The sequence below is a fragment of the Flavobacterium sp. UGB4466 genome (assembly GCF_903469665.1).
GTDB classification, from domain to species: Bacteria; Bacteroidota; Bacteroidia; order Flavobacteriales; family Flavobacteriaceae; genus Flavobacterium; species Flavobacterium lipolyticum.
This window is the reverse complement of record NZ_CAGKLC010000010.1, coordinates 1-84877: the sequence shown is the minus strand read 5'-3', so window position 1 is coordinate 84877 and position 84877 is coordinate 1. Positions and strand designations below refer to the sequence as shown.

The window sequence follows — 84877 nt, the reverse complement described above, 5'->3', positions numbered from 1 at the left end:
AGGAGTAGAAAACTCACGAATAGGTTTTGTCTGTTCTAAACTCGGACGGTCTACACGACGGCTGTAGCTCAATTGTAACGTATTTTTCTCATTCAGATTGTAAGTCAAATATGCTGACGGGTATAACGTAATGTAATCGTCATTGAATTTGTCAAGACCATGATTTAAATTCGCAACCACTTTATAACTTTCGAAACGAGCTCCTAATTGATAACTGAATTTTTTGAATTTCTGTCCGAATGTTACATAAGCAGAATAAATATCAGTATCATAAGTATAATTAGAAACTGGAAGTGTTGCTAACGGATTTCCGGTGATATAATCGTTATCTGTTTTTGTAATTCTGGCTTCGGCACCTGCTTCAAGAGTCGTTTTGTCGTTTAATGGATTTACGTAATCAATGTTTAAAGTACTTAGTTTACGAGTGCCGGCAATATAATCGTTATAAGACTGATTGTCTAAAGTATTGTCTTTTTTTCTTATTTGCGTGTCAAAACCTGCATTTTGGGTTTCTTTATTGTCGCTATAGTTTCCTTCAATATCTAAGGTATGACCTTCTTTTTTAAAGATGTGTTTGTAAGCTAAATTATAAGTTCCTACGTTATCCGGACCAGTATATTTTGATTTTTGTAACATGTTAGCAATATCAGAACTGCTTACATTGCTGTAATCAATATTGGTGTCTACAAAAAACTTACCGTTTGATTTGTTTTGATTGGTATAAAAAGAGATCGTATTGTGATCATTGATAAAATAATCCATCCCAATTTTATACAGGTAAGAATCATTTTCGTTCACAACATCAATTTTTTGACGAATGTCCTGATCGTATCTGTTGATGAAACCATCATTGTAATAAGTTCCAAAATTTTGTCCTACGTTTCCAAAGAAATTTACTTTTCCTGTCTTGTAGTTCAAATCTAATGACTGATTGTATTTTGCTACTTCTCCAAAAGTAATTCCCCCACTGTAACTTCCGTTGAAACCGGTATTGGTATTTTTGTGTAAGATGATGTTGATGATACCAGACATTCCTTCCGGATTGTACTTGGCACTTGGGTTGGTAATCAACTCAATTTTTTTGATTGACGTTGATGGAATTTGTTTCAACAACTGAGCAGGATCAATGTTTGAAGGTCTTCCGTCGATCAATACACGAACGTTATCATTTCCGCGAAGCGAAAGTTTTCCGTCCTGATCTACGTTTACAGAGGGAATGTTGTTCATGATGTCAGAGGCAGAAGCTCCGGCAGTAGTTAAATCTTTTCCGACAGTAATTACTTTTCGGTCAATTTTTTGCTCGATTGTCGAACGCTCACTTACAATGTTCACTCCTTTAAGCTGAGTAGCTTCTTCTTCAAGTGATACATTAATGGTAGCCGTTTTTTTGTTATCGCTTAAAAGTAAAGAGCCTACATATTTTCTAAATCCAATATATTGAATTTCGATAGTATAACTTTTTAAAGCCAGATTTTTGATAGAGAAATCTCCGTGATCATCAGAATTAACTCCTGCGACTACTTTTCCGTTCTCTTTAACCGAGATGGTGGCATAAGAAATAGGAGCGCTGTTTGATTTTTCAGTAATTTTTCCGGAAACACTTCCTGAATTCTGTGCATTTGCTGTTGTCATTACACCCAGTAATACGAACAGAAAGAATTTTAGTTTCATAATGCAATAATGATTTTTTGATGAATTGATGATGATTGTTTTTTGTTTTTGTTTTTTGTCCTCAAAACTAATTTGAAGTCTCTATTAAGACTCGTTTGCTAAGGATATGTTACAGAAAAAAGTGAAAAAAAATATTTCTTCCGTAAGATCGTCTGTTTTATAATGGGTTAGCGTTTTGGTTTTTGCATAATTTTAACACTTAAAAGGGGAGGTTTTTTAAGAAATTAGAACCGCTTTATTCGATTTAATATGTTTTTGATTTTCTGTAATTGGTGAATAAGCAGTATATTTGCACACTTTAAAATAAGTTTACATGTCATTATCACAAATTCTTACACCTTCTATACAAAAAGCAATACAAGCATTATTTGATGTTACTGTTGAGAAAATCGAATTTCAAACCACCCGAAAGGAATTTGAAGGCGACATCACAATGGTGATTTTTCCTTTATTGAAAGTGATTAAAAGCAATCCTGTCGAACTGGGAAATAAAATTGGAAATTATCTGGTAGAGAACGTTTCTGAAGTAGCACGCTTTAATGTGGTTTCGGGATTTTTGAATATTGTCATTGCGGATAGTTACTATTTGAATTTCTTTAATGAAATAAAAGACAATACCAAGTTCGGATATGTAACACCAAATCCGGAAGAGAAAGCAATCATGGTTGAATATTCTTCGCCAAACACCAATAAACCTTTACACTTAGGTCACGTACGTAACAATTTGTTAGGGTATTCTGTAGCTGAAATTATCAAAGCATCAGGAAAAAAAGTATACAAAACACAGATTATCAACGACCGTGGAATCCATATTTGCAAATCGATGCTGGCCTGGCAGAAGTTTGGAAATGGTGAAACTCCCGAAAGTTCAAATCTAAAAGGAGATAAATTAGTAGGGAAGTATTATGTTGAGTTTGATAAAGCTTACAAAGGGGAGATTTCTCAACTTATGGAAACCGGAAAAACAGAGGAAGAAGCCAAAAAACAGTCTCCAATCATTATTGAAGCACAAGAGATGCTTAAAAAATGGGAGTCAGGAGATGAAGCGGTAATTTCGCTTTGGAAAATGATGAACCAATGGGTTTACGATGGTTTTGCTACTACTTATACCAATCTGGGCGTTAATTTTGATAAATACTATTACGAAAGCAATACTTATTTATTAGGAAAAGATGTGGTTCAGGTAGGTCTGGACAAAGGCGTTTTTGAAAAAGATCCTGACGGTTCAGTTTGGATTGATCTTACCGATGAAGGTTTAGATCGTAAAATTGTTTTGCGTTCAGATGGAACTGCTGTATATATGACACAGGACATTGGAACCGCAATTCAGCGTGTAAAAGACATGCCGGATGTGGGCGGAATGGTATATACAGTTGGTAACGAACAGGATTACCACTTTAAAGTGCTGTTTCTTATTCTGAAAAAACTAGGTTTTGACTGGGCTTCAAGCTTGTATCATTTATCATATGGAATGGTTGATTTGCCTTCAGGGAAAATGAAAAGCCGTGAAGGAACCGTTGTAGATGCTGATGATTTGATGCAGGATATGACCGATACAGCGAAACAAATTTCTGAAGATTTAGGAAAACTGGACAGTTATTCAACCGAAGAAAAAGCCAAATTGTACCAAACTATTGGTCTTGGGGCATTGAAATATTATATCTTAAAAGTAGATCCAAAAAAACGTATTTTGTTTAATCCTGAAGAATCTGTTGATTTTGCCGGAAATACTGGGCCGTTTATTCAGTACACTTACGCGAGAATCCAATCGATAATCCGTAAAGCTGATTTTGATTTTTCAGCTCAGACGAATACCGAAGAATTACACGAAAAAGAAAAAGAGCTGGTAAAACAAATCGAACTTTTCCCGGAAGTAATTCAAAATGCGGCACACAATCATAGCCCGGCTCTGATTGCTAATTATACTTACGATTTGGTAAAAGAATATAATTCTTTTTATCAGTCGGTACACATATTAGGAGAAGTAGATTTAACTAAAAAAGTATTCAGAGTACAGCTTTCGCAAAAAGTAGCTGAGGTTATCAAAGCCGCTTTTAGTTTGCTGGGAATCGAAGTTCCGGAGCGCATGTAATTGCTGTACAAAAGATAAAATACAAAGAGTCGATAATTATAAATGTAATTATCGACTCTTTTTTTTGTCGGCTCAAAATCAAAAAATCTATTGGTTTTCGAGAGTAGAAAGGGAAGGTTAGCTAAAATGTTGCCATCCAAAATAATTTGTATTTTATTAGAAAAAGTAAGGTAATTAAGATGAAAAATAGGCAAAGGTTTTTGGGGCGAATTTTCGTGTAAAAAATACAGTTTAACATTTGTAAATCTTGTTTTTATAGCTATGTTTACGGTAAGAAAATAATTTATAAAAAAAGTTTGTGAAGCCAATAAATACAGGGTGTTAGCTAAAAAAATCCTGTTAAAATAATAATCGAGGAAGCCGAAAATCGCAAGAGTAGGCAAAAAAATTAACCAAAAAACAAATGATTAAAAATTCCTTTTTGCTACTAGTGTTTCTAGTAGTGTGTTGTTCTGCAAATGCGCAAGATTTGATTTCTCCTTCTTATGGATTTTCTCACAGTAAAACGGCTTACATTACTTTGGCTGATGGTACCGAAATAAATGGTACTATTAAAGATATCGACAGAGACAAAGGTTTAATTGAGTTCATCAAATTACAAGATGGAACTGGTAAAAAACACAAACTAAAACCAGAAGATATTAAATTCATGTACTTACCACCAAGCGGATTGGATAACTTAGGAAAAAAATTAAATTTTCTGCAAGACTTTAAAAAATGGAATGACGATAAGTTAAACCAGGATTTCTTAAACGATGGGTACGCTTATTTTGAAACTACTGATGTAAAAATCAAAAAGAGAAACAGCAAATTGTTAATGCAGTTACTTAACCCTTCATTCAGTAAAGAGTTTAAAGTATACTGTGATCCTCATGCAAAAGAAACGACTTCATTAGGAGTTGGCGGGGTTAAATTTATTGGAGGTGATGCAAAATCGTATTATGTTGCCAAAAAAGATTCTCCTGCATTTTTATTGAAGAAGAAAGATTATAAAAAAGAATTTGTGCCATTATGGGGAAGCTGTGAAAAAGTAATTGCTGCAAATCCTGAGCCGAAATGGACTGATTTAACGAAACATATTGTTTCCTATTCTGAGTGCGCAGAAGCTAAATAATAGTTCATATAAGACATATTTTTTATAGATAGTATGAATCAAAGGGCTGATAGTTGTAAAACTATCGGCCCTTTTTGTTTTTTTGTAGATTCCTTAATTATACTGCCTTGTGCAATGTCGTCAAAATACTGGATTTTAGTCTTATAGAAAAAAGTAAAAAAATAGTGCCTTATTTATTTGTACGGGATTAAATAATATATTAATTTTCCTACTTTAATTAATGAAATATTACAGGATTCTAACATCCTTATCTACAGACTCTAATATCACCTCAAGAGTTTTTTTAAGCATATCCGAGATGATTATTCCAGAATATCGATCGTAAAAGATTAAAGATACCGACCTCTTATTAATTTTATGCTGTTTTGAATTAGTAAGCTAATAGCCTAATTAAACATAGAAGGTAGCAGACCGTTTGAAATTATTTTCAGACGGTTTTTTTATGCATAAAAAAGCCGATAGTTTGTTACTATCGGCTTTTAGAATATAAGTAGAAAAGGAATTTCTTATTTTACGAACTTGTTGATGATTGCATCACTTTCTGCTTTTGTAGCAGTTGGTTTTAAATCAAACAGAAGAGAGTAAAGTGCTTTTCTGTCTACTTTAGCTTCTAAGTTTAAGTCCTGATGTCTGTCAAAAAGAGTTTGCCATTTGTCACGAACATTCTTCCAAAGCGCATTGTTTTCCTTCCACCATTTTTGAGCAGCGATACATTTAATATCCGGAACTTTAGTGTAAACGTCCAGCCCTTTTTCCTGCGCTAATAAAACATCTTTTCCGCTGTCGTCACGCACCAATTTGTCATTGTCCTGCTCATGATTCCATCCTGTAGCTGTAATTTCGTGAATGTTTCTTCTTTTTAAAACATTATAGTCATTACGTTTGGTTTGCTCTCTTCTTGGAAGTGGTGCATCAGCAATGTTTGCCCAGTAGTTTTGTCCGTCTACATGTACCCATGTCGAAGATCCTTCGTAACGTGGACTATCATCTACCTGAAATACTTTTTGTGTCCATTGACCTTTTACTGCTTTTTTGTCCAGTTTTTTGTATTTCCAGGATGTTCCTTTATTGAAGGTATATAAGTCGGTGTTTTCATACAACCAGTCTTGTCTCCAGTGTTTGATGATCATATCGTCACTCACTATTAGTAAGTGTTGCATTACAATTTTGTTAGGAGTGTCTTCTAATAATTCCACCCATTCTAATGCAGATTCGTGTTTTGTTTCAGATGGTTTATAAGTTGCAGAATCTTTAGCGTATTGAAAAGTTTCTGCGAAATTAAACTTCACTTCGTAGCAACCACACATAGATTTGATGGATTTGATGTCTTGTTGCTTTTTATCCTGACTGAAACCAAGGCTACAAGTCAAAGCCATAACAGCTGAAAAATAGAGGCTTTTTGAAATCATAACGTAATATTTTGTTTTTAAATTTTCGCAAATATATGTATTTAATTTAGAACAAATAAAAATAGTTTATATATTTGCGCCATTATTAAGAATGAATAAAAATAATGAAAATCAAATTTATCTTTTTTGCAGCTTTTCTTTTTTGTCAAATATCTTTTGCACAAAAGAAAGATACCACGGCTGTAAATAAACTTTCTGAAGTGGTAGTTACCGGGCAGTTTGAACCACAGTCTATAAAAAAATCAGTGTTTAATGTTCGTGTGATTTCTAATCAGGACATACAAAATTTAGCAGCAAATAACTTAGCAGACGTTTTAAATCAATATTTAAATATCACCGTTAGACCTAGTGGAACAACCGGGCGCTCAACCGTTTCCTTGTTTGGATTAGATGCACAATACTTTAAAATTTTAGTGGACAATATACCATTAGTTAATGAAGCCGGTCTGGGGAACAATACAGATTTGTCTCAGATTAACCTAAATGATGTGGATCATATTGAAATTGTAGAAGGTTCTATGGGAGTTAGCTACGGAGCCAATGCTGTAAGCGGAGTTCTTAATATTATAACTAAAAAATCATCTAAATATAAGTGGGATATTAATGCCGCAGTGCAAGAGGAGACCGTTGGAAAAGAATACGCTCTTTTTGATAAAGGACGTCATATTCAATCTTTACGTGTAGCGCATACTTTTAATGAGAACTGGTTTGTAAGTGTAGGAGCAAATAGAAATGATTTCCAAGGTTTTTTAAATGGTAAAAAGGGTAAGGATTACTTTCAAACTGATTTTATGCGAGGTTACAGTTGGTTACCAAAAGATCAGTTAAACGGAAACGCAATGTTATCGTATCGAAAAGACGATTTTCGATTCTTCTATAAATTTGAGTACTTAGATGAAGATGTAGATTTTTATAATAGTACTGTACAGTCTCTTTTTAATCCTACTTTGGGATCCTATCGTGCTGCTGATGATAAAAGATATTTTACCAACAGGTACTTTCATAATTTAAATGCAACCGGATCGCTGTTCTCACAATTAACGTATAATGTTTCTGTTACACATCAGAAGCAACAGCGAGAAATAGAGAATTTCACGTATTATTTGTTTACTAAAACTGAAGGGGCGAACGAGAAGAAGAAAGATCAGTCGATGGAAGTTCTTTCCTCTACAGGGACATTAAATAATTTTTTCTCAGACAAAAGTATTGATTTGCAGGTGGGATATGAATTTGTAAACAATAAAGGATTCGCACTTGTTCAAAAAAAGAATAATGTGATTGAATCGGTTTATAAAACGATAGAGAACTATGATTTTTTTGTTTCTTCAGAAATTATGGCTACCGATCGGTTTTCTATAAAACCGGGATTGAGATTTTCGGCACAGTCTAAATTTAAAAATCAATATGCTTCTTCAGTTGCATTAAGATATTTGTTTGATAAAGGAGTTGAGTTGAGGGGATCGTATGGTAACGGTTTTAGAACTCCAAATTTTGAGGAATTGTATGTGAATCAAATTTTCGATGGGCACTTTTTTGCAGGAAATGAAAACTTGATTCCGGAAACAAGTACTTCTTATGAAACAAGTGTTAAAAAGTTTACTTCTTTTCCTTCAGGACTACAAATATCAAATACAATTGGGGGAAGTTACCTGGATGTTAATGATAGAATTGACATGGTATTTATAGGGAACAATCCAAATACCGGTACGCCTGAAAATCAATACATCAATATTAGTAAATACAGAATGTGGAATTTTTCTACAACGAATCAGTTCAGATTAAATAGCTTGACGATTAATGTTGGAGCTGCATTGGTAGGAGTTTCGCAGCGATTAGACAATCAAAAAATTGTTTCAAACGATGATTTTCTCTATTCGTTTAATTTAAATGCAAGTGTGTCTTATAATATTCCAAAGTGGAAAACAATTGTTTCGGGTTATTACAAATACAATGGAAAAACACAACAGTTTGAGGAAGGTGCATCAGAATATGTGTTGACTACTATCGCTCCTAGTAATTGGTTTGATGCATCAATCAGAAAGAATTTCTTCAAAGACAGATTTGAAGTAACGGTCGGAGCAAGAAACATTTTTAATGTAACCGATGTAAACCGAAGTAAAACAAGTGGAGGATCGGCACATGCAACATCTTCGAATTTAATGCTCGCATACGGACGTTCTTACTTTTTTAAATTAGCATATAATCTTAATCTTTAAATACTTAATACATAAATACAATGAAAAAACTTTTATTATTATCATTCGCTTTCTTATCACTTGCATCTTGCTCAAGTGACGACGATACTAAGGTCGAGATCCCGACCGTTGGAGCAACTTTACAACCAAGTGTTGGAGGTCCTAATCAGCCAAGTCAGGTTTATCTTGATTTAAGTGCTGCAGAATTTAAAGCAGTAAACAGAGAATCATGGGATTTCGGATTCTCATCTGGTGATGATTTTAGAGTTGTTTTGAACGGATCGGTTAAAATGGCTGTTAAAAAATTAGCTACATCAGATATTACAGTATCTCAGACAATTGATACCAATGTTTCAGTTGGAAATGGTGAGACGCCTGCATCAAACGGATATGTTGATAATCCAACCGGTGTTTTAGCTGGTGCTGGAGCAGGAATAGGAACGGCTATTGCTGAAGTTTCTGCTACAGATGCAGACAATAAAGTATACTTAGTTAATCTTGGAGCTAAAGTGTCAACAGCTGTACCTGAAAAAGGTTCCGTTAGTGTTGATGGCGATTCAAGAGGATGGAAGAAAGTTAGAATATTAAGAAGTGGTAATGGATACAAAATCCAATACGCTGATTTGACTTCTGCTACATTCACAGAAAAAGTAATTTCAAAAGATGTTGATTTTAACTTTACATTTTTCAGTTTAACAACTGGAAACACAGTTGTTGTTGAACCTCAAAAAGCAAAATGGGACTTAAACTTTACAGTATTTACGAACTATTTAAATATGGGTAAAGGCGATGTTACTTATGGATATTCTGACTTTATTACAACTAATTCAAAAGCGGGAACTCTGGTTTATCAGGTGTTAGTTACAGCTGATGTGACCTATGCAGGATTTACTAAAGAAAAAGTAGTTGAAGCAAATTTTGCAGTTTCTAAAACAGATCAAAGAGTTATTGGAGCTAACTGGAGAAATGGTGGAGGACCAACTACTTTGCCAAGCATAAGAACAGATCGTTTTTATGTGGTTAAAGATGCAGCCGGAAATTATTATAAAGTTAAATTCCTGGCTATGACAAATGAAGCAGGAATAAGAGGTTATGTTGCTTTAGAGTACGCAATTCTTAAATAAGAAGAAGATAAGAAACCCCGAATAATTAATTTGTTCGGGGTTTTTACATTCCTAGTCTATTATATTCAATTCATTTCAAAATTTAGTTAATCATTGACTTTATTTTTTTTATTTTTTTTTGATCAAGAGGCTGGATTCGTTCGGCCTCTTTTTTTTGTATTATTTTAATGTTAAAAAGAACCTAGAAATTAATTGTTTAATTCTATCTTTGCCCGTACTTTTTTATAAGGAATTAGTAGGAATTTTGAAATGAAATTTTTAGTGAATCCTTTCTTCAAATTTATTATTACGAGTGAATACAAAATCTTATTTCTTTCAGTCTTTTGCCATTGTGGCACTGGCATTTATAGCTTTCATCGGGTTTAAGCAAATCTTGCCGGACAAGATCTTTTCGGATAGTAAAGTAGATTCTAAAAACGTACTAATCGATAGTCTGCTTTTAGAGTCAGTCGCAAATGATTCTCTGGAACAGGGTGGAGACAGTCTGACCGAAGATGAGAAAAATGAAATGAGGGAAAAGATTGTTTTCGATGCTTCGGAAGGAATCGAATTTCCGTCTGAAACTTTCGATAACTACAAAGGATACCAATACCTGATTTCTTTTTACGAAAAATTATACCAGCTGGAGAATAATCCGCAATCCAAAGTCAGAATTGCCTATTATGGAGATTCCATGACCGATGGTGATTTAATTGTGCAGGATGTTCGCGCCAATTATCAGGAACGTTTTGGCGGAAGCGGTGTTGGTTTTGTGTCGATCAATTCAGAATCTGCAGCATCACGTGGTTCTGTAAAATCTTCGGCTTCCAAAAACTGGAAAATGCAATCGTACTTAAACGTAAAACATCCAACGAGCCCTTTTGGTGTAAACGGACACGTGTTTTTTGCCAATGATAAATCAAATACGACCTGGGTTCAGTACGAAGCAGGTTTAAACAAACACGCAACAACTTTAGATAGTCCGACTTTGTATTACGGAAGAGGAACTAAAAAAGGAAATGTGAATTTCATTATCGGAAAAGATACCTTGCGAAAAAGCCTTGTGCCAAACAATCTGATCAACACTCTAAAAGTAACTTCGGGAAGCATAAAAGGATTCAAAGCCAATTTTATTCATGCCGATTCCATTCCAATCTATGGGTTTAATTTTGATAACGGAAACGGGGTTCATGTAGACAACTTCTCACAAAGAGGGAATTCAGGTTTGCCGATTTCTACTTTTAATGCGAATGTGATGCAGGGGTTCAATAACAGTTTAAAGTACGATTTGGTTATTCTGCATTACGGAACCAACGTTTTAAATTATGGCACTAAAAATTACAATTGGTATCAAAGAGGTATGACCAAAGCGGTGAATAAAATTAAAGAATCTTTTCCGGGAGTTTCGATCCTGATCATTTCGACAGCCGATAAATCTACCAAGTATGATTTAGAAATGAAAACCGATTCAGCCGTTGTTCCTTTAATGAGAGCTCAAAAAAGATACGCACTTGAAACCGAATCCGGATTTGTGAATTTGTACACCTTAATGGGAGGTGACGGATCAATGGTGAAATGGGTAGACGAATCTCCGGCCAGAGCCAATAAAGATTATACACACTTTAACCAGCGTGGGGCAAAAGCTATTGGTAAATTAGTATACGATCAATTGAACAAAGGCTACGAGCAATATAAAGTATTACGGGTAAACAGAGAGGCAGATACCAACAAACGGAAAACAGCCAGGAAGACCAATACAGATTCCGTAGCGGTAAAAACAGATAGCGTAAATGAATAGATTAATTATCTTCTTTTGTTGTCTTTTTTTCTCAACAAACGATAAAACACCAAAGACAGATTTAAATCCAATTACAAAAAATATGATGCATAAAGCCGATACAGCCGCTGTTGATTCTTTTTCGGGAGACAGGATTTATAATGCAGAAGTCTTAGTGCCGTTTTTTTTGAAATTGAAGGCAAACGAAAGTCAAAATAGTCAGAAAATCAATATGGTCCATGTGGGAGATTCGCACATTCAGAGTGATTTGATGACCAATGAGATTAGAAAAAAACTGCAGCAAAAGTTTGGTAATGGCGGCCGCGGGTTAGTTTTTCCGTATCAGCTGGCGAAAACAAACGGTTCTTATAACGAGCGGTTTCATTCCAACAGAGGCTGGGAAAGTTACCGAAACATTCATCCTGTCAAAAATGTTCCTGTTGGTTTAAGCGGAATTGCACTTTGGAGAGACAATGGCGGTTTTGCTGTTGAATTGAATGTTAAAGATGCTGCGTATAATTTCAATACCATCAAAATTATTACGCCTCAAAATCAGAACATGTTTGATTTAGCGATATCCTCTCAAACCAAAACAATTCAGTCTACAGAGCGAAAAGTAATTACGCACAAGATCAAAAAAGGAGAAGCGATCTCGACAATTGCTGATAAATACAATGTTTCGGTAGCCGATATTAGAAAAGACAATCGTCTGAAATCGAATAACATTCGCGCGGGAAGAACGCTTAAAATCCGAACAAACGAGACTAAACCCAGAAATATTACGAGTTCAGAATTTGTTCCTTTAAATTTGGAATCGGATTCGTTTACTCATTATTACAACTCTGAAAAAACGTTGAGTCGTATTTTCCTGCTTCCAAATAAAGAAGCTTCAAAGTACGAATTGAGCGGGATCGTTTTAGAACGAGATACACCGGGTTTAATTTACAGCAGTATTGGGGTAAATGGAGCCAAGTTTTCGGATTATAATAAGTACCCGTTATTTTTTGAACAGCTAAAAGCATTGCATGGCGATCTTATAGTTCTTTCGTTAGGAACAAATGAAAGCTACGATCATATGGAAGCTTCGGCTTATATAAAGGAATTGCGTGATTTTATAAAAAATGTAAAAGAACACAATCGTAAGGTTTCTATCCTTGTGATGACTCCGCCTCCTTCATTACTCAAAGCAAGAAGACCCAATGTTTATATTCGCGATTACGCAAAAAGTATTATTGAAATAGCAAAGACAGATGGTTTTGCAGTTTGGGATTTATACGATGAATTGGGAGCGATGGAAGGAATCCGAGGTTTAAAGTCTTCGGGATTAATTGGCCCGGATTGGGTTCATTATTCTAAAAAAGGATATGAAAAACAAGGGGACTTGTTTGCAGAAGCATTTTTAAAAGCATACGATAATTTTAAATTAAAGAATTAAGTTGATTACAATAGATAGCATAAATAATTGGTTCATTCAGAATTTTGGAGCGATTACTCCGGAGCAGGTTCAAAGTTGGTTTATATACAATCCTGAAGAAAAATTACTGTTTAATACCGGTTTGTTCCTGGGATTATTTCTGGTTTTTTATTTTGTGTATGCCTTTTTACGCAAAACATTTTATTTGAGATTAACATACGTTATCCTCTTTTCGCTTTTCTTTTATTACAAGTCAAGTGGGATTTACTTTTTACTCTTGTTACTTTCGTCTGTTGTTGATTACGGACTGAGTCAGATCATTTACAGAGAAGCAAAAGACAGTACCAAGAAAATTTATCTGGTGATCAGTGTAATTCTGAATCTGGGATTGTTGGGGTATTTCAAATACATGAACTTCATGATTGTTACCTTCAATGATATGTTTCATGGAAATTATGAACTGCACGATATTTTTCTGCCGGTTGGAATTTCATTCTATACCTTTCAGTCGATGAGTTATATTATTGAAATCTACCGTGAAGAAATTAAACCAACCAAAAATTATATCGAATATCTGTTCTTCGTTTCGTTCTTCCCACAGTTGGTGGCAGGACCAATCGTTAGAGCAAAAGATTTTTTACCTCAGATTTATCAGAAATTAAACCTGACCAGAGAAGATGTAAACAATGCTTTGTTTTTGATTATTGGTGGATTGATTAAGAAAACAGTAATTTCAAATTACATCTCTATAAATTTCGTTGATCGTGTTTTTGACACCCCGATGAATTATACCTCGTTCGAAAATTTAATGGCATCTTATGGGTATGCGATTCAAATTTACTGTGACTTTTCTGGATATTCAGATATGGCAATCGGAATCGCTTTGCTGTTAGGATTCAAACTTCCGGCCAACTTTAGAACGCCTTATAAGTCAACTTCTATCACTGATTTCTGGAGAAGATGGCATATTTCGTTATCCACCTGGCTGAAAGACTTTTTGTATATCTCGATCGGTGGAAATCGTGAAGGAACATTCGCAGGGTTTTTATTCCCAAGTTTATTCTTCTTCGGATTATTGCTTTGGGGAATTTCAAACATAAACGAGAGTTTCATTCCACTAGGGATTGCAATTGGAGCATTAGTGCTTTTCTGCCTGACCTTTTTACTTTCAAAAAAGAAAAACCAAACCTTGGTGACCAATTTCAATTTGTTTACCACGATGTTGTTAGGAGGGTTGTGGCATGGAGCCGGAGCACAGTTTATTGTTTGGGGAGCCTTACACGGATTGGCATTAGCCGTTCATAAAATTTTCATGGAATTCTTCCCTCCAAAAAAAGAGGGCAAAGGTTCTGGATTTTTATGGAAATTCTTTTCAATCGTCATTACCTTTCATTTTGTTGTTTTTTGTTGGATATTTTTCCGTGCCAGAGATTTTGAAACAGCACTTCAGGTTATCAATAATATTGGTCAGTTGACTTTTGAGCCGGAACATTGGCAGGCAATCATAATAGGTTACAAAAATGTCTTTTTATTGATGCTATTCGGATACGTTTGGCATGTCTTGCCGGAAGCTGTTACCTCTAAAATGAAATTAGTTTTTGATAAAACGCCTCTGATCGGAAAAGCAATTATTCTGGGATTTACATATTGGATCGTTTATGCAACAGCAGTTGCCGGTTCGCAACCGTTTATTTACTTCCAGTTTTAGAAAATAGGTGCAAAGGGACAAAGTTACAAAGACGCAAAGGTTTTATTCTTTGCGTCTTTTTTGTTTTCGCAGATTAGACAGCTGCTTTGTTCTTAGATTAAGTATGAAAAAAATCAGCGATATCTGCCAAATCTGCGAGAGTTAAAAAAGTTAGTTTGGAAAATTCGTAAAATTCGTGTGATTCGTGGCAAAAAAACTTTGCGTCTTTTTTGTTCTCACAGATTAGGTAGATTTTTTTGAGATAAAGTATGTAAAAAAATCAGCTATATCTGCTAGATCTGCGAGAAAAGAAATTGCGACTTCGCGTCTTTGCGTGCAAAAAAAACATAGCGAACTTTGCGTAAAACTTTGCGTTCTTTGCGGTAAAATCAAAACGTACTTCAACTTTAAATAAAAATTGCCTGAAATGCCTAATTAGATTATCTTTGCACTTCAAATAAAGAAAAAAGTATGTTTGATAATTTAAGTGATAAGTTAGATAAAGCCTTCCATATATTAAAAGGACACGGTAAAATTACAGAAGTAAACGTTGCCGATACTTTAAAAGAAGTTCGTCGTGCCTTACTTGATGCCGATGTTAACTTTAAAATTGCTAAAGATTTTACCACTAAAGTAAAAGAAAAAGCAATTGGTCAGGACGTTTTAACAACGCTTCAGCCGGGACAATTACTGGTGAAGTTAGTGAAAGACGAACTAACCGAATTGATGGGTGGTGATGTTGCCGGTGTTAATCTTTCCGGAAATCCTTCTGTTATTTTAATGTCAGGACTTCAGGGATCGGGAAAAACGACCTTCTCAGGGAAACTGGCCAATTTCTTAAAGACAAAGAAAAATAAAAAACCACTTTTAGTAGCGTGTGATATCTACCGTCCTGCGGCGATTAATCAGTTACATGTTGTGGGAGATCAAATAGGCGTTGAGGTTTATTCAGAGCCGGAAAATAAAAACCCTGTTGAAATTGCTCAAAACGCAATCAAACATGCAAAAGCTAACGGTTTTAACGTAGTGATTGTCGATACAGCTGGTCGTTTAGCAGTAGATCAGGAAATGATGGACGAAATTGCTCGTGTTCATAAAGCAATTCAGCCTCAGGAAACCTTGTTTGTTGTGGATTCTATGACAGGACAAGATGCTGTAAATACGGCAAAAGCCTTCAATGATATCCTGAATTTTGATGGAGTTATTTTAACAAAATTAGATGGTGATACACGTGGTGGAGCTGCAATTTCGATCAAATCGGTTGTAAACAAGCCAATCAAATTTGTAGGTACGGGGGAGAAGATGGAAGCAATTGATGTTTTCTATCCGGATCGTATGGCTGAGCGTATCTTAGGTATGGGTGACGTTGTGTCGCTTGTAGAGAGAGCACAGGAGCAATTTGATGAGGAAGAAGCCAGAAAACTTCAAAAGAAAATCGCTAAAAACGAATTTGGTTTTGATGATTTCCTTACGCAAATTCAGCAAGTAAAGAAAATGGGTAACATGAAAGACTTGGTCGGAATGATACCGGGAGCTTCAAAAGCCATGAAAGACGTAGAGATAGAAGATGATGCTTTTAAACATATTGAGGCGATCATCCACTCGATGACCCCGATAGAAAGAAGTAAACCTTCGATAATCGACGTGAAAAGAAAAGCCAGAATCGCTAAAGGTTCCGGAACCAAAGTCGAGCAGGTAAATCAGTTAATGAAGCAGTTTGACCAAATGAGCAAGATGATGAAGATGATGCAGGGTCCGGGCGGAAAAAATCTGATGAAGATGATGGGCGGAATGAAAGGAATGCCAGGCGGAATGCCGAGATAAAATAAAAAAGTTTCAAGTTTAAGGTTTCAGGTTATGAAACTACAACTTGAAACTTTTTTGATTAATATAAATAGGTGTTTCGCTTTTAACGTGAAACCGGAAATTTTAAATCAGAAACTAAAATAAAACAATGCAACTACTAGACGGTAAAAAAACAGCTGAAGACATTAAAAACGAAATTGCAGCCGAAGTTCAATCGATAAAAGATGCCGGAGGGAAAGTACCTCATTTGGCAGCAGTAATCGTGGGAACGGATGGAGCAAGTTTAACTTACGTAGGAAGTAAAGTGAGATCTTGCCAGCAAATAGGCTTTGATTCGACTTTGGTGAGTTTACCCGAAACAATTACAGAAACAGAACTACTGGCAAAAATTAAAGAACTGAATGAAGACGATAATCTGGACGGATTTATTGTACAATTGCCTTTACCAAAACACATTAGCGAACAAAAAATTCTGATGGCTATCGATCCGGACAAAGATGTTGACGGCTTTCATCCTGCGAATTTTGGAAAAATGGCTTTAGAGATGGACAGCTTTATTCCTGCAACACCATTTGGAATCATGCAGTTGTTAGAGCGTTACAATATTGAAACTGCAGGAAAACATACTGTTGTTATTGGCAGAAGTCATATCGTGGGCCGACCAATGAGTCTTTTAATGAGCCGTAAAGGAAATCCGGGAGATTCTACAGTTACGCTAACGCACAGCAGAACCCAAAACATTGAGGAGTATACCAGAAGTGCTGATATTATTATCACGGCATTAGGAGTGCCAAATTACTTAAAAGCCGACATGGTGAAAGATGGGGTAGTAGTAATTGATGTTGGAATTACAAGAGTAGAAGATGCTTCACATCCAAAAGGTTATGTAATTACAGGTGACGTTGATTTCGACGGAGTAAGTAAAAAATCATCATTTATTACACCGGTTCCTGGTGGAGTAGGACCAATGACCATTGCAATGTTGTTGAAAAATACACTTTTAGCAAGAAAGATGCGAAGCGCTAAAAATTAATAGTGTAGAAATAAATTTTAGATTAAAGCCTGTTCGAGAGAACGGGCTTTTTTTTGGATGGGGTGAAGTTAATGTTGGAATCTGAAGGTGTAGTCCCTACGGGACAAGACGAATCAGGTTAGTTGTTGTGTTACCTTTATTTGATCCCTATGGATAAGCTCTTTCAAGAGTTTAATGTTAGTGTAGAAAAATGCTGTAATGGCTATTATGTTGTAATTGCCTATTGTCTACGATATAGACTCCGCTAGGAGTCACATATCTGCAGAAAAAAGGTAAGTTATCTGTTGTTGTTAGCGTTTATTTATTCGCTACAATATAAACTCCGTTAGAAGTCACATTTCGGTAGAAAAAATAAGAAAAAATGTCCTATAGGGACTATCCATGTTTTATAAAGTTGGGATTTGGATTTTTTTTTAGAAAAGAATGCATAAAAGACTCCGTGCATCTCTGTGCCAGCTTTGTGAGTCTTCGTGGGATTTTTTTTGTTCCGCAGAGACACACAGAGTTTACACAAAGCTACACAGAGCAATATAGAAATCTTCGCGTATCTCTGTGTCAACTCTGCGCATCTCTGCGAAATTTTTCCAAAAATTAGCTTGTCAATTCAAATTAATATTTAACTTTGTATCTCAAAGTACTTTATTTATGAATCAGAAGCACCAAGAAGATTTAGCCCATATTCGTTCCATGATGGAGCGTTCTTCAAGATTTATATCATTAAGCGGCCTTTCAGGAGTATTTGCGGGACTTTCGGCTTTAATTGGTGGATTGTATGTTTACCAATTGTTTAAAGCAAACGGGACCGAATATTTTGGTGGAGATTATGAGAAGCAATATTCTGCTAACCTGGTTTCAGAACTGGTCTTTACAGGTTTGATTATTTTAGCTTTTGCTTTTAGCTTCGGTTTGTTTTTTACCGTTAGAAAAAGCAGAAAACATAATTTACCTATTTGGACTTCGGCTACCAAAAATATGCTTTTGAACCTGACAGTTCCATTATTGGCCGGAGGTATATTTTGTCTGGCGCTGATCTTTCATGAGGTTTATGGTTTAATTGCACCGGCTACTTTAATTTTTTACGGACTGGCTTTAATAAATGCTGAAAAGTATACTTTTTCTGATATTAAGTACTTGGGATTTTGCGAGTTGGTTTTAGGATTTATTTCTCTTTTTTTTATTGGGTACGGTTTGATTTTTTGGATCATTGGATTTGGTATTTTGCATATCTTGTACGGATTAATAATGTTCAAAAAATATAAATAATCCATTCGATGGGAATTATTGATAAACTAAATAAAGATTTTGAAAGCCGTGTCAGATTGGGTATTATGTCCATTTTGATGGTCAACGAATGGGTAGATTTTACTGAAATGAAAAATCTGCTGAATATTACGGACGGAAATCTGGCAAGTCATTCGTCAGCTCTTGAAAAAGCGGAATATATCGAAGTAAAAAAAGAGTTTGTAGGCAAGAAACCTAAAACATCTTACCAGGTAACTCCCAGAGGGCGTGCGGCTTTCAAAGAACACCTTTCTTTTCTCGAAAAATTAATGAAATCGTAATAGCTCTATTTTTTTACCTAATAACTTTGAAATACAAAGTACTTTTAAATTTAAAATAACAAAATCGTCACAAAAATATTGCAAAGAAAACCAATAAAAGGGGCGATAATCTACATGACTTCTAATACATAAATTCAACAACAATGAAAAAACACCTAGTTATCCCAGCCTGCAGTTTGATCTTTATCCTGCTTTTTTACCATGAATCAATGGGAGTGAACCTCGCCATTTTTGGACTATTGTTAATCGGCCTGATTTGTTGTTTTTTTCAGGATAAGTTTACTGACCGATCTCATTTGGTTTTGGTGGTTACATCCGTACTGTCGTGTCTGGCCTTTGCCTGGTACGGGGATTTTGCTTCATTTTTAGCACTTTCCATGTCTGTTTTGTTCTTGCATTTTAGAATACAGGATCCGGAGCTAAAGATACTTCAGGTTTTTCCTCTTGTATTCTTAAATGCATTTGCTTCAGCAGGACGTGTTTTTGTGTTCAGTCAATGGCTTCCGGAAAGAAAAATCGATAATAATTTTGCGAAAAAGCTTATTGCTTATGTGGTGATTCCGTTGGTCTTTTTAATCGTGTTTTTTACGGCCTATTCGTTCGGAAGTGAGCATTTCTCCTCTCTATTAACGGATTATACTTTAGATCTTGATATTTTCGAAGTAGTTCTAATAGGGGTTTTAGGGTTTTATATTTCATTTAGTTTCTGGAATTATTGGGTTCCCGAACTGTGTTACGAGAAAAATAAACTTTTAGACAATGAGTTTAGTAATGTTGTCGAAATCAAAAATCAGAATACATTTTCGTTTTTAGATTTGGACTTTGAAAGAAAAAGCGGCGAGATTACATTAGTCTTATTAAATTTTATGCTCTTGGTTTTTATCATCACCTACAATTATGAGCAATTTTTTGAGGCTGTCGAGACCTCTAAACTTAGCTCAGCTACTCACGAAAGAGTGAATGCCGTAATCTTTTCAATAATTATGGCGGTTGGAGTGATACTGTTTTATTTTAAAGGAGGATTTAATTTTGATAAAAAAGCAGCTCATCTTAAAAAACTGGCTAAAGTATGGATTGTTTTAAATGGCGTATTAATAGTGAGTACCATTATTAAAAATTCAGAATATGTGTCATTCTTTGGCTTAACTTATAAAAGACTGGGAGTTTATGCTTTTCTGATTTTAGCGGTAATTGGTTTGATTTTTACCTTTTTAAAAATCACCAGACAAAAAACAAACGCTTACCTTTTTAACCAAATGGTCTGGTGTTTTTACGGAACGATACTTTTATGCAGTTTTGTAAATTGGGGAAATCTAATCACAAACTATAATGTCTCAGTAAATAAAGGAGTTGATCCCTGGTTTTTAAGAAACTTGCACTTTAACGATGAGAGCCGCGATGCTTACTTTTCAACAATAAATATTGTTGGCGAAGGACAAGGTTATCTGGAAGAGAATCGTATAGAAGATCACAAGGATGATCCTTTTCTTTCAAAAGCACTTTATTACGAATTTGTAGAAAAAAAGTAGTAAATACTTGTAAAAACCGCCCTGTAGAATTTATATAGGGCGGTTTTTTAATAATTAATTAGTAGTTTAAAGTTTTTCGTTTTAAAAATAAAGAATACTTTTGCAACACTAAAAAAAACTTCTCCAATGGACGATTATTATTCGTTAGTATTTAATTAAAGTAGCTTTTGAATTTTTTCAAAATGCTACGCTAAACACCTGCAATTTTGAAATGAAAGCCTTTTACAAAAACAACAACGGACTAATCGAGATACAAGAATGGACTCCAAACTGCTGGATCAGCATTGAATCTCCTTCAGAAACAGAAAAAAAATACTTACTGGAAGAACTTCAGATTCCTGAAGCCTTTTATAACGATATTGAGGATATCGACGAAAGACCCCGTATGGAGTCTGAAGACGGCTGGACTTTGTTTATCATGAGGGTTCCTATAAAGAGTAACGATGTTAAGCTTCCTTTTCAAACCATACCTTTGGGTTTGATTTTTAAAGATGATGTTTGCGTTACGATTAGTTTTTATGAAACCGAGATAGTTTCTGATTTTCTTCAATATACAAGACGGAAAAATATAGTGATCAAAGACAATTTCGATTTAGTGATGAGGTTACTTCTATCGTCAAGTGTCTGGTATCTAAAATACTTAAAGCAGATCAATCAAAAGATAAAACTGGCTGAAGACAACCTGGAGAAATCGATCAAGAACGCAGAATTACAGGCGCTTTTACAGATCGAAAAATGTCTGGTGTTTTTTATTACTTCCTTAAAAGGGAATGATGTTTTATTTCACAGAATCAAAAATCTAAAAGCCCAAAGAGAGCATTTTGACCCGGATTTACTGGAAGATGTTGATATCGAATTAAGTCAGGCACAGGACACGGCAAATATTTACAGCAATATCTTGACGGGGATGATGGATGCTTATGCTTCGGTAATTTCTAATAACATGAATAACATTATGAAGCAAATGACTTCGATTTCTATTATTCTGATGATTCCTACTTTAATAGCGAGTTTGTATGGAATGAATGTGCCGAATGGTCTGGAAGAAAGTAAATATGGTATTTGGATTCTTCTCTTAGTGTCTGTTGTCTTATCATCAGTTGGAGTGTTTTTATTCAAAAGAAGAAGATGGTTCTGATAAAAAATACAATTTCTCATATTAAAGAAAATCCCTTTCGTTTTATCGAAAGGGATTTTTTTATGCGAATATTTTAATAGTCTCCTCTTTTTTTAAATCGGGGATCGTGTTTCGAAATAAATTCGGTTCTACGTTTTGGAGCTTCCTCTTTTGGGAGACTGGCTTCCTCTGTTTTACTGGACGGTGCGATCAAATGATTCAGTTCTTTAATTTCAGCATCGGTTAAATCACGATAACGACCCACCGGAACATCCAATGAGATGTTGATGATGCGGATACGTTTTAAAGCAGTTACATCGTATCCTAAATATTCACACATTCTACGAATCTGACGGTTCAGACCTTGGGTCAGAATAATTTTGAAGGTGTATTTACTAATTTGTTCTACTTTGCATTTTCGGGTAACCGTGTCCAAAATTGGAACACCATTTCCCATTCGCTGTATAAAACGATCGGTAATAGGTTTGTTAACCGTAACGGTATATTCTTTTTCGTGATTGTTTCGTGCGCGTAGAATTTTGTTGACAATATCACCATCATTAGTCATAAAAATCAATCCTTCACTCGCTTTGTCCAAACGTCCAATCGGGAAAATACGTTTAGGATAATTGATATAATCTACAATATTATTTCGAACCTCAAGATTGGTTGTACATTCAATTCCAACAGGTTTGTTGAACGCTAAATAAACCATTTTTTCGTTTTTCTCGACAATCAGCTTTCCATCGATACGTACTTCATCATCCTGCGAAACCTTTGTTCCCATTTCCGGTACAGCACCATTTATTGTTACGCGTCCTTCTTCAATAAGTTTATCGGCTTCACGACGAGAACAGTATCCTGTTTCTCCTATAAATTTATTCAGACGTTTTAAATTCTCTTCCATAGTGCAAAAGTAGTCAAAATTTGGACTTCTTGGGTCGTTAGACTTCTTAGATTATTAGATGGTTGGATGGTTAGACTTCTTAGATTATTAGATATTTAGATTGTTAGATATTTAGATTATTAGATTATTAGATCTTTAGATTGTTAGATTATTAGATATTTAGATAATTAGATATTTAGATTATTAGATTTTTAGATTGTTAGATTGTTAGATTTTAACCTTAGAAACTTAGCATCTCAGAACCTTAGAACCTTAGAACCTCAGTACCTCAGTACCTCAGAACCTTTACTTCTTATGAAAATCGGAACTGTCTGTAGGGGTTTCTTCGCGGTCAAACATTCCGTAATCTCGAACTACGGCGGCAATTCGTAAGTGATAATCTTTAAAAATTTCTTTACGTCCCCTGGCTTGTGCATGGCGATGCATTTCTAAATTTCTCCATTGTTGAACGCTTTCTTCGTCTTTCCAAAAGGACAATGACAAAACTTTCTCAGGGTCACTGAAACTCTGAAAGCGTTCGATTGATATAAAACCTTCTATCTTGTCTAATTCCGGTCGTAAACTTGCGGCAATAGACAGATACTCTTCTTTTTTTCCTTCGTTTGGAATTACTTCAAAAATTACAGCGATCATTTTTTTTAGATTATTAGATGGTTAGACTTCTTAGATCTTTAGATTCTTGGATGATTGGATTGTTAGATTGTTGGATTTTTTAACCTTAGGATCTTAGCATCTTAGAACCTTAGCACCTTTATTTAGAAGCAAACAAAAACTCAATAACCTTTTGATACAATTCATCGTCATGCATTCCGTGACCCAAGCCTTTAGTTTCAATAAACTGACTGTTTTTCCAATGACTGGCGATTTTTTTGCCCTCCTCAAAAGCAACAATCTTGTCTGAAGTGTCGTGGGCAATTAACCCCGAAACATTAAATTCTGAGGCAAAACGCTGTCCTGAAAAATCTTCCAGTTTAAAATTGAAACGATTCATGAATTTACTTTCCAAAAGTGAAAACATTTTGGTGTTCAGGCTTAACATTGAGATATAATTGTCAATCAGTGTTTTTAGATCAGAGGGAGCTCCCAGAATGACCATTTTGTTGATGCTGGTGTGGGGAAACAAATACTGATGATAGACACATGCTGCGCCACCGATGGAATGACCAATAATAATGGCAGGCTGGTATTTTTCGACCGCTTTATTGATAAATTCAGCATACAGAGGAACGTTAAATTCTTTACCGCTGCTTTGTCCGTGTGCCGGAGCATCAATTGCAATAATGGTACTGCCTGATTTTTGAAGGTGCGGTAAGGTTTTTTTCCAACGCGAAGCATTACTTTCCCAACCGTGAACAAGCAATATTTTGGTTTCGTTACCTTTCCAGACATACGTTTGAAAATGATGTTCGTTATGGTGAAACGTCTCTGTTTCTGTATTTCTTAATACTTTGGGCAGTGCTTCTTTCTTTAGTCTTCCAATTCTGGGTTGGCTAAAAAGGGCATAAGAAAGCTCCATCGCTTTTTGCGGACGAACATAGCTCAAAAAGTTAATATAAGACCCAACCGATTTTAAAGTGATAAAACGGATTCCTTTTTTAATTCCCAAAACAAATAATTTAGTGATAAAAATAATATTCGGGAATCGACCTAAAAAAGTTTCGCCACGAATTACACAAATTTAGCGCGAATTTTTATTCTTTACTGTATCAAAATAGAAATTGGCAAAATTAGTGTAGTTCGTGGCAAAGAAATAGTGCTTAGACGCAAAAAAAAAGTCCCGATCAGATCGGGACAGTTATTTAGATTTTAGAGAACAATTGTTCCATTTTTTCTTTTTCTTCTTCAGCTAATGCGCTGTCAACCAGAATTCTTCCAGAGTGCTCATCAGTGATGATTTTTTTTCTTGAAGCAATTTCCACCTGAGTTTGTGGAGGAATTGTAAAGAACGATCCCGCTGAAGCTCCTCTTTCGATAGATACTACCGCTAAACCATTACGAACACTGCTTCTGATTCTGTTGTAAGCCGCTAATAAACGCTCTTCGATTTGTGAAGCAAACTCTGCTGATTTCTCCGTTAAGAAGATTTCTTCTTTTTGAGTTTCAGCCATAATCGCATCCAGTTCAGATTTTTTATGTTTTAAATGCGAACTTTTTGCGTCAAGTTTTTCTTTTAAATTAGAAATAACTTCTTTTTTATGTTCGATAGAAGCTTTCATTTCTTTGATTTGCTTTTCAGCCAATTGAATTTCTAATTCCTGAAATTCAACCTCTTTAGTCAAAGAATTAAATTCTCTGTTATTACGAACTGATTCTTGTTGTTTCGTGTATTTTTTGATCACCTCTTTGTGCTCATCAATGGCAATTTTCTTCCCTTTGATTTGCTCTTCAATCACTTCAAGTTCTCCTTTCAGTTTCTCTGAACGTGTGCTTAAACCAGCAACTTCATCTTCTAAATCTTCTACTTCTAAAGGAAGTTCTCCTCTTACGTTTCTGATTTCGTCAATTCGGGAGTCAATAAGCTGTAAATCGTATATTGCTCTTAACTTGTCCTCAACACTTAATTCTTTCGTATTCGCCATATTCTTATAAGTACTTAACTGGATTTGTATTTTCTTCTGATAAAATGATGGCAAAATTAAGGATTTTTTTTCGAAGATAATCAACAATATAGTTTTTTGTATACCGTTCGCTCTCAAAATGACCAATATCGGCTAAAAGAAGTCGGTTTTCTGCTTCGTAAAATTGATGGTATTTTAAATCGGCAGTTAAAAAAGCATCTGCCCCTGCCTGAATAGCATTTTTTATAGCAAAACTTCCTGAGCCGCCTAAAACAGCGACTTTCTTTATTTTTTTTCCTAAAAAAGCAGAATGACGAATTCCGTCTGCAATCATTTTGTCTTTTACGGAATATAAAAAGTCTTTTTCATCCATTTCAGTTTCAAATTCACCAATCATTCCCAATCCAATATTTTGATGGGCATTTTTCAGATCATAAATTTCATAAGCTACTTCCTCGTAAATATGGCTGGAAAATAAAGCTTTTAAAATTTTAGACTGTAAGTGTTTTTCAAATACAACTTCGATTTTTATTTCAGTTCCTGTATGTAGTTTTCCTCTTTCACCAATTACAGGATTGCTGTTTTCATTTCCCTGAAAAGTAAAAAAGCCTTCGGTATTAAAACTACAGTTGTCATAATTTCCAATCGTACCAGCGCCGGCCTGAAACATAGCATTGCGAACTTTTTCTGAATTATCAGGGGTGGTATAGGTAATCAACTTTTGAATGAAACTTTGTTTAGGGATTAAGACTTTAGTGTTGATCAGGCCTAAAGCATCACAAAATATTTTATTAACTCCCTGAGAATGGTTGTCTAATGCAGTATGAACGGCATAAATAGCGATGTCGTTTTTGATTGCCTTTAAAATGGCACGCTCCACATAGTTTTTACCGGTTATTTTTTTAATTCCCGAAAATAAAATAGGATGAAAGCAAACTACCAGATTACAGTTTTTGGCTATTGCTTCTTCGATTACAGTTTCTAAAGCATCATGGCAAACCAAAACTCCGGTACTTTTCGTTTCGGTATCACCCACTAAGAGTCCGACATTGTCAAAATCTTCGGCATAAGCCAAAGGAGCCATTTCTTCCAGAACAGCTAATATTTCTTTGATTTTCATTTCTACTTTTTGTTTGAAGTTTCAGGTTTTATTGGTTTCAAGTTTCCTGTTGCTGGAAAATCTGAAACGTGGAACCTGAATCAAATTCATAAAACAAATTAACGAAAAATATTATACTTTCGTAAAATGAATGTACTTAGAAAAATACTTTTCCCGTTTGCGATTTTATACGGATGTGTCACTGCAGTGAGAAATTTTCTTTTCGACAAAGGAATTTTAAAATCGACTTCATTTGATATTCCGGTTATTGCGGTTGGAAATCTTAGTGTTGGCGGGACAGGTAAAACACCACAAATAGAATATCTTATCCGATTGTTATCTCAGAAATATAAAGTTGCCACTTTAAGCAGGGGCTACAAAAGAAAATCAGAAGGTTATGTATTAGCTAGTGATAATTCTAATGCCGAAATCTTAGGCGATGAACCGTTTCAGTTTTATCAAAAGTTTCCCAATATTCAGGTGGCTGTTGATGCGAACAGAAGAAACGGAATTACACAATTGCTTTCGCAAAAAGAAAAACCCGAAGTGATTTTGTTGGACGATGCCTATCAGCACCGAAAAGTGAAAGCCGGGTTTTATATTCTGTTAAGCTCCTATGATGATTTGTATACAGATGATTTTATGCTGCCAACCGGAAATCTGCGCGAGAGTCGAAGTGGGGCTGATCGTGCCAATATTGTAATTATAACAAAATGTCCAAAAGAACTGTCTGAAGGAAAGCAGGAAGAAATTAGGTCGAAATTAAAGTTAAGGAGCTCCCAGCGGCTGTATTTTACGTTTATTAACTATGATGATTTTATTTATAGTGAAGAAGAGCAACTTGCTGTAAAAGATATTCAATCAGAATCAAAATTGCTTTTAGCCGGAATCGCAAAACCTGCACCGTTTTTTGATTACTTGAAAAATGAAAAAGATGACTGTTTGACTTTTTCCGATCATCATCATTTTTCTGATGCAGATGTGACCAATATTCTGGAAAAAGCCAATCATAGAAAAATCATTACAACAGAAAAAGACTATGTTCGGCTGAAAGATTCCAAATTGATTTCACAATTGTATTATTTGCCAATAAAAAGTACGTTTATCAATAACAGTCAAAATTTTGACACTGCGATTCTGGAGTATGTACAAAAAAAACGTAGTGACTTAGAGCCTTAGCTCCTTAGTATCTTTCTAAAAAAAACGGGCTATAATACTGTAGAATTCGTCCGGAACAAATGGTTTTGTAATCACATCGTTCATTCCGTAAGACAGCAGCATGTCTCTGTTTTCGTCTAGTGAAATAGCTGTAAGGGCAATAATCGGAGTGGTTTTGTCAAACTCTCTGATAAGTTTTGTAGCCGTTGTTCCGTTGATTCCCGGTAAATGAACATCCATGAGAATCATGTCAAAACGTTTTACTTTTAAAAGCTCAACCGCATCTTCACCGTTGTCGATGATTTCGCAGCTGATGTTTTTATTTTCAAGCATTTTTCGAGTAATCATTTGATTGATTTTGTTGTCCTCGATCAACAGAATTGATTTGTTGTTTAATTGTACGTCGTTGTATGGTTTTATTTCTTCAATCGTTTTCAATTGTTCTTTATTGATCTTAAAATTTAGTTTGAATGTAAAAGTTGAACCCTTGCCAACTTCACTTTTTAGTTTGATCTCTCCACCCAAAAGCTCAATTAGTTTTTTGACAATCGTAAGTCCAAGGCCGGTTCCGCCATATTTTCTGTTTACTTCTATTGATCCTTGTGAAAAACTTTCAAAAACAGTCTGAAGCTTATCTTCCGGGATGCCAATTCCAGTGTCTACAATCTCAAAGTAAATGGTTGTGTTGTCTTCTTCCAATTCATATAATTTTGCAATTACATTGACATGTCCGTTTTGAGTAAATTTTAAAGCATTGTTGATTAAATTCAGGATGATTTGGGACAGTTTTGTAGGGTCTCCAATTATATTATCCGGAATAGCCTCGTCTATTTCAAGGTTAAAGTAGTTTTTGTTGGCGGTAGCCAGTTCCTTTAAAGAGCTCTGAATGTTAAAAAGAAGCTCTTTCAGGTTAAAGCTTATGTTTTCTATTTCGACCTTTGTCGAATCAATTTTATTGATTTCCAGAATCTCATTGATAAAAGTAGTCAGGTAATTTCCCGAGAACTTCAAAGATTCTAAATATTTGAGTTGTTTTTTCTTAGGGTTATCTTCCAGTAATAAATGAGTGATTCCGTTAATGGCATTTAAAGGAGTTCGCAGCTCATGACTTACAGTCGATAAAAACTCAGATCGGGCTTTAGAGGCCTTTTCAGCTTTATTTTTGGCCAGAATGAGTTCTTTGTTTTTCTCTCTTAACAGTAAATTATTCTGATTTCTAATAATGTTGTTTTTGTACAATGCTAAACTCAAAAGAGATAAGATCGAGATAAGGGCAATGGCCAGAATACTTACCAGTTTGGAATACCGGTAGGTTTTTAGCTGAATTTTTTCTTCGCTTTCCTTTTTAATACTGGCTTTTAAGGACTCGTTCTTCTTGAATTTTTCGAATTCATCGTGATCCGTTTGAGTGTTTTTTAGCTTTAAGACGTAATTCTCTAACTGATAATGTTCTTCCAGGTACGAGTAAGCAAGATCGAATTTTTTGTTTTGCCTGTAATATTGACTGATTGCCAGAACGATTTTTGATTTTTGGGCCAGATTATTTGTTTTGGCATTATAATTTAAAGCATTTTCAAAATAGACTATAGCCGAATCATTTCGTTTCAGTTGTGTTTCGAGTAAGCCTAGTTGATAATACGAATCGGCTTTGGTTTTTAGGATTTCAGTATTGTCCGGCCGTTGTGTTATTTTGTGAAAAGTTTCAGCTGCTAAAGGCAGGTTTTTAGCGGTTTTTAGAGCTATTGCTTTTTGATAGCTTAGTATTTCAGCATGATCCTTAATCTTTAACTGGTTTAAAAGCTCTTCGGCTTTTCGGTAGTAGATTGCCGCAGTTTCGTAATTGCTTTTTGTGGTATTGGTTAGACCAATATAGTGCAATGCCAAAACTTTTGTGCAGGTTGGCTTTGTGTTTTCAAACAAAGCAACGCTTTTATGAAAGTTTTTTAGAGCTTCTGCGTAATTTTTTTGATGGTAATAAATTTTCCCAAGCTTAAAAGTCTGATTGGCCAGGTTCTCTAATTTATTGTTCGCCTCGCAAAAATCAATTGATTTTTCGGTGTAATAAATTGCCTTTTCGTATTTTTTATTGCTGAGATTGGTGTCCGTTAGTTTGTTGTAATAGGAAATGCTATCCGTACTCTTTTTAGATTGAGAGTACAAAAACGAATTTAATAGACAAACAACAATAAAAAGATAATGTTTCATGTATGGCAATGCTTTTACAATGAATCTTAGGTTTTTCTTATTAGTAAAATTAAATCGATCAATCTTGATGAGTATCCAATTTCGTTATCGTACCAACCCACAACCTTTACCATTTTGTCAATAACCGAAGTTAATTGAGCATCAAACAAACACGAATGTGTGTTGCCAATTACATCAACAGAAACAATTGGATCTTCCGTGTAATCCAGTATTCCTTTTAAATTTGTTTTTGAGGCTTCTTCAAATGCTTTATTTATTTCTTCAATCGTAACAGCACGTTTTACGTTAAACGTGATGTCTGTTAAGGAACCATCGGGAACAGGAACGCGAATTCCACATCCTCCGATTTTATGATGCAAGTTAGGGAAAATTTTTGTTAATGCCTTAGCTGCACCTGTAGTTGTTGGAACAATCGACTGGCTTGCCCCTCTTGCACGACGTAAGTCCTTATGTGGTTGGTCATGAAGGCTTTGGTCTGTGGTGTAAGAGTGTATAGTTGTGATATAAGCCTGCTCAATTCCACACAGTTCATCGATGATTTTTATCATTGGAGCCGCATTGTTTGTCGTACAGCTTGCATTCGAAACAATGTTTTCGCTTCCGTCAAGAATGGCTTCGTTAACTCCTAATACTACTGTTTTGATGGTGTCAACTTCTGATGGAGCCGAAAGGATTACCTTTTTTGCTCCGGCTTCAATATGGGCGTTTAGTTCTTCGTGTGTTTTAAACTTTCCTGTTGATTCAATTACCAAATCTATATTGTGGCTTTTCCAATCCAGATTAGAGATACTTTTTTCATGAAAAAAGAAAAAATGTTTTCCATCAACAATAATTCCTTCTTCGTCATGACTGACTTTAAAAGGTAAGACTCCGTGAATGCTGTCGTATTTTATCAAATGCGACATGGTTTTGTTGTCAGCAATGTCGTTAATGGCAATTACTTCAATTTCAGGATGGTTTAAAAGTAAGCGAAATAAATTTCGGCCTATTCTTCCAAAACCGTTTATAGCGATTCTTGTTTTCAAGCTTTTCGATTGTTTGTTAAATCGTTAAATCGTTTATTCGTTTAGTTGTTTAATCGCATCTACCAATAAACATTTAGTGGTTAAACGACTTACCCGATTAAACAAATAAAACGGTTAAACAGTTAAATCTTTTTATAAAATGTGTTTTTGTGCTTTGTAAGAAGAACGAACCAGTGGTCCGCTTTCTACGTGACGGAAACCTAATTCAAGACCAAATTTTTCATATCGGGCAAATTGATCAGGCGTTATAAATTCTTTTACAGGCAAATGTTTTTTACTTGGTTGAAGGTATTGCCCAATAGTAACTACATCAACATTTGCATTTCGTAAATCAGTCATCGTTTGAAAAACCTCTTCTTCAGTTTCTCCAAGCCCCAGCATAATTCCGGATTTGGTTCTGTTGATTCCTTTTTCTTTCAGATAACGTAAAACTTCCAGACTACGATCGTATTTTGCCTGAATGCGCACTTCACGAGTCAAACGACGAACAGTCTCGACATTGTGTGAAACCACTTCAGGATTGGCCTCGACAATACGATCTATATTTCTTTCGATTCCCTGAAAATCAGGAATCAGGGTTTCAAGAGTCGTATTCGGATTCATTCTTCGGATTGCTTTTACCGTTTCAATCCAGATAATTGAGCCGCCGTCTTTTAAATCATCCCTGTCTACGCTTGTAATTACGGCATGTTTAATGTTCATAATTTTTATAGAACGGGCTACTTTTTCCGGTTCATCCCAATCTACCGTTTCAGGACGTCCGGTTTTTACACCGCAGAAACCGCAGGAACGGGTACATACATTCCCCAATATCATAAAAGTAGCGGTACCTTCACCCCAGCATTCTCCCATATTTGGGCAGCTTCCCGAAGTACAAATAGTGTTTAGACTATACTTATCAACCAAACCACGAAGTTCAGTGTATTTTTGTCCAATAGGAAGTTTAACCTTTAACCATTTAGGTTTTCCTGTTGGTATATTTTCAATGACTGTTTCCATATATCAAAATTCAAAGTACAAAGATAAGCAATGTAGTTTATTTGGAGATTCGTTTAAGATTTAATTTGGTATTGAAAGACTTGGAGTTTTTATAATGCACTTTTGGTAATAATGGTGTAAGTGTGTTAAAATTTTATTCTTAAAGCATTGATGCGGGGTAAAATGCCTCTTTTTTATTGGCCAATTCGAGTTGGAGTGATGATTTTGTTTGACTGCTCATTTTTACTCATTTAAAATTTATATCTTTATTTGTTAAAAAATTAGTCGAAATGCAATTCAAACGGAATTGGGTTTGTACTACATTTGTTGTTAAATTGTAATCACATAGAACATGAAAAAGAAATTTATAGTATTGGGAGTTTTGTTTGCCGCTTTTGGTTTTACAAAAATAAATGCGCAGATTAATTTTGGTGAAAAAGCATTGGGTGCTGTTCAAAAAGGAGTTAGCGGTTTTACTTTTAGTAATGCTGATGCTGCTGCTTTATCAAAAGCTGCTGTTGATAAAATGGATGCTGAACATCAGGTTGCTGCTGCGACAGATCCGTATACTTTAAGACTGAACAGAGTTTTTGGAAAGTATACTGCGGGTGACGGTTACACTTTGAATTATAAAGTTTATAAAGTAAAAGAAGTTAATGCTTTCGCAACTGCTGATGGAAGCGTGCGTGTATATTCAGGATTGATGGATATTATGGATGACAATGAATTACTGGCAGTAATTGGTCACGAAATTGGTCACGTAGCCAATCAGGATTCCAGAGACGCGATAAAAGCAGCTTATAGAAAAGAAGCTTTGTTGGAAGGGGCTGCTTCTCAATCAGCTACGATTGCAAGTGTTACCGATAGTCAGTTGGGTAAAATAGGTAGTGCCATTATTGATAGTAAGTTTAGCCGTAAGCAAGAAGCAGAAGCTGATTTGTTTTCGTATGAATTTTTAAAGAAAAACGGTTACAATGTAAATGCTGAAGAATCGGCATTTAGAATTTTGGCGAAGATGAGTGAAGGTAATGAAGCTTCCTTTATCGATCAGATGATGAGTTCACATCCGGATTCCAAACAAAGAGCTGAAGATGCTAAGAAAAGAGCAGAGAAAGATGGTTTGTATAAACCGTATGTACAGCAGAAAATTGTAAATACTGCTCCGGCTAAAAAAGGAACTCCTGCCAAAAAAGCTCCTGCTAAAAAGAAAAAATAATTTTATTTTATCTATTATCAAATCCGACAGGTTTTTAAAACCTGTCGGGTTTGGTTGTATAATGCTTAACCTAAAACGTGAAATGCCAGTACTTTTTGTACATCGTATACATTTACCGATTTGTTAAATTGTTTTACAATGCTTGGTTGTAATTCGCTTGCCACCCAGATTTTTAGTTCGGCATCCAAATCAAAAGTTCCTGCTGTTTCTACACTGAAACGTGTAATACTTTTGTAAGCAATAGATTTGTATTCTGTTTTGCTTCCTGTTAATCCTTGTACATCAACCAGGATTAATCTTTTGTTCGTGAAGATAAAAGTATCGCGAAGTAGTTTAAAACCCATTTCGATTTCTTCTCTGTCCGTCAAAAGCTGTCCGTATTTTTTTAATAACTCTTCCTGACTAACAGAGCCGGCGTTGCCTAGAATAGCTGAAAATATTCCCATTTTTTAGTTTTTAATTTTAATAGATTTGATTTTCCTCTTATGGAGCTGTAAAAGTAATTTATTTTGTTAATTTTTTTTACTGCTTCGGGATTTAATTAAGATGGGCATAATACTTAATGAAATAAAAAAAGCAGAACCTAAATTCTGCTTTTTCGTTTTTTATTGTTATTCTGTTTTTATTGTGATGGGAAGGTTATAGGCAGTTCGAACGGGATTTCCGTTTAAAATACCCGGGCTCCATTTTGTTTTTAAGGATTTCAATACCCTGATAGCCTCTTTTCCGATTCCGTATCCCGGATCGTTTTTTACCATAATGTCTGTAATGGAACCGTCTTTCTCAATTACAAACGATACATACACTCTTAAGGTTCTTTCCGCATCCAGTTCCGGTCTGTTGAAATTGTTTCCAACATAAGTATAAAACTTAGCCATTCCTCCCGGAAATTCTGGTAGTTTGTCTAAGATGGCTACATTAACAGGATCTTTACTTTCTCCGGTTAAAGCTGTAGTTTCTACGCCACCGCCACTTGCGGGTAATGCATTTACGGCATTTCCTGTTCCGGTATTTGCATGGTCAACAACAGGATGATTGTCTGCATTTGTTGCAATAACATCGGGTGTTGCCTGAGTTGCGGCTGTTACAACCGGATTTACCAATTGTGTACTGGTAACGGGTGACGCAGCTGCCGTTTGCTGAGGCGCTACAGGTGGAGCAGGTGATTGTGGTTGTACCGGAATTGGTATGTCTGTAGGTCTTATTGGAACCGAAAAAACAGTCGGTTCTGTTTCTACAGGACCATGTGCCCCAAACTTATTAATCAACACCGACGCGCTTCCCAAACCGGCCAATAATAGCAATCCCGCAAATAGCGCTGTAACTGTGTTTTTTGAACTCTCCTGGCGTAATTGATAAGCGCCGTACTCTTTGTTCTTGTTTTCGAAAACAAGATCGGTCCAATTGGTTTCGTAGATGTTTGATTTAGTCATGATTTTTGGATTTTAAGGTTAGGTAACGTTAAATCATAGGCAGTACGGTTTTGGTTTTAGCTAACAACGGAGATGTTGTTGTTTTAGTATGTGAATAAATAGGTGTTTTAAGAAAAAATACGTGGATATTTTATTCTTTACCTAAAGATAATGAATTATCTATTGCGTTCGATGATTTCTGCTAATAATTTTTTAGCACGGAGTAGTTTTACTTTGACATTGCTCAAAGGTTCGTTGATTTTCAGCGCTATTTCCTGATAAGTCATTTCCTGGAAATAACGAAGCTGAATGACTTCCTGGTAGTGAGGTTTTAATTCTTTGATGCATTGAAGCAGGCGCGAAAGATTTTGTTCTTTAATTAAAGCATCTTCGGCAGAAGGAGTAGGGTCGGCAATATTGTAGGCCTGTTGGTCTTCGTTGTCTGTGATTTCTATAAAAAGACTGGTTTTCTTTTTACGTAACAAATCAATATAAACGTTTTTTGCAATAGCAATTAGCCAGGTGTTGAATTGAAATTCAGAATTGTAACTGGCTATTTTGTCGAAAGCTTTAGAGAAGGTTTCGATGGTAATATCTTCGGCGATGGTTTCATTTTCGGTACGCTTCAGCATAAAGCTGTACACTTCATTCCAGAAATAATCTAATAAAAAAGTAAAGGCGATCTGATCGCCTTTTTTAGCTTTTTCTATTTTAGAATTTATTTCCAATATACCGGTTTTGAAAAGATATTAGTTATAAAGATATTAATTTGCGTGAATATAAGAATGATTTCAACAACAGGAAACCAAACTTTCAGGTCATTTTCTTTTAATTTGCCGGCAGAAAATCCTATAACGATCCATGCTACAGTGTAACGTGTTGCTAAAATAGCCAATACAGCGATCCATTGAAACTGAAATGCTAGCAATACAATTGCTGATAAAAAGAAAAATAATTGTGAGGTAAAAAACAGCCCCAATTGCATTTTATCGAAAAACTTGTAATGTTCTGCGGTAGAAACATGTCTTCTTTTTTGAGTAAACCATTCTCTGTAAGTTTCCTTTGGTTTAGAGTAAGTGAAACTTTCAGGAGTGTAAGCAATGGTCGTGTTGCTTTTAGTTGCAGCCTGATTGATAAACAAATCATCATCACCTGAACGAATCTGGATGTGCTCGATAAAGCCGTTTACATTAAAAAATTCCTCCTTTTTATAGGCTAAGTTTCGACCGACACCCATGTAAGGAATTCCCAGTTTAGCCCATGAAAAATATTGAACAGCCGTTAAAACGGTTTCATAACGTATGATTTTGTTCAATAAAGAACGTTCCACTTTTTCATAACCGCCATAGCCTAAAACAATTGTTTTGTTCATGGTGAATCTTGAAGTCATTGCAGTGATCCATTCTGTCGAGGTTGGATAACAATCAGCGTCGGTAAAAAGTAAGTAGTCTTTTTTTGAAGCTTTGATTCCTAAAGTTAATGCATACTTTTTGTTTCCCCAGAAAGCCTCATTGTTTTGCACTTTTACCAAACGGATATTGCTGTATTGTTGTTCGAATTCTTCAAAAACCTCCAGAGTTTCATCACTTGAGGCATCATCAATTAAAACAATTTCAAAATCAGGGTAGTTTTGCTCCACAAGAAGAGGGATGAACTTTTTTACATTTTCTTCTTCATTTTTTGCACAGACGATAACAGATACCGGAATTTTCTTTGGAGTTATTTCCTGAGGTTTGCCGAAAGCGAACTTTCCAAAAATCCCTAAGTAATAGAAAATCTGAATGAAAACAATAGCAATAAAGAAGTAAAATAAAGTTATAAGCATCTGATTTTAATGTCTTTTAATTTCTGAATCTTGCGAGTGCAAATGTACTCATGAAATCCTAATTTTCAATGCCGAAAACGGATTTACTTTCGGCATTTTGCCATTTCTTTTGCAACAGCAATAGCCTGAGGGTTTTCGGTTTTTTCTAACTCCGAAATTATGTTTTTATAATTGTGATCGTCCCTGTTTTGGGAGAGTTTTTTAGTAGCCTGAATTTCGTCAATTTCAATTTCGAAGCCAAAAATACCTCTGGCTTCCCGCATGGTTTTGGCAGATAAATTTTCAACACGAACCGGATTCACTGAATTCGCTTCGTATTTGTCGACTAATTTTTTTAGCTGTTCTATGGAAGTGGCTTCGTCGACAATTTTGATTCGGCCATAAACATGTACCGCTATATAATTCCATGTGGGAACATTTTCATGATCGTACCAGGACGATGAAATGTAACTGTGCGGACCTGTAAAAACAGCCAATACCTGATCATTTTCGGCAAAACCTTCTGCTTGCGGATTGAGTTTGGAAAGATGGCCTTGTAAAATTTCTTTTCCGTCTGAATTTACTTCAAGTTCTATCGGAATATGTGTCGCGCATAATTTTCCGTGTGTCTGATTGATCAGGATGCCAAAACTGTTTTCTCTTAGAAAAGCTCGGATCGATTCCGGATCTTCGTTTTTGTATAAGTCAGGTGTGTACATTTTTTCTTTTTTTAGGTTCAAAGGGACAAAGGTTCAAAGGGACAAAGGGACAAAGGGACAAAGAAGCAAAGGTTCAGAGGTTCGCCAAAGATACTGAGATTCTAAGAAGTCTAACCATCCAACCATCTAAAGATCTAATTTTTCAATCCGTTAAAAGTTCAATAATCCAATTAATCCAGCAATCTAAGTAAAGGTGCTAAGATACTAAGGTTCTAAGACTCAAAGGAACAAAGGTTCAAAGATTCAAAGAAACAAAGGTTGAGAGGGTTGCAGTTTATTAATTTTTCAATTGGTTAAAAATCCAACGATCCGATAATCTAATGATCCAATAATCTAACAATCTAAGTTGTCTAAAGATCTAAATTACATTTACTTCTGCTTCAATCTGAATTCCAAAAGTATCAAAAACAGTTTTTTGAACATCTTTGGAAACGGCCAGGATTTCCTGTCCTGTGGCATTGCCATAATTGACTAAAACCAAGGCCTGATTTTTGTGAATTCCGGCATCACCGAAACGTTTTCCTTTAAAACCGACTTGTTCAATCAGCCAGCCGGCCGGAACTTTTACTTCGGTTTCTGAAACTTCGTAATATTTCATTTCAGGAAACTTCTGGTGTATTTTTTCAAAATCGGATTTTAGTAAAATCGGATTTTTAAAGAAGCTTCCGCTGTTTCCTAATTCTTTCGGATCGGGTAATTTACTTTGTCTAATGGCAATTACAGCATTGCTCACGTCTTTTAAGGTTGGAACAGTGATGTTATTTTTAGCCAGTTCAGCGGTAATATCTCCGTATGAGATGTTGATTTTATGATTTCGTTTCGTTAGTTTATAAATGACTGAGGTAATGATGTATTGGTCTTTTACCTCGTTTTTGAAGACACTTTCTCTGTAGCCAAATTTACAGTCGGCATTAGTGAATGTTTTCATTTCCTGAGTGGCAATATTGATCGCTTCGCACGAAGCAAAAGTGTCCTTGATCTCTGTTCCGTAAGCACCGATATTCTGAACCGGTGTGGTTCCCACATTTCCGGGAATAAGTGACATGTTTTCTAAACCTCCGAAATTATTGTCGATCGTCCAAAGAACAAAGTCGTGCCAGGTTTCTCCGGCCTGACTTTCAACCCAGACAAAATCATCGTCTTCTTTGAGGATCGCTTTTCCTTTTAAATCAATATGAACGACCAAAGCGTCGATGTCTTTGGTTAAAAGCATATTGCTTCCTCCGCCTAAAATAAATTTTTGTTCGTCTTTGTTTTCTTCTAAAATAGTTTTCAGTTCAGCAACCGTATGTACGGCAACAAATTGTCTGGCTTTGGCTTCGATGCCAAAAGTATTGTAGTTTTTTAAAGAAAAATTGGATTGGATTTCCATAAATAAAAGGCTTTTTTGAAGAATTAATTCTGACTCCAAAAGTAAGGATTATAATTTATTTGAATTGGATTTCTAAAAAATAACCATTATTAATTAGGATACAAAACAGCTGGGATCTTTTCTCTGATCTTATTTTAGGGCTTGAATAAATCGTTGCATTTCTTTCATGGTACCGATAGTAATTCGGGTCCATTTGCCGTTTTCTTCGTAAATTCTTGTTCCTGATATGTTGTGGTCTTTTAGTTGTTGGAAATAGTCTTTTTTGTAATTTTCTAAGGAGAAGTAAATAAAATTCGAATGCGAAGGGATGCAGGTTAAATGAAGAAGATTCAGTTGTGTTGTGGTGTATTTTTTTACTTCTTCATTGGAGGTGCGAACCTGACGAATAAAGCTTTCATCGTTTAAGGAGGCAATCGCTGCGGCAATAGAGACAACACTGAGGGATAAGTTGGGAGACGATTTTAAAATACTCAATTCTTCAATCATGGCAGAATGTGCGAGAGCATAGCCAATACGGGCGCCTGCCAGACCATACATTTTAGAGAAAGTTTTGGTAATAATCAGATTTTTATGGGTGACCACTAAATCGCTTAACGATTGTTCGTCTGTAAAATCGATGTACGCTTCATCAACAAAAACAAGTGTTTTTTGAGTTGCTTCTTTGATGAAAGAAATCAGATCTTCTCTTTGGCATAGCGTTCCCGTGGGATTGTTTGGGTTGCAGATGTAAACCATTTTGGTGTCGGCATCAATGGCTTTTAGCATGGCAGCTAAATCGTGTTTTTTGTCTTTGGTTAAGGGAACGGTGATTTTTTTTATGCCTAATTTTTCAGCAGGAGCTGTCCAGTAGTCAAAGGTCGTTTCGGCGATTATAAAATTGCCTTTTTGTAATGCGGTATATTGAAGTATTAAATCTAAAATTTCAGTGGAACCGGCACCCAGAAGAATGTTGTTTTCTGAAACCGTATTTTTTTTTGCCAGCAGCGTAATGAGTTCCGGTGAAAGATTCCAGCCGTATCGATTGCTGATGTTGATACTTTTGGCCATTGCTTCCCGTGCCTTTGGTGACGGGCCATATGGGTTTTCGTTGGAACGGAGTAATATGGGTGAATTATCTGTATAGGGTAGTATAGACTCTGTAGTGCCGTTGGCAAAGGTTTCAAAAGGGTAAAGCCCCAGTCCAATAGTTCCCAGGCCAATTTGTTTTAACCAAATTCTTCTGTTGTTCATTTTTTTATCAGATTAAATTAAACAATTCAATGAAATGAGTAGGTCGTTTAGAGGGGAGAAAAGTTACGAGTTATTTTCTAGATTTTCTTTTGTAAGTTTGAATGAATTAAAAAGGTATCTTGATGTTCCAGTCCATTTCTAAGAATAAAACTGCAGTTTTTTTAGTTGTATTTTTCTCAATCGTTTCTAATGCTCAAAGTAATATGTTTGGAGATTGGAGAATTGATAATATTATCGGAATTTCTGATATTAAAGAATATTCTATGGTTAAACAAGAGGAGAATAATCGTTCAGGGCATTTATTGACATTGAATTTGGATGGAACATTCGTAAGTAGAAATTTGCCTCAATGCGGGAATGATACCTTCTTGAGTGCTTTTGGTAATTTTATAGTAATTGACGATACTCATATTCGCTTTATTCTACGAAAAACTTCCTCAAGGAGTTATAATAAAGTTCATAATTTAGAATCAGATTTGAGTAGGGATTTAGGGATTTTTTATATTTATAAAGATTCAGGATCAGTTCGATTAATTGCAAGTAATGGAGTTTTGGAAGATGATAAAAATAAAATTTTGTATACTAAACTGATGGATTCTTTTAATTGGCGATTGTATGATTTTGTTTGGAATAATACAAAAGGAAATAATCCGGAAGAAATCGTAAAAGATTGTATTGATTTAGAAAAGCGGATTGATTTTTCTCATTGCAAAGTTGTCTTTTCAAAAAAAGAAAATTATGGTGATGTTATTCTGATGCAGGAAAACAGCAATTTCCACTTTGTGATTTATGATGATTTTAAAAAGAAGGTTTCTTTGGCTTATCCGAAGTAGATTTTTTTGGTCATAAAGTTCATGAGATTTTTTATGGATGTGATTTTATAAACCGCAAAGTTCGTAAAGCTTTATGTTGATCTTGACTTTGCGAACTTTTCGGTTAATTTTTATGAAGATTCAGCAACTCATGATAGCGGTCAGAAATAATTTTCATGTTGGTGCTGTAATTTGCATTTTCCTCGACAAATTTTTGGTTTTGAAGAATAGCCTGATTTCGTAATTCCGAATTTTCAAAAGACCAGATTAGTTCTTCAGCAAGCATTTCGATATTGTCAATTTCAATCAATTGCCCGTTTTTGCGGTGTCTGATCCAGCTTTGGTTTCCGGGAATGTCTGAAACTATTGGATAACAGTTGCAGGCCATGGCTTCAAATAAGGATGCCGATACCCCTTCGGTAATAGGCATGCTGATGTAGGTATTGGATTGCTGTAATAGTTTAGGAAGTTCAGTGTTTGGAATTCTTCCGGTGAAAAATACCTTGTTTTCAATTTGTAATGCTGCGGTTAAGTCTTTCAAAGATTGCAGTCGGGTTCCGTTACCTACAATGGTTAATGAAAAGTCAATTCCTTTTTGGTGTAAAATACCAAAGGCTTTTAAAATGGAATCATGACGGTATTCCGGCTGTAGCGAACGGGTAACAATCGCTTCGATTTTTATCGAATTATTGATTGATGGTGTGAAAAGTGATAAATCAATTCCTTTTGGGAGCACTAAAACTTTGCTCATGTCTACACCAATTGCTTTCATCGAAATGGTCATAACAGGTCCCCAGGCGTGTATTAAATCTGCTTTTTTGAAGGCGTGTTTCTGAATGAATTTTTTAAAGGGGAGCAGGAGTGAACCTTCCGGCCACAGATCGGTTCGGCCTTGTTGTGCAATTGCAATAGGATGCATTCCTGAAATTGCTGCCAAAAAACCATAACTGGTGGTTCTTTCGGCAATAATCATGTCCGGTTTTTCCTGTTTGATTTTTTTTCGAATCGAAAGAGGGGAGAAAAGATATTCTAAAATACGTTTGAATCGGCTGAGTTTGGAATGGTTGGGTGTTTGAAGTTCCCAGCTGCAAATTTCAAAATCGCCAAATTCTTCAAGGCCTTTCATCCACGTAATGGCGTCAGCACGATAAGATTCTCCAAGAAAAAGTATTTTTCTTTTTTTCATTCGGCAAACTTAATTTTTTTGCCACAGATTAAAAGATTTTTAAAGGATTTTTTGATGTATAGCAATCGGTGAAATTTGTCGTCAAACTTTATCTCGCATTTCTGGGGCGCAGCATATCCTTTTTGAAGTTTTCTCGCCACGAATTCACGAATTAATTTAAAAAATTTGTGAATTCGTGGCGAAGTATCTTTTCTAAAATTCTTCAGTGTCTAAGGCGCGATTAAAGAATTCGTTTAAAGGTTTTAAAGCGATGAGTTTTTGGCTTATTTTCGAAACAAAGTCTTTTTGCCACGAATTCACGAATTAGTTTGAATAATTTGTGAATTCGTGGCGAAGTATCTTTTCTAAAATTCTTCAGTGTCTAAGGCGCGATTAAAGAATTCGTTTAAAGGTTTTAAAGCGATGAGTTTTTGACTCATTTTCGAAACGAAGTCTTTTTGAGTCACCTCGTCGATGTTGTATTTTTGGGTAGCGGTAAAGCTTTTTAGTCTTAAAAACGCAATGGCAGGATGGTCTTTTTCATACCCTCTTGGCGGGTTTTTGAGAGCGTTGTTTTCGTTGACATCCAGACTGCCAAATTCCTTTTTGAAGTTTTTATCGGTCAGTATGGCTTCGAGATCCTCGTGAAAAAAAGCAATTTCTTTGCGTATTTTTTTCAGATCTTCGGCTTCAGGCGAATAAAACCCTCCGGCGATAAAACTGGCTCCTTTTTCAATATGTACATAATATCCGGCTCGGTTGAGGCCTTTGACGGCTGAAGACATCCAGATTCCTAAATGTGCTTTGTATGGGGATTTGTCTTTAGAAAACCGAATATCACGATTGATCCTGAAAGTACAGTTTTTGACTTCTAATAGTTCCAGTGCAGGATCCAGAGGTTTCATTGCATCCAGTAAATCACTAACTAATTGGTGATAATCTTTTTTGAAAACTTCATATCGTTTCTTGTGGTCCAGAAACCAATCCCGATTGTTGTTCTTCTTTAAATCGTCTAAAAATTGCAATGATTCTTTCGTTAACATATCTTCTCTGTTATTGCAGTTGTTTTTTTAAGTCTTCTTCTTTGATGAAACCGATGTTTTTCCATTTTTCGGCTTTGTTTTCGTACAAAATCATAGTAGGAAGCTGTTCGATTTTCATCTGAGTTGCTAAAGTTTCGTTTTTGTCCACATCAATACGAATGATAACCACTTTGTCTGCCATTTCTTTTTGCATCTTCAAAAGGTACGGTTCCATTTGTTTGCAGGGACCACACCATTCTGCGTAAAAATCTACCAGAACTTTTTTGTCTGTCTTTAGCAAATTGTTAAACTCATCCATTGTCATTCCTGCGTGAGCTGTTGAAGCTTTAGAAAAACCTTCTGCGTTCCATTTCATGATGCCGCCTTCTAATTCATAAATAGTGGTAAAGCCCAATTCGTTCAGTTTTGAAGCTGCTTTTTTACTTCTTCCGCCGCTTAAACAATAAACAAAAACAGGTTTCGATTTATCGTAAGCCGCCACTTTGGCTTCAAAATCATCACCATTCCAGTTAATATTTACCGCATTGTCAATATGATTGGATTCAAATTCTTCCGGAGTTCGAACATCTAGTATTTGAGCATTTTCGGTGGTTTTAATTTTTTCGGCAAAATCCTTCGGAGTAATTTCTTCAATGGTACCGGATTTTTTTTCATTGCAGGAAATGAATACGACCGAAAGTACCAGGAATAGAATTTTAGAGAACTTCATAAGATTGTGTTTTTAAAAAATAGAATTGCTAAAATAATGATTGATAATTAGTCAATTAGATAATTAGTCAATTAGATAATGTGCCAATGAGATAATTCAAAATCATTATCTAATCATCTAAATTATCTCATTGGCACATTATCTAATTGGCATAATTGTCTAATTTGAATATTTTGTAACTCTGATGCGTTGATTTTACAATAGCTTCGGTACGTTCAGGATGCGTGTCTGAGATAAAAAGCTGTCCGAAAGTTTCGCTGTTGACCATTTCGATAATTTTAGCCACACGGGTTTCATCTAATTTATCAAAAATATCATCAAACAACAGCAGAGGTTTTACACCGCTTTGTTTTTTTAAAAACTCAAATTGAGCCAGTTTCAAAGCAATCAGGAAAGATTTTTGCTGCCCTTGAGATCCGAATTTTTTAATGGGATGTGAATCAATTTCAAAGGAGAGGTCATCTTTGTGAATGCCTACGCTGGTGTATTGTAATGCCCGGTCTTTGTTGATGTTCTCCTTAAGCAGGGTCAATAAGTCTTTTTCGAACAAATTACTTTCGTAAACCAACTGTACGGTTTCTTCCGATCCGGTTATGGCCTGATGGTGTACATTAAATATAGGTATAAATTGTTCCAGGAAATCTTTTCGTTTCTCAAATATCGATTGGCCAAAAGTATTCAGCTGTTCGTTGTATATGGATAAAGTATCATTGTCAAAAGTATGGTTCAGTGCAAAATATTTCAGTAGTGCATTGCGTTGTACAATTACTTTTTGATATTGAATAAGCTGGTGCAAGTAAGTAGAATCCAATTGTGAAATCACACTGTCCATAAACTTACGACGTGTTTCGCTTCCTTCCACGATTAAATCACGGTCGGCAGGGGAAATAATAACCAGCGGGATGAATCCGATATGATCGGAGAATTTATCGTAAGCTTTACCGTTTCTTTTTAAAACCTTTTTCTGTCCTTTTTTTAAACTGCAGACAATCTGTTCGGTTCTGTCGTTTTTTTCTAATTCGGCATCGATTACAAAAAACTCTTCTCCATGTTTGATATTTTGAACAGCCAGCGGATTGAAGTAACTTTTTCCGTAGGCCAGATGATAAATGGCATCAAGCACATTGGTCTTTCCAATTCCGTTTTTGCCGACAAAACAATTGATTTTGCGGTCGAAATCAAAATTGATTTCGGAGAAGTTTTTATAATTGAATAAAGAAATTTTGTTTAAATACATTTTTTTGGAAACTCTAAGGGTAAAATCGGATGTTTGTTAATTAGATCTCGCGTTACTGGTTTCTTTTGCTGCAGATTAAATGATTTTTTTGTTAAATCCAGCATGATAATTTTGTAATCTGTGAGAATCTGTGAAATCTGTGGCAAAAAAACGAACTAATAGCCAAGAAAAATCCTGTTTTGAACATCAAAAATTTGAGGGTGCAAATTATCGAAAATTATCGATATAAAAGGCTTTTGATCGGTTTGAAGCGGAATTATTTTCCGCTTGAGGAGGAAGGACTTGCTGTTGATGAAATTATTTTTTTTAAAATAGTGATAAAATTGATTTTTTTTACGTCGGTTTCAATAAAAATTTTATTTTTGCCGTTCACTAAATTAATTTTAAATGGCAACTTACAATAAAAGAGGATATAAAGCACCGAAAGAGAAAGAAGTTAAAGAAGTAAATGAGGAAACACAGGTAGTTATTGACGAGAAAGACAGTACGACAGCAGGTGTTTTTTCAAAGTTAGATGAAACTGCTTCAAAAACTGAGGATTGGGTAGCTAAAAATCAAAAAATCATTATTGGTTTAGTTGCTGGTATTGCAATTGCTACTATAGGATATTTAGCATATCAGAAATTTGTTGAAAATCCTAAGCAGGATGAGGCTGCAAGCGAAATGTTTGTTGCTCAGCAAAACTTCGAAAAAGCGACTAATGGTGTAGCAAGTGATTCTCTGTACAAATTGGCTTTAAATGGTTCTGAAGGTAAATTCGGTTTCGTTAAAATCGCTGACGAATATTCAGGAACTGATGCTGGAAATTTAGCGAACTATTACGCAGGTATTGCTTCTTTGAACATTGGTAAATACGATGATGCAATTAAATATTTAGGAGAATTTAAATCAAAAGAAGTTATTGTAGGAGCTTTGGCAATTGGTGCTATTGGAGACGCTTATTCTCAAAAGAACCAACAAAAAGAAGCTTTAGACTATTACGTGAAAGCGGCTGAATCTAATAAAAATGATTTCACTACTCCTCGTTTCTTGTTAAAAGCAGGTAAAACAGCTTTGGCTTTAGGTCAAAAAGAAGACGCTTTGAAGTACTTAACAGATATCAAAGACAACTACGACGCAACTCCGGAAGCTGCTGCTGTTGATGTATTGATCGGATTAGCACAATAAAAATTTTAGACTTTAGATTTAAGATTGTAGATTTGTATTTCACAATCTGAAATCTAATATCTAAAATCTTAAATATAAAAGATGGCTACTCAAAATAAAAATTTATCAGAATACGATAAAAACACAATCCCAAATGCGAAAGATTTTCGATTTGGGATTGTTGTTTCTGAATGGAATGAAACGGTTACAGAAGGACTTTATAATGGCGCTTTTGACGCTCTGACAGATTGTGAAGTTCCGGCTCATCAAATTATCCGCTGGAATGTTCCGGGGAGTTTTGAGCTTGTTTACGGTGCCAAGAAAATGCTGCAAACACAAAACGTTGATGCGGTAATTGTAATTGGATGTGTGATTCAGGGAGAAACAAAACACTTTGATTTTGTATGTGAAGGTGTTACTCAGGGTATAAAAGATTTGAATGTTCAGACTGATATTCCGGTTATTTTTTGTGTTTTAACAGACAATAACATGCAACAGTCCATTGACAGAAGTGGAGGAATTCACGGAAACAAAGGAACTGAGGCGGCAATCGCGGCAATCAAAATGGCTTATATTCGCCAACAGGCTTCTATGTCACACCCGTTCAATCAGCCATTGTTGTCTTCAGGAGCACTTCAGATAGAAGATAAGCCAAGAGAAATCGAGAACGAATAAAACACAATTGTTTTAATAATACTAAAACCTATGCTGTGTAAAATAGTATAGGTTTTTTGTTTTTTTTATGATAGCTGTTGTTCAAAAAGACAACAGAAATTCATTAAATTTGTACACCTTGGTTTTAAAAACCAGAATTGAAATAATAATATTACCCTGAGATTTTACGAATTATTTTCGATAAAAATCGATGGACAACCTTTAACCCAAATTTTTTAATGTCGAGTATCATTCAATTACTTCCTGATCACGTTGCGAATCAAATTGCTGCCGGAGAGGTGGTTCAAAGACCTGCTTCGGTTGTAAAAGAGCTGTTAGAAAATGCTGTTGATGCGAAAGCAACTGACATTAAATTGATTATTAAAGATGCCGGAAAATCATTAGTTCAGGTTATCGATAATGGAATGGGGATGAGTGTAACCGATGCACGTTTGTGTTTCGCACGTCACGCTACTTCAAAAATACGCCAGGCCGAAGATCTTTTTTCGCTTCATACTAAAGGGTTTCGTGGAGAAGCATTGGCTTCTATTGCGGCGATTGCGCACATGGAAATGAAGACGAAACAGGATCAGGAAGAACTGGGGACACATATTGTAATCGAAGGAAGTAAATTTGTATCGCAGGAAGAAGCTGTTTTGCCTAAAGGAACTTCTTTTGCGGTTAAAAATTTATTTTTTAATATTCCTGCACGTCGTAATTTCTTAAAATCGGATACGGTGGAGTTTCGTCATGTTATGGACGAGTTTCAGCGTGTGGCGATGGCGCATCCTAATATTCATTTTACTTTTTACCACAATGGAAGCGAATTGTATAATTTGCCTGCAGCAGGTTATCGTCAGCGAATTGTGGGGATCATGTCCGGTAAAACCAATGAAAAATTAGTTCCGGTTAGCGAAGATACAGAGATCATTAACGTTCAGGGATTTGTTTGTAAGCCTGAGTTTGCGAAGAAAAGCAGAGGAGAGCAGTTCTTTTTTGTAAACGATCGTTTCATTAAAAGCGGTTATTTGCATCATGCGGTAATGGCGGCTTATGACGGGCTTCTGAAAGACGGTTCGCAGCCAAGTTACTTTCTATATTTGAAAGTCCCGCCCAATACAATTGATATCAATATTCATCCTACGAAAACAGAAATTAAGTTTGATGATGAGCAGGCTTTGTACGCCATTTTAAGAGCCTCTATAAAACACAGTTTGGGACAGTTTAATGTCGCACCGGTTTTAGATTTTGAACGCGACGCCAATTTAGATACTCCATATCATTATAAAGATTTAGAAGCCGAAACGCCAACGATTCAGGTTGACGGGACTTTTAACCCATTTACAGATGATAAAACCAATCAGCATTATACAAAATCGGGCTCAGGTTCCGGTTTTAGTTCGGGTTCTGGTTTTAGCTCAGGAGCCGGCTCGGGTTCCAGTTCAGGTTCAGGTTCAAGTTATAGCTCAGGAGCAAATTCGTATTCCGGTTATTCTAAAAGAGTCGAGCCAACGGCAAGCTGGGAAAGTTTGTATACCGGTTTAGATACAGAAAGTATCGAAAGTTCACCGTTTACCTTCGAAAACGAAGAAGTAACCTCCTCATTATTTAACGATAATGAAATTGAACAAGCCAGTCAGGGAACCTATCAGATTCATAAAAAATATATAGTCTCGCCAATTAAATCCGGAATGGTGATTGTCGATCAGCAAAGAGCGCATCAGCGTATTTTGTACGAGCAGTTTTTGTTGAATATGACCGTTAACCAGGCTTCTAGTCAGCAATTATTGTTTCCGTTGAATTTATTTTATTCTTCGGCCGAAATGAAACTGATCGAAGAACTGAAACCTTCTTTAGAAACAACCGGTTTCGTTTTTGATGAAGCTCAAACCGATCATATTGTGATTTCGGGAATTCCGGTAAACATTACCGAAAGCGAAGTTTCTCTGGTTATTGAACAATTATTAAGTGATTTGCAAGACGGAATTCCGGCCAACAGTTACAGCCAGAATGATACCATTGCGAAATCAATGGCTAAAAGTTTAGCGGTTAAAACCGGATCGTATTTAACCGAAAAAGAACAGGACAATCTGGTTAACGGATTATTTGCCTGTAAAGATCCAAACATTTCACCTTTTCAAAAACCTACCTTCATCACGATGCGTGTAGAAGATATAGATAAAAAGTTTGCCTTATGATGAACAACATGACTCCTGTCGTAAAACAACTGCTTATAATTAATATCATATTTTTTATTGGTGCTCAGTTAGTGCCTGTTTCCGAGCAGTTTTTTGCATTATTTTTTCCAGAAAGCGATTTTTTTAAGCTTTGGCAGCCTATAACACACATGTTTATGCACGGTGGTATTTTGCATATTGTCTTTAATATGTTTGCGATGGTTTCTTTTGGATCGGCCTTGGAACATTTTTGGGGAGGAAAGAAGTTTATTTTCTTTTACATCTCCTGTGGATTAGGTGCCGCTTTATTGCAAATTGGAGTAAATTATTTGCAATTCCAGGCAGCTTTAGAGCCGGTAAGAAGCTTAGGGCTATCCGATGCGACATTACACCAGATCTTAAATGTAAATTTTAGTGACGGAACGGGTTTTAGATCCGATTTGTTTTTTGATCAGATTAAGCCAATATTGGAAGGGGTTGGAAAGACCAATCTTACTGAAGAAGGTTTTAAAGGATTATTTAATGCGTCTGTAATTACTCAGGTACCAATGGTAGGAGCTTCCGGAGCTATTTACGGACTTTTAGTAGCTTTTGCTTTTATGTTTCCAAATGCTGAGCTTGCTTTGATGTTTATACCAGTTCCGATTAAGGCGAAATATTTTGTTCCCGGAATTTTAGCCATTGATTTGTTTTTAGGTTTCAAAGGAGATTCTATATTTGGAGGAGGAGGTACAGGGGTCGCTCACTTCGCTCATATTGGAGGAGCGGTCATTGGGTACTTCATGATGTGGTACTGGAAAAAAAATCAGTTTAATAACAATCGTTGGAATTAATTTTTAACTTTAATATTGCAAATAAAAACTAAAGAAAGCTTTTATGAACATTCTGGATGATTTAAAATTACAATATCGATTAGGCGGAATAGCCATGCGTGTTATTTTTTGGAACATTGGTTGTTTCCTGATTTCATTAGTGCTATTCTATAACTTTTCTACAGCTCAGTTTGCCTTTCCGAATTGGCTGGCGTTGTCATCAGATCCTGCCGTTTTTATGTTCAAGCCCTGGACATTTTTGACGTATGCTTTCTTTCATTATGGCTTTCTGCATTTGTTGTTTAATATGATGGTGTTGAATTTTGCAAGTAATTTATTTCTGACTTTCTTTACCCAGAAACAATATCTCGGGCTGTATATTTTAGGTGCCATTTTTTCAGGGATTGTTTTTGCACTGAGTTTTTATTTTTTAAATATTTCGGCGCCTATCGTAGGAGCTTCGGCTGCAATCATGGCAATCCTGATGGGGGTTACCACTTATCAGCCTTTGATGAATGTGCGTTTGCTGCTTATAGGTAATGTAAAGCTTTGGCACATTACAGCTGTGATACTGGTTCTTGATTTAATGCAGTTTCGTTTGGACAATACTGGAGGACATATCTCGCACTTGGCAGGAGCTTTCTTTGGATTCCTTTTTATCAAGCTGCTTCAGAACGGTACAGATCTTAGTAAAATTGTTTCCAAAACATTAGACTTCTTTGCCAGTCTATTTAAAAAATCCCCATCGACCCCATTCACAAAAGTTCATAAAAATTACAAAAAACCTACTGAAAAAGTGACGTCAAGAATTGTTACGAAAGACAAAACACAACAACAGATTGATGAAATTTTAGATAAAATCAGCCAATCCGGTTACGATTGTCTGACAAAAGAAGAAAAAGAGTTTTTATTTAAAGCTGGAAAATAATCGTTTTAGGCCCGCAATATGAAGAACCTTTCATGGTTTAATAAAATAATGTTCTTTTTGAATATAGTGCTAACTGTACTGACGTTTAGTATTTATATTTTACCATTTCTGGCACCAAAGAGTTTCCCGCTTCTATCGGTTTTAACGCTCTTTATGCCGGCTTTCTTCGTTCTCAATGGTTTGTTTTTTGTCTATTGGGGAATTCAGTTTAAAAAACGTCTTATTCTTTCCGGTTTGGTGCTGTTAACCGGAATTACTTTTATCAGTAAATTTTATAAATTCTCGGCAAAAGATTATGTTAAGGACGAAAGAGATTTCTCTGTAATGAGTTATAACGTGCGTCTTTTTAATGTTTTTAAATGGCTCGACCGCGACGATATTCCTTCCAATATAAAAGCTTTTATCGACGAAAAAGATCCGGATATTTTATGTATTCAGGAGTATTCCAATTCGGCTCATCTGGATTTGAAGGTGTATCCGCATCGTTACATTTTCATCGAGGGAAATAAAATTAAAACAGGTCAGGCGATCTTTTCAAAATTTCCTATTATTGATCAGGGAAATATCATCTTTCCAAACTCAGATAATAACGTAATTTATGCCGATATTAAAAGAGGTAAAGAGGTTATTCGTGTGTACAACATGCACCTGCAGTCTATAAAAATTTCACCGGATGTAAGTGATATTTCAAATAATATCGATCATGTCAATCAGGAAAAATCGCAGTTAATTTATACCCGAATCAGTAAAGGATTTAGACAACAGCAGGAACAGGCCGAGATCTTTAAAGAAAATATCAAACAATGCAAAAACCCGATTATTATTTGTGGAGATATGAATAATAGTCCGTTTTCGTATGTGTACCGAAATATCAAAGGAAAACTCAAAGACACCTTTGAAGAAGCTGGAGAAGGATTTGGAGCCACCTATAAGTTTCGTTATTATCCGGCACGTATTGATTATATTTTTACGGACAGTAAAATGAAAGTCAAACAATTTGAGAGTTTTTCTGACTTTGAAAATTCAGATCATTATCCGATTATGACGAGGCTTTCAATTGAATAGTTTTTTTTAACCGCAAGGCACGCTAAGGTTTACGCAAGGCACGCAAATTTTTTTATTCAAGTTTAAAAGTAAAACGCAAAGTTCGCAAAGCTACAGGGTAAAGCTTTGCGAACTTTGCGTTTATATAAAATTTAATAAGAAAAGAATCCTTGCGTCCCTTGCGGTTTATATTTTACAGACAATGAGAACTCAAATCATTATCCTATTATGACACGGCTTTCAATTGAATAGTTTTTTTAACCGCAAGGCACTCTAAGGTTTACGCAAGGCACGCAAATTTTTTTATTCAAGTTTAAGAGTAAAACGCAAGGTTCGCAAAGCTACAGGGTAAAGCTTTGCGAACCTTGTTATATGTGTAAACTTAGACAAAAAAACTTTGCGCCCTTTGCGGTTAAGCAGTACTAAACTACTTATAGATTCAGTTTTCGGTATTGCAACGGAGAAGTCTGCTTCAGTTCTTTAAACTTTCTGTTGAAATTGGAGATGTTGTTAAAGCCGCATAATTCGGCAATTTCGAGGACCGAAAGCTCACTGTTGTTGGCCAACAGTTTGGAAGCATGTTCGATTCTCACTTCTATTAAAAATTGGAAAAAGGACTTGTTGGTCCGGACTTTAAAATAGCGGCAGAACGCATTTTTAGTCATATTAGCAATCGAAGCAATCTCATCCAGGTTAATGTTTTTTTGGTAGTTGGTCATTACGTGTTCGAATACCGTCTGCATTCGTTTGCCTTCATTATCCGTAATTTTTTTATCGTACAAATGGTTGGAGAGCTGTTCTCTCTCACTGTTGGAAAGCCACTTTATGATTTCCAGAAACAAAATGAAGCGTTCGTAGTTGTCTGATTTTTTTAGTTTTTTGAAAGATTTGACGATTTTTTTAGGGGGATTGTGGGTGATAAATCCATTTTTGCTGTTTTCTAAAAAAGGCTGGATGTTTTTGAAAGTGGTTAGGGAGAAGAAATCTTTTCCAAACGAGCCTGTAGTAAAGAATAAGGTACGCATAATGGAAGATTCATTGTCATATACTTCACTTCTGAAAACATGAGGTAAATTGCTTCCAATCATTAAGATATCGCCTTCGCGGTAATGCGAGATGGTATCTCCTGCAAAAATGGCGCCCTGTCCTTTTTCGATAAAACTAATTTGTATTTCTTCGTGTTGATGGAGTTTGTCGTAAAAAACGATCTCTCTATCCTCTTGATATATAAGAGGATCTTCTCCCGATTTAGGGATTTTAAATGGAAAAACTTTCATGGTTGGTCAAGGTTAGTTCATTCAAATATATTTTATTTTGTCAAAAAAATAGCAATATATTAATTGGTTTTTTGTGTAATCAGTTTATATAGGGTAATATAGTATTGTTTTGAGGTAATTTTTCAGCCTCTTGCTTTGTTCAATATAAATAATTTTGGTTTTAATTAAAATCGATATTATGAGTATTCAATGGAAAGGCGTTATGCCGGCAGTAACAACCAAATTTACTGCAGATGATAAATTAGACTTCAGAATGTTTGAAGTTAACTTACAAGCACAATTAGAGGCAGGTGTTGATGGAATAATTCTGGGCGGAACATTAGGAGAAGCCAGTACTCTTTTGGAAGAGGAAAGAAGAGAATTGGTGAAAAATACTGTAAACCTGGTAAACAATCAGGTACCGGTAATTATGAATATTGCAGAGCAAACTACACGTGCCGCAATTTTAGCAGCCAATAAAGCCGAACAAGATGGAGCAAAAGGATTAATGATGTTGCCTCCAATGCGTTACAAAGCTTCTGATTTCGAAACGGTAACTTATTTTTCTGAAGTCGCAAAAAATACATCACTTCCAATAATGATATACAATAATCCGGTAGATTATAAAATTGAAGTTACACTGGATATGTTTGAAGATCTGTTAAAATTTGATAACATTCAGGCCGTAAAAGAATCAACAAGAGATATTTCGAATGTAACCAGAATGATTAACCGTTTCGGGGACCGATTAAAGATTTTATCAGGAGTAGATACCCTGGCTTTAGAGAGTTTATTGATGGGGTCTGACGGATGGGTTTCAGGTCTGGTATGTGCTTTTCCTAGAGAAACAGTTGCAATATACAAATTAGCCAAAGCCGGTAGAATTGATGAGGCCTTGAAGATATACAGATGGTTTCTTCCTTTATTAGAATTAGATATTAACTCATTTTTAGTACAAAATATTAAGCTTGCAGAAGTAGCAACAGGTATCGGGACAGAATATGTTCGCGCACCAAGATTACCGCTTCAGGGAGCTGAAAGAGAAAAAGTTTTAGACATTATTGCCAAATCCTTAGCATCAAGACCAACTTTGCCTGATTATAAAAACTTGTAACAGTATATAGGCTGATACAATTGGTTTTACAAATTTCTTCTTTAAGAGCCTCTTTAAATTTTATTTGTTGGTTTTCTTATGATGATTTTCGGCTGTAACGTCGTTAAATTTTACTACAATAACGCTGCTATTCTATTAAAATTTGCCTCTTTTCGCTCGAAAATCCTTTGATAATAAATCTCAATAATAAATTTTAAACAGACGCTAAGAATTGTAAAGTATTTATTCAAACAACAAAAAAGAAATATGATTACAGGAAAAAATTACGTGGGAAGTACACTAAAAGCTGGGGGTAATAAAACGTTTAAAACATTTAACCCACAGCAGAATGTCGAAAATCCCTGGGTTTTTACAGAAGCAACTCATGAAGAAATTGAAGAAGCAGTTGCTTTGGCTCATCAGGCATTTGGAACGTATAAAAAATATTCCGGTTTAGAAAGAGCTGGTTTTTTAAATGCTATAGCTGACGAAATCGTAGCTTTAGGAAATGATTTGTTAGTTCAGTATTGCAGTGAATCCGGCTTTCCAATGGGCAGAGCAGAGGGGGAGCGCGGAAGAATGGTTGGTCAGCTACGCGCGTTTGCCCAAATGCTCATTGAAGGGAGCTGGGTTCAGGCTGCAATTGATACGGCAATAACAGACAGGGTTCCTGCGCCAAAAGAAGATTTGCGTAAAATGTTGGTACCTCTTGGGCCGGTGGTGGTTTTTGGGTCCAGTAATTTTCCGTTTGCATTTTCAACAGCTGGTGGAGATACCGCTTCAGCATTAGCGGCAGGCTGTCCTGTGATTGTAAAAAGTCATTCGATGCATGTAGGAACAGGCGAAATGGTTGCTTCGGCTATTATAAAAGCAGCGCAAAAAACAAATATGCCGGAGGGTGTTTTCTCCAATCTTATTGGTGGGGGTACAACGCTTGGAACCGCATTGGTGAAACATCCGTTAGTAAAAGCAGTTGGTTTTACCGGAAGTATTCGTGCCGGAAGAGCCTTGTTTGATCTGGCAGCACAACGACCAGAGCCAATTCCGGTTTTTGCCGAGATGGGGAGTGTAAATCCTGTGGTGCTTTTGCCAAATGCCGTAAAGGTAAACAGTCAAAAATGGGCTACGGCTTATGCGGGATCTATCACGCTTGGAGCAGGTCAGTTTTGTACCAATCCGGGATTACTGTTTGGAATTAAGGGAGCTGAGTTGGATAAATTCTCAGAAGAATTAACTCAGGCCATTGAAAAAATAGAACCATTTTGTATGTTGCATCCTTCAATGAAGAATGGTTTTGAAGAAGGATCAGCAACAATGCTGGCACAGAAAGGTGTTGCAAAAATTGCAGAATACAAAGGTGACGCGGCACCAAATTACGGAGTACAGAAAGTTTTAACCGTAGACGGCAAAACTTTTTTAGAGAATAAAACCTTAAGTCATGAGGTTTTTGGACCTGTTTCGGTACTGGTGCAATGTGATGATGAACAACAATTGCTAACGATTATCAATCAATTGGACGGGCAGCTAACAGGTACCATTATTGGAGAGCCTGAGGAATTGAAAAATCAGGACGAATTGGTTGCAGCGATGCAGAGCAAAGTGGGACGATTGATTTTTAACGGTGTTCCTACGGGAGTTGAAGTTTGTCCTTCAATGATTCACGGAGGGCCTTATCCGGCTTCTTCCGATTCGAGATTTACTGCCGTTGGAATTCATGCGGTTTATCGCTGGGTTCGACCGTTTAGTTATCAGAATTGGCCCAATGAATTATTACCTGCAGCATTGCAAAATGAGAATCCATTACAGATTTTAAGAACTTTAAATAATATTCAAACAAAATCCCAGATAACATAAATGGTAAAGAAGACTTTTTTTTGTGTAGATGCACACACTTGCGGGAATCCTGTAAGAGTGGTGGCAGGCGGTGGGCCGAATTTGACGGGCGCTAACATGAGCGAAAAACGCCAGCATTTTTTAAAAGAATTTGACTGGATCCGAAAAGGACTAATGTTTGAACCTCGCGGACATGATATGATGAGCGGAAGTATTTTATATCCGCCAAGCGATCCTGCCAATGATTTTGGGATTTTATTTATCGAAACTTCCGGTTGTCTGCCAATGTGCGGTCACGGAACCATTGGTACCATTACCATTGCCATTGAAGAAGGTTTGATTACTCCAAAAGTACCGGGAAAAATAAGAATGGAAGCTCCTGCCGGCCTCGTGAATATCGAGTACCAGCAAACCGGAAACAAAGTCGACTGGGTACGTCTGACTAATGTAAAATCGTATTTGGCAGCAGAAGGATTAACTATTGATTGTCCTGAACTGGGCGAAATTACTTTTGATGTGGCATACGGGGGAAACTATTATGCGATTGTGGATCCACAAGAAAATTTCTCCGGAATTCAGAATTTCTCCGCCGGTAAAATTATCCAGTTGAGTCAGGAAGTCCGTAAGAGAATTAATGCCAAATATCCGGACTATTTTATCCATCCGGAGAATGATACCATTCGTGATGTCAGCCATATGCTTTGGACGGGAGAGCCTTTAGATCCGACATCGTCAGGTCGAAATGCTGTTTTCTACGGAGACAAAGCCATCGATCGTTCTCCTTGCGGTACCGGAACATCAGCGAGAATTGCACAGCTGCATGCCAAAGGGAAACTTAAAGTAGGAGAAGATTTTATTCACGAAAGTTATATTGGCAGTAAGTTTATTGGAAAAGTGGTGGAGGAAACTTCAATTGGAGACATTCCTGCGATTGTACCAAGCATTCAGGGCTGGGCAAAAGTATACGGTTACAACACCATCATCATCGATGAAGCAAATGATCCGTATGCTCATGGTTTTCAGGTAATTTAAAAAATATTAAAAATTTAGATTCATTGAAGGAGGATAAGATTCTTCTTCAATGAATTTTTTAATTTCGTACAAATGAAAAGAGTAAGTATAGTTGGAGGAGGTATAATAGGCTTGTGTACCGCTTATTATCTGGCTAAAGAAGGATTTGAGGTAACTGTTTTTGATCAGTCTCCTATGGATGATGGTTGTTCTTATGGAAATGCCGGAATGATCGTTCCCTCGCATATTATTCCGTTGGCACAGCCCGGTATGATTGCTCAGGGAATCAAATGGATGTTCGACAGTCAGAGTCCGTTTTATGTAAAACCGAGATTAGATGCCAATTTGATGAAATGGGGACTGCAGTTTTACAAACATGCCAATGAGAAACACGTCGCAAATGCAATGCCGGCACTGCGTGATTTGTCATTGTTGAGTAAGGAATTGTATCAGGATTTTGCCAGAGAAAATAATTCGTTTTTCTACGAAGAAAAAGGACTTCTGATGTTGTACAAAACCGATAAAACAGCACATGAAATGTTTCATGAAGGACGAGAAGCCGAAAAGCTGGGTTTAAAAGTAGACTATCTTTCTGCAGCAGCAGTTGCAAAACTGGAGAACGGTACTAAAACCGATATTTTAGGAGGGATACACTATAAAGGCGACGCGCATTTGTATCCACAAAAATTCATGCAGTTTATCAAAGAAGAATTAAAGCGCTTAAAAGTAGAAATTCACTCCGGTACCACAGTACAGGATTTTACTTTCGATCATCATAAAATTACGAAGATCGTAACAGACAAAGGTATATTTGCCACAGATGAAGTTGTGCTGGCGGCAGGTTCCTGGAGTCCTTCACTGGCTAAAAAACTCGGGATTTCAGTTTCTATTTTACCGGGAAAAGGATACAGTTTTACACTGAAGGACCAAGATCACAAACCTTCGATTCCTTCGATTCTATGCGAAGGAAAGGTAGCCGTAACCCCTATGAACAATGATATTCGTTTTGGGGGAACTATGGAGATTACCCATACCGGAGATACCAAAATCAATAAAAACAGATTACAGGGAATCATAAACAGTATCAACGAGTTTTATCCCGATATGCAGGTGGGAATGCCTGAAAATAAGGATACCTGGTTTGGTTTCAGACCTTGTACACCTTCGGGAATGCCAATCATTACGCGTGCCAAAAAAGTTGTAAATTTGACTTTCGCCACCGGACATGCGATGATGGGTTTAAGCCTTGCACCGGCAACCGGAAAAATAATTACCGAGATTATTTCAGGCAAAACAACTTCGGTTGATACTAAAATGTTTCAATTATAAATTATGAGATACGATTCAATTCCGGCTTCTTTATTCGAAAATAACCGTAAGAGGTTTGTCGAAAAAATGCAGATTAACAGTTTGGCTATTCTTACTTCAAACGATGTGATGCCCAATAATGCAGATGATGTCATGGGGTTTGCACAAAATAATGATTTGTTTTATCTGTCCGGAATTGAGCAGGACGAAACTATTCTGGTGCTCTATCCCGATGCTTTTAAAGATGAAAACAGAGCTATTTTATTTGTAAAAGAAGTCAGTGAACATACGTTAATCTGGGATGGAGATTTCTTGACCAAAGAAAAAGTTACAGCTCTTTCCGGAATTAAAAATGTAAAATGGATACATGAATTTGAAAAAGTCCTGCAGCTGTTTGCCTTTGAGGCCGATGCCATTTATCTGGGACATAACGAGCACATTAAAAGAATAACTTCGGAAATGAATACCCGCCAGGATCGAATGATTCAGTGGTGCAAGCAAAAATATCCGCTACATCACTACGAGCGTGTGGCCAAAATAACGAGAGAGTTGCGTCCTGTAAAATCAGATGAAGAGATCGCTTTAATCCGAAAAGCCGTGGCTATAAGTATCGAAGGATTCAAAGCATTGTTAAAAGCGGTACAGCCGAATGTAAAAGAATACGAACTGGAGGCTGAACTTGCGTACCATTATATTAAAAACGGAGGAAATCGTCATGCCTTCAAACCTATTATCGCTTCGGGCAAGAATGCCTGTGTCTTACATTACAATACCAATGATTCGGTTTGTCAGGACGGCGATATGCTTTTGGTCGATTTTGGGGTTTGTTATGGCAATTACAATTCCGATACTACGCGCTGTCTTCCGGTAAACGGAAAATTTTCAGCCCGTCAGAAAGAAGTTTACCAATCGGTTTTGCATTGTCTGAAAGAAGGATCAAAATTTTTAAAACCGGGTGTTTTATCGAAAGAGTACGAAGCACAGATGGCAGGTCTGGTGGAAGCCGAACTGGTAAAATTAGGTTTGATTACTTTGGAAGACATTGCAGTGCAAGACCCCGAAAATCCTGTATACAAAAAATACTTCATGCACGGAACGGCTCACTTTTTAGGACTGGATGTTCATGATGTGGGGTTGTATTCCAAACCTTTTGAAAAAGGAATGGTGCTTACCTGCGAGCCTGGAATTTATATTCGGGAAGAGGGAATCGGCTGCCGACTGGAAAATGATTATTTGTTAACCGAAGACGGAAACATTAATTTATCCGAAGATATGCCTATTGAAATTGAAGAAATAGAACAGCTATTAAATACGAAATAAACCATGATTAAAAAACACTTCTTACTGCTTCTTTTGGTCTGCTCGGGCATTTGGGCTCAAAAGGATATTGATATTAACGAATTAAAGTGGCTGCCCAATTCACATTCGTTTTGGGTAAATTCCGGAAAGGATATTTTGGTATATGATGTGGATAAACTCAATCAGAATACCACTGTTTTAACCAGACAGCAATTAACAAATGCAGGTTTTAACGGAGAAGTAGAAGAATTAGTCTGGAACCAGAATAAAACCAAAGTTCTCGTTTATACCAATTCAAAAAAAGTGTGGAGAGCCAATACCAGAGGTGACTATTGGTTTTTTGACTTGACGACCGGAAAAGGAAGAAAATTGGGAGCCGGCTTAGAAGAATCTTCTTTAATGTTTGCCAAATTTTCTGCGGATAACGAAAATGTAGCTTACGTTTCAAAACACAATATTTACCTTGAAAATCTGGCGTCAGGAAAGATTACCGCTTTAACGACAGATGGAACTGATAAGGTAATCAATGGAACTTTTGACTGGGTTTACGAAGAAGAACTGGCCGCACGTGACGGATTTCGCTGGAGTCCTGATGGTAAAAGTATAGCTTTTTGGCGTGTAGATGCTTCGGAGACAAAGTTTCACTTAATGATTAACAATACAGACGCTTTATACCCATTTGTAATTCCGGTAGAATATCCAAAAGCTGGAGAAAAACCTTCTGCTGTAAAAATTGGAGTTATTGATATCGCTTCTTTAAAAACCAACTGGCTTGATATTCCGGGTGAACCGGATAATAATTATTTGGTTCGTATGGAATGGGTGGCAAAAGATGAGGTAATGGCTATACAATTGAATCGAAATCAAAATCAGGCTTCGATTTACAATTGCAATACGCAGTCTGGGAAAGCAACTTTAGTGTATCAGGAAAAATCAGCAGAATGGATTGATGTTTTTGATATTTCCTCTGGCGTGTACGATGGTTTCCCTTGTCAGTTTGTAGACAACGGTAAATCTTTTTTATGGAGTTCAGATGCCGATGGCTGGATGCATGTGTACAAAATAAGCCGTGACGGAAAAAAGAAAGAACTGATCACAACCGGAAATTTCGATGCTTATTTTAAAGCTTATAATGACAAGACAAAATCAATTTATTATATCGCAAGTCCAAAAGATGCTACGCAGCGTTATCTGTATGAGACGAATATTAATTCGCTTAAAACCAAAAGAATAACTCCGGAAGTATTTGAAGGAACTAATGAATATGAGTTTTCGACAGACGGATCGTATGCCAAACACACCAATTCTAATATCAATCGCGATTTTAATGTACGCTTAGTTTCACTTTCCGATCATAAAAAAATACTGCCAAAAGAGGCTGATGTTTTGGTAAAACCAACACGTGACTTTTCATTAGAGAAATTCAAAGTAAGCACTGTCGACGGAGTTGAAATCGATGGAATCATGGCAAAACCTCTTGATTTTGATCCGACAAAAAAATACCCGGTGTTCTTTTACGTTTACGGAGAGCCAATGGCTTCGGTAGCGAATGACATGCCTTATTTTAATGGATTTATTGACTTTTTAATTCCTAAAGGCTACATTGGAATTGCAATGGACAATAGAGGAACTCCGGTTTTGAAAGGAAGAAAATGGAGAAAATCAATTTACAAAAATATTGGAATCATCAACACCCGTGATCAGGCTATGGCGGCCAAAGAAGTACTGAAATGGAACTTTATTGATGCGAACAGAGTGGCCATACACGGATGGAGCGGAGGTGGAGCCGTAACTTTGAATCTAATGTTTCAGTATCCTGAGATCTATAAAACCGGCGTAGCCATCGCAGCAGTTACCGATCAGCATTTTTACGATAATATTTACACCGAACGTTATATGGGATTGCCGGACGAGAATGAAGCTGCCTATATTCAGGCTTCACCCGTAACACACGCAAAGAACTTAAAAGGAAATTTGCTTTACATTCACGGAACCGGCGATGATAATGTGCACTATAAAAATGCAGAAGTTTTGATTGATGAACTGATCAAATACGACAAAGTTTTTAATTTAATGATCTACCCAAATCGTACGCACAGCATTCATGAAGGCGAAGGAACCCGAAAACATTTAGTCGATACTTTTATAAAATTTATAGAAGAAAAGTGTCCTCCGGGAGCGAAATAAAATCATTTTAAAAGCATAAAAAAAGGGAGAATTTCTGTAAAAAGGATTTCTCCCTTTTTTTGGTGGTCTAAAATCAAGTAAAAAAAGACAAAAAGTAAGAAAATAAGCACGTATGTTGTTCGAATTTGAAAGGGTAAGATAATACATGTAAAATATTAAATATGTAATAAAAGGGTAATATAATAGGTTTTTGCGATAATATATTATCATAAAAATTATCAAAAAAGCAAAACATTTGCCAATACTAATTATAAAACCATTTTATGAAATTCAAGTTTTTTCAAAGAAAAACGGTAGTACTTTTTTTTGTACTGCTAGCACAATTTGCGCTCGCACAGGAGCGGGTTGTATCGGGAATTGTTTCAGATAATGCAGGCTTACCTTTACCGGGTGCGAGTGTATTGATCAAAGGAACAAAAACAGGAGCTCAAACTGATTTTGACGGTAAATATTCTATAAAGACAAGTCAAAACGCTGTTTTAATCTTTAATTATATTGGGATGAAGGCTGTAGAGGTAACCGTTACGGGGAACACTGCCAATGTTTCTTTATCTCCTGCTTCAGAGCAGCTTGGGGAGGTTGTTGTTACGGCGTTGGGGCTTAAAAGAGAAAAGAAATCTTTAGGTTATGCCACTCAGGAAATTAAAGGAGAAGACCTGACCAAAGTAAACAATGGTAACGTAGCCAATGCAATTTCAGGTAAAATTGCCGGTGTGCAAATCAGACGTAACAATAATATTGGAGGTTCAACGAATGTGGTGATTCGTGGTACTACTTCCTTAACCGGAAACAATCAGGCGTTATGGATTGTAGACGGTATTCCGTTGAATAATGACAATACCAATAGTGCCGATCAGAAAAGCGGAGGTAACACAGGAGGATACGATTACGGAAATGCCGCTTCGGATATCAATCCTGACGATATCGAAACGATGAACGTACTGAAAGGAGCTGCAGCTTCTGCTTTGTATGGTTCAAGAGCTTCAAACGGGGTGATCCTTGTAACGCTAAAAAAAGGAAGTAAATCTAAAGGAGGTTTAGGCGTAAGTTTTAGCTCCGGAGTTACTGTTGGTGTAGTCGATAAAAAAACCTTACCAGAGTATCAAAATCAATACGGTGGAGGATATGGTGACTTCTACGGAACAGTTGATTTAGGAAGTGGGGTACATCCATATGCTGCAACCGATGATGCCTCATGGGGACCTAAATTTGATCCTAATTTGTTAGTGTACAACTGGAGTTCTTTCTACCCTGAATTACCGGGTTACGGAAAAGCTACTCCTTGGACAGCAGTAAAGAAAAATCCAAATGATTTTTACCAAAAGAGCTTGACGTTCATTAATAATATTGCTTTTACCGGATCAGGTGAAAAAGGAGATTTCAGATTTGGTTATACGAACTATAACATGAATCAGGGGATTTTGCCAAACAGTAACAATCGTAAAGACAATTTTAACTTCTCCGGAAGCTATAACATTCTGCCTAAAACTAAAATTTCGGCATCGGCTAATTATTTAAAAGCAGATGCGAAAGGAATGAATGAAACCGGTTACGGTGATGGTGGAAACAACTATCTGAGCAGTATCAGACAATGGTATTCTACAAGTGTAGATTTTCAGGATTTAAAAGATGCTTATGATCTTACAGGAAAAAATACAACCTGGAGTGTTGGAGGACCAAATGATTTAACATTGCAGTTTCATGACAATCCTTATTTTCAAAGATACAACAACTACAATACTTTAAATCGTGATCGTTTTTTCGGAAACTTTGCTTTGAATACACAAATCACCGATTGGTTTGAGATTACAGGTAAAGGTGCTGTAGATACCTATAATCAGTTACAGGAAGAGCGCATTGCTGTGGGATCAAAAAGAACACCAAATGCACTTGGACAATATACCAGATTTGATAAAACGTTCAGAGAGATCAACTTCGATTTGATCATGAATTTTAAAACTAATATTACAGACGGAATTAAGTTCAACGGAATGCTTGGAGCTAATTCAAGACGTTCAGTGAGTAAGTCCATTTTTACAGCGACAAATGGCGGACTGGTAGTGCCTGGAATTTATGCTTTGAGTAATTCTATTGATAAAATCAACAGCCCTGGTGAGTCAGAAGTAGCCATCGGTACCAACAGTGTTTATGCTAATGCGAGTTTCAATTTTATGGAAACTTATTTCTTAGAGGGAAGTTATCGTGTAGATAAATCTTCAACGTTACCATCAAGTAATAGTACTTATACGTACCCTTCGATTACAGGAACTTATATCTTTAGTAACCACATTAAAACAAATTGGTTGTCTTTTGGAAAACTTCGTTTGAATTATGCAGAAACAGGTAATGATGCTCCGTTTGCTGTGATTGCAGCAACTTATCCAAAAGGTGATAATTTTGGACCTGACGGAATTCGTTTCTCTACAGAAAACAATAAAAGTAACTCTAATTTAAAAAGTGAGCTGACAAGAGGTCTTGAAGCCGGTATAGAACTTAAATTGTTCAATAATCGTGTAGGTCTTGATTTCTCTTACTACAAAAGCAATACAACCAATCAGATTCTTTCAGTGGAAACACCTACACAAACCGGATACACCAGAGCCTGGATAAACGGAGGTGATGTTCAAAATAAAGGATATGAGGTGACCTTGTCTGTAATTCCGGTAAAAACAGCCAATTTTAGCTGGGAAGCAAAAGTAAACTGGTCTACCAATAAAAATGAAGTAATTTCATTAGGAGGAGCTGACAGAATTTCGTTAGGATCTTTCCAGGGAGTAGGATATGTTGCTGAGGTTGGAAAACCAATTGGACAGTTGATCGGTTCCGGATTTACTTATTTAAACGGAGAAAAAGTAATTCGTTCAAACGGAAGATATTTACAAACGGCCGGAGCAACAATTGGAGATATAAACCCGGATTGGATTGGTGGTTTGAACAACGTAATTACCTATAAAAATTTCTCATTGAACTTTTTGATTGATGTGAAAAAGGGAGGAGACGTTTATTCATTAGACCAGCGTTTCGGACATACTACAGGTATTTATGAAAGTACGGTTTCGAACAACCATTTAGGAAATCCACAAAGAAATCCGATCGCAAGCGGCGGAGGGATTCTGTTGTCTGGGGTTAAGGAAGACGGAACTCCAAATGATAAAGTGGTAAGTGTAGAAGGAGCAAATGGATATTCATTTTACAATTCCATGCCGGAACAGCAATATGTTTACGATGCTTCTTATGTGAAATTACGTGAATTAGGATTAAGCTACAGATTGCCATCAAAATTCCTGGCGAAGACTTTTATCACCAACATGATTTTGTCAGTTAATGGAAGCAACTTGTGGATTATTCATAAAAATCTGCCGTACGCTGATCCGGAAGCAGGACTTTCGTCAGGAAATCTTCAGGGCTTTCAAACTGGAGTTTTGCCTACCTCAAAAGAGTATAACTTTAATATGAAAGTTCAATTCTAAAAACAAAAAAAAATGAAAATAGTAAAAACGATATTTTTTGCAGGAGCCATCTTACTTTCGGTAGCCTCTTGTGATAACTTAGAAGATTTAAATCAGGACAAAAAAGCCTATACCACCGTTTTGCCGGGGGCACTTATGAGCAATGCACAGGTAAATTATGCCTACTTCCTGACCAATGCTTCAGTAAACAGCAACAATTTTAGAGGATATGCTCAATATTGGTCTACCACAACCTATACCGATGAGGTGAACTACAATATGGAAAGAAGAAATTTAGGAAGTTCTCTTTCAACGTTGTTATACAGAGACGTTTTGCAGGATTTGGTAAACGCTCAAAAAGACATAAAGAGCAAAGAAGCTTTAGGAGCTGTTGATACTGCAATTAAGAAAAACAAAATCGCAGTACTTGACGTTCAGATTGTGATGGCGTATCAGGCGCTTGTAGATTTGTTTGGAAACGTGCCTTACAGTGAAGCTTTGGATATTAATCTGTATCCTTATCCAAAATACGATGATGCCAAAACCATTTATTTAGATCTGGCTGCCAGATTAGATGCTGCTATTGCGGCTATGGACGGCAGTAAAGAGAGCTTTGGTAAAGCCGATTTAATTTACAAAGGCGATGTGACAAAATGGAAAACATTAGCGAATAGTGTGAAATTAAAACTTGGATTACACCTTGCAGACATTGAGCCCGCTAAAGCAAAAACAATAGTAGAAAGTGCTTACAATTCAGGAGTAATGACCAGTGAAGAGGAAACAGCATTGTTCCAGTATTTTTCATCACTTGTTGATATGAATCCGTTGTATGATACTTTGGTAAACGAAAGTCAAACGATTCCGACTGAATATTTTGTGAATCAGTTAAATGGAAAAAATGACCCAAGACGTGATATATTCTTTAATCCAAATTCTAAAAAAGGCGGTAGCTATAAAGGAGCTCCTTATGCCAAACAAGTAAGTTATGGCGATTTTTCAAACATGGGATCAAGATTGAAAGAAAGAACAAACCCGGGAGTAATTTTTGATTACACTGAAACCTGTTTCCTTTTGGCAGATGCTGCAAACAGAGGATTTAGCGTAGGAGGAACTCCGGAAGAATATTATAAAAAAGGAATTTTGGCAAGCATGAACTTTTGGGGAGTTGCGAATGCTGATGCACAGACCTATGTAAACAGAACAGATGTTGACTTTGCAACTGCTGCCGGAACAACAAAAGAAAAAATCGCTTACCAGCTTTGGATTGCTTATTACAACAGAGGATTTGAGGCATGGACAGAATACAGAAGACTGGATTTTCCTGTATTGTTAGCCCCTTCAACTGCTGTTGATGCGGCAAAAGGAAAAGTACCGGTTCGTACTATTTACTCTCTTTTTGATAAAACCTTAAACAAAGGAAATTATGAGGCTGCTGCTGCTGCCATAGGAGGGGATTTGATGACTACAAAAATTTTCTGGGATAAATTTTAATTTGAATTAGTTTTCCTGTTTTTAACCGGGGCCTTTAATTAGGTTCCGGTTTTTTTATTTTTATTTAATCCCATAGTCCGACTGAGCGAAGCCAAAGTCTTGTTTCCCGAGCCTCATTGTCCGACTGAGCGAAGTCGAAGTCTCTTTTTGCATTGCATAGTCCGACTGAGCGAAGCCAAAGTCTTGTTTCCCGAGCCTCATTGTCCGACTGAGCGAAGTCGAAGTCTCTTTTTGCATTACATTGTCCGACTGAGTGAAGGTCAGGTCTTACTTATTGAATCCTATTGTCCGACTGAGCGAAGTCGAAGTCTTGGTTTTGTTTTATTTAGAAAATAGCCTAATTTATTTGTGAATGCTTGATTTATTTGGTTTATTTTTTAATTATGTGTTTTTTTAAAGTTAAAAAGTTGTTAATTATATATTGTTTTTAAATAACATAGTATCAATAAAATAGAAGCTATGCTGGTAATTTTGGTGGCAACAAATTAACCCAAAAAAAATGAAAACAAAACTACTAGTATTAATGCTCGTTTTTTCGATAGGGAAAATGAGCGCGCAGGGACTTCCTTGCCGGACGACAGAAGAAAACGCCAAAGTGTATCGGAATAGCCCCAAATCACTTCAGGAAAAAAAAGATTTTGAAGCCTTTACCAAAACATTTACCCTTCAGCGTAAAAGCAACACTTCAAAAACAGCAGCAGCACCTACTTATGTTATCCCCGTGGTTTTCCATATTTATGGAGACGTTCAAAGCGGAAAAACCATTACCTATGAAAAAATCGTCAATCATTTGGCTCAGTTAAATGACGATTTCAATGGCAGGAATGCCGATTACCAAACAGTTGAGCCCTTTTTTCAAGCGAGAAGAGGAACATTAAACATCGAATTTAAACTGGCGAAAAAAGACCCTAATGGCGGATGTACCACGGGTGTTGTTTTCCATGCGGCCAAAAACGGTTACGGAAATGGCGGTGGTTACGATGATCAGATTGCTGCGGATGCCTGGGACAATAAAAAATATATGAACGTTTATATTCAGAATGATTTGTATAACGAAGGAGTTTTTAACAATTCAGGAGTTGCCTGGTATCCTGATTCTGGTATGACGGCCAATAACACAGCACGTGTCGTTTTTAACGGAGCTTATCTTTACGACAACTCCTACAGCAAAGAATTTTCAGCAACCCTTACACACGAATTTGGACATTTCTTAAACCTGATTCACACTTTTGAAGGAGGCTGCTCCGGCACAGATGAAGTTGCCGACACTCCTGCAGAAGATGCTAAGCATACTCTGGCTTGTACACCGGGAACTAATTGTACAGGAGATAAAGTAAACATCGAAAATTATATGGGGTACAATGGTGCACAAGGCTGTTATAAAATGTACACCCAGGGTCAGATTGACAGAATGCTGGCAGCCTTACAGCATCCGGCAAGGATTACGCTCTGGCAGCCGCAAAACTTAATTGATACCGGAGTGAACACGACTGAAAGCAGTTTAGTAGCAACCGGAACTACTTTTAAAGAAGCTGTTATCAATGATGGATCTTTTGATACAGCCTCAGTGGTAACTTTTAGCGGAGGAAAGACTTTTGCACTAAGTTCAGGAACTTTGTCAGCAGGAACCCATTTTACACATACTTTTCCAGCCGGAATCACACCAGTTGTTACTGTAAATTCAAATGGTCAGGTGACGGTAACACTTTCAGGAAAAGCAACAAATCATGCAGCAACGCAAAATACAACTGCCGGAATCACATTCTTACCTGCGGCATTTACAGGAGGAACTGCAGGTTTGTCTTGTACTGCTTTGTTTTACAATTTAAGATTTACGGATCCTTATGGAATCTTCTTTGTAGACATGCCGGATATTAACATCTCTTCAAATTTAACCTGGAAGTTTTTTGATATTGCAAAAGGAGACGACACTTCATTCGGAGGTTGGCGTTATGCGGCCAATGCATTAAAAATTGAAACTTATGGCAAAAGATTAACTTGCGAGAGTGGTAGCCGAAACATTACCTTATTAGCTCAAAACACCGCAGTTGGTCCGACAAGTAATATGACTGCTCCGGGAGCATACCCAAATCAATTAGATCTAAGAACAGCGAGTTATACCGCCTGGGATGGAAAATCGGGATATGTAGGTTTTGAATACAAAATCGATGGATTGCCTTGCTATGGCTGGTTCAAAATAAGCGTTGCGGCAAATGGAGACGGTTACATCATTTCTGAATATGCCTACAATACACAACCCAATGCGCCTATTTATACCGGTGTGACTAACAAAACGGCGGTTGTTTTATCAGAAAGTATACTGTACGAGGCGGAGGCAAATGACGGTGGTGTTACCACGACCAGTACAATTTCGTTATCTACTAACAATGGAACTTTTACAAAAAGTACTGGAACCTTAACTGCTGGAACTGATTTTGCTATTACAGGAGTTCCTTCAGGATTAACCGCTGTATTGACGCTTCAGGGAAATAATAAAGTAGTGGTTTCCTTTACCGGAAAAGCAAGCACACATCTTCCTGCAAATGATGCTGCTGTAGTCATTACATTCAAAGATGCTGCAATCACAGGAGGAATTGCGACTCTTGATACATCATCAAAAACGATCAATTTGAAATTTGATGCACCTTACGGAGTTTTTTATGTAAACAATTCTGATTATGTTGCTTCGGCAGCCCAAACCTGGCAGTATTTTGATTTAGGGATTGGAGATAATACGGAGTATGGAGCATGGCAGTTTGCTGCTGCTGCTTTAAAAGTAGAAACTTATGGCAAAAGACTGGTAGGACCTACAGGTACACGTAACATTAGTTTAATTACAGAGGGAACTACAATTGGTGCCGCAAGTAATTTTGTAACCCCTGGAGCGGCATATCCGGATCAGTTAGATTTAAGAACAGCAAGTTATACAGCCTGGGACAACCAAACAGGTTATATCGGTTTTGAATATAAAAGCAGAGGCCGTACCTGTTATGGCTGGATGCATGTTAAAGTGGAAGCAGGTGGAGTTGGTTATTCCGTTTTAGACTATGCTTACAATACGAAGCCAAACGAATCCATTCAGGCCGGAACTCAGGCACCTGTAACTGTTTTGGCACCTACAAGTCTGACGGCTGCAGTAAACAACACCGGCTTACAGGCACAATTGACATGGGTAAACAACGCAACTAATGCGACAAACATTGTAGTAGAAAGAGCAGGAGCAGATAATGTTTTTGCCGAAATAACAACATTACCAAGTACAGCGGCTACGTATACCAACACAGGTCTGACAGCCGGAAGTACTTATAAATACCGAGTACGTGCAAAAGCAAATAGCATTTACTCTGCGTATTCTAATGAGGTTACGGCCACTCTTGCGACAGGTTCAGCGTATTGTACTGCTCAGGGGAATAATAATTACGAATACATCAATTCAGTAACTATTGGAAGTTTTACCAATACATCCGGTAAAGATGCAGGGGGGTATGCTAATCTTACGTCTAAAACTGTAACTGTAACTCCGGGAGTAGCTACAAATGTTAGTCTGGCGGCAGGTTTTTCCGGAGGATCTTATTTAGAATATTGGGGAGTGTGGATCGATTATAATAAAAACAATGTTTTTGATGCTTCTGAAAAAGTGATTGACGGAATTTCTTCTACCGGAACAGCTACAGGCAGTTTTACACCAATTGCGTTTACCGGAACGACCAGAATGCGCATTGTAATGAAATATTATGCGAACCCGTCGGCTTGTGGAAACATTGGAGATGGTGATGTGGAAGACTATACGGTTGTTGCAGGTTCGACACCTAATCCGACAACTTTGCCGACACCAACCAATATTGGGAATTCAGGAGTGTATTCATCCGGATTTTATGCTTCATGGAATACAGTGGCGAATGCAACAAGTTATGAAGTACAGTTGAATAATGCTAGTACAGGCTGGACCACTTTCGGAACTTCCACAACCTATTATTTATGGGTTCCGAAACAAGGCACACAAACCGTTTATCAGTTTAGAGTTAGAGCTAAAAATGCAACTGAGGCAAGTAACTGGAGTGCTCCGTTGACCATTGATTTGCAAAACGGAAGTGCAGGAGCAGATCAGACTGATTTTACAAAATCATTTACGATGTATCCTAATCCGGCTTCGGAAGTGGTTAATTTCAACTTCGCTAATTTAAACCTGGCGGATACTAAAATCACCATCTACGACAGTACAGGAAATGTTATTGACATTGTAAAAAACACAGTTTCTTATCCGGTACACCGTCTTAGAAAAGGAGTTTATATAGTGGTAGCTACAGATGGAAGCTTCACAGATACTAAAAAGTTATTGGTTAAATAAATAATTTGGTTTGTAAAGAAGAAAAGGGAAACGATATTGTTTCCCTTTTTTTATGCTTTTTAAAATTAAATACAGCTTAATTGATGCCAATGCCAAACGGATTATCAATACTGTGCATTGGAGTAGTGAACCATTTTGGACCTTCAGCGGTCATATAAAAATGATCTTCATGACGAATCCCGAATTGACCCGGGATGCAAAGCATAGGTTCGTTACTTACTACCATTCCTTCTTGCAGAACAGTAGTATTGCCTCTTACCAAATACGGATGTTCGTGAATATCTAATCCTGTTCCATGACCCACGCGATGAGGTAATCCCGGCAATTCGTAATCGGCACTCAAACCGCCTGCTGCAATTACTTTGCGTGCGGCATCATCGACCGAACCGCAGGTTGCTCCTAATTGTGCGGCATCAAAAGCGGCTTTTTGTGCGGCTTTTTCTAGGTTCCAGATTTTGATGTGTGCGTCTGTTGGAGTTCCGTACACATAAGTTCGGGTGATATCAGACAGATAACCTTCCAAACGACAGCCTGTGTCGATAAGTACAACATCGTTATCTTTTAAATCCTGAGGAGTAGTAACCCCATGAGGATATTGAGAGTCATCGGCAAACAACACAATACAAAAATAAGAACCTGAAGCAATTCCTGCTTTGATATGTGCCTGATTGATAAAATCGACAACCGTTTCGGCTTTTATGCCCGGATACAAAATGCGTGCAGCGGCACGTTGAACCACCATCGTAATTTCTTTGGCTTGTTGGATGATTGCAATTTCATTGGCTGATTTCTGAATACGACAGCCAGTTGTAACCGGTTGGGAATTTTCGAATTCGTAATTTGGATTGGCTTTTACGATAGCATCTACTAAAAAATAACCGGCAGATTCGTCCAGTGCAATTTTACCGTTGTTTATGCCTTTGGTCTCCAGGATCTTTCCAAATAAAACAGCTGGTGATTCATGCTCTTCCCAGCAATTTAAATGGCCTTCAATTTTCATGAATTTCCTAAAAGTACCTTCTTCAAATTTCGGAACAATATATTCCAGGCTGCCGTCTTCAAACAATAAGGCTCCAACCATCCTTTCAGAGGGATTCCATTTGGTTCCGGTAAAATAGTATAGATTGGTTCCTGCGTTCACGAATAAGGACTTAAAACCTGCTGTTTTCATAAGCGACACCGCTTTCTGAATACGCATTTGATATTCCTCCGGCTGAATGGCCTTGACATTCAGGGTCATGTTTTGTATTTTTTCTAATTCTGCAATTGCGTTAGATCCGCCAACTCCAATGGTCATAGCTGTTATTTTAAGGTTAGTTGTTTTTTTTATTTTGGATTAAAAATAAGCCAATATTTTGGGATAGTGGTATTTTAACTTAAAGTAGATAAAATAGAATAATTTAAGGGTAATATACTATTGGATTTCGGGTTGTAATGCCTGTATTTTTAAAGATCAATTAAAACTTAAAAAATGAAAAGTATACAGCGTTTAGTATTGCTTCTGTGTGTTGTTCTGAGTTCGTATTTTGCGTCAGCGCAGAATAAATCAGATTTGTATCAGAAGCTCACGGTATTGTTTCCAAAAGCCGAAATCACAACGATAGAAAATTTAGAAGGTTATGCAGAGTCGTACCAATTGATTTTAGATGAACCTTTAGATCATAAAAATCCGCAAAAAGGAACTTTTAAGCATTATGTTTACCTCTCGCATCTGAATTTTAATAACCCAATGGTTATTGAAACGCATGGTTACAATACCAATAATATCAAAAGTGAGGTGAGTAAACTGTTAAACGCAAATCAGATTGCAGTCGAATACCGCTTTTACGGAAAGTCACGACCGGAACCACTTCCATGGGAATATTTAACAAACGATCAGGCTATCGCCGACTATCACAATCTTGTAACAAAACTGAAGCAGTTGTATACCGGAAAATGGATTTCAACCGGAATAAGTAAAGGCGGTGAAACGGCTTTGATTTACAAATCAAAATATCCGGATGATGTTGATGTGGCAATGCCTTATGTAGCACCGTTAATTAATACCCAGGAAGATCCCCGAACAGTAGAGCATACTAAAACAGTGGGGACAGCAGAATGCAGGGCTAAAATTACAGCCTTTCAGAGAACAGTTTTAGAAAATAGAGAAGCCGTTTTAAAGGAGTTTGAACAATATGCAGAAGAAAAGAAAATGACTTTTACCGAAGTACCTTTCGCTGAGGCATTAGAATATGCAGTTTTAGAATTTCCTTTTTCTTTTTGGCAATGGGGAGGAAAATGCGAGGCTATACCGTCAGTAACGGCGAGCCCGAAAGAGCTGTTTGCCTATTTGGATGAGGTTTCAGGCGTAAGAACTTATAACGATAAGATGTATTTTCATTATTTGCCATCCTATTATCAGCATTTAAAAGAATTGGGGTACTATGGTTTTGATTTTTCTCCGGTTGCCGATTTGCTTCAAGTGGTGAAAAGTACTTCCAATGATCGATTTGCACCTAAAGGAGTAGTGATAAAATACAATCCGAAATACATCAAAGAAGTGCGAAAATATGTAGAGAATAAAGGCAATAAAATTTTGTACATCTACGGCGGTTACGACACCTGGTACTCGTGTGCTCCAACACCAGATTCCAAATTAGATGCATTAAAAATGGTTCTTCCCGGGGGGAGTCACACCACGAGAGTGAAAGATTTTCCGGAGAATGATAAAAAACGAATCATGGAAACATTATCAAGATGGCTCGATTTAAAAGCACTTAACGATAAGGCCGAAATAAATTAAAAAGAAAAGGAGTGGTGAGTTTTTCTTAATGAGTTTAACCTCAAAGCATGCAAGGATTTTTAATGATAAGATTTTATACAAACGCAAAGTTCGCAAAGCTGTCATAAATAAAACTCTGCGAACTTTGCGAATATCTTTGCGTTCTTTGCGGTTAAACCTAAATATTAAACCAGTAGTTTTTGTGTTTTCAAATAATCCATAGCAAACTTACCCTCATTAAAAAGTAAATCCAAAACACTTAAATTGTTGATAAAACCATGTTTGTCGTCAAAAACCTGAGTGTACTTTTCGAATGAATTAAGGTCTTTTTTCCCGTTAGCCAAAACTCTGAAATCGGAGATATTTTCTGCCTCATGAAAATACTCTGTGGTTTTGCCGAACGCTAATTTCATGCGCAGGCACTTGGTAGTGATGTCCAGAACTTCAAGATTCAAATCCATTAAAAAAGTGTGCTGCTTTTCAAAAACAGGACGAATATCATCTTCAAAAAACTCAAAAAAAGGAGAACTTCTGTAAGCGGCTTCCAACGATTTGAAATGCTGTTTTTGCCAGTCAAATTCATTCTCGATTAAAACATCTTTTGTCTTCTGATGAGCTGATTTCGAATGTTTAACTGGGATATTTAGTAGTTGAATTCCGTTCGGGCTATAGATGTAGGTACGGTTTCTGTTAGTTTGTTTCTGGAAATTATCTTCCATTTCAAAAGTAATATTTTCAGATTGTGCCATAACTGCAAAGTGGCTGATCGATGGAAAATAAGTAGGAAGTAAAAGAGAGTTCATGAAGTCTAAAGTTTTTAAAGTCAAAAGTCAAAAGTCATAAAACAAGGTTCTTTAAACGTTACTTTATGACTTTAGACTTTTAAACATTTGACTGTTTATATTTATGCTTTGTTTTGTTTTCTTTTTCTCCAGAAATATTCTCCAACAAAGTAGGCTGCAAGAATAAACAGGAAATACTTAAAGTAAGATTGTGGTTGGCCTTCACCATCAACAGTTGTGAAAACTCTGCTCCAACGAATTTTGTTGATTCCTTTACCATTAGTATCCCAGCTCATCCAGATGAAAACCGGTTTTCCTACAATGTGATTTTCAGGAACGTAACCCCAGTAGCGGCTGTCTTCAGAGTTGTGACGGTTGTCTCCCATCATCCAATAGTAATTCTGCTTAAAAGTATAAGTTGTAGCAGGTTTACCATTGATTAAGAATTTAGAGCCATCCAGCTGCAAAGTGTTTCCTTCATAAGTGGTGATAATGTCTTTGTAAAATGGTAATGATTCATTGGTTAAGGCAACTGTTTTTCCTGCTTCCGGAATATAAATCGGACCAAAATTATCCTGATTCCATTTGTTGATGTGCGGGAAAATAGCGTTGTCATTTCCGTGGTCAATTTCTCTTGTAACGGCAGTAATGCCAGGAGTATTTTTTAGACGTTCTGCACTTGCCTCAGTTAAAGCTCTGAAATAAAGAGTGTCTCTTTTTTCGCTTTTAAATCCTGCTCCGTCTGTAATATCAAGCTCTCTTACCAAAGATTCAAAATCAATAGGGATTTTTGGGTCTATGGCTACTGAATAAGAATATTGCGGTTTTGCTCTTTCCGGTAAAACTAATTTTTTTCCGTTAATGAAAACAAATCCATCTTTAATCGATAAGCTGTCTCCCGGAATACCTACGCATCTTTTTACGTAATTTGATTTTTTATCAATTGGTTTGATGACACCCGGTCTTCCTTTTGGTTCGTAAAAATAGTGAACCGTATCTACCGGCCAGTTGAAAACGACAATATCAGTTCGTTTTATTTTTTCTAAAGCAGGTAATCTGAAATAAGGCAATTGTGGCCATTTCAAATAGGATTTTTGTTTTACAAACGGAATAGAGTCATGTACCATTGGTAATGCAACCGTAGTCATAGGGACTCTTGGACCGTAATTTACTTTACTTACAAACAGGAAATCCCCAATCAATAAAGATTTTTCTAAAGAAGAAGTAGGAATTGTATAAGGCTGTACTAAATAAGTATGTACCAATGTTGCTACGATAACGGCAAAAAGTAAAGAACTCAGGGTGTCTCCTGCTTTATTTTCAGAAGTTAATTTTCTGTCAGCGTTGTACACTAATTTTTGAGTGTAGTTAACATAATAGATATAGAAGCCTAAAGTGAAAATACCTAGAAGAGTATCTAAAGTTGTTTTTTTGCCAAACGTTCTTAAAGTCTCTACCCAAACCACCGGAAACATAATCAGGTTAATAATAGGAATGAAAAGCAATAAAGTCCACCAGGTTGGGCGGCTGATTATTTTCATTAAAACGATTGAATTGTATACCGGAATCGCAGCTTCCCAGCTTTTTCTTCCGGCAGCCTGATATAATTTCCAGGTTCCGATAAAATGAATAACCTGAACGGCTAAGAAAAATACAAACCAAAGATATAGTGTCATAATATTTTATTTAAAGTTTTAGGTTCGGGACTTAATTTGAAATTTTACCTAAACCTTCATAACGGTTTATTTTAAATTTAATACGTCTTTCATAGAATAGATTCCTGTTTTTCCGGCAAGCCATTCTGCTGCGATTACCGCTCCAAGAGCAAACCCTTCGCGGTTGTGTGCAGTGTGTTTTAATTCGATGCTGTCTACAGGGGAGTCGTAGGTTACAGTATGAGTTCCTGGTACTTCGCCAATTCTTTTAGCTTCAATATGAATTTCGTTGTTTTTTGCTTCGTCTAGAGTCCAATTAGTGTATTGGCTGTTTTCGATAACTCCTTTGGCTAAAGAAATTGCCGTACCACTTGGAGCATCCAGTTTTTGTGTATGATGAATTTCTTCCATCGTAACTTTATACGAATCCAGTTGAGACATGATTTTAGCTAAGTATTCGTTCAGTTCGAAGAAAATATTAACCCCTAAACTAAAGTTAGAGCTCGAAATAAAAGCGCCCTTCTTTTCGTTGCAAAGCGATATCATTTCGTCATAGTGTTCTAACCATCCTGTAGTTCCTGAAACCACAGGTACATTAGCATGAAAGCAATTGGAAATATTGTCAACGGCAGCAGTAGGGACGCTGAAATCGATCGCGACATCGGCTGTTGAAAGTCCGTCGTAAGTACTGAATTCATCTTTTTTTAAAACAATTTCATGACCTCTTTCCAAAGCAATTCGCTCGATTACTTTACCCATTTTTCCGTATCCTAAAAGCGCAATTTTCATTTCGTGTATTTTTTTTTAAAATTCAAGTAACCGGAGTTATTTAAAAGTGGTAATTAAAAGTTAGTCCAACATTTGGTCTGAAAGTTACAGCGTCAGGGTAAATTTCCGGGCGCAATGATAATCTTTCGTTTACGTTAAACTGAATCAATGCAGCGTCAACGTTGGCGTCGATAATGTTTAAGGCATAAAAACCAACGACAAATAATAGTGATAAATCTCTGTTTCGCTGATAAAATTTCTGACCGGCAATAAGTCTGCTGTCGTCCAGGAATTTATATTTATCGTCATTGTAGCCTTCCAGTCTTCGTTTGTAGGCTTCGCGATAATCGTGGTATTTTTTGTTATTGTCAAGATAGAAGTATAAACTCGTACCAATCGCTCCGTAGACCAAAGGGATTTTCCAGTACTTTTTATTGTATGCCTGACCTAAACCCGGTAAGATTGCCGAGTAGAATGCTGCTTTTGCAGGTGTAAGCGGATCGATTTCCTGCAATTTGCTAGTGTCTTTAACAACCAAAACCGTGTCTTTTTTTACCTGGGCAAAAAGAGAAACGGTTCCTATGAGAAAGAACAATAGGCTTATGGGGACAATTTTATTCACTATCCGTTGATTAATTTTATTATTCTGTTAAAGTCGGCTTCAGAATCAAATGGAATGGTGATTTTTCCTTTACCCGTACCGGCGACTTTTATATCAACTTTCGAACCAAAATAATCGTTGAAAGTGTTTTTTTGTGTTTCTCTAACCACAAAAGAAGACTCTGCTTTAGGTTTTCCTTCTGCTTTTGGTTTTAAACTTTCGTGATAGTTTTTTACCAGAGTTTCGGTTTCACGAACAGATAAATTCTGACTTACTATTTTTTGGTAGATATCAGTCTGAATGTCTAAGTCTTCAATATTAATGATTGCTCTACCGTGCCCCATGCTGATAAAACCGTCACGGATACCCGTTTGAATGATCGGATCCAATTTTAAAAGACGTAAATAATTGGCAATTGTAGAGCGTTTTTTTCCAACACGCTCACTCATTTGCTCCTGTGTCAGTTGAATTTCGTCAATCAGACGTTGGTAGGAAAGTGCGATCTCAATCGGATCTAAGTCATGACGCTGGATGTTTTCCACCAAGGCCATAACTAAGGATTCGTTGTCGTTGGCAATACGAATATAGGCAGGAACATGCGTTAAGCCTACTATGGTCGAAGCACGTAAACGACGCTCTCCTGAGATTAGCTGATATTTGTTGAAATCTAATTTACGAACAGTAATAGGTTGAATTACACCAAGTTCTTTAATAGAGGTGGCTAATTCGCGTAACGATTCTTCATTAAAATTGCTTCGGGGTTGAAACGGATTTATTTCGATAGCACTTATTTCAAGCTCAATGATATTTCCAACAACCTTGTCAGCATTTTTATCTTCTACTGATGTAATGTCGTTTTCCGGATCTTTTAATAACGCTGATAATCCTCTTCCTAAGGCTTGTTTTTTAATTGCTTTTGTCATAAAAACTATTTGCTGTTTTTCTTTATAATCTCCTGAGCTAAATTAATGTAATTAACGGCTCCTTTACTGGTTGCGTCATAATTAATGATGCTTTCCCCAAAACTTGGTGCCTCGCTCAGTTTAACATTTCGTTGAATAACGGTATCAAAAACCATATCATTAAAGTGTTTTTGAACTTCTTCTACAACCTGATTAGACAAACGCAATCTTGAATCGTACATGGTTAGTAACAATCCTTCGATGTCTAGATCCGGGTTGTGTATTTTTTGAATACTTTTTATGGTGTTCAATAATTTTCCTAATCCTTCAAGTGCAAAATATTCGCATTGGATTGGGATAACCACAGAATCAGCAGCTGTTAAAGCATTCAAGGTTAATAAACCTAGAGAAGGAGCACAGTCGATAATGATAAAGTCATATTCGTCTTTTACGCTTTCTAACGCTTTTTTAAGCATATACTCTCTGTTTTCTTTGTCAACCAATTCGATTTCGATGGCAACAAGGTCAATGTGTGCAGGTATCACATCAACATTTGGAGCTGTACATTTTAAAACGGCTTCTTTTGGTGTTATACTGTGTTCCAGGATTTGATAAGTTCCGGCTTCAACTGATTCTACGTCAATCCCAAGGCCAGATGTAGCATTGGCTTGTGGATCAGCATCGATCAACAATACTTTCTTTTCTAAAACGCCTAATGAGGCTGCAAGATTTACAGATGTTGTAGTCTTTCCAACGCCTCCTTTTTGATTAGCAATCGCAATGATTTTGCCCATTTATTTTCTGAATTTTGAACCGTAAAAATACAATTATTTATGGTTTCTGAAAATCTATTTTGTTAACATTTGTGAATCTTCGTTTAATCGTTGTATGGTGCGTGTTTTCTGGAATTGATTTTAAGGATAATCAAAAAACAAGAACGAAATTTCGTTCTATTTTTTGATTTCTTTTAGTCTAAAAAGAGCAAAAGCTTACTTTAGTCAGAAAAATGGAATTAAAAGTGGGGGTAAATTTTACTGCTCATTTTTCTTTTTCAAATCTTTTACAAGGCTGGTTGTGAAAAATAAAATAGTTGTACCTCCTAACAAAATGCATAGCCACATAAACCAGGATTGCTGCCAAAAAGATTTGTTTTTCGTTTGATTCTTTAGGGGCGTTTTTTGCTGGATATCGTAAATAAACGTTTGTGGTAAATTGGAGGCAATACTACTTTTAAAAGAAGAAAGGTCATATTCCGGGGCGGTCATGGATTTGTTTCCGGTTTTAAGAATATAATTTTCGTTTGAGTTTAGTTCAGCAACTATCGAAACCGGGTTTTGATTGAATTTTACTTTTAAGATGGATAGCGGTTGATTGTCGTTGTTTTCTATTTTTATAAAAAGCTCTTTTTCGAATATTTCCGAGATCGTAAAGATGCTTTTTACATCTGAATTTAATTCGAACGTTGCGATTTCATCTTCTATTTCTATTGATTTTCTCTTTAATTGTCTTTTTTCCTTTTTGTATAAAACAGCTTTACGGCTGTAATAAGTGGGTTTTGTAATTTCAAATGAAATTTGGTTGATGATTTGCGGGGCATCAAAAAGCACATGAATTTGAGTTTCTTTCGTTGAATGATTCTCTGTTACAGTTGATTTGCCGGAAGTGATTTCCTGTAAAGGTCTTTGATGAATCTGGTTGGTAAAATTACCGGCTTTTAAGAGGTTAACAGGAAGCGTTTTTTGATCGTCAAAATCAATCTTTAAGTAACGGTAGGTGTTTAAAGGATATGATATCGTTTTAATAACACTAGTTTCTGACGCACTGCTTAAGTCATCTAAAATTTGAGAATTGGAGATTCCGAACCATTCTGTTTGATCATCACTTCCGGAAACCGTATATCTTTTTTCGGCATCGGAATTTGCGATAAAAAGGGAGATCTGATTGTGGTTTTTAGCAGACGGAATTGCAATGATAATAGAGGTGCTTTTTTTGGGAGTGACTGTTTTTGAGATAATGGTATACTCTGTAAAAGTGTTTAGCCTATTGTTTTTAGGAGTCTGGATAAAATACGGAACCTCATTTCCTTTTGAGTCAAATAATCTGATGTCGCTAAGATCTTGTTTGGAATAAGATCTAATTTCGGGAGATAAAACAATTTCATGAAAACCTTTCTCCGAAACGGGTTTTATTTTTCCGGTAGTCTGATATTGCCCAAAAGAAAGGTTTGCAAAAAATAGAAGTAAGATGAATTTAGTTAGTTTCATTGTTGTTTTTTGGTTTGTCTTCGTCAATAACTAAGACTTTGATTTTTTGATATACAAAGGAGATAATTAAAATTAATATTCCCAGGAGGATAAACGATATGATTTTTCCGGTTTCGGAAATGTTGCTGATGTCGTATAAGAATAATTTCAGAATGGTTAATCCTAGCAAAGATAAAGCGATAATACGTAAAGATTTTTGTTGTTTTTTGATGCCGATAATTAAAAACACAAAAGCCAGAACTCCCCAAAGAATAGGAAATCCGGTTTTAATTATTTTAATACTCGCCAGATGAATAGAGTCTCCTGCTACTAATTCACGCAGATAAGGTAAATTAGATTTGTAGCCTGTGTAAGTACTTGTTTGTAGGTCGTGAAGAGAAACAGACGAATTCATAACCACAAGTCCGTGAAGCATTACTTCTGAGCTACAAATATAAAGGATGAAAAAGGCGGCACCCCAGATGAGGTATCGACTAGGAAGAAAAGGGAAATTTGTTTTTTTGTAAATCTGAAACAATTGATAACCAAAGTAAACGATGATTAGCAACGAAATATAATGAAGATAAAAAGCAATTGATGTTCCAACACCTAAAGTAATAATATCCCTGTGTTCTAAAAATGGATAATTGGAAAACCAGAAGGTAAATAAAACAATATTTGAAAGAGCTATTAACAAGGCGCCCTGATATCCTGCTGCTGTTTTTCTCCCGATTAGAAATGTAGTGTATAATGCAGAGAACAGTAAGTGATATAAAATGGGGAGTGCAATCGAACTGTATAGGTTTTCGATATAATGATTAGATTGATAAATAACTTCAAATAAACCAGTGAAATAACCTATTCCAACAGCTGCTGCAGCGACAAATTTCCTGTACGTTTCCGGATTGAAAGTGATGTTGAAGAGGGTTGAATCTTCGGTTTCATTTTTTAACAAATACCAAATTGCAGACAAAGAAGCTACAGCGAAAATACCAGTTATAAAAATTGGGTTTATGACGATGCTTAGAGGCAGATCGCTACTGTAGTAATGATTCCAATCCATGATCAGACTAAAAAGCATTAAGATATGAACAATTACAGCACCAAATCGATAGCTTGTAATTTTTGATTTTTGTGCCAGCCAAAGTAATAAAACGGCTTCTGTAGCCCAGAATAGCGTGATATAATTTCCTTCAAATTGAATTGGAATCGCTAATGTTACAAAAGTCAGGGTTAGTCCAATAAGCAGATAAGCCGCTTTTTGGTCGAGTTCGAATTTCTTGTATAAAAACCAGGCGTAGATCAAATTTAGGAGTGCTAAAGCAGTGGTGAATAGACCTTTTAATTCAGTATGATAAAAGGTTAAGATAGCCATTCCAGCTGCATAGAACAAAAATGTATTGCTTGCCAGGATAGTAAGCTGAGTTTTTGAAAACTCGCCTTTTGATCGGATATTGTTAATGATATTCATTAAAATGAAGATAAAGTAGAAGAGGAATCCAAACAGAAAACCTCCGGCGTAATGCGGCTTGTCAGAATTTAAATCCTTCGATAACCAGGCTGCAAACAAGAGAACCGTAAAGATGTAAGAAAGAATATTAACCAGATTCCATTTTTTATAAGAGGCGATAGCCAGAATTCCGATGTTCAAAATCGCAATATAGGTAAAAAGAACAACGTAGTTTCCTGCACCGGTGCTGACCATAAACGGAACGGCAAATCCTCCAATAAGAGAAAGTACCGCTAATTCGATTCTGTCGTACGATAAGGAGATTAAGGCGCTAAAAGCAGTAATGATTACCATAATGCTAAAAGCAACCGTTTGATTGAACAAGTGATAATCGTGAAAAGCAATTCCAATAGTGAAATAAAAAATGGCAATGGAGCCTGCAACAATAACAGAGCTGAATGCAGCATAGTTTTTACGTAATTTATGCGCTATTCCCATAACTATTGCTCCGCATAAAACGCCAATTCCAACACGTGCGGGTTCATTAATCCAGTCTTTGTCGATGGCATATTTTACAAAATAGCTTATTCCTAAAACAAGAATTAAGATTCCAATTTTGTTAATTAAGTTCTCTCCGATAAATTTTTCCAGATCCGGATTTTTTTCTTTAAAATTCTCCCAGAATGATTTTTCAGGTGCTACAGGAGCGATTTGTTTTGGAACTGTTTTTTCAGCTGCCGGAGCAGGTTGTAATGCTGCCGGAGCATGCAGTTTTTCAGGTTCTGGAGTCTTAATTTCTTCTGTTGGTGTTGCAATAGAAATTTTTTCCTCGACAACTTCGGGTTGAACAGGTTCAGGAATATTTTGATTCGATTGTTCCGGGATTGTCCTGAAATCTTCTTTTTTGACAACCGGAATGGGGGCAACCGAAATATTTTCAGTAGATTTTTCCACTGTTTTTAATAAATCAATTTTTTTACTGAGTTTTTGAATATCATCTTCAAGATGATCAAAACGACTTTTTATGGTATTAAGAATATAAAATAAAAAGCAAAACAACAGGGCTAAAAGAAAACCTTCCATTTGGAAATGAGTTTGATATTATGATTTTGTAAATATAATAACATTTTTATATGATGAAGGCTTTTAAGCTTTTTTCGTGTTAATTCAATAAAAAGTATTTAGCTTTTGAAACCTTGGTTTTATTTAGAAAATAAAAAAGGCTCTTAATTTTTGAAATTGTTTTGGATAAGTAAAAAATAGTTCTATCTTTGCACCCGCTTACGGGGTGTAGCGTAGCCCGGTTATCGCGCCTGCTTTGGGAGCAGGAGGCCGCAGGTTCGAATCCTGCCACCCCGACAAAAGTCTTTTCATTTTTTGGAAAGACTTTTTTTTTGCTTTTAAACCAAAATCATATAGTTAAACAGTTATCGCGTCCCGATCGGAATCGGGAAGGCCGCAGGTTCGAATCGGGCCACCCCGACAAAAGTCTTTTTAATTTTTGGAAGGACTTTTTTTTGAGTTTAAACCGAAATCATATAGCTGAATTGAATCATATAGCTGAACCAAAATCATATTAGTTAAACAGTTATCGCGTCCCGATCGGAATCGGGAAGGTCGCAGGTTCGAATCGGGCCACTGCGACAAAAGTCTTTTCATTTTTTGGAAAGACTTTTTTTTTGGTTTAAACTGAAATCATATAGCTGAACTGTTATCGCGTCCCGATCGGAATCGGGAAGTCCGCAGGTTCGAATCGGGCCACCCCGACAAAAGCCTTTTGATTTACTTTTCATTTTCTTTTTTTTTTGCAAATAAGCATCTCAAGATAACTAGTGCTCCAAACCTTTTTTGTTGCTCACTTTCCCGTGTATTACATGAATCGACCAATTATTACATCTGTAGTTGTGTTTATTGAATTGCAAACTCTTCTTTGTTTTTTTACTGGTTCCTTTGTCTTTGTAGCGATTTAACTGTTAAATAGATAATTGCATCGTCAAAAGTGCTAAAAGTACTAAAAAATGGCACTGCAAGAAATTTCGATTTAGTTTAAAAACTTAAAAAAAACATTTTGTTATGACTCGTACTTTTATTTTCTTTTTTCTGAAAAAGCCTTTTTGGGGTTATATAATCACTTTTTTGTCGGTTTTTCAGACGATGTTGGCGCAGGAGGCTCCGCCTATAGTACAATGTTCCAATCTTGCTTTTACGAATACTACAGGAACAAAATCGACTATTAGTTGGCAACCTGGGAATTCAACTTTTAGTACAGTATTTATCCGCAAAGGAACAAGCACCAACTCCAATGCCATTCCGGTAGATCATGTTCGTTATAAAGCTAATACTGCTTTTGGTTTAGGAGATCAAATTGGTACGTCTGGCTGGTATTGTGTTGCTGATACTATGACGACTAATGCGGAGGTGACTGGTTTAACTCCTGGAACTGCCTATCAGGTACAGGTGTTCGTTAGTAAGATTTATGGAGCTAGTGGTCATATATATTATTTAAGAACAGTCAACTCTGGTAATTCTGCAACATTGACGACACTAAACAATGTCGCTACTTTGAGTAATGTAAGCCTGAGTTCCGGAGCACTTACTCCAGTTTTTTCCTCCAAAACTACAGCTTATACAGCCAGTGTATCTAATGCCGTTAGCAGTATCACGGTTACACCGGTCACTACTGATACCCATGCGACTATAAAAGTAAATGGGGTAGCGGTGAGCAGTGGAAATCCTTCTCGGACGATTGATAATCTGGAAGTAAATAATGTGGATGCTAAGGCAAATCGTATTGCGATCGAAGTTACGGCTCAGGACGGTACGGTAAAAACCTACACCATAAAAGTGCTCAGGCTTTCTGCGCCGCCAACGATTCAGGCCACTAATCTTACTTTTACCAAGACCACAGCAACCACTACTACTGTGGATTGTACCAATGGAAATGGAAATCAAAGGATGCTTTTAATGCGTGCAGGTACAGGCGATGGAACTACACCTGTACCGGATAATTTATATTTCAGAGGAAGCACTATTTTTGGCTTGGGAGATCAGATCAGTACAACAGGTTGGTGCTTAATTCGCTATGGGTCAGCGCTTTCTGATTTAGAAGTCCAAGGTTTGGCGCCTGGAACAACTTATCAGGTCATGGTTATGGAGTTTATTGATGATGGAGGGGATTATCCATCCTATTTAACCACAACCAGCACCGGTAATCCGGCAACAGTCACTACACCACTGAGTAATGTCGCTACTTTAAGCAATTTGGGTATTAGTTCAGGAGCTTTGGATCCGGTTTTCTCTTCAGGAACTACAGATTATATGGCCAGAGTATCTAATGCCGCTAGCAGTATCACGGTTACGCCGGTCACTACTGATACCCATGCGACTATAAAAGTAAATGGGGTAGCGGTGACCAGTGGAAATCCTTCTCAGACGATTGATAATCTGGAAGTAAATAATGTGGATGCTAAGGCGAATCGTATTGCGATCGAAGTTACGGCTCAGGACGGTACGGTAAAAAC

General features: G+C 36.5%; 64 protein-coding genes and 1 tRNA gene. 34 read left to right on the top strand and 31 right to left on the bottom strand.

What is annotated here, in order from left to right:
* The coding region (locus JO950_RS04905; protein ID WP_202701590.1) for an outer membrane beta-barrel protein at positions 1–1671 on the bottom strand (1671 nt) is incomplete at its 3' end.
* A 313-nt stretch (positions 1672–1984) separates the two neighbouring features.
* On the opposite strand from JO950_RS04905, the gene argS reads away from it, so the two are divergent.
* Both argS and JO950_RS04895 read left to right on the top strand, forming a co-directional pair.
* Positions 1985–3763 (top strand): arginine--tRNA ligase, encoded by a 1779-nt coding sequence (gene argS / locus JO950_RS04900; RefSeq protein WP_202701589.1) that lies wholly within the window; start codon positions 1985–1987, stop codon positions 3761–3763.
* A 421-nt stretch (positions 3764–4184) separates the two neighbouring features.
* The gene (locus JO950_RS04895; protein ID WP_237732276.1) at positions 4185–4877 is read left to right on the top strand and encodes a YgdI/YgdR family lipoprotein; all 693 of its coding nucleotides are present in this window, start codon (positions 4185–4187) and stop codon (positions 4875–4877) included.
* A 506-nt stretch (positions 4878–5383) separates the two neighbouring features.
* On the opposite strand, the gene JO950_RS04890 is transcribed toward JO950_RS04895, so the two are convergent.
* Positions 5384–6286 (bottom strand): DUF6607 family protein, encoded by a 903-nt coding sequence (locus JO950_RS04890; protein WP_202701587.1) that lies wholly within the window; start codon positions 6284–6286, stop codon positions 5384–5386.
* A 104-nt stretch (positions 6287–6390) separates the two neighbouring features.
* On the opposite strand from JO950_RS04890, the gene JO950_RS04885 reads away from it, so the two are divergent.
* From JO950_RS04885 to JO950_RS04835, 11 genes are all read left to right on the top strand, one after another.
* On the top strand, positions 6391–8502 hold the full coding sequence (locus JO950_RS04885) for a TonB-dependent siderophore receptor (protein WP_202701586.1): 2112 nt from the start codon (positions 6391–6393) through the stop codon (positions 8500–8502).
* Between the two features lie 20 nt (positions 8503–8522).
* Positions 8523–9605, top strand: coding sequence for an HmuY family protein (locus JO950_RS04880; RefSeq protein WP_202701585.1), 1083 nt, complete (start codon positions 8523–8525; stop codon positions 9603–9605).
* 292 nt (positions 9606–9897) lie between these two features.
* The gene (locus JO950_RS04875) at positions 9898–11382 is read left to right on the top strand and encodes an SGNH/GDSL hydrolase family protein (RefSeq protein ID WP_202701584.1); all 1485 of its coding nucleotides are present in this window, start codon (positions 9898–9900) and stop codon (positions 11380–11382) included.
* 82 nt (positions 11383–11464) lie between these two features.
* Positions 11465–12796 (top strand): GDSL-type esterase/lipase family protein, encoded by a 1332-nt coding sequence (locus tag JO950_RS04870; protein ID WP_237732275.1) that lies wholly within the window; start codon positions 11465–11467, stop codon positions 12794–12796.
* Position 12797: 1 nt separating this feature from the next.
* The gene (locus tag JO950_RS04865) at positions 12798–14483 is read left to right on the top strand and encodes an MBOAT family protein (protein WP_202701582.1); all 1686 of its coding nucleotides are present in this window, start codon (positions 12798–12800) and stop codon (positions 14481–14483) included.
* A 450-nt stretch (positions 14484–14933) separates the two neighbouring features.
* Entirely contained in the window at positions 14934–16286 is a 1353-nt protein-coding gene (gene ffh, locus JO950_RS04860) for a signal recognition particle protein (protein ID WP_017494882.1), read from the top strand.
* Positions 16287–16416: 130 nt separating this feature from the next.
* Positions 16417–17301, top strand: coding sequence for a bifunctional 5,10-methylenetetrahydrofolate dehydrogenase/5,10-methenyltetrahydrofolate cyclohydrolase (locus JO950_RS04855; RefSeq protein ID WP_017494881.1), 885 nt, complete (start codon positions 16417–16419; stop codon positions 17299–17301).
* A 645-nt stretch (positions 17302–17946) separates the two neighbouring features.
* Entirely contained in the window at positions 17947–18564 is a 618-nt protein-coding gene (locus tag JO950_RS04850; protein WP_202701581.1) for a hypothetical protein, read from the top strand.
* An 8-nt stretch (positions 18565–18572) separates the two neighbouring features.
* Complete coding sequence (locus JO950_RS04845) at positions 18573–18863, top strand: transcriptional regulator (RefSeq protein ID WP_017494879.1); 291 nt, start codon at positions 18573–18575, stop codon at positions 18861–18863.
* Between the two features lie 143 nt (positions 18864–19006).
* Positions 19007–20392, top strand: coding sequence for a DUF4173 domain-containing protein (locus JO950_RS04840; RefSeq protein ID WP_202701580.1), 1386 nt, complete (start codon positions 19007–19009; stop codon positions 20390–20392).
* A 211-nt stretch (positions 20393–20603) separates the two neighbouring features.
* Positions 20604–21530, top strand: coding sequence for a magnesium transporter CorA family protein (locus JO950_RS04835; protein ID WP_202701579.1), 927 nt, complete (start codon positions 20604–20606; stop codon positions 21528–21530).
* A gap of 73 nt (positions 21531–21603) precedes the next feature.
* Here the strand turns inward: JO950_RS04835 and rluF are convergent, their stop codons facing one another.
* From rluF to JO950_RS04810, 5 genes are all read right to left on the bottom strand, one after another.
* Positions 21604–22416 carry a 23S rRNA pseudouridine(2604) synthase RluF gene (gene rluF, locus JO950_RS04830; RefSeq protein WP_202701578.1) on the bottom strand — a complete coding sequence of 271 codons (813 nt, stop codon included), beginning with the start codon at positions 22414–22416 and terminating at the stop codon, positions 21604–21606.
* Between the two features lie 285 nt (positions 22417–22701).
* Positions 22702–23049, bottom strand: a complete 348-nt coding sequence (locus tag JO950_RS04825; protein ID WP_202701577.1) for an antibiotic biosynthesis monooxygenase — start codon at positions 23047–23049, stop codon at positions 22702–22704.
* Positions 23050–23167: 118 nt separating this feature from the next.
* Positions 23168–24022, bottom strand: a complete 855-nt coding sequence (locus JO950_RS04820; protein ID WP_202701576.1) for an alpha/beta fold hydrolase — start codon at positions 24020–24022, stop codon at positions 23168–23170.
* A gap of 193 nt (positions 24023–24215) precedes the next feature.
* The gene (locus JO950_RS04815; protein WP_026109806.1) at positions 24216–24995 is read right to left on the bottom strand and encodes a zinc ribbon domain-containing protein; all 780 of its coding nucleotides are present in this window, start codon (positions 24993–24995) and stop codon (positions 24216–24218) included.
* A gap of 4 nt (positions 24996–24999) precedes the next feature.
* Positions 25000–26094: a Nif3-like dinuclear metal center hexameric protein gene (locus JO950_RS04810; RefSeq protein WP_202701575.1), complete on the bottom strand. Its 1095-nt coding sequence runs from the start codon at positions 26092–26094 to the stop codon at positions 25000–25002.
* Between the two features lie 126 nt (positions 26095–26220).
* Here JO950_RS04810 and lpxK point away from each other — a divergent pair, with 126 nt between their 5' ends.
* The gene (gene lpxK / locus JO950_RS04805; protein ID WP_202701574.1) at positions 26221–27252 is read left to right on the top strand and encodes a tetraacyldisaccharide 4'-kinase; all 1032 of its coding nucleotides are present in this window, start codon (positions 26221–26223) and stop codon (positions 27250–27252) included.
* A 15-nt stretch (positions 27253–27267) separates the two neighbouring features.
* On the opposite strand, the gene JO950_RS04800 is transcribed toward lpxK, so the two are convergent.
* The 3 genes from JO950_RS04800 to lipA all read right to left on the bottom strand — a co-directional run bounded on the left by JO950_RS04800 (position 27268) and on the right by lipA (position 31460).
* On the bottom strand, positions 27268–29436 hold the full coding sequence (locus JO950_RS04800; RefSeq protein WP_202701573.1) for an ATP-binding protein: 2169 nt from the start codon (positions 29434–29436) through the stop codon (positions 27268–27270).
* A 26-nt stretch (positions 29437–29462) separates the two neighbouring features.
* The gene (gene gap / locus JO950_RS04795) at positions 29463–30461 is read right to left on the bottom strand and encodes a type I glyceraldehyde-3-phosphate dehydrogenase (RefSeq protein WP_202701572.1); all 999 of its coding nucleotides are present in this window, start codon (positions 30459–30461) and stop codon (positions 29463–29465) included.
* A 132-nt stretch (positions 30462–30593) separates the two neighbouring features.
* Positions 30594–31460, bottom strand: coding sequence for a lipoyl synthase (lipA, locus tag JO950_RS04790; RefSeq protein WP_202701570.1), 867 nt, complete (start codon positions 31458–31460; stop codon positions 30594–30596).
* Positions 31461–31791: 331 nt separating this feature from the next.
* Between lipA and JO950_RS04785 the strand changes: the two genes are divergently transcribed.
* Complete coding sequence (locus JO950_RS04785; RefSeq protein ID WP_202701569.1) at positions 31792–32655, top strand: M48 family metalloprotease; 864 nt, start codon at positions 31792–31794, stop codon at positions 32653–32655.
* A 65-nt stretch (positions 32656–32720) separates the two neighbouring features.
* On the opposite strand, the gene JO950_RS04780 is transcribed toward JO950_RS04785, so the two are convergent.
* The 7 genes from JO950_RS04780 to hisC form a co-directional block, all read right to left on the bottom strand.
* On the bottom strand, positions 32721–33101 hold the full coding sequence (locus tag JO950_RS04780) for a PH domain-containing protein (RefSeq protein WP_070907786.1): 381 nt from the start codon (positions 33099–33101) through the stop codon (positions 32721–32723).
* Positions 33102–33266: 165 nt separating this feature from the next.
* The gene (locus JO950_RS04775) at positions 33267–34088 is read right to left on the bottom strand and encodes an energy transducer TonB (protein WP_202701568.1); all 822 of its coding nucleotides are present in this window, start codon (positions 34086–34088) and stop codon (positions 33267–33269) included.
* Between the two features lie 155 nt (positions 34089–34243).
* On the bottom strand, positions 34244–34795 hold the full coding sequence (locus tag JO950_RS04770) for an RNA polymerase sigma factor (protein ID WP_017494864.1): 552 nt from the start codon (positions 34793–34795) through the stop codon (positions 34244–34246).
* Positions 34786–35892, bottom strand: a complete 1107-nt coding sequence (locus JO950_RS04765; RefSeq protein ID WP_202701567.1) for a glycosyltransferase — start codon at positions 35890–35892, stop codon at positions 34786–34788. Before JO950_RS04765 ends, JO950_RS04770 begins: the two co-directional genes overlap by 10 nt.
* Positions 35893–35975: 83 nt before the next feature.
* A complete protein-coding gene (locus JO950_RS04760; protein WP_089077495.1) occupies positions 35976–36590 on the bottom strand; it encodes an FMN-binding negative transcriptional regulator in 615 nt (204 codons plus the stop codon).
* Between the two features lie 358 nt (positions 36591–36948).
* Entirely contained in the window at positions 36949–37962 is a 1014-nt protein-coding gene (gene murB / locus JO950_RS04755) for a UDP-N-acetylmuramate dehydrogenase (RefSeq protein ID WP_202701566.1), read from the bottom strand.
* A gap of 129 nt (positions 37963–38091) precedes the next feature.
* Positions 38092–39192 carry a histidinol-phosphate transaminase gene (gene hisC, locus JO950_RS04750; RefSeq protein WP_202701565.1) on the bottom strand — a complete coding sequence of 367 codons (1101 nt, stop codon included), beginning with the start codon at positions 39190–39192 and terminating at the stop codon, positions 38092–38094.
* A 122-nt stretch (positions 39193–39314) separates the two neighbouring features.
* On the opposite strand from hisC, the gene JO950_RS04745 reads away from it, so the two are divergent.
* Positions 39315–40025: a hypothetical protein gene (locus JO950_RS04745; protein ID WP_202701564.1), complete on the top strand. Its 711-nt coding sequence runs from the start codon at positions 39315–39317 to the stop codon at positions 40023–40025.
* Positions 40026–40128: 103 nt separating this feature from the next.
* On the opposite strand, the gene JO950_RS04740 is transcribed toward JO950_RS04745, so the two are convergent.
* The 4 genes from JO950_RS04740 to JO950_RS04725 all read right to left on the bottom strand — a co-directional run bounded on the left by JO950_RS04740 (position 40129) and on the right by JO950_RS04725 (position 44158).
* Positions 40129–41190: a glycosyltransferase gene (locus JO950_RS04740; protein WP_202701563.1), complete on the bottom strand. Its 1062-nt coding sequence runs from the start codon at positions 41188–41190 to the stop codon at positions 40129–40131.
* Positions 41191–41534: 344 nt separating this feature from the next.
* The gene (locus tag JO950_RS04735) at positions 41535–42212 is read right to left on the bottom strand and encodes a DUF2461 domain-containing protein (RefSeq protein WP_202701561.1); all 678 of its coding nucleotides are present in this window, start codon (positions 42210–42212) and stop codon (positions 41535–41537) included.
* A 10-nt stretch (positions 42213–42222) separates the two neighbouring features.
* Positions 42223–42921 (bottom strand): thioredoxin domain-containing protein, encoded by a 699-nt coding sequence (locus tag JO950_RS04730; protein ID WP_202701559.1) that lies wholly within the window; start codon positions 42919–42921, stop codon positions 42223–42225.
* Between the two features lie 142 nt (positions 42922–43063).
* Entirely contained in the window at positions 43064–44158 is a 1095-nt protein-coding gene (locus tag JO950_RS04725; RefSeq protein WP_202701557.1) for a DNA replication/repair protein RecF, read from the bottom strand.
* Positions 44159–44545: 387 nt separating this feature from the next.
* Between JO950_RS04725 and JO950_RS04720 the strand changes: the two genes are divergently transcribed.
* The 6 genes from JO950_RS04720 to JO950_RS04695 all read left to right on the top strand — a co-directional run bounded on the left by JO950_RS04720 (position 44546) and on the right by JO950_RS04695 (position 50940).
* The gene (locus JO950_RS04720; RefSeq protein ID WP_202701556.1) at positions 44546–45325 is read left to right on the top strand and encodes a tetratricopeptide repeat protein; all 780 of its coding nucleotides are present in this window, start codon (positions 44546–44548) and stop codon (positions 45323–45325) included.
* Between the two features lie 81 nt (positions 45326–45406).
* Entirely contained in the window at positions 45407–45979 is a 573-nt protein-coding gene (ribH, locus tag JO950_RS04715; protein WP_202701555.1) for a 6,7-dimethyl-8-ribityllumazine synthase, read from the top strand.
* A gap of 218 nt (positions 45980–46197) precedes the next feature.
* A complete protein-coding gene (gene mutL, locus JO950_RS04710) occupies positions 46198–48156 on the top strand; it encodes a DNA mismatch repair endonuclease MutL (RefSeq protein ID WP_202701554.1) in 1959 nt (652 codons plus the stop codon).
* Positions 48156–48968, top strand: a complete 813-nt coding sequence (locus JO950_RS04705) for a rhomboid family intramembrane serine protease (RefSeq protein WP_202701591.1) — start codon at positions 48156–48158, stop codon at positions 48966–48968. The genes mutL and JO950_RS04705 overlap by 1 nt, the downstream gene beginning before the upstream one ends.
* 43 nt (positions 48969–49011) lie before the next feature.
* Positions 49012–49875, top strand: a complete 864-nt coding sequence (locus tag JO950_RS04700; protein WP_202701553.1) for a rhomboid family intramembrane serine protease — start codon at positions 49012–49014, stop codon at positions 49873–49875.
* A gap of 48 nt (positions 49876–49923) precedes the next feature.
* Positions 49924–50940, top strand: a complete 1017-nt coding sequence (locus JO950_RS04695) for an endonuclease/exonuclease/phosphatase family protein (RefSeq protein ID WP_237732277.1) — start codon at positions 49924–49926, stop codon at positions 50938–50940.
* A gap of 410 nt (positions 50941–51350) precedes the next feature.
* Here JO950_RS04695 and JO950_RS04690 read toward each other — a convergent pair whose 3' ends face one another.
* Positions 51351–52196, bottom strand: a complete 846-nt coding sequence (locus tag JO950_RS04690) for an AraC family transcriptional regulator (protein ID WP_202701549.1) — start codon at positions 52194–52196, stop codon at positions 51351–51353.
* Positions 52197–52374: 178 nt separating this feature from the next.
* Here JO950_RS04690 and JO950_RS04685 point away from each other — a divergent pair, with 178 nt between their 5' ends.
* The 9 genes from JO950_RS04685 to JO950_RS04645 all read left to right on the top strand — a co-directional run bounded on the left by JO950_RS04685 (position 52375) and on the right by JO950_RS04645 (position 70194).
* Complete coding sequence (locus tag JO950_RS04685; RefSeq protein ID WP_202701547.1) at positions 52375–53289, top strand: dihydrodipicolinate synthase family protein; 915 nt, start codon at positions 52375–52377, stop codon at positions 53287–53289.
* Between the two features lie 246 nt (positions 53290–53535).
* Complete coding sequence (locus JO950_RS04680; RefSeq protein ID WP_202701545.1) at positions 53536–55122, top strand: aldehyde dehydrogenase (NADP(+)); 1587 nt, start codon at positions 53536–53538, stop codon at positions 55120–55122.
* Positions 55123–56133 carry a 4-hydroxyproline epimerase gene (locus JO950_RS04675; protein WP_202701544.1) on the top strand — a complete coding sequence of 337 codons (1011 nt, stop codon included), beginning with the start codon at positions 55123–55125 and terminating at the stop codon, positions 56131–56133.
* A 72-nt stretch (positions 56134–56205) separates the two neighbouring features.
* On the top strand, positions 56206–57441 hold the full coding sequence (locus tag JO950_RS04670; RefSeq protein ID WP_202701543.1) for an FAD-binding oxidoreductase: 1236 nt from the start codon (positions 56206–56208) through the stop codon (positions 57439–57441).
* Positions 57442–57444: 3 nt separating this feature from the next.
* A complete protein-coding gene (locus JO950_RS04665) occupies positions 57445–58740 on the top strand; it encodes an aminopeptidase P family protein (RefSeq protein ID WP_202701542.1) in 1296 nt (431 codons plus the stop codon).
* Positions 58741–58743: 3 nt separating this feature from the next.
* Positions 58744–60906 (top strand): DPP IV N-terminal domain-containing protein, encoded by a 2163-nt coding sequence (locus JO950_RS04660; protein ID WP_202701541.1) that lies wholly within the window; start codon positions 58744–58746, stop codon positions 60904–60906.
* Between the two features lie 263 nt (positions 60907–61169).
* Positions 61170–64376 (top strand): SusC/RagA family TonB-linked outer membrane protein, encoded by a 3207-nt coding sequence (locus tag JO950_RS04655; RefSeq protein WP_202701540.1) that lies wholly within the window; start codon positions 61170–61172, stop codon positions 64374–64376.
* Positions 64377–64388: 12 nt separating this feature from the next.
* On the top strand, positions 64389–65846 hold the full coding sequence (locus JO950_RS04650; RefSeq protein WP_202701539.1) for a SusD/RagB family nutrient-binding outer membrane lipoprotein: 1458 nt from the start codon (positions 64389–64391) through the stop codon (positions 65844–65846).
* A gap of 499 nt (positions 65847–66345) precedes the next feature.
* The gene (locus tag JO950_RS04645; RefSeq protein ID WP_202701538.1) at positions 66346–70194 is read left to right on the top strand and encodes a M43 family zinc metalloprotease; all 3849 of its coding nucleotides are present in this window, start codon (positions 66346–66348) and stop codon (positions 70192–70194) included.
* A gap of 76 nt (positions 70195–70270) precedes the next feature.
* Here the strand turns inward: JO950_RS04645 and JO950_RS04640 are convergent, their stop codons facing one another.
* Entirely contained in the window at positions 70271–71491 is a 1221-nt protein-coding gene (locus JO950_RS04640) for a Xaa-Pro peptidase family protein (RefSeq protein ID WP_202701537.1), read from the bottom strand.
* Between the two features lie 174 nt (positions 71492–71665).
* Here JO950_RS04640 and JO950_RS04635 point away from each other — a divergent pair, with 174 nt between their 5' ends.
* On the top strand, positions 71666–72976 hold the full coding sequence (locus tag JO950_RS04635) for a S28 family serine protease (protein ID WP_202701535.1): 1311 nt from the start codon (positions 71666–71668) through the stop codon (positions 72974–72976).
* A gap of 164 nt (positions 72977–73140) precedes the next feature.
* On the opposite strand, the gene JO950_RS04630 is transcribed toward JO950_RS04635, so the two are convergent.
* The 8 genes from JO950_RS04630 to JO950_RS04595 form a co-directional block, all read right to left on the bottom strand.
* Positions 73141–73758: a WbqC family protein gene (locus JO950_RS04630; protein ID WP_202701533.1), complete on the bottom strand. Its 618-nt coding sequence runs from the start codon at positions 73756–73758 to the stop codon at positions 73141–73143.
* Positions 73759–73859: 101 nt separating this feature from the next.
* On the bottom strand, positions 73860–75413 hold the full coding sequence (gene lepB / locus JO950_RS04625; protein WP_202701531.1) for a signal peptidase I: 1554 nt from the start codon (positions 75411–75413) through the stop codon (positions 73860–73862).
* 66 nt (positions 75414–75479) lie between these two features.
* On the bottom strand, positions 75480–76181 hold the full coding sequence (gene dapB, locus JO950_RS04620) for a 4-hydroxy-tetrahydrodipicolinate reductase (protein ID WP_017494832.1): 702 nt from the start codon (positions 76179–76181) through the stop codon (positions 75480–75482).
* A gap of 40 nt (positions 76182–76221) precedes the next feature.
* A complete protein-coding gene (locus JO950_RS04615) occupies positions 76222–76782 on the bottom strand; it encodes a DUF5683 domain-containing protein (protein WP_202701530.1) in 561 nt (186 codons plus the stop codon).
* The gene (locus JO950_RS04610; RefSeq protein ID WP_202701529.1) at positions 76782–77684 is read right to left on the bottom strand and encodes a ParB/RepB/Spo0J family partition protein; all 903 of its coding nucleotides are present in this window, start codon (positions 77682–77684) and stop codon (positions 76782–76784) included. The genes JO950_RS04615 and JO950_RS04610 overlap by 1 nt, the downstream gene beginning before the upstream one ends.
* 5 nt (positions 77685–77689) lie before the next feature.
* Positions 77690–78457: a ParA family protein gene (locus JO950_RS04605; protein WP_202701528.1), complete on the bottom strand. Its 768-nt coding sequence runs from the start codon at positions 78455–78457 to the stop codon at positions 77690–77692.
* A gap of 237 nt (positions 78458–78694) precedes the next feature.
* Positions 78695–79927, bottom strand: coding sequence for a hypothetical protein (locus JO950_RS04600; protein ID WP_202701527.1), 1233 nt, complete (start codon positions 79925–79927; stop codon positions 78695–78697).
* Positions 79914–82439: a DUF2339 domain-containing protein gene (locus tag JO950_RS04595; RefSeq protein WP_202701526.1), complete on the bottom strand. Its 2526-nt coding sequence runs from the start codon at positions 82437–82439 to the stop codon at positions 79914–79916. Before JO950_RS04595 ends, JO950_RS04600 begins: the two co-directional genes overlap by 14 nt.
* Positions 82440–82640: 201 nt before the next feature.
* On the opposite strand from JO950_RS04595, the gene JO950_RS04590 reads away from it, so the two are divergent.
* Positions 82641–82715 (top strand) — tRNA-Pro (locus JO950_RS04590).
* 714 nt (positions 82716–83429) lie between these two features.
* Positions 83430–84877, top strand: a 1448-nt coding sequence (locus tag JO950_RS04585; RefSeq protein WP_202701525.1) for a cadherin-like beta sandwich domain-containing protein, incomplete at its 3' end; no start/stop codon positions are given.

Bases quoted from the DNA above. Each gene is read 5' to 3' on its own strand.
- JO950_RS04880 (WP_202701585.1), top strand. From the start codon at position 8,523: ATGAAAAAACTTTTATTATTATCATTCGCTTTCTTATCACTTGCATCT.
- JO950_RS04745 (WP_202701564.1), top strand. From the start codon at position 39,315: ATGTTCCAGTCCATTTCTAAGAATAAAACTGCAGTTTTTTTAGTTGTA.
- JO950_RS04685 (WP_202701547.1), top strand. From the start codon at position 52,375: ATGAGTATTCAATGGAAAGGCGTTATGCCGGCAGTAACAACCAAATTT.
- JO950_RS04690 (WP_202701549.1), bottom strand. From the start codon at position 52,196: ATGAAAGTTTTTCCATTTAAAATCCCTAAATCGGGAGAAGATCCTCTT.
- JO950_RS04705 (WP_202701591.1), top strand. From the start codon at position 48,156: ATGAACAACATGACTCCTGTCGTAAAACAACTGCTTATAATTAATATC.
- hisC (WP_202701565.1), bottom strand. From the start codon at position 39,192: ATGAACAACAGAAGAATTTGGTTAAAACAAATTGGCCTGGGAACTATT.
- JO950_RS04845 (WP_017494879.1), top strand. From the start codon at position 18,573: ATGGGAATTATTGATAAACTAAATAAAGATTTTGAAAGCCGTGTCAGA.
- JO950_RS04700 (WP_202701553.1), top strand. From the start codon at position 49,012: ATGAACATTCTGGATGATTTAAAATTACAATATCGATTAGGCGGAATA.
- JO950_RS04800 (WP_202701573.1), bottom strand. From the start codon at position 29,436: ATGAAACATTATCTTTTTATTGTTGTTTGTCTATTAAATTCGTTTTTG.
- JO950_RS04630 (WP_202701533.1), bottom strand. From the start codon at position 73,758: ATGAACTCTCTTTTACTTCCTACTTATTTTCCATCGATCAGCCACTTT.
- JO950_RS04605 (WP_202701528.1), bottom strand. From the start codon at position 78,457: ATGGGCAAAATCATTGCGATTGCTAATCAAAAAGGAGGCGTTGGAAAG.
- JO950_RS04890 (WP_202701587.1), bottom strand. From the start codon at position 6,286: ATGATTTCAAAAAGCCTCTATTTTTCAGCTGTTATGGCTTTGACTTGT.
- lipA (WP_202701570.1), bottom strand. From the start codon at position 31,460: ATGGAAACAGTCATTGAAAATATACCAACAGGAAAACCTAAATGGTTA.
- JO950_RS04610 (WP_202701529.1), bottom strand. From the start codon at position 77,684: ATGACAAAAGCAATTAAAAAACAAGCCTTAGGAAGAGGATTATCAGCG.
- JO950_RS04720 (WP_202701556.1), top strand. From the start codon at position 44,546: ATGGCAACTTACAATAAAAGAGGATATAAAGCACCGAAAGAGAAAGAA.
- JO950_RS04730 (WP_202701559.1), bottom strand. From the start codon at position 42,921: ATGAAGTTCTCTAAAATTCTATTCCTGGTACTTTCGGTCGTATTCATT.
- JO950_RS04680 (WP_202701545.1), top strand. From the start codon at position 53,536: ATGATTACAGGAAAAAATTACGTGGGAAGTACACTAAAAGCTGGGGGT.
- JO950_RS04825 (WP_202701577.1), bottom strand. From the start codon at position 23,049: ATGATCGCTGTAATTTTTGAAGTAATTCCAAACGAAGGAAAAAAAGAA.
- JO950_RS04785 (WP_202701569.1), top strand. From the start codon at position 31,792: ATGAAAAAGAAATTTATAGTATTGGGAGTTTTGTTTGCCGCTTTTGGT.
- ffh (WP_017494882.1), top strand. From the start codon at position 14,934: ATGTTTGATAATTTAAGTGATAAGTTAGATAAAGCCTTCCATATATTA.
- JO950_RS04835 (WP_202701579.1), top strand. From the start codon at position 20,604: ATGAAAGCCTTTTACAAAAACAACAACGGACTAATCGAGATACAAGAA.
- JO950_RS04675 (WP_202701544.1), top strand. From the start codon at position 55,123: ATGGTAAAGAAGACTTTTTTTTGTGTAGATGCACACACTTGCGGGAAT.
- dapB (WP_017494832.1), bottom strand. From the start codon at position 76,181: ATGAAAATTGCGCTTTTAGGATACGGAAAAATGGGTAAAGTAATCGAG.
- lpxK (WP_202701574.1), top strand. From the start codon at position 26,221: ATGAATGTACTTAGAAAAATACTTTTCCCGTTTGCGATTTTATACGGA.
- JO950_RS04885 (WP_202701586.1), top strand. From the start codon at position 6,391: ATGAAAATCAAATTTATCTTTTTTGCAGCTTTTCTTTTTTGTCAAATA.
- JO950_RS04595 (WP_202701526.1), bottom strand. From the start codon at position 82,439: ATGGAAGGTTTTCTTTTAGCCCTGTTGTTTTGCTTTTTATTTTATATT.
- JO950_RS04635 (WP_202701535.1), top strand. From the start codon at position 71,666: ATGAAAAGTATACAGCGTTTAGTATTGCTTCTGTGTGTTGTTCTGAGT.
- JO950_RS04725 (WP_202701557.1), bottom strand. From the start codon at position 44,158: ATGTATTTAAACAAAATTTCTTTATTCAATTATAAAAACTTCTCCGAA.
- JO950_RS04665 (WP_202701542.1), top strand. From the start codon at position 57,445: ATGAGATACGATTCAATTCCGGCTTCTTTATTCGAAAATAACCGTAAG.
- JO950_RS04775 (WP_202701568.1), bottom strand. From the start codon at position 34,088: ATGACTAAATCAAACATCTACGAAACCAATTGGACCGATCTTGTTTTC.
- JO950_RS04735 (WP_202701561.1), bottom strand. From the start codon at position 42,212: ATGTTAACGAAAGAATCATTGCAATTTTTAGACGATTTAAAGAAGAAC.
- JO950_RS04760 (WP_089077495.1), bottom strand. From the start codon at position 36,590: ATGTACACACCTGACTTATACAAAAACGAAGATCCGGAATCGATCCGA.
- JO950_RS04765 (WP_202701567.1), bottom strand. From the start codon at position 35,892: ATGCTTATAACTTTATTTTACTTCTTTATTGCTATTGTTTTCATTCAG.
- JO950_RS04840 (WP_202701580.1), top strand. From the start codon at position 19,007: ATGAAAAAACACCTAGTTATCCCAGCCTGCAGTTTGATCTTTATCCTG.
- rluF (WP_202701578.1), bottom strand. From the start codon at position 22,416: ATGGAAGAGAATTTAAAACGTCTGAATAAATTTATAGGAGAAACAGGA.
- JO950_RS04600 (WP_202701527.1), bottom strand. From the start codon at position 79,927: ATGAAACTAACTAAATTCATCTTACTTCTATTTTTTGCAAACCTTTCT.
- JO950_RS04815 (WP_026109806.1), bottom strand. From the start codon at position 24,995: ATGGCGAATACGAAAGAATTAAGTGTTGAGGACAAGTTAAGAGCAATA.
- argS (WP_202701589.1), top strand. From the start codon at position 1,985: ATGTCATTATCACAAATTCTTACACCTTCTATACAAAAAGCAATACAA.
- JO950_RS04660 (WP_202701541.1), top strand. From the start codon at position 58,744: ATGATTAAAAAACACTTCTTACTGCTTCTTTTGGTCTGCTCGGGCATT.
- JO950_RS04740 (WP_202701563.1), bottom strand. From the start codon at position 41,190: ATGAAAAAAAGAAAAATACTTTTTCTTGGAGAATCTTATCGTGCTGAC.
- JO950_RS04850 (WP_202701581.1), top strand. From the start codon at position 17,947: ATGAATCAGAAGCACCAAGAAGATTTAGCCCATATTCGTTCCATGATG.
- JO950_RS04695 (WP_237732277.1), top strand. From the start codon at position 49,924: ATGTTCTTTTTGAATATAGTGCTAACTGTACTGACGTTTAGTATTTAT.
- mutL (WP_202701554.1), top strand. From the start codon at position 46,198: ATGTCGAGTATCATTCAATTACTTCCTGATCACGTTGCGAATCAAATT.
- JO950_RS04645 (WP_202701538.1), top strand. From the start codon at position 66,346: ATGAAAACAAAACTACTAGTATTAATGCTCGTTTTTTCGATAGGGAAA.
- JO950_RS04655 (WP_202701540.1), top strand. From the start codon at position 61,170: ATGAAATTCAAGTTTTTTCAAAGAAAAACGGTAGTACTTTTTTTTGTA.
- JO950_RS04780 (WP_070907786.1), bottom strand. From the start codon at position 33,101: ATGGGAATATTTTCAGCTATTCTAGGCAACGCCGGCTCTGTTAGTCAG.
- JO950_RS04810 (WP_202701575.1), bottom strand. From the start codon at position 26,094: ATGAAAATCAAAGAAATATTAGCTGTTCTGGAAGAAATGGCTCCTTTG.
- JO950_RS04870 (WP_237732275.1), top strand. From the start codon at position 11,465: ATGATGCATAAAGCCGATACAGCCGCTGTTGATTCTTTTTCGGGAGAC.
- JO950_RS04855 (WP_017494881.1), top strand. From the start codon at position 16,417: ATGCAACTACTAGACGGTAAAAAAACAGCTGAAGACATTAAAAACGAA.
- lepB (WP_202701531.1), bottom strand. From the start codon at position 75,413: ATGACACTATATCTTTGGTTTGTATTTTTCTTAGCCGTTCAGGTTATT.
- JO950_RS04670 (WP_202701543.1), top strand. From the start codon at position 56,206: ATGAAAAGAGTAAGTATAGTTGGAGGAGGTATAATAGGCTTGTGTACC.
- JO950_RS04640 (WP_202701537.1), bottom strand. From the start codon at position 71,491: ATGACCATTGGAGTTGGCGGATCTAACGCAATTGCAGAATTAGAAAAA.
- murB (WP_202701566.1), bottom strand. From the start codon at position 37,962: ATGGAAATCCAATCCAATTTTTCTTTAAAAAACTACAATACTTTTGGC.
- ribH (WP_202701555.1), top strand. From the start codon at position 45,407: ATGGCTACTCAAAATAAAAATTTATCAGAATACGATAAAAACACAATC.
- JO950_RS04650 (WP_202701539.1), top strand. From the start codon at position 64,389: ATGAAAATAGTAAAAACGATATTTTTTGCAGGAGCCATCTTACTTTCG.